The 110,745-nt window shown below is 72.8% G+C and carries 107 protein-coding genes (1 of these 107 only partly in view); 53 read left to right on the top strand and 54 right to left on the bottom strand.

Going from position 1 to position 110,745, the window contains the following annotated elements; all coding sequences use genetic code 11:
* The 4 genes from guaD to ACW9J6_RS04400 form a co-directional block, all read right to left on the bottom strand.
* A protein-coding gene (gene guaD / locus ACW9J6_RS04415) for a guanine deaminase (RefSeq protein WP_457115226.1) crosses the window boundary here: on the bottom strand, positions 1-1,067 show its 5' portion. Its footprint begins 277 nt before the window's first position; the window shows 1,067 of its 1,344 coding nt (coding positions 1-1,067); it begins with the start codon at positions 1,065-1,067; the stop codon falls past the left edge of the window.
* The gene (locus ACW9J6_RS04410; protein ID WP_457115225.1) at positions 1,057-2,394 is read right to left on the bottom strand and encodes an NCS2 family permease; all 1,338 of its coding nucleotides are present in this window, start codon (positions 2,392-2,394) and stop codon (positions 1,057-1,059) included. The genes guaD and ACW9J6_RS04410 overlap by 11 nt, the downstream gene beginning before the upstream one ends.
* A gap of 182 nt (positions 2,395-2,576) precedes the next feature.
* On the bottom strand, positions 2,577-5,357 hold the full coding sequence (locus tag ACW9J6_RS04405) for a molybdopterin-dependent oxidoreductase (RefSeq protein ID WP_457115224.1): 2,781 nt from the start codon (positions 5,355-5,357) through the stop codon (positions 2,577-2,579).
* On the bottom strand, positions 5,354-6,181 hold the full coding sequence (locus tag ACW9J6_RS04400) for an FAD binding domain-containing protein (protein ID WP_457115223.1): 828 nt from the start codon (positions 6,179-6,181) through the stop codon (positions 5,354-5,356). The genes ACW9J6_RS04405 and ACW9J6_RS04400 overlap by 4 nt, the downstream gene beginning before the upstream one ends.
* A 154-nt stretch (positions 6,182-6,335) precedes the next feature.
* Between ACW9J6_RS04400 and ACW9J6_RS04395 the strand changes: the two genes are divergently transcribed.
* Genes ACW9J6_RS04395 through ACW9J6_RS04375 form a run of 5 tightly spaced genes read left to right on the top strand, consistent with a single transcriptional unit; the run spans position 6,336 to position 9,205 of the window.
* Complete coding sequence (locus ACW9J6_RS04395; protein ID WP_457115222.1) at positions 6,336-7,295, top strand: metallophosphoesterase family protein; 960 nt, start codon at positions 6,336-6,338, stop codon at positions 7,293-7,295.
* Between the two features lie 11 nt (positions 7,296-7,306).
* Complete coding sequence (locus ACW9J6_RS04390) at positions 7,307-7,693, top strand: cupredoxin domain-containing protein (RefSeq protein WP_457115221.1); 387 nt, start codon at positions 7,307-7,309, stop codon at positions 7,691-7,693.
* Positions 7,690-7,869 carry a hypothetical protein gene (locus ACW9J6_RS04385; protein ID WP_457115220.1) on the top strand — a complete coding sequence of 60 codons (180 nt, stop codon included), beginning with the start codon at positions 7,690-7,692 and terminating at the stop codon, positions 7,867-7,869. Before ACW9J6_RS04390 ends, ACW9J6_RS04385 begins: the two co-directional genes overlap by 4 nt.
* 2 nt (positions 7,870-7,871) lie before the next feature.
* Entirely contained in the window at positions 7,872-8,429 is a 558-nt protein-coding gene (locus ACW9J6_RS04380; protein ID WP_457115219.1) for a sigma-70 family RNA polymerase sigma factor, read from the top strand.
* The gene (locus ACW9J6_RS04375) at positions 8,426-9,205 is read left to right on the top strand and encodes an anti-sigma factor family protein (RefSeq protein ID WP_457115218.1); all 780 of its coding nucleotides are present in this window, start codon (positions 8,426-8,428) and stop codon (positions 9,203-9,205) included. Before ACW9J6_RS04380 ends, ACW9J6_RS04375 begins: the two co-directional genes overlap by 4 nt.
* Positions 9,206-9,221: 16 nt before the next feature.
* On the opposite strand, the gene ACW9J6_RS04370 is transcribed toward ACW9J6_RS04375, so the two are convergent.
* The 4 genes from ACW9J6_RS04370 to ACW9J6_RS04355 are packed head-to-tail and all read right to left on the bottom strand — an operon-like array spanning position 9,222 to position 12,404.
* Complete coding sequence (locus ACW9J6_RS04370) at positions 9,222-10,094, bottom strand: class I SAM-dependent methyltransferase (protein ID WP_457115217.1); 873 nt, start codon at positions 10,092-10,094, stop codon at positions 9,222-9,224.
* Positions 10,091-11,143, bottom strand: coding sequence for a glycosyltransferase family 4 protein (locus tag ACW9J6_RS04365; protein WP_457115216.1), 1,053 nt, complete (start codon positions 11,141-11,143; stop codon positions 10,091-10,093). Before ACW9J6_RS04365 ends, ACW9J6_RS04370 begins: the two co-directional genes overlap by 4 nt.
* Complete coding sequence (locus ACW9J6_RS04360; RefSeq protein ID WP_457115215.1) at positions 11,140-11,544, bottom strand: 6-pyruvoyl trahydropterin synthase family protein; 405 nt, start codon at positions 11,542-11,544, stop codon at positions 11,140-11,142. The genes ACW9J6_RS04365 and ACW9J6_RS04360 overlap by 4 nt, the downstream gene beginning before the upstream one ends.
* A complete protein-coding gene (locus tag ACW9J6_RS04355) occupies positions 11,544-12,404 on the bottom strand; it encodes a zinc-dependent alcohol dehydrogenase (RefSeq protein WP_457115455.1) in 861 nt (286 codons plus the stop codon). The genes ACW9J6_RS04360 and ACW9J6_RS04355 overlap by 1 nt, the downstream gene beginning before the upstream one ends.
* A gap of 147 nt (positions 12,405-12,551) precedes the next feature.
* Here ACW9J6_RS04355 and mdoH point away from each other — a divergent pair, with 147 nt between their 5' ends.
* Positions 12,552-14,369 (top strand): glucans biosynthesis glucosyltransferase MdoH, encoded by a 1,818-nt coding sequence (gene mdoH, locus ACW9J6_RS04350; protein ID WP_457115214.1) that lies wholly within the window; start codon positions 12,552-12,554, stop codon positions 14,367-14,369.
* Between the two features lie 13 nt (positions 14,370-14,382).
* Here the strand turns inward: mdoH and gor are convergent, their stop codons facing one another.
* The 6 genes from gor to ACW9J6_RS04320 all read right to left on the bottom strand — a co-directional run bounded on the left by gor (position 14,383) and on the right by ACW9J6_RS04320 (position 19,339).
* On the bottom strand, positions 14,383-15,783 hold the full coding sequence (gene gor, locus ACW9J6_RS04345; protein ID WP_457115213.1) for a glutathione-disulfide reductase: 1,401 nt from the start codon (positions 15,781-15,783) through the stop codon (positions 14,383-14,385).
* Between the two features lie 42 nt (positions 15,784-15,825).
* A complete protein-coding gene (locus tag ACW9J6_RS04340; RefSeq protein WP_457115212.1) occupies positions 15,826-17,058 on the bottom strand; it encodes an O-antigen ligase family protein in 1,233 nt (410 codons plus the stop codon).
* Positions 17,059-17,061: 3 nt separating this feature from the next.
* Positions 17,062-17,607, bottom strand: a complete 546-nt coding sequence (locus ACW9J6_RS04335; RefSeq protein WP_457115211.1) for a DUF2059 domain-containing protein — start codon at positions 17,605-17,607, stop codon at positions 17,062-17,064.
* A gap of 200 nt (positions 17,608-17,807) precedes the next feature.
* Positions 17,808-18,515, bottom strand: coding sequence for a ribose-5-phosphate isomerase RpiA (gene rpiA / locus ACW9J6_RS04330; protein ID WP_457115210.1), 708 nt, complete (start codon positions 18,513-18,515; stop codon positions 17,808-17,810).
* Positions 18,516-18,655: 140 nt separating this feature from the next.
* Positions 18,656-19,096, bottom strand: coding sequence for a hypothetical protein (locus ACW9J6_RS04325; RefSeq protein WP_457115209.1), 441 nt, complete (start codon positions 19,094-19,096; stop codon positions 18,656-18,658).
* Positions 19,097-19,207: 111 nt separating this feature from the next.
* Positions 19,208-19,339, bottom strand: coding sequence for a hypothetical protein (locus ACW9J6_RS04320; protein ID WP_457115208.1), 132 nt, complete (start codon positions 19,337-19,339; stop codon positions 19,208-19,210).
* Between the two features lie 370 nt (positions 19,340-19,709).
* On the opposite strand from ACW9J6_RS04320, the gene ACW9J6_RS04315 reads away from it, so the two are divergent.
* The 4 genes from ACW9J6_RS04315 to ACW9J6_RS04300 all read left to right on the top strand — a co-directional run bounded on the left by ACW9J6_RS04315 (position 19,710) and on the right by ACW9J6_RS04300 (position 24,179).
* Positions 19,710-20,729, top strand: a complete 1,020-nt coding sequence (locus tag ACW9J6_RS04315; RefSeq protein WP_457115207.1) for a TRAP transporter substrate-binding protein — start codon at positions 19,710-19,712, stop codon at positions 20,727-20,729.
* A gap of 282 nt (positions 20,730-21,011) precedes the next feature.
* Positions 21,012-22,217: an acyl-CoA dehydrogenase family protein gene (locus tag ACW9J6_RS04310; protein ID WP_457115206.1), complete on the top strand. Its 1,206-nt coding sequence runs from the start codon at positions 21,012-21,014 to the stop codon at positions 22,215-22,217.
* A 622-nt stretch (positions 22,218-22,839) separates the two neighbouring features.
* Complete coding sequence (locus ACW9J6_RS04305; protein ID WP_457115205.1) at positions 22,840-23,475, top strand: alpha/beta hydrolase; 636 nt, start codon at positions 22,840-22,842, stop codon at positions 23,473-23,475.
* 101 nt (positions 23,476-23,576) lie between these two features.
* Entirely contained in the window at positions 23,577-24,179 is a 603-nt protein-coding gene (locus ACW9J6_RS04300; RefSeq protein WP_457115204.1) for a pyridoxamine 5'-phosphate oxidase family protein, read from the top strand.
* Between the two features lie 51 nt (positions 24,180-24,230).
* Here the strand turns inward: ACW9J6_RS04300 and ACW9J6_RS04295 are convergent, their stop codons facing one another.
* The 7 genes from ACW9J6_RS04295 to ACW9J6_RS04265 form a co-directional block, all read right to left on the bottom strand.
* Positions 24,231-24,839, bottom strand: coding sequence for a hypothetical protein (locus ACW9J6_RS04295; protein WP_457115203.1), 609 nt, complete (start codon positions 24,837-24,839; stop codon positions 24,231-24,233).
* A gap of 19 nt (positions 24,840-24,858) precedes the next feature.
* Positions 24,859-25,734 (bottom strand): ABC transporter permease, encoded by an 876-nt coding sequence (locus tag ACW9J6_RS04290; protein WP_457115202.1) that lies wholly within the window; start codon positions 25,732-25,734, stop codon positions 24,859-24,861.
* Positions 25,731-26,486: an ABC transporter ATP-binding protein gene (locus ACW9J6_RS04285; RefSeq protein ID WP_457115201.1), complete on the bottom strand. Its 756-nt coding sequence runs from the start codon at positions 26,484-26,486 to the stop codon at positions 25,731-25,733. Before ACW9J6_RS04285 ends, ACW9J6_RS04290 begins: the two co-directional genes overlap by 4 nt.
* Positions 26,483-26,734, bottom strand: a complete 252-nt coding sequence (locus tag ACW9J6_RS04280) for a hypothetical protein (RefSeq protein ID WP_457115200.1) — start codon at positions 26,732-26,734, stop codon at positions 26,483-26,485. The genes ACW9J6_RS04285 and ACW9J6_RS04280 overlap by 4 nt, the downstream gene beginning before the upstream one ends.
* Before the next feature lie 68 nt (positions 26,735-26,802).
* Complete coding sequence (locus tag ACW9J6_RS04275; protein WP_457115199.1) at positions 26,803-27,237, bottom strand: hypothetical protein; 435 nt, start codon at positions 27,235-27,237, stop codon at positions 26,803-26,805.
* A 239-nt stretch (positions 27,238-27,476) separates the two neighbouring features.
* Positions 27,477-28,460, bottom strand: coding sequence for a YVTN family beta-propeller repeat protein (locus ACW9J6_RS04270; protein WP_457115198.1), 984 nt, complete (start codon positions 28,458-28,460; stop codon positions 27,477-27,479).
* 93 nt (positions 28,461-28,553) lie between these two features.
* Complete coding sequence (locus ACW9J6_RS04265; RefSeq protein WP_457115197.1) at positions 28,554-29,813, bottom strand: ABC transporter substrate-binding protein; 1,260 nt, start codon at positions 29,811-29,813, stop codon at positions 28,554-28,556.
* Positions 29,814-29,983: 170 nt separating this feature from the next.
* On the opposite strand from ACW9J6_RS04265, the gene ACW9J6_RS04260 reads away from it, so the two are divergent.
* The 7 genes from ACW9J6_RS04260 (at position 29,984) to ACW9J6_RS04230 (ending at position 35,528) form a co-directional block, all read left to right on the top strand.
* Positions 29,984-30,496, top strand: a complete 513-nt coding sequence (locus ACW9J6_RS04260) for a DUF3280 domain-containing protein (protein WP_457115196.1) — start codon at positions 29,984-29,986, stop codon at positions 30,494-30,496.
* Between the two features lie 5 nt (positions 30,497-30,501).
* On the top strand, positions 30,502-31,206 hold the full coding sequence (locus tag ACW9J6_RS04255) for a (5-formylfuran-3-yl)methyl phosphate synthase (RefSeq protein ID WP_457115195.1): 705 nt from the start codon (positions 30,502-30,504) through the stop codon (positions 31,204-31,206).
* Positions 31,207-31,215: 9 nt separating this feature from the next.
* Positions 31,216-31,791, top strand: coding sequence for an amino acid kinase family protein (locus ACW9J6_RS04250; protein WP_457115194.1), 576 nt, complete (start codon positions 31,216-31,218; stop codon positions 31,789-31,791).
* A 237-nt stretch (positions 31,792-32,028) separates the two neighbouring features.
* Positions 32,029-33,441, top strand: coding sequence for a DUF6513 domain-containing protein (locus ACW9J6_RS04245; protein ID WP_457115193.1), 1,413 nt, complete (start codon positions 32,029-32,031; stop codon positions 33,439-33,441).
* 4 nt (positions 33,442-33,445) lie between these two features.
* Positions 33,446-34,045 (top strand): DUF447 domain-containing protein, encoded by a 600-nt coding sequence (locus ACW9J6_RS04240; protein WP_457115192.1) that lies wholly within the window; start codon positions 33,446-33,448, stop codon positions 34,043-34,045.
* Between the two features lie 11 nt (positions 34,046-34,056).
* On the top strand, positions 34,057-34,596 hold the full coding sequence (locus tag ACW9J6_RS04235) for an SRPBCC family protein (protein WP_457115191.1): 540 nt from the start codon (positions 34,057-34,059) through the stop codon (positions 34,594-34,596).
* Positions 34,593-35,528 (top strand): YncE family protein, encoded by a 936-nt coding sequence (locus ACW9J6_RS04230; protein ID WP_457115190.1) that lies wholly within the window; start codon positions 34,593-34,595, stop codon positions 35,526-35,528. The genes ACW9J6_RS04235 and ACW9J6_RS04230 overlap by 4 nt, the downstream gene beginning before the upstream one ends.
* Positions 35,529-35,581: 53 nt before the next feature.
* Here the strand turns inward: ACW9J6_RS04230 and ACW9J6_RS04225 are convergent, their stop codons facing one another.
* The 10 genes from ACW9J6_RS04225 to argC all read right to left on the bottom strand — a co-directional run bounded on the left by ACW9J6_RS04225 (position 35,582) and on the right by argC (position 42,864).
* Complete coding sequence (locus ACW9J6_RS04225; protein ID WP_457115189.1) at positions 35,582-36,145, bottom strand: hypothetical protein; 564 nt, start codon at positions 36,143-36,145, stop codon at positions 35,582-35,584.
* A 168-nt stretch (positions 36,146-36,313) separates the two neighbouring features.
* Entirely contained in the window at positions 36,314-36,643 is a 330-nt protein-coding gene (locus ACW9J6_RS04220; protein WP_457115188.1) for a hypothetical protein, read from the bottom strand.
* 69 nt (positions 36,644-36,712) lie between these two features.
* On the bottom strand, positions 36,713-37,876 hold the full coding sequence (gene ssuD / locus ACW9J6_RS04215; protein WP_457115187.1) for an FMNH2-dependent alkanesulfonate monooxygenase: 1,164 nt from the start codon (positions 37,874-37,876) through the stop codon (positions 36,713-36,715).
* 364 nt (positions 37,877-38,240) lie between these two features.
* The gene (locus ACW9J6_RS04210; RefSeq protein WP_457115186.1) at positions 38,241-38,516 is read right to left on the bottom strand and encodes a hypothetical protein; all 276 of its coding nucleotides are present in this window, start codon (positions 38,514-38,516) and stop codon (positions 38,241-38,243) included.
* Between the two features lie 316 nt (positions 38,517-38,832).
* The gene (locus ACW9J6_RS04205) at positions 38,833-39,132 is read right to left on the bottom strand and encodes an AzlD family protein (RefSeq protein ID WP_457115185.1); all 300 of its coding nucleotides are present in this window, start codon (positions 39,130-39,132) and stop codon (positions 38,833-38,835) included.
* Positions 39,129-39,848: an AzlC family ABC transporter permease gene (locus ACW9J6_RS04200; protein WP_457115184.1), complete on the bottom strand. Its 720-nt coding sequence runs from the start codon at positions 39,846-39,848 to the stop codon at positions 39,129-39,131. The genes ACW9J6_RS04205 and ACW9J6_RS04200 overlap by 4 nt, the downstream gene beginning before the upstream one ends.
* Before the next feature lie 82 nt (positions 39,849-39,930).
* Positions 39,931-40,800 (bottom strand): AraC family transcriptional regulator, encoded by an 870-nt coding sequence (locus tag ACW9J6_RS04195; protein ID WP_457115183.1) that lies wholly within the window; start codon positions 40,798-40,800, stop codon positions 39,931-39,933.
* Between the two features lie 46 nt (positions 40,801-40,846).
* The gene (locus ACW9J6_RS04190; protein WP_457115182.1) at positions 40,847-41,350 is read right to left on the bottom strand and encodes a glutathione peroxidase; all 504 of its coding nucleotides are present in this window, start codon (positions 41,348-41,350) and stop codon (positions 40,847-40,849) included.
* A gap of 72 nt (positions 41,351-41,422) precedes the next feature.
* The gene (locus tag ACW9J6_RS04185) at positions 41,423-41,905 is read right to left on the bottom strand and encodes a nuclear transport factor 2 family protein (protein WP_457115181.1); all 483 of its coding nucleotides are present in this window, start codon (positions 41,903-41,905) and stop codon (positions 41,423-41,425) included.
* Positions 41,906-41,916: 11 nt separating this feature from the next.
* Positions 41,917-42,864 (bottom strand): N-acetyl-gamma-glutamyl-phosphate reductase, encoded by a 948-nt coding sequence (gene argC, locus ACW9J6_RS04180; RefSeq protein ID WP_457115180.1) that lies wholly within the window; start codon positions 42,862-42,864, stop codon positions 41,917-41,919.
* A gap of 184 nt (positions 42,865-43,048) precedes the next feature.
* Between argC and ACW9J6_RS04175 the strand changes: the two genes are divergently transcribed.
* Positions 43,049-43,558: a DUF5872 domain-containing protein gene (locus ACW9J6_RS04175; protein WP_457115179.1), complete on the top strand. Its 510-nt coding sequence runs from the start codon at positions 43,049-43,051 to the stop codon at positions 43,556-43,558.
* Positions 43,559-44,189: 631 nt separating this feature from the next.
* On the opposite strand, the gene ACW9J6_RS04170 is transcribed toward ACW9J6_RS04175, so the two are convergent.
* The 3 genes from ACW9J6_RS04170 to ACW9J6_RS04160 form a co-directional block, all read right to left on the bottom strand.
* Positions 44,190-45,605: a caspase family protein gene (locus ACW9J6_RS04170; RefSeq protein WP_457115178.1), complete on the bottom strand. Its 1,416-nt coding sequence runs from the start codon at positions 45,603-45,605 to the stop codon at positions 44,190-44,192.
* 120 nt (positions 45,606-45,725) lie between these two features.
* Positions 45,726-45,851, bottom strand: a complete 126-nt coding sequence (locus ACW9J6_RS04165; protein WP_457115177.1) for a hypothetical protein — start codon at positions 45,849-45,851, stop codon at positions 45,726-45,728.
* Between the two features lie 76 nt (positions 45,852-45,927).
* Complete coding sequence (locus ACW9J6_RS04160) at positions 45,928-46,935, bottom strand: DUF4399 domain-containing protein (RefSeq protein WP_457115176.1); 1,008 nt, start codon at positions 46,933-46,935, stop codon at positions 45,928-45,930.
* 216 nt (positions 46,936-47,151) lie between these two features.
* Here ACW9J6_RS04160 and ACW9J6_RS04155 point away from each other — a divergent pair, with 216 nt between their 5' ends.
* The 12 genes from ACW9J6_RS04155 to ACW9J6_RS04100 all read left to right on the top strand — a co-directional run bounded on the left by ACW9J6_RS04155 (position 47,152) and on the right by ACW9J6_RS04100 (position 62,263).
* Positions 47,152-48,783, top strand: a complete 1,632-nt coding sequence (locus ACW9J6_RS04155; RefSeq protein ID WP_457115175.1) for an SUMF1/EgtB/PvdO family nonheme iron enzyme — start codon at positions 47,152-47,154, stop codon at positions 48,781-48,783.
* 237 nt (positions 48,784-49,020) lie between these two features.
* The gene (locus ACW9J6_RS04150) at positions 49,021-50,349 is read left to right on the top strand and encodes a S1C family serine protease (RefSeq protein WP_457115174.1); all 1,329 of its coding nucleotides are present in this window, start codon (positions 49,021-49,023) and stop codon (positions 50,347-50,349) included.
* Between the two features lie 90 nt (positions 50,350-50,439).
* Positions 50,440-51,573 (top strand): M20 family metallopeptidase, encoded by a 1,134-nt coding sequence (locus ACW9J6_RS04145; protein ID WP_457115173.1) that lies wholly within the window; start codon positions 50,440-50,442, stop codon positions 51,571-51,573.
* 113 nt (positions 51,574-51,686) lie between these two features.
* Positions 51,687-52,517: a DeoR/GlpR family DNA-binding transcription regulator gene (locus ACW9J6_RS04140; RefSeq protein WP_457115172.1), complete on the top strand. Its 831-nt coding sequence runs from the start codon at positions 51,687-51,689 to the stop codon at positions 52,515-52,517.
* A gap of 149 nt (positions 52,518-52,666) precedes the next feature.
* Positions 52,667-54,310, top strand: coding sequence for an ABC transporter substrate-binding protein (locus tag ACW9J6_RS04135; protein ID WP_457115171.1), 1,644 nt, complete (start codon positions 52,667-52,669; stop codon positions 54,308-54,310).
* A gap of 111 nt (positions 54,311-54,421) precedes the next feature.
* On the top strand, positions 54,422-55,969 hold the full coding sequence (locus ACW9J6_RS04130; protein ID WP_457115170.1) for an ABC transporter substrate-binding protein: 1,548 nt from the start codon (positions 54,422-54,424) through the stop codon (positions 55,967-55,969).
* Positions 55,970-55,973: 4 nt separating this feature from the next.
* Positions 55,974-56,972, top strand: coding sequence for an ABC transporter ATP-binding protein (locus ACW9J6_RS04125; protein WP_457115169.1), 999 nt, complete (start codon positions 55,974-55,976; stop codon positions 56,970-56,972).
* Entirely contained in the window at positions 56,969-57,961 is a 993-nt protein-coding gene (locus tag ACW9J6_RS04120; protein WP_457115168.1) for an ABC transporter ATP-binding protein, read from the top strand. The genes ACW9J6_RS04125 and ACW9J6_RS04120 overlap by 4 nt, the downstream gene beginning before the upstream one ends.
* Complete coding sequence (locus ACW9J6_RS04115; protein WP_457115167.1) at positions 57,961-58,896, top strand: ABC transporter permease; 936 nt, start codon at positions 57,961-57,963, stop codon at positions 58,894-58,896. Before ACW9J6_RS04120 ends, ACW9J6_RS04115 begins: the two co-directional genes overlap by 1 nt.
* A gap of 1 nt (position 58,897) precedes the next feature.
* Complete coding sequence (locus tag ACW9J6_RS04110) at positions 58,898-59,767, top strand: ABC transporter permease (protein WP_457115166.1); 870 nt, start codon at positions 58,898-58,900, stop codon at positions 59,765-59,767.
* Positions 59,768-59,862: 95 nt separating this feature from the next.
* Positions 59,863-60,771 carry a sugar phosphate isomerase/epimerase family protein gene (locus tag ACW9J6_RS04105; RefSeq protein ID WP_457115165.1) on the top strand — a complete coding sequence of 303 codons (909 nt, stop codon included), beginning with the start codon at positions 59,863-59,865 and terminating at the stop codon, positions 60,769-60,771.
* A gap of 28 nt (positions 60,772-60,799) precedes the next feature.
* Entirely contained in the window at positions 60,800-62,263 is a 1,464-nt protein-coding gene (locus ACW9J6_RS04100) for an alkaline phosphatase family protein (protein WP_457115164.1), read from the top strand.
* Between the two features lie 33 nt (positions 62,264-62,296).
* Here ACW9J6_RS04100 and ACW9J6_RS04095 read toward each other — a convergent pair whose 3' ends face one another.
* The 4 genes from ACW9J6_RS04095 to ACW9J6_RS04080 form a co-directional block, all read right to left on the bottom strand.
* Positions 62,297-63,337, bottom strand: coding sequence for an HD-GYP domain-containing protein (locus ACW9J6_RS04095; protein WP_457115163.1), 1,041 nt, complete (start codon positions 63,335-63,337; stop codon positions 62,297-62,299).
* A gap of 197 nt (positions 63,338-63,534) precedes the next feature.
* The gene (locus ACW9J6_RS04090; protein WP_457115162.1) at positions 63,535-64,029 is read right to left on the bottom strand and encodes an RrF2 family transcriptional regulator; all 495 of its coding nucleotides are present in this window, start codon (positions 64,027-64,029) and stop codon (positions 63,535-63,537) included.
* Between the two features lie 8 nt (positions 64,030-64,037).
* Positions 64,038-64,523, bottom strand: a complete 486-nt coding sequence (dut, locus tag ACW9J6_RS04085; protein WP_457115161.1) for a dUTP diphosphatase — start codon at positions 64,521-64,523, stop codon at positions 64,038-64,040.
* A 189-nt stretch (positions 64,524-64,712) separates the two neighbouring features.
* Entirely contained in the window at positions 64,713-65,375 is a 663-nt protein-coding gene (locus ACW9J6_RS04080; protein WP_457115160.1) for a GntR family transcriptional regulator, read from the bottom strand.
* Between the two features lie 102 nt (positions 65,376-65,477).
* Between ACW9J6_RS04080 and ACW9J6_RS04075 the strand changes: the two genes are divergently transcribed.
* From ACW9J6_RS04075 to ACW9J6_RS04045, 7 genes are all read left to right on the top strand, one after another.
* Complete coding sequence (locus ACW9J6_RS04075; RefSeq protein WP_457115159.1) at positions 65,478-66,797, top strand: MFS transporter; 1,320 nt, start codon at positions 65,478-65,480, stop codon at positions 66,795-66,797.
* 11 nt (positions 66,798-66,808) lie between these two features.
* The gene (locus tag ACW9J6_RS04070; RefSeq protein ID WP_457115158.1) at positions 66,809-67,489 is read left to right on the top strand and encodes a DUF2848 domain-containing protein; all 681 of its coding nucleotides are present in this window, start codon (positions 66,809-66,811) and stop codon (positions 67,487-67,489) included.
* A 4-nt stretch (positions 67,490-67,493) separates the two neighbouring features.
* Positions 67,494-68,291 carry a hypothetical protein gene (locus ACW9J6_RS04065; protein WP_457115157.1) on the top strand — a complete coding sequence of 266 codons (798 nt, stop codon included), beginning with the start codon at positions 67,494-67,496 and terminating at the stop codon, positions 68,289-68,291.
* Positions 68,288-69,580, top strand: a complete 1,293-nt coding sequence (locus tag ACW9J6_RS04060) for an amidase (protein ID WP_457115156.1) — start codon at positions 68,288-68,290, stop codon at positions 69,578-69,580. The genes ACW9J6_RS04065 and ACW9J6_RS04060 overlap by 4 nt, the downstream gene beginning before the upstream one ends.
* A gap of 87 nt (positions 69,581-69,667) precedes the next feature.
* Positions 69,668-70,774, top strand: a complete 1,107-nt coding sequence (locus ACW9J6_RS04055) for an asparaginase (protein ID WP_457115155.1) — start codon at positions 69,668-69,670, stop codon at positions 70,772-70,774.
* A gap of 243 nt (positions 70,775-71,017) precedes the next feature.
* Positions 71,018-71,920, top strand: a complete 903-nt coding sequence (locus ACW9J6_RS04050; protein ID WP_457115154.1) for a GGDEF domain-containing response regulator — start codon at positions 71,018-71,020, stop codon at positions 71,918-71,920.
* Positions 71,921-72,238: 318 nt separating this feature from the next.
* A complete protein-coding gene (locus tag ACW9J6_RS04045; RefSeq protein WP_457115153.1) occupies positions 72,239-72,934 on the top strand; it encodes a response regulator transcription factor in 696 nt (231 codons plus the stop codon).
* 39 nt (positions 72,935-72,973) lie between these two features.
* On the opposite strand, the gene ACW9J6_RS04040 is transcribed toward ACW9J6_RS04045, so the two are convergent.
* Positions 72,974-74,161, bottom strand: coding sequence for a DNA topoisomerase IB (locus ACW9J6_RS04040; RefSeq protein WP_457115152.1), 1,188 nt, complete (start codon positions 74,159-74,161; stop codon positions 72,974-72,976).
* A gap of 140 nt (positions 74,162-74,301) precedes the next feature.
* Here ACW9J6_RS04040 and ACW9J6_RS04035 point away from each other — a divergent pair, with 140 nt between their 5' ends.
* Together ACW9J6_RS04035 and ACW9J6_RS04030 are read left to right on the top strand one after the other, a co-directional pair.
* Positions 74,302-75,444, top strand: coding sequence for a glycosyltransferase (locus ACW9J6_RS04035; protein ID WP_457115151.1), 1,143 nt, complete (start codon positions 74,302-74,304; stop codon positions 75,442-75,444).
* A complete protein-coding gene (locus tag ACW9J6_RS04030; RefSeq protein ID WP_457115150.1) occupies positions 75,441-76,106 on the top strand; it encodes a class I SAM-dependent methyltransferase in 666 nt (221 codons plus the stop codon). Before ACW9J6_RS04035 ends, ACW9J6_RS04030 begins: the two co-directional genes overlap by 4 nt.
* 587 nt (positions 76,107-76,693) lie before the next feature.
* Here ACW9J6_RS04030 and ACW9J6_RS04025 read toward each other — a convergent pair.
* Complete coding sequence (locus tag ACW9J6_RS04025) at positions 76,694-77,809, bottom strand: patatin-like phospholipase family protein (RefSeq protein ID WP_457115149.1); 1,116 nt, start codon at positions 77,807-77,809, stop codon at positions 76,694-76,696.
* A gap of 244 nt (positions 77,810-78,053) precedes the next feature.
* On the opposite strand from ACW9J6_RS04025, the gene ispG reads away from it, so the two are divergent.
* Together ispG and ACW9J6_RS04015 are read left to right on the top strand one after the other, a co-directional pair.
* Positions 78,054-79,367 carry a flavodoxin-dependent (E)-4-hydroxy-3-methylbut-2-enyl-diphosphate synthase gene (gene ispG / locus ACW9J6_RS04020; protein ID WP_457115148.1) on the top strand — a complete coding sequence of 438 codons (1,314 nt, stop codon included), beginning with the start codon at positions 78,054-78,056 and terminating at the stop codon, positions 79,365-79,367.
* A 195-nt stretch (positions 79,368-79,562) separates the two neighbouring features.
* Entirely contained in the window at positions 79,563-81,536 is a 1,974-nt protein-coding gene (locus ACW9J6_RS04015) for a potassium transporter Kup (RefSeq protein WP_457115147.1), read from the top strand.
* A 26-nt stretch (positions 81,537-81,562) separates the two neighbouring features.
* Here ACW9J6_RS04015 and ACW9J6_RS04010 read toward each other — a convergent pair whose 3' ends face one another.
* From ACW9J6_RS04010 to ACW9J6_RS03980, 7 genes are all read right to left on the bottom strand, one after another.
* On the bottom strand, positions 81,563-82,051 hold the full coding sequence (locus ACW9J6_RS04010; protein ID WP_457115146.1) for a hypothetical protein: 489 nt from the start codon (positions 82,049-82,051) through the stop codon (positions 81,563-81,565).
* A complete protein-coding gene (locus ACW9J6_RS04005; protein WP_457115145.1) occupies positions 82,048-82,626 on the bottom strand; it encodes a restriction endonuclease in 579 nt (192 codons plus the stop codon). Before ACW9J6_RS04005 ends, ACW9J6_RS04010 begins: the two co-directional genes overlap by 4 nt.
* A 199-nt stretch (positions 82,627-82,825) precedes the next feature.
* A complete protein-coding gene (locus tag ACW9J6_RS04000; RefSeq protein ID WP_457115144.1) occupies positions 82,826-84,094 on the bottom strand; it encodes a glycosyltransferase in 1,269 nt (422 codons plus the stop codon).
* Between the two features lie 69 nt (positions 84,095-84,163).
* Positions 84,164-84,817, bottom strand: coding sequence for an NrsF family protein (locus ACW9J6_RS03995; protein ID WP_457115143.1), 654 nt, complete (start codon positions 84,815-84,817; stop codon positions 84,164-84,166).
* The gene (locus tag ACW9J6_RS03990) at positions 84,810-85,379 is read right to left on the bottom strand and encodes a sigma-70 family RNA polymerase sigma factor (RefSeq protein ID WP_457115142.1); all 570 of its coding nucleotides are present in this window, start codon (positions 85,377-85,379) and stop codon (positions 84,810-84,812) included. Before ACW9J6_RS03990 ends, ACW9J6_RS03995 begins: the two co-directional genes overlap by 8 nt.
* A 16-nt stretch (positions 85,380-85,395) precedes the next feature.
* Positions 85,396-86,121 (bottom strand): NrsF family protein, encoded by a 726-nt coding sequence (locus ACW9J6_RS03985; protein WP_457115141.1) that lies wholly within the window; start codon positions 86,119-86,121, stop codon positions 85,396-85,398.
* Entirely contained in the window at positions 86,118-86,825 is a 708-nt protein-coding gene (locus tag ACW9J6_RS03980) for a DUF1223 domain-containing protein (RefSeq protein ID WP_457115140.1), read from the bottom strand. The genes ACW9J6_RS03985 and ACW9J6_RS03980 overlap by 4 nt, the downstream gene beginning before the upstream one ends.
* Positions 86,826-87,088: 263 nt before the next feature.
* On the opposite strand from ACW9J6_RS03980, the gene ACW9J6_RS03975 reads away from it, so the two are divergent.
* Genes ACW9J6_RS03975 through ACW9J6_RS03950 form a run of 6 tightly spaced genes read left to right on the top strand, consistent with a single transcriptional unit; the run spans position 87,089 to position 94,663 of the window.
* A complete protein-coding gene (locus ACW9J6_RS03975; RefSeq protein WP_457115139.1) occupies positions 87,089-88,189 on the top strand; it encodes an LLM class flavin-dependent oxidoreductase in 1,101 nt (366 codons plus the stop codon).
* A complete protein-coding gene (locus ACW9J6_RS03970) occupies positions 88,182-89,441 on the top strand; it encodes an acyl-CoA dehydrogenase family protein (RefSeq protein ID WP_457115138.1) in 1,260 nt (419 codons plus the stop codon). The genes ACW9J6_RS03975 and ACW9J6_RS03970 overlap by 8 nt, the downstream gene beginning before the upstream one ends.
* Positions 89,438-91,126, top strand: coding sequence for an ABC transporter substrate-binding protein (locus ACW9J6_RS03965; RefSeq protein WP_457115137.1), 1,689 nt, complete (start codon positions 89,438-89,440; stop codon positions 91,124-91,126). The genes ACW9J6_RS03970 and ACW9J6_RS03965 overlap by 4 nt, the downstream gene beginning before the upstream one ends.
* A 5-nt stretch (positions 91,127-91,131) precedes the next feature.
* Positions 91,132-92,130 carry an ABC transporter permease gene (locus ACW9J6_RS03960; RefSeq protein ID WP_457115136.1) on the top strand — a complete coding sequence of 333 codons (999 nt, stop codon included), beginning with the start codon at positions 91,132-91,134 and terminating at the stop codon, positions 92,128-92,130.
* Complete coding sequence (locus tag ACW9J6_RS03955) at positions 92,127-92,972, top strand: ABC transporter permease (protein ID WP_457115135.1); 846 nt, start codon at positions 92,127-92,129, stop codon at positions 92,970-92,972. The genes ACW9J6_RS03960 and ACW9J6_RS03955 overlap by 4 nt, the downstream gene beginning before the upstream one ends.
* A complete protein-coding gene (locus ACW9J6_RS03950) occupies positions 92,951-94,663 on the top strand; it encodes a dipeptide ABC transporter ATP-binding protein (RefSeq protein WP_457115134.1) in 1,713 nt (570 codons plus the stop codon). The genes ACW9J6_RS03955 and ACW9J6_RS03950 overlap by 22 nt, the downstream gene beginning before the upstream one ends.
* A gap of 185 nt (positions 94,664-94,848) precedes the next feature.
* Here ACW9J6_RS03950 and ACW9J6_RS03945 read toward each other — a convergent pair whose 3' ends face one another.
* From ACW9J6_RS03945 to ACW9J6_RS03930, 4 genes are all read right to left on the bottom strand, one after another.
* The gene (locus ACW9J6_RS03945) at positions 94,849-98,037 is read right to left on the bottom strand and encodes an efflux RND transporter permease subunit (RefSeq protein ID WP_457115133.1); all 3,189 of its coding nucleotides are present in this window, start codon (positions 98,035-98,037) and stop codon (positions 94,849-94,851) included.
* A gap of 94 nt (positions 98,038-98,131) precedes the next feature.
* A complete protein-coding gene (locus ACW9J6_RS03940; RefSeq protein ID WP_457115132.1) occupies positions 98,132-99,265 on the bottom strand; it encodes an efflux RND transporter periplasmic adaptor subunit in 1,134 nt (377 codons plus the stop codon).
* Positions 99,266-99,437: 172 nt separating this feature from the next.
* Complete coding sequence (locus tag ACW9J6_RS03935; protein WP_457115131.1) at positions 99,438-99,758, bottom strand: rhodanese-like domain-containing protein; 321 nt, start codon at positions 99,756-99,758, stop codon at positions 99,438-99,440.
* A gap of 192 nt (positions 99,759-99,950) precedes the next feature.
* Entirely contained in the window at positions 99,951-100,229 is a 279-nt protein-coding gene (locus ACW9J6_RS03930; protein WP_457115130.1) for a hypothetical protein, read from the bottom strand.
* On the opposite strand from ACW9J6_RS03930, the gene ACW9J6_RS03925 reads away from it, so the two are divergent.
* The 6 genes from ACW9J6_RS03925 (at position 100,228) to ACW9J6_RS03900 (ending at position 106,463) form a co-directional block, all read left to right on the top strand.
* A complete protein-coding gene (locus tag ACW9J6_RS03925; RefSeq protein WP_457115129.1) occupies positions 100,228-101,502 on the top strand; it encodes a glycosyltransferase family 4 protein in 1,275 nt (424 codons plus the stop codon). The two genes, ACW9J6_RS03930 and ACW9J6_RS03925, sit on opposite strands and share 2 nt — an antisense overlap.
* Positions 101,503-101,730: 228 nt before the next feature.
* Positions 101,731-102,255, top strand: a complete 525-nt coding sequence (locus tag ACW9J6_RS03920; RefSeq protein WP_457115128.1) for a GlcG/HbpS family heme-binding protein — start codon at positions 101,731-101,733, stop codon at positions 102,253-102,255.
* Between the two features lie 222 nt (positions 102,256-102,477).
* On the top strand, positions 102,478-102,843 hold the full coding sequence (locus ACW9J6_RS03915) for a hypothetical protein (RefSeq protein ID WP_457115127.1): 366 nt from the start codon (positions 102,478-102,480) through the stop codon (positions 102,841-102,843).
* 42 nt (positions 102,844-102,885) lie between these two features.
* On the top strand, positions 102,886-104,253 hold the full coding sequence (locus ACW9J6_RS03910) for a PepSY-associated TM helix domain-containing protein (protein WP_457115126.1): 1,368 nt from the start codon (positions 102,886-102,888) through the stop codon (positions 104,251-104,253).
* A gap of 79 nt (positions 104,254-104,332) precedes the next feature.
* The gene (gene puuE / locus ACW9J6_RS03905; protein WP_457115125.1) at positions 104,333-105,769 is read left to right on the top strand and encodes an allantoinase PuuE; all 1,437 of its coding nucleotides are present in this window, start codon (positions 104,333-104,335) and stop codon (positions 105,767-105,769) included.
* A 70-nt stretch (positions 105,770-105,839) separates the two neighbouring features.
* On the top strand, positions 105,840-106,463 hold the full coding sequence (locus ACW9J6_RS03900) for a glutathione S-transferase family protein (protein WP_457115124.1): 624 nt from the start codon (positions 105,840-105,842) through the stop codon (positions 106,461-106,463).
* 417 nt (positions 106,464-106,880) lie between these two features.
* Here the strand turns inward: ACW9J6_RS03900 and ACW9J6_RS03895 are convergent, their stop codons facing one another.
* The 3 genes from ACW9J6_RS03895 to ilvD form a co-directional block, all read right to left on the bottom strand.
* Positions 106,881-107,255 carry a helix-turn-helix domain-containing protein gene (locus ACW9J6_RS03895; protein WP_457115123.1) on the bottom strand — a complete coding sequence of 125 codons (375 nt, stop codon included), beginning with the start codon at positions 107,253-107,255 and terminating at the stop codon, positions 106,881-106,883.
* Positions 107,256-107,380: 125 nt separating this feature from the next.
* A complete protein-coding gene (locus ACW9J6_RS03890; RefSeq protein ID WP_457115122.1) occupies positions 107,381-108,241 on the bottom strand; it encodes a tetratricopeptide repeat protein in 861 nt (286 codons plus the stop codon).
* A complete protein-coding gene (ilvD, locus tag ACW9J6_RS03885; protein WP_457115121.1) occupies positions 108,228-109,961 on the bottom strand; it encodes a dihydroxy-acid dehydratase in 1,734 nt (577 codons plus the stop codon). Before ilvD ends, ACW9J6_RS03890 begins: the two co-directional genes overlap by 14 nt.
* Between the last annotated feature and the right edge of the window lie 784 nt (positions 109,962-110,745).

The following is a 110,745-nucleotide window of genomic DNA, read 5'->3' as shown; positions in this document are numbered from 1 at the left end:
CGCAGCGAGTCGAGCGGGGTCCCCCGCAGGGCCGCCACCTTGTAGGCCTCGCCGAGCGTGCGCAGGGCCGAGAAGCTCGTCCCGGCGCCGAGATCGGTGCCGATCCCGACCCGGACCGGGCGGCGCGGATCGAGGGCGTCGAACAGCCGAAACAGGCCGGAGCCGAGGAACAGGTTTGAGGTCGGGCAATGGGCCAGGGCCGCGCCGGTGGCGTGGCAGGTGCAGAACTCCGCCTCGCTCACGTGGATGCCGTGGCCGAACACCGCGCGGGGCCGCACGAGCCCGGCCTGCGCGTAGACGTCGAGGTAGCTCGCCCGGCCCGGGAACAGGTCGAGCACCCAGGCGACCTCGGCGGGGCTCTCGCTGAGATGGGTCTGCAGGAAGAGGCTGTCGTCCTGGCGCAGGAGCGCGCCGGCCGCCTCGAGCTGCGCCGGGCTGCAGCTTCCCGCGTAGCGCGGCGTGACGGCGTAATGCTGGCGGCCGCTTCCGTGCCAGCGCCGGATCAGCGCCAGGCTCTCCGCGTAGCCGCGCTCGGGCGTGTCGCGCAGATCCTCCGGGGCGTGCGTATCCATCAGGACCTTCCCGGCGATCATGCGGGTGTTGAACCGCGCCGATTCGGCGAAGAAGGCCTCGACCGAGTGCGGATGCACCGTGCAGTAGACCGCGGCCGTGGTCGTGCCGGCCCGCAGGATCTCGCGCAGGAAGACCCGGGCCGCGGTAGCCGCGTGGGCCGGGTCCGCGAAGCGGCGCTCCTCCGGGAAGGTGTAGCGGTCGAGCCAGGCGAGGAGCTGCTCGCCGTAGGCGCCGACCATGCCGATCTGCGGGTAATGCACGTGCGTGTCCACGAAGCCCGCGCTGATCAGCGCGTTCTCGTAGTGCACGGGCGTCACGCCGGGCGGCACCAGGGCCGGGTCGTAGGCGCTCACCGACCGGATCCGCCCCTGCGCGATCAGGATCAGCGCGTCCGGGTGATGCACGAAGCAGTCGCGCGGCGCGGCGAGGAAGGGGTTGCCGGAGAAGCTGACCGCCTGCCCGCGGACCGCCGTAACCGCACCGTCAGTGTCCACCGCCCACCTCCACGACTTTGAACAGGAACAGGGCCGCGATGCCCCAGACGATCGGCTTCACCTCGCGGCCGCGCCCGGTGAGCAGCTTCAGCGCCGCGTAGGTGAGGAAGCCGAAGGACACGCCGTTGGCGATCGAAGAGGTGAAGGGCATCAGGAGCGCGGTGACGCAGGCCGGAATCACCTCGGTGATGTCGTCCCAGTCGAGGTCGACGAGATCCCGCAGCATCAGGCAGGCGACGTAGAACAGGGCCGGCGCCGTCGCGTAGGGCGGTACCGCGCCGGCGAGCGGCGCGAAGAACAGGCAGGCCAGGAACAGGACGGCCACGGTCACCGCGGTGAGGCCTGTCCGACCGCCCTCGGCGACGCCGGTCGCGCTCTCGAGGTAGGCCGTGGTGCTCGACGTGCCGAGGAGGGAGCCGAGGAAGATCGCGAAGCTGTCGGCGACGAGCGCCCGGTCGAGGCGCGCCATGCGTCCCGCGGTGAGGAGGCCCGCCCGGCTCGCCACGCCCATCAGCGTGCCGGTGGCGTCGAACAACTCGACGAGGAACAGCACCAGTACGATGTTGAGGAGCCCGCCCGCCAGTGCCCCCCGCAAATCGAGGGCGAACAGCGTCGGGGCCATCGAGGGCGGCAGCGACACCAAGCCCTGATAGGTGTTCCCGGCAAGGTGGAAGCTGAGGACGGTCACAACCAGGATGCTGATCAGCAACGCCCCCTTCACCTCCCGCACCGACAGCACCGCCACGGCGAGGAAGCCGAGCATCGCCAGGACGGTGCCCGGCCGGTGCAGGTCGCCGAGGGTCACGAAGGTCGCCGGACTCGCCGCGACCACGCCGGCGTTGCGAAGCGCGATGAGGGCCAGGAACAGCCCGATCCCGACCGTGATGGCGATCCGCATCGCGCGGGGGATGCCCTCGACGATGAGGCGGCGCAGGCCGGTGAGCGTCACGACGAGGAAGCAAACCCCCGAGATGAACACCGCCCCGAGCGCCGCCTGCCAGGTGAAGCCCATCTGCAGCACGACGACGTAGGCGAAATAGGCGTTGAGGCCCATGCCGGGGGCGAGCGCGATCGGGTAATTGGCGAAGAGCCCCATGATCAGCGAGCCGATCGCTGCTACCAGGCAGGTCGCCACGAATACGGCGCCCTTGGGCATGCCGGCATCGCCCAGGATGCTTGGGTTGATGAAGACGATGTAGGCCATCGTCAGGAAGGTGGTGAGCCCGGCGAGGAGTTCGGTGCGCGGATCGGTGCCGTGCTCCCGCAACGCGAACAGGCGCTCCAGGAGGCAGGGCGCCGTGATGTCTGAGTCGCGCTTCGCGTCCATCCGTTCCTCACACCCACACCGATTGGCCCCGGCTTCACGAGTCGCACCGTGACGTCCGCCAAGGGAGGAGTATCCCTCTTGGTCATCTCTCCCTGTTTTCGGACGAATGCAGCGCCGGCGGAAGGAGATCCGGACAAGGGGAGTGCGTCATGATGAAGGGGTCGAACCGCTCATTTCCGGGTCTACGGCTCTGTCCCACCGCGGAGAGAGGATCCCGTCCGCTGCGCCGCCATCACCTCCCGGTAGATCCGGTCCGGGGCGAAGGGCGTGCGCGTAAGGCGCGCCCCCGTCGCATCGCGGATCGCATTGCCGAGCGCCGCCGCCACCGGGTTGAACGGGCTCTCGCTCATCGACTTGGCGCCGAGCGGCCCGATCCGGTCATGCGTGTCGGCGAACAGCACCTCGGTCCGGGGAACGTCCGCGACGGCCGGGATGTGGTAGCTGCGGAAGCTCGGCGTCGCGACGCGCCCCGCCTCGTCGATCCGCACCTCCTCGTAGAGCGCGGCCCCGATCGCCTGCGCGACGCCGCCCTCGATCTGGCCGCGGCACTGCATCGGGTTGATCACCCGGCCGGCATCGGCCGCGTGGACGCTGCGCAGGATCCGCACCTCGCCGCTGCGCGGATGCACGGCCACCCGGAAGGCCTGGACGTTGAAAGCGACCGAGCGCGGCGTGCCGTCCGCGCGGCCGACCGCGTCGAGGGGGGCCAGCGCCGCGAGGGGCACGGGTCCGGCGGGCGTGGCGACGGCGTCGCCCGCGAGGCGGCAGGCGGCGGGGCCGCAGGAGACGCGGGCCGCGGCCGCCCCGCGGATCGCCTCCGCCAGCGCCTCGGCGGCGCGCAGGGTCGCCTGACCCGCCACCACGGTGCCGGTGCTGCCGTAGGCGCCGGTATCGTGGCTCACCGCGTCGGTGTCGGCCTGCCGCAGGCTCACCCGGTCGGGCGCGATGCCGAGCACCGAGGCCGCGATCTGGGCGTGCACGGTCGAGGTCCCGTTGCCGAACTCGGCGGTGCCGACCGCGAGGGTGAAACGGCCGTCCGGCGCGAGCGACAGGCGCGCCTCGGCGAAGTGCCCGCGGGGCGGGATGGTGTCGATCATCGCCAGCGCCATGCCCTCGCCGGTGAGCCAGTCGGGCCCGGGAGCCTCCGCGCCGCCGGGCGCGCGCATGGCCTCCCGCGCGAGGTCGAGGCACTGGTCGAGGCCGTGGGAGCCGTACTCCACGTCGTGCGGCTCCAGGCTCGTCGAGACCAGGGGGTCGCCCGGCCGCACCGCGTTGAGCCGGCGCAGGTCGTAGGGGTCCAGTCCGAGGTCCCGGGCGAGATCGTCCATGGCGGATTCGACCGCGAAGATCGTCTGGCTGAGGCCGTAGCCCCGGAAGGCGCCGGCCGGCACCGTGTGCGTGTAGACCGCGCGCCCGTCCACCCGCTTGTTCGGGCAGCGATAGACCGCGATGACCTCGTTGCAGCCGTGGTGCAGCACCCCGCCCGCGTGGTTGGCGTAGGCGCCCGTCTCGGAGAGGACGTCGAGGGCGATGGCGGTGAGCGTCCCGTCGCGCCGGGCGCCGAGCTTGACCCGCACGCGCATCGGGTGGCGGGTCGTCGCCCCGATGAATTGCTCGGAGCGGGTGAATTCCCACTTCACCGGCCGGCCGAGGCGCAGGACCGCCAGCGCGACGAGGTCCTCGGTCAGCATCTCCTGCTTGCCGCCGAACCCGCCGCCGACGCGCCCGCAGGCGACCCGGACGCTCTCGGGATCGAGGTCGAAGAGGGCGCAGAGCGCATCGCGGGTCAGGAAGGGCACCTGGCTGCTGGTGCGGATCACGAGCCGGCCCGCCTCGTCGAGCCAGCCCACCGCCCCGTGCGTCTCCAGATGGGCGTGCTGGAGGCGCTGCGAGCGATAGACACCCTCGACGACGTGATCCGCCTCCGCGAAGCCCGCCTCGACGTCGCCGATCCGGCCGTGCACCTCCGCCGCGAGGTTGGGATGGGCGCCGAGGGGCGGTGCGTCCGCGCCCGGCGGGTCCCCCGCGTCGTGGACGCGCGGCGCGTCGGGATCGAGGGCGCGCTCCGCGTCGAGCAGGGCCGGGCGCACGGCATACGTGACCGCGAGGGCCCGCACGCCGGCCTGCGCGGCGGCCTCGCTCTCCGCCACCACGGCCGCCACCCGCTGCCCGACGAAGCGCAGGACGCGGTCGAGCATCAGGGTGTCCGGCGCGTCGTCCCGCGGGTCCTGGTGCCGGCCCGTGGAGTAGCGCCGCCGGGGCACGTCCGCGTGCGTGAACACCGCCACCACGCCCGGCACCGCCAGGGCGGCCGCCCGGTCGATGCCCAGCACCTCCGCGTGGGCGTGGGGCGAGCGCAGCACCGCGAGGTGCAGGACCCCGTCGCGCGCAAGGTCGAAGGTGAAGCGCTCCCGCCCGCTCACCAGGGCCGGGCCGGCCAGCGCCGGGATGCTGCGCCCGCAGGGATCGCCCGCGCTCTCCGACTCCGCGTGCGCGATCCCGGACTCCGCGTGCGCGATGCCGGCGATCGCGTCCGCGATCGCCCGGTAGCCGGTGCAGCGGCAGAGATTGCCCTTCAGCGCCGCGCCGAGGTCGCGCTTCTGGCCCTGGTCGAGGGCGGCGGCGGTCATCACCATGCCGGGCGTGCAGAAGCCGCACTGGAAACCCTGCGCGGCGAGGAACGCCGCCTGCATCGGATGGAGCACGTCCGGGACCGGATCACCCGGCGCGCAGGCGCCGGCGAGCCCCTCGATGGTGGTGACGCTGCGTCCCTCGGCGCGCAGGGCCGGCACGAGGCAGGAATGCACCGGCTCGCCGTCGAGATGGACCGTGCAGGCGCCGCAATCGCCCGCGTCGCAGCCCTTCTTGACCCCGAACCAGCCGAGGTCGCGCAGGAGCGTGCGCAGGCACTGGCCGGAGCGGGGCTCGGCCTCCTGCGCGCGGCCGTTGACGGTGAGGATCATGCGCCTGCCTCGCCGGCGAGTTCGGCCCGGATCTCCTCCGCGAGAAGATGGGTGACGTGGCGCCGCCAGTCCGGCGCGCCGTGCACGTCGTCGTAGTAGAGCGCGTCCGGGATCGTCCCGGCGAGGGCCTCCCGCAGCGAAGCGGCGTCCGGCAGGTCCGGGAAGGGCAGGCGGACGGGCCGGCGCGTCGCGGCGGTGACCGTCAGGACGAAGGACCCACCCGCGTCGCGCGTGCCGATGAGAAGCGCGCCCGAGCGGCCATTCGGGCTGAGCGAGATCCGCCGGAACGCGCTTCTCCGGGCCAGGGCGGCGGCGGGCAGATCGATGCGGCGCAGCACCTCGCCCGGCTCGAGCGCCGTGTCCTGCGGCCCGCGGACGAAATCCGCGACCGGCATCCGCCGCTCGCCGCAATCCGGCCGCCAGATCAGGCAGGTCCCGTCGAGGGCAGCGGCCAGCGCGATCATCGGCCCGGCCGGCAGCGCCAGGCACAGGTTTCCGCCGACCGTCGCCATGGTCCAGATCTTGAACGAGCCGAGCAGCGCCCGGCAGCACTGGCCGATGAGCGGAGCGGCGCGCCAGGACGGCGGACAGGCGACCCGATCGAGTTCCGCGATGGTGCAGGTCGCGGCGATCCGCAGCCCCGCGGCGTCCGCCTCCACCGGCACCCAGCCGAGCCGCGTCAGGTCCTGCAACCGGGCGGTCCCGGGTTGCGGCTCGGAGAACAGCCAGGTTCCCCCCGCCAGCCACGCGTCGCCCGGCCGCCAGCCCGCCAGATCCTCGCGCGTGCGCGGCGCGAGATGGGCTGTGATCGTGGTGAGGTCCATCCCGTCCCCGGTTCTTCCCCTGCGCCGACCCTTTGCGCCGAGGCCCGACGCAAGATTCCTTCCAGCGCGACCGCAATCCCGGGAATAAATCCGGGCGCCCGCCGGTCTGGACGGGGGAGGGCGCTGGACGCCCCCGAACCCCGAGGACCGGACCATGGCGCAGAACCGCGAGCCTGACGAGGCGGGAGTGGACGCGGACGGGATCGACCGGCGCGGCTTCCTGGAATGCATGACCTGGGCGGGCACCGGCCTCGTCTGGACCCTCACCGGCGGCCTGCCGCGGGCGGCCGGACTCGCGGCGGCGCGGGCGGCGGAGGGCGCGCCGGGGCTCACCTTCCTGCAGATCAGCGACAGCCATATCGGCTTCGACAAGGCCGCCAATCCCGACGCCCGGGAGACCCTGCGGGCGGCGGTGGCGCGGATCCGGGCGCTGCCGGAGAAGCCCGCCTTCATCCTGCACACGGGCGACATCAGCCACCTGTCGCGCGAGGCGGAGTTCGACGATGCCGACCAGATCCTGCGCGAGACCGGCCTGCCGGTCCTGTTCGTGCCCGGCGAGCACGACCTCATCGACGAGGGCCGCGGCCGGGCCTATCTGGCCCGCTACGGCCGCAAAGCCAGGGGCGCGGGCTGGTCGAGCTTCGACCAGGGCGGCGTCCACTTCGTCGGCCTCGTCAACGCCCTCGATCTCAGGGCCGGCGGCCTCGGGCAGCTGGGGGCGGAGCAGCTCGCCTGGCTCGAATCCGATCTCGCCGGCCTGTCCTCCTCGACCCCGATCGTGGTCTTCGCCCATATCCCGCTCTGGAGCGTCTACCCGGACTGGGGCTGGGGCACGGAGGACGGCGCCCGGGCGCTCGGCCTGATGCGCCGCTTCGGCTCGGTGACGGTGCTCAACGGGCACATCCACCAGGTGATGCAGAAGGTCGAGGGCACCGTCGCCTTCCACACCGCCCGCTCCACGGCCTTCCCGCAGCCGGCACCGGGCACCGCCCCGTCGCCCGGCCCGATGAAGGTGCCGGCGGGGGAGCTGCGCCGCCATCTCGGGATCGCGAGCGTCTCCTTCGTGGCAACGGGCACGCCGCTCGCCATCGTCGACACGCCGCTCGCGGGCTGAGGGAGGACGCGATGGACCGGCCTCCGGCCCCGACGCGGCGCGCCGTTCTGCGCGCCGCCGCCGCCCTGCCGCTCCTCGCCCGCGAGTCGGGCGTGCACGCCGCCGCCGCGTCGGTGAGCATCGACAATTTCGCGTTCTCGCCCGCGCTCCTGACGGTGGCCCCCGGCACCACCGTGACCTGGACCAACCGGGACGACATCCCGCACACCGTGGTGGCGGAGGATCTCTCCTTCCGCTCGAAGCCCCTCGACACGGACGACAGCTTCGCGTCGACCTTTCCCACGGCGGGCCGCTACCGGTACTTCTGTTCGCTCCACCCCCACATGGTGGGCGTGATCGAGGTCCGGGACGGCGCCCCGTCGCCCCCGGCCGGCGCGCCGGCGGAGGAGGTCCGATGACCTACGATCCCTGCGACCACGCCGCGTCCTGGGCCGACCTCGCCGGCGCCCTCGTCCTGCTCGCGGCCGTACTGCTGGGGCTCGCGGCGATGCCCATGACCGCGCCGGCCCCGCTCCTGCCCGGCGGGCCGATCTGCGGCCCCCCCGCGGCCCTGATGGCGCAGCGGGGACCCTGACGATGCTCCGGGACAGGGAGCGGTTCGACGCGGTGGTGATGCCGCATCTCGACGCGGCCTACACGCTCGCCCGCTTCCTGACCCGGGACGCCACCGCGGCCGAGGACGTGGTGCAGGAGGCGATGCTGCGGGCCTTCCGCGGCTTCGACAGCTTCCGGGGCAGCGACGCGCGGCCGTGGCTCCTCGCCATCCTGCGCAACTGCGTCCGGACCTGGGCCGCCTCGCATCGTCGCGAGGGCGCCGCACCGCCGGACGAGGAATCCTGCCCGGACCTCTGGGACAGGGAGACGGCGACACCCGAATCCGTCCTCGCCCGCGACGACGAGATCGCGGCCGTGCGCGCCCTGGTGGCGGCCCTGCCCGAGCCCTTCCGCGAGACGCTGGTCCTGCGGGAGATGGATGAATTGTCCTACCGCGACGTGGCGGCGGTGACGGGCGTCCCGGTCGGGACGGTGATGTCGCGGCTCGCCCGCGCCCGCGCGCTGTTCTCCGCCGCCTGGCGCCGCCGCTTCGGCGACGATGCGCCCCAACCCCGACCCGAGGAGCAGCAACGGTCATGAGCGCGTCCCGTCCCGCCCCCTGTGCCGACCGGGCGCTGCTCCTGCACGGGCTCCTCGACAGCGAACTCGACGCCGCCCATGCACTGGACGCCGAGGCCCATCTCGCGGCGTGCCCCGCCTGTCGCGCGGCCTATCGGCGCCTGCGCGAGGACATGGACCGGCGCCAGCGGGACGGCGTGCGCGAACCCGCCCCCGCGTCCCTGCGGCACCGCATCGCCGCCGCCCTCGACGCCGAGGTCGCCGCCCAGGCCCCGCGCCCCGGCGCGGCCCGCGTGCCCCGGCGCTTCCTCGCCCCGCTCGCCGTCGCGCTGGCCGCTTGCCTCGCCGTCGCGATCGTGGTCCCCCGCGGGCTCGACGGGAGCGCCGGCCTGAGGGAGGAGCTGGTCTCGGGGCACGTCCGCTCGCTCCTCGCCAACCACCTCACGGACATCCCGACCTCCGACCAGCACACGGTCAAGCCCTGGTTCGCGGGCAAGATCGATTTCGCACCCCCGGTGGTGGATCTCGCTGACCGCGGCTTCGACCTCGTCGGCGGCCGCCTCGACTATATCGGCGGCCGGGTGGTGGCGGCCCTCGTCTACCGGCGACGCGGCCACGTCATCAACCTGTTCGTCTGGCCCGGCGCGGAGGGCGGCTGGTCGGCGCGCGGCGCCCGGGAGGGCTACGGGCTGATGCACTGGTCGCAGGCCGGGCTGACCTTCTGGGCCGTGTCCGACCTCAACGCGACCGAGTTGCAGGAATTCGAGCAGGACTTCGCCGCCCGGACGCCGCGGTGAGCGCCCCCCCGGGCCGCTACGCCGTGGCGGGCGGGGCCGTGCCGGCGGGCGGGAGCGCCAGCAGATCCCGGTGCCCGATCACCGCGGCCGTCGCTCCCGCGCTCCGGTCCCTGCGCCACGCATCGACCCGGTCGGTGGACACGAGGCCGGTCTCGGCCGCGGCCGAAGCCTTGCCTCCGGCAAGGCTGTCGAGGAGCGGCCCGGCCCCGATCCGCCACGGACTGTCCGCCTGCGCGACCCGGTAGCCGTGCTCGCCGAAGGCCGCCGCGAGGGCGGCCGTGGCGGCCGGACCCGCGGCCGGGCCGAACCCCTTGTCGCTCCCCTGATGGGCCAGGAAGGCCGCGTGAACGGCCGCGTCGTCCGGGTGCGGCGGGGTCCAGGTCTCGGCGCCGTCGAAGGTGAGGGCGGTGTAGAACAGCGCACCGGCCCGGGCGACCGCCGCGGCCGCGCGCTCGATCCAGTCCGTGGATACGAGGTCGAACAGCGCCGCGGCCGTCACCAGGTCGGGCGCGGGGTGCTCGGCGAGGGGCCCGTCGAGGCCGGCAGCGAGATCCGCGACCCGCAGGACGACCCGCAGCACGCGCGCGTCGCGGGTCAGAACGAGCTCCCCGCGCTCCGTCGCGGCGTGATCGGCCCAGGCCGTCAGGCGATCCCGCGCCACGGCCAGCAGCGCCGGGTCGTGGTCGATGAGGGTCCAGTGCTGGGGCCCGGGCAGGAGGGCCGACAGGCCCCGCAGGTTCGAGCCGGTCCCGCAGCCGAGGTCGAGGATGCGGACCGGTCCGGGCCGCGCGGCCAGCGCCCGCGCCAGCGCGGCGACGAGGCCGGCGTCCCGGGCGGCGTGGTCGGCCGGCTCGCGCAGGGCGAGCCATTCGGGGCTGAATCCGCTCATCGTCCCGCCTCCCGCAGGCAGGCCGCCACGGTCGCGACGGTGTCCTCCCAGCGCGGCAGCGCGCGGCCCGCCTCCCAGGACGCGGCGGCGGCCTGTCGCCGCCGATCCTCCTGCACGATCATCAGTCGGAGCGCCTCCCGCAGGGCACCGACATCCCCGGGCGGCACCTTCAGGCCGGCCGCGTCCGGCACCGTGGCGACCGCCGCGCCCCCGGTGCTCGCCACGATCGGCAGGCCGCGCGCCAGGCCCTCGGCGAGCGCCATGCCGTAGCCCTCGAACAGGGCCGGGGAGACCAGGATATCGGCCGAGGCGTAGAGCCGGTCGCGCTCGGCCTCCGGGACGGCGCCCGCGAGGCGGACCCGATGGGCGAGGTCGGCCGCCTCGATCGCCTCTCGCAGGGCCGCGGCATAGTCGGGCGCGCGGTCGAGGGCGCCCGCGATCACGAGGTTCCAGTCGAGGTCGCGCAGGCCCGCCAGGGCCGCGATCAGCTCGGCCTGCCCCTTGCGCGGCGCGACCGCCCCGACGCAGAGCAGCCCGACGCCGGGCCCGGGCCGGACCGGCACGCGGTCCGCCGGCGCGGTGCCCGGCATCGCAACGGTGATGCGCTCGGCGGGGACGCGGAAGTCCCGCACCAGCAGGTCGCGGGTGAAGGCGCTCGTCGTCACGATCCGGTCCGCGAGAGCCAGGGCGGATCGCTCGCTCAGCCGCAGCGCCGCCGCGCGGTCGGGCGCCAGCCCCGCCTCCAGGCAGAGCGGATGATGGACGAGCGCGATGCGGGGCCGCGGGCCCGCGGCATCGATGACCTCCCTCGGCAGGGCGCCGTAGGCGAGCCCGTCCACGAGGAGGACGGCGCCCGGCGGAAGGGCCGCGAAGGCAGCGCGCGTCTCGGCGATGTCCCGCGGGGACGGGTCCGGGAACCCGGCGGGCAGCCGGAGATGCGTCGCCCGCACGCAAGCGGCCGGCAGGCCCGCGAGGAGGCGGCGCGCGTAGGCGTAGCCCCCGGTCGGCGTCGCGAGGTCGCCCGGGACGGCGAGGACGGCCTCGATCACGGCGCCACCGGCCCCTCGAACCACGCCCGCGCCACGTGCGATTCGTGGAGCGTCACCCGCAGGCGGGAGACGCCCTCGCCGCCGGGCCCGAGATCGCCCGCGCGGGCGGCCCGCGCCATCGCGGCGTGGATGTGCCCGCACAGGAACTCGGTGGTGGTGTTCACCCCGGCGAAGTCCGGCAGGTCGTCGAGGTTGCGGTAGTTCAGGGGCGCCAGCACCCGCCGCAGCGCCTCGCCCGCCCGCCCGATATCCACCACGACGCCGTCCGCGGTCAGCGACTCGCGGAAGAAGGCGACGTCGACCACGAAGGTCGCCCCGTGCAGGGCCTGGGCGGGCCCGAACAGGGCGCCGCGGAAGCTGTGGGCGACCATCACGTGGTCGCGGACCTCGACGGCGTACATCAGGGCACCTCGGCGGGCGGGTACAGGATGGCGGTGCACAGACCCGGCGCGCCCGGGGCGAGCAGGCCGGGCAGGGCGTCGGGCAGGGCCGCGAAGGCGACCTCCCCGGTGATCAGGGCGTCGAGGCGCGGATCGCGCAGGAGGTCGATGGCCTTGAGCATCCGGCGGCGATGGGACCAGCGCGGGCGGCGGCCGGGCGGGACCTGCCCGACCTGGCTGGACACGAGGCGCAGCCGGCGCGGATGGAAGGCCGCGCCGAGCGGCACCGGCACCTCGGCGCTGCCGTGCCAGCTCAGCTCCGCGACGGTCGCCTCCTCGCCCGCCAGGGCGAGGGCGAGGGCGAGGCCCGCGGCGCTGCCGCTCGCGTGGATGACCGCGTCGGCCTCTCCGGGCGCGTCGTCCGGGAGGCGGAACGGGATGCCGAGGGCCTTCGCCACGGCTTCGCGCGCCGGGTCGGAATCGATCAGCACCACCTCCGCGCCCGGGATCCGCGCGAGCAGGAAGGCGGCGAGGAGGCCGACGACGCCGCCGCCGACCACCACCGCCCGGTCCCCCGGCCCGGCGCCGGCATCCCAGACGCCGTTCAGCGCCGTCTCCATGTTGGCGGCCAGGATCCCGCGCCGCGGCGGCACGTCGCGCGGGAGCGGGAAGAGGGCGTCGGGGCTCGCCGCGAACCGGTCCTGGTGCGGGTGCAGGGCGAAGCAGGCCCGGCCGTCCGGCTCGGCGAGGCCGACCGCGCAATAGCCGTACTTGACGGGAAACGGGAAATCACCCTGTTGAGCGGGCGCGCGCATCCGCGCGTGAACGGATTCCGGGACCCGCCCTTCGAGGACGAGGCGCTCGGTGCCGCGGCTCACCATCGAGAAGAGCGTGCGCACCCGGACCTCGCCGGGGCGGAGAGGGGGCAATGTCTCGCGTCGCAGCTCCGCCCGGCCGGGCGCCGTGTACCACAACGCGCGCGCCGAACCCTCGGCGCCCCAACCGTCCCGCTCCCCGGCCCGCGTCCGATGCTGCACCCTGACTCTCCGGCGCTGGCCGACGGCAGCCCGGCCGAGGCCGCTCCTCTCACGACCCCGGCGGGGCTGCAACCCCGCGCGGTGCTGCGGCGGCGCCGCGCCCTCGTGCTCGGCCTCACGCTCGCGGGTTGCGCCGCCTACGCGCTCGGCATCGCGGCGGTGCTCGGGGCCGGCGGCTGGGACGCGGTCGACCTCGCGCTCTTCGCCTGCTGTCTCGTCGCGCTGCCCTGGACGATCCTCGGCTTCTGGCACGCGGTGATCGGCCTCCTGCTGCTGCGCGCGGGGCCGGCCGGGCTCGCGGCGGCGGCGCCCCACGCGGCGCAAGAGGATCGCGCGGAACCGCCGCGCCTGCGCACCGCCGTCGTCATGACGCTTCGCAACGAGGATCCGGAGCGGGCGTTGTCGCGCCTGCGCATGGTCGCGACGAGCCTCGCGCGGACCGGCCACGGCGCGCGGTTCACGTTCCACATCCTCAGCGACACGGATGATCCGGGTATCGCCGCGCGCGAGGAAGAGGCCGTGGCCGCGTGGCGCGCAGCGCTCCCCGCGGCCGAGGCGTCCCGGCTCCATTACCGCCGCCGCGCCCACAATGCGGGCTTCAAGGCCGGTAACCTGCAGGAATTCTGCGCCCGCGCGGAGGAGGAGCTGATGCTGCCCCTCGACGCGGACAGCCTGATGAGCGGGGCGGCGATCCTGCGGCTCGTGCGCATCCTGCAGGCGCATCCGCGGATCGGCATCCTGCAGGGGCTCGTCGTCGGGGCGCCCGCCGCGAGCCCGTTCGCGCGGCTGTTCCAGTTCGGCATGCGCCACGGCATGCGCCCCTACAGCCTCGCGATGGCGTGGTGGACGGGCGATTGCGGCCCCTTCTGGGGCCACAACGCTCTGGTGCGCATCGCCCCCTTCGCCGCCGCCTGCCGGCTGCCGGCGCTCGGTCCCGGGCCGCTCGGCGGCCCAATCCTCTCGCACGATCAGGTCGAGGCGGCGCTGATGCGGCGGGCGGGCTACGAGGTGCGGGTGCTGCCTATCGAGACCGGCAGCTACGAGGAGAATCCGCCCTCGCTCCTCGACCACCTCGCGCGCGACGCCCGCTGGTGCCAGGGCAACCTGCAATACCTGCGGCTCGTCGGCCTGCCGGGGCTGCGCCCGGTGAGCCGGTTCCAGCTCGCCTGGGCGATCCTGATGTTCTGCGGGGCGCCCGCCACGCTCCTCGCGCTGCTCCTGCTGCCGCTGCGCCTTCTCGACCTGCCGGCGGACACGCCGGTCGGCCTGGCGGCCGGGCTCTATCTCGGCTGGCTCGCCCTCTCGCTGGCGCCGAAATTCGCCGGATACGCCGAGATCCTGCTCGCCGGGGGGGCGGCGCGGCATGGCGGGGCCGGGCGCTTTCTGGCGAGCCTCGCGGCGGAGACGGTGTTCGGCTTCCTGCTCTACGGCATCGCGACGCTGCGCCTCTCCGTCGTCGTCGCCCGCGTGCTGCTCGGCCGGCGCGCGGCCTGGGGCCGGCAGCGCCGGGACGGGCGCGCCCTCGGCGCCCGGACGGCCGCGGCCGGCCTCGCGGACGTGACTGCGCTCGCGCTCGCGGCGGGGCTGCCGATCGGGCTCGTCGCGCCGAGCCTGCTGCCCTGGCTGGCCCCGCTCCTGCTCGGCCCGATGCTGGCCGTGCCGCTCGCGGTCCTCACCGCCTCGCCGCGGCTCGGCCGCTGGATGGTGCGTCGGCGCCTCTGCGCCACGCCCGAGGAGATCCACGCCCCGGAGGAGTTCGGGGCCGTGCCAGCCCCGGTGAGCGCCATCCCGGACCGCTGCACCGCCTGAGCCGGGCGGACCGCTACCCCACGCCCACCGGCCGCTTGATGGCCGCGGGGGTGCGCAGGGTCACGAGTTCCTCGCCGGCCGTCGGGTGGACCGCGATGGTGCGGTCGAAATCCGCCTTGGTCGCCCCCATCGTGACGGCGATCGCCGCCGCCTGGATGATCTCGCCCGCATCGTGCCCGAGCACGTGCACGCCCACGACCCGGTCGCCGTCGCGGGCCACGACGAGCTTCATCAGGATCCGCTCCTCGCGGCCCGACAGCGTCGCCTTCATGGGGCGGAAGCGCGCCTCGTAGACGTCGACCTCGCCGTAGAGCGCGCGCGCCACGTCCTCGTTGTGCCCGATCACGCCGATCTCCGGCGTCGAGAACACTGCGGTCGGGATCAACCCGTGATCCACCGCCCAGGGCTTGTTCCCGAACACGGTGTCGGCGAAGGCGTGGCCCTCCCGGATGGCGATCGGCGTGAGTGCCGCCCGGTTGGTGACGTCGCCCACCGCGTAGATCGACGGCACGACGGTCCGCGAGAAGCGGTCCACCGGGATCGCCCCGGCCGCGTCGAGGGTGATCCCGACCGTCTCCAGCCCGAGCCCGTCCACGTTCGGGCGGCGGCCCGTCGCCACCAGCACCTGATCGACGACGAGGCTCGACCCGTCGTCGAGGGTTGCCCGGATGCCGTCGGCCTCGCGGTCGAGGCGCTGCACCGTGCGGCCGAGGCGCAGGTCCATGCGCCGCGCATAGGCCTCGCCGAGGGCGTCGCGGATCTCGTCGTCGAAGCCGCGCAGCAGCCGGTCGCCGCGATGGAGCAGGGCGGTGCGCGTCCCGAGCCCGGCGAACACCCCCGCGAACTCGACCGCGATGTAGCCGCCGCCGACGACCAGGATGCGGCCGGGTTGCGCCTCCAACTCGAAGACCTCGTTCGAGGTGATGCCGAGTTCGCCGCCCGGGATCCGGGGCTCCTTGACCGGGTGGGCGCCCACCGCGACCAGGATGATGCGCGCCCGCACCGTCCGGCCCGAGCCGAGGAGGCGAACCGTATGGGCGTCCTCGATGACGGCCCGCTCGGCCACGACCTCGACGCCCGCCCGCATCAGGTTGGTGGCGTAGATGCCTTCCAGGCGGGTCACCTCGGCGTCGCGGTGGCGTTTCAGGGCCGCCCAGTCGAAACGCGGCGCCGCGACGCTCCAGCCGAAGCCGGCCGAGTCCTCGAACTCGTCGGCGAAGCGGGCCGCGTAGACCATCAGCTTCTTCGGCACGCAGCCGCGGATCACGCAGGTGCCGCCCACCCGGTACTCCTCGGCCAGCATCACCCGCGCGCCGTAGCCCGCGGCGATCCGCGCGGCGCGCACGCCGCCGGAGCCGCCCCCGATCACGAAGAGGTCGAGGTCGAAGCCCTCACCGCCGGTCGCCTGGCTCATCCCGCATCTCCCACGAGGCCGTTCCGGCCCGACGCGCCTGCCTCACTGCCCCTCAGTATGACGCAAGGCGCGCAGCCACGCGACGAGGGCACCGAGCCCGGCGATCCACCAGCCCTGCCACGCGCCGTGGCCCACGAAGGCGATGCTGGCGGCGGCGGCGATCGCCGCCAGCGCCGCCGCCCGCTCCGGAACCGGCCAGGCGGCGAGCGCCCGCAGGGTGAGCAGCATCCCGGCCGCCGCGAGCGCCGCCCCGACGATCCCCAGCTCGACCCAGACCTGCAGAAAGCTGTTGTGCGGGTGCCCGGCCGCCACCATCTGCCGCATCTCGGGTTCCAGCCGGGCGGCGATCGGCAGGCGGTCGAAATGCGCGCTCGTGCCGAAGCCGACCCCGCGCCAGGGATCGAGCGCCACCGCCGCCCCGAATCCCTGCGCGATCACCAGCCGCTCGCGGGTGTTGCTCGCCGCCATGGCGTCGTGGACCTTCGGGGGCATCACGGCCGCCAGGATATCCCCCTCGACCGGCGCCAGGATCAGCGCGCCGGTCAGGCCGAGCCCGGCCAGGGCGAGCGCTGCGCGTCCCGGCAGGAGGCGCGCTGCCACATAGGTGACCGTCGCGACGAGCGCCGCGAGCCCGGAGGCGCCGCTCGCCGAAAAGAGGCCGGACGCGAAGGCCGCGGCGGCCGTGACCAGGGCGAGCCCGCGGTGACCCGCCCGCGCCAGAAGGGCCGCCACCGGGATGGCGAGAATCACGATGAGTTCGAGGGGCCGGTTGTACACGTAGTCGTAGGCCCTCTCGTGCAGCCAGCGCCGGAGCGCGACGTCGCTGGCAAGGTCCGCCTCGATCAAGAGGCAGGTCGCGATCAGGATCCAGGCGGCGGGGCGCGCCACCGGCCCGAGCCGCGGCGGCGCCAGCACGGCGACGCCGTAGGCGCCCGCGAGGCAGACCAGGAACTCCCGGGCCATGCCCAGGGACTGCGCCGGCACCGGGCTCCAGGCGACGCTGACCGCGCACCACGCCATGAAGGCGAGGGCGACGCCGCCGAGGGGCGTCAGGAGCGGCGCCCGCAGACGCAGGAGGGTTCCCCGCAGCCCCGAGCCCGCGAGGGAGGATCCGAGGAGCGCCAGGGCCGCGAGCACGACGACGAGCGGGCTCGACCGGTTGGCGACCGCCATGATGGCCGGCAGCGCCCCGAGCAGGAGTGCCCCGATCCCGGCGAGCCGGCCCGGTCCGGAGACGGGAAGGGCGGCCCGTGCCGCCAGAGGGAGCGCCGACATCGCCTATTGCATCTGATGTCCGCGCTTGGCCATCTCGGCACGGACCCGGACCATCACGTATTCGGAGACGTCCTGCGTCCAGTTCTGCATCGCCTGGACCATGTCGTCGAGCACCTGCGGCTGCGTCTCCACGTAGCGCTTGCCGGAGGGCGAGCGGAAGAACGTCGCCACGTCGCGCAGCTCCGCCTCGCTCAGCTTCTCCGCGTAGATGCGGGAGGCGGCGTCGATCATCTTCTGCTTCTGCAGCTCGAGTTCGGGCTGCAGCTTGGTGAGGACGTCGTCGAGGTCCTTGGTCAGTTCGGGCCGCGTGACGGCGGCCTGTTTGATCTGCTCGCTGAAGACCGGAATGATCGAATCGAAGGAGCGCGCGATCCCGGAACTCAGCATCACCTCCTTGGCGAGGGCGAAGTGGCTCGGTGAGATCGCTGGGGCGGCGGGCGCCGCCGGCGCGGGGGCTGGGGTCGGGGCGGCCTTCTGGGCGGTCGCCGGGGCGACCGCCAGCAGCGCGGCGAGGAGGCCCGCCAGGACGGGCGCGTGACGCTGGAACATGGAATGGCTCCGATGTGGGACGCGCCGGTCTTCCGGCGGGATTGCGGCGCGGGCGAGGACGAGGGGAAGCGGCATCTCGGCGCCGGCCGCGCGGAGGACGGGAGCGGGCTCCGGCGCGGGGGCGGCGGGTTCGCCGGGGCGGAGAGGGCGAAGGGAGGGTCCGGGAGCAGGGCCCGACGGCACCGCGAGCGGATCCCGGATCAGAGGCTGCCGAGCGTCAGGAGGCGGGTCTCCCCGGCCTCCTCCGCCGCCAGGATGGCGCCGGTGCACAGGCCGATGAACAGGCCGTGCTCGACCACGCCCGGCACCGCCGCGAGGAGCGCGGCGAGACGCTCGGGATCGGCGATCCGGCCGAGATGCGCGTCGAGGATCAGGTGGTCGCCGTCGGTGCGATAGGGTGCGCCGTCCGGTCCGGCGCGCAGGGTCAGTTCGCCCGCGCAGCCCGCCCGCGCGAGGGCCGCGTCCACGGCCCGGCGGGTTGCCTCGAGCCCGAAGGGCACGACCTCGATCGGCAGGGGAAAGTGCCCGAGCGTCTCGACCCGCTTGCCCGCATCGGCGATCACCACCATGCGCCGGCTCGCCGCCGCGACGATCTTCTCGCGCAGCAGCGCCCCGCCGCCGCCCTTGATCAGCCGGCGCTCGCCGTCGATCTCGTCGGCGCCGTCGATCGTGAGATCGAGCGCGGGCGTCTCGTCCAGGGTGGTGAGCGGGATGCCGGCCGCCTGCGCGGCGCGGGCGGTCGCCTCGGAGGTCGGCACGCCCACGACCGACAGGCCCGCCCGGACGCGCGCGCCGAGCAGGACGACGAACTCGGCCGCCGTCGACCCCGTGCCGAGACCGAGCCGCATGCCGTCCTCGACGAGGTCGACCGCGCGGGCGGCGGCGGCGCGCTTGAGGGCGGCGCTCACGCCAGGGCTCCGGCGGATGTGCGGAAGGGGCGGGCGGACGGCATCGGCGCGGTCTCTCGAAGCGGACAGCCCGCTCGGGCCGCGGGCGCGTCGGCCCTAGCACGGCCGCCCGCCGCCCGGGAAGCGCCTCCGCGCGTCGCTCAGGGGCGCGCGGGTTGCGGCGTCGCGAGGCTGGCGGCGGCCCGCGGCGGCGCGGCCTCGCCGCTTGCCCCGGCCTGCGGCGTGCAGACGACCGCCTCCTCCAGGACGTAGCAGATGCTCATGGCGCCGGTGCGCTGGTTGACCCGGAACACGCCCGCCTCGCGCAGGTGGCGCGAGGCCACGAGCCCGTATTCCGAGGGCACCTGCGGGCCGGCGCCCTCGCCGGGACCGAAGCAGAGCGTCGTCCCGATGGTGTTCTCCTGCAGGCCGTACTGGCAGGAGGTCACCTCTCCGGTGACCCGGTCGACGCGGTAGACGCGGTTGAGATCCGCCTGCGGCGCCGGCACGAACTCGAAGGAGCCGGCCCGCGCCGCCGAGACGCCGGCCACAGCCAGGACGACCGCCGCGAGCCCGCCCCGAAATCCCGTCCTGCCGCCCATGGCGCCGCTCCCGTCGTGGCGCCGTCCCGATCCGCGCCGGGACGGCCTCGCGATCTTTCTACTGGTCGTTGGCTGGTGCGAGCCTTTCGTCCCCGCGGCGGCTCGCCCCTATCACCGCGCGTTGAGCGAGGCCGATCGCGCCGAGGAGCGCGCGCGGGCCGGCACCCGCTCCAGGAGTGCGGCGGCGCCCTCGTCCCCGGTGAGGGCGGACGAGGCGTCGTTCCAGGCCGCGACTGCCGGCATGAGGCGACGGGACGCGGGCGCCGGCTGGGGCAAGCCGCGAGCGCCAGCACCGGGGCCAGGACGGCGTCGTCGATTGCGGCGTGCAGGCGCGTGCCGATCATCGGCGTCTCGCTCGTCCCGGGACCATCCTGCGGGAAAGCAGCGGGTTGCGAGGTGGGCGACCGCGCGGGCTGATGCCGCGGGACTGGAAACGTGCTTTAAGCGCGGCGCAACCCCGGCGCGACCGGCGGGAGCACGATGAGGAACGCCGCGCGGCCCGCGCCGAGAGAGCCCGAAGCGGACCGCCCGCGAGGGCCGGACTCCGCCAGGGCCGGAGCAACGGGGCCGAGCCGGAAAGGCCGGGCCGACAGGGCCAAGAGAGGACGCCGTCATGACAACGATCTCCCGCCGCCACGCGCTGAAACTCTCCCTCGCGGGCGCCGTCGCCGGCCCCGCCGTGCTGCGGTTCGGCCGCGCCGAGGCGGCGGAATTCGGGTTCAAGGTCGCGAACAACGCGCCGACCAGCCACCCGCTCACGATCTACATGATCAAGGCCACCGACGCGATCCGCGAGGAGACCGGGGGCAAGGTCGACATCAAGGTCTTCCCGAACAATCAGCTCGGCGGCGACACCGACATGCTGAGCCAGCTGCGCTCGGGCGCGCTGGAGTTCTTCACGCTGTCGCCGCTGATCCTCTCGACGCTGGTTCCGGCGGCGGCGATCAGCGGCATCGGCTTCGCGTGGTCGTCCTACGACAAGCTCTGGCCGGCGATCGACGGCGATCTCGGGGCGCATGTGCGCGACGCGATCAGCAAGGCCGGCCTCTACGCCTTCGACAGGATCTGGGAGAACGGCTTCCGGCAGACGACCTCGTCGACGCGCGCCATCCTCACGCCGGACGACCTCAAGGGCTTCAAGATCCGGGTGCCCGCGAGCCCGCTCTGGACCTCGATGTTCAAGGCCTTCGACGCGGCCCCGATGACGATCAACTTCGCCGAGGTGTATTCGGCCCTGCAGACGAAGATCGCCGAGGGCCAGGAGAACCCCCTCGCCCTGATCGAGGCGGCCAAGCTCTACGAGGTGCAGAAGCACCTCTCGAAGACGAACCACATGTGGGACGGCTTCTGGATGCTGGCGAACGGGCGGGTCTGGCGCGGCCTGCCGGAGGACGTGCGCGGGGTCATCGCCAAGCATTTCAACGCGCAGGCGGTGGCCCAGCGCGAGGAGACGGCGCGGCGCAACGTCTCGACCGAGAAGGACCTCGCGGCGCGCGGGCTCGACATCCACGACGTCGACACCAAGGCGTTCCAGGCCAAGCTGCAATCGGCCGGCTTCTACAAGGAGTGGAAGGGCAAGTTCGGGCCGGAGGCCTGGGCGCTGCTCGAGAAGCACACGGGGCCGATCGCCTGACGGCTCCCGCACGACGTGTGGGGAGCGAGGTGGCCGGGTCTTCGGACGAGTGCTGCGGACAGGACAGGCCTGAGGCGCCGGCCGGAGCAGCGGGGCTCCTGACGCAAAGAGTAGGGCCCCGGCGACGGGCCGGCCACGCACACAGGTGAATCGGGGCAGGAGAAAGCCGGCGGCGCGGGGTTGGGTCGGGTATCCGACCGAGCCCCGCGCCGGATCGCACGACGAGAGGGAGCGGTCCGGGCTCCGGCGGCCCGCGGGACCGACGACACTGGGAGGCTTGCCATGGATTTCACGCTGTCGCCCGAGATCGAGGCGTACCGCGCCCGCGTCGCCGCCTTCGTGGCCGACGAGATCCTGCCCGTGGAGGCCGACCGGGCGGCCTACGACGCGCACGAGAACATCCGCCTCGACCGCCTCGCAGCGTTGCGGGAGAAGGCGCGGGCGGCGGGCCTCTGGTGCCTGCAATTGCGGCGCGAAACCGGCGGCCAGGGCCTCGGCAAGGTCGGCATGGCGGCCTGCTACACGGAGATGAACCGCTCGATCTTCGGGCCCGTGGTGTTCAACTCCGCCGCCCCCGACGACGGCAACATGATGGTCCTGGAGGCGCTGGGCACGCCCGAGCAGAAGCGGCGCTGGCTCGACCCGATCGTGTCGGGAGCGGTGCGCTCGGCCTTCGCCATGACCGAGCCGCATCCCGGCGGCGGCTCGGACCCCTCGATGATCCGCACCCGGGCCGAGCGCGGGCCGGACGGGCGCTACCGGATCTTCGGGACCAAGTGGTTCATCACCGGGGCGGAGGAGGCGGCCCACTTCATCCTGATCGCCCGCACCTCCGACGATCCGCGCTACGGGCTCACCGCCTTCCTGTTCCACCGGGACCAGCCCGGCTGGGAGATCGTGCGGCGCATCCCGATCATGGGGCCGGAGGAGCATGGCGGGCATTGCGAACTCGCCTTCGACGGGCTGGAGGTCGCCCCCGAGGACCTGCTCCTCGGCGAGGGTCAGGGCCTCAAGGTGACGCAGGTGCGGCTCGGCCCGGCGCGGCTGACCCACTGCATGCGCTGGCTCGGCCTCGCCATGCGCTGCATCGAGATCGCGCAGGCCTACGCGGCCGAGCGCGAGGGCTTCGGGGTGCGGCTCGCCGAGCGCGAGAGCGTCCAGCTCATGCTCGGCGGCCTCGCCATGGACATCGAGATCGGCCGCCTGCTGGTGATGCGGGCCGCGTGGGAACTCGACCAGGGCCGGTTCGCCCGCAAGGAGGTGTCGATGGCGAAGGTCCACGTCGCCAACCTGCTGCACCGGGCCGCCGACACCGCCATCCAGATCAACGGCGCGCGGGGCTACTCGAAGGACACGGTGCTGGAGTGGATCTACCGCTACGCCCGCCAGGCCCGGCTCGTCGACGGCGCCGACGAGGTGCACCGGATGGTCCTGAACCGCCACCTGGAGAAGGAGGGCCGCGCCTTCTTCGCTTGGCCGAAGGCGTGAGCGCCCGCGCGGATCCGAACCCTCCCCCCGCAGAGGCGAGCGTGTTCACACCTCGCCTAGCGGCGTGAAAAAGCTCTTGTTTCGCAGTCGCTTGAACGGAACCGAGGAGACCCGCGGGATCCCCTCTCCCGTGCGGGAGAGGGGTAGGGGTGAGGGCCCCGGACCGTGCCGTCATCAAGCGAAGACGGTCGTGCTGGCAGCGGGACACTCCAGAATACTTGCTGAACCACCTGGACCCTCACCCCTGCCCCTCTCCCGCACGGGAGAGGGGTTCCCCGCGCCACACCCGAAACCATCGTGTGTCGACGTAAGCATCTGCCAGGTCTTTATTTTTCGCGTTCTGTGAATCCGCTAGCCCGAGTGGGAGAGGGGCCGGGGGTGTGGGTGGCTCGGGTCCAGCAAGGAGACGCACCCGGGCCGCTGGCAGCTGAACGGTTCAGAGTCATCCTGAACCCGAGCCACCCTCACCCCTACCCCTCTCCCACCCGGGAGACGGGATCCCGCGCCAGCTGAATGAGCGCAAAGCACTGCGAATACAGCCTCTTCCGAGGCCTGCCCGCCGCCGAACGGGCAAAGGCTCGCACCCGCCCGTCCCGCCCAGCCAACACTCGGAGGCAATCCCATGTCCGCCCACCCCTCCCCCCTTCCCGCCCCGCCCACCACCTTCGTCCACCGCTTCGAGCCGGCCACCACCGAGGGCGTGCCGCCGCTCCTCCTCCTGCACGGCACCGGCGGCGACGAGGACGACCTGATCCCGCTCGGCCGGACGCTGTCGCCGGGGGCCGCGCTGCTCTCGCCCCGCGGCCCCGTGCTGGAGAACGGCATGCCGCGCTTCTTCCGGCGCCTCGCCGAGGGCGTGTTCGACGAGGCGGATCTCCGCCGCCGCGCCGACGACCTCGCGGCTTTCGTCCGCGAGGCCCGGGACGCCTACGGGATCGCCGCGCCGGTCGCGGTCGGGTTCTCGAACGGCGCCAACGTCGCGGCGGCCCTGCTGCTGCGGCACCCCGGCCTCCTCGCCGGCGCCGCGCTGCTCCGCGCAATGGTGCCCCTCACGGATCCGCCCGCGGGCGATCTCGGCGGCGCGCCGGTGCTGATCCTGTCCGGCGCCATGGACCCGATCGTCCCGGCCGCGAACGCGGCCGACCTCGCCCGGAGGCTGCGGGCGGCGGGGGCCACGGTGAGCCACACCGTCCTGCCGGCGGGTCACGGCCTGACGCAGGGCGACATGGTGCACCTGCGCGCGTGGCTCGCCCAATAGGCGGATTATTGCGCCGCGCGGAATGATCCCGTGCGCGGCGCGGCCGTTCTCCGCGGCGGAGAGGTCCATTATCTCGGGACCATCGAGCGGAGGTCCCCGCCATGAGACGGTTCCACGAGACGCTGTTCACCCCCGCGGTCCGGGCCGAGCAGGCCCGCCGCAACTCTCCCTACGCGCGGGAGGGCCGGCCGGATTCCGCCCCGACCGACGCGCATCTCACGGAGGCCGAGGCGGCCTTCCTGGAGAGCCGCGACAGCTTCTACCTCGCCAGCACCACCGAGGACGGCTGGCCCTACATCCAGCACCGGGGCGGCCCGGCAGGCTTCGTGCGGGTGATCGACCCCGACACCCTGGCCTGGGCGGAGTTCGCCGGGAACCGCCAGTACATCTCCCGCGGCAACGTCGCGGCGGACGACCGGGTCTCCCTGTTCTTCATGGACTATCCGTCCCGCAGCCGCCTGAAGCTGCTGGGTCACCTCACCTTCCACGACGCGGCGGCGCGGCCGGACTTGGCGGAGGCGGTGGCGCTCGGCCCCTACCGGGCGCGGATCGAGGGCATCGCCGAGGTGAAGGTCGCCGGCTTCGACTGGAACTGCCCGCAGCACATCACCCCGCGCTTCACCGGCGCGGAGATCGAGGCGGCAATGGAGCGGCGGCGGCGGGAGCTGGGGGGCGGGGCGGAGCCTGCGACGGGCCGGGAGTGAGGCGGGCGGCGGCGGTCACCCTGTCCCCTCTGCGGGGGAGGGTTCGAGCCCTCACAGCTTCGCCTGAATCTTCCGCGCCACCTCCCCCAGCCGCTGCTCCAGAAGGGTCGGCACCTCGCAGACATAGGTCAGCGACTGGCTGCGCTCCTGGAAGATCCGCTTGTCCCAGTTGAAGCGGGTCTCCAGGTCGGTCAGCTCCTTCGTCTCCTTCACGTCCGGAGAGGTCTTGATCTCGCTGATCTGGCCACCCTCGTCGCGGATGCGCTCGGCCATGACCCGCTGGCCGCGGGCGTAGCGGCCGATCCCGGCCACGACCTTGTTGCGCTCCTCGTTCAGGACGTCGAACACGCCCGCGAAGACCCGGGTCAGGCGCACATCCTTCTCGGCTCCCGCCTTCTCGACGAAATCGGCGAGCAGCGGGTCGACCTCCTCCAGGGGCGTCTTGCGCGAGGCGAGCTTCTGGGCGAGCTGCGCCGCCTCGCGGTCCCGCCCCCAGTCCTGGAGCGCCGCGGCCGGGTCGGGGCCGGTCCAGACCGAGCCGTAGCCCAGGGTCGGGACCTTGCGCTGCGCGCACGGCCAGTCCGGATCGGGACGGGGCTGTGCCGCGGCGGCGGTCGACAGGGCGGCGGCGAGGAGGGCGAGGAAGAGGGGACGCAGCATCGAAGCACCTTCGGGTCAGTCAGGCGGCGTCGCCCGCCGGGCCGCCGCGCCGTGCCAGAAGGCCGCGGCCGGGGTCGTAGGCGATCACCGCGAGGATGAAGAACAGGAGGCCGGTGCCGAGCACCACCGCGCAGGCCACGGGCTCGAAGGCGCCGTAGAGGGCGAAGCGCACCAGCTCGACCGCGTGCGTGAACGGGTTGATCTCGCAGATCCAGTAGAGTGTCGCGCTCGACTCGTTGATCCGCCAGAGCGGGTAGAGGGCCGAGGAGGCGAAGAACATCGGGAAGATCACGAAGTTCATCACGCTCGCGAAGTTCTCCAGCTGCCGCACCAGCGAGGACAGGAACAGCCCGATGGCCCCGAGCATCAGCCCGGAGGCGATGAAGGCCGGCAGCGCCGCGAGGTAGCCGATCCACGGGATGTCGGTCTCCCAGAAGGCCGCGACCGCCAGGAAGACGTAGGCCTGGATGATCGAGACCGCGACGCCCGCCGCCAGCTTGGCGAAGAGCAGGCTCCAGCGCGGATAGGGGCTGGTCAGCAGCACCCGCATCGACCCGACCTCGCGGTCGTAGACCATCGACAGCGACGATTGCATGCCGTTGAAGAGCTGGATCATCGTCGCCAGCCCCGGCACCACGTAGACCTCGTAGAGCACGTAGGTCTCGTAGGGCGGCGTGATCGACAGGCCGAGCGTGTTGCGGAAGCCCGCCGCGAAGATGAACAGCCAGACCAGCGGCCGCACCAGCGCCGAGAAGAACCGCTCTTTCTGATTGAAGAAGCGCAGGAGCTCGCGGCGCGTGATGCCGAGGAAGCAGATCAGGTAGCCTGTCGCGTCGAGGCGGCCGCGCACGGCGTGCGCGTCGGCGGCGGGCAGGGCGGCGGGTCCGGAACTCATGCGACCTGCCTCCGGGCGGGCTCCGCCACGATCTGGCGGAAGGAGGTTTCGAGGGATCCCGACGGCTCGGCGAGCGCCCCGGCGAGCCCCCGGGCAACGATCTTGCCCTTGTGCAGGACGACGACGCGGTCCTGCGGCTCGACCTCGTCGAAGATGTGGGTCGCCCAGAGCACCGAGAGCCCCTCCTCGCGCACCAGCGCCCGCACGATGGCGACGATGTCCGAGCGCGCCTCCAGGTCGAGGCCGACGGTGGGCTCGTCGAGGAGCAGCAGGTCGGGCCCGTGGATCAGCGCGCGGGCGATCTCGATGCGCCGCGACTGGCCGCCCGAGAGGGTGCGGATCTTGTCGTCGCGCCGCTCGATCAGGCCGACGCGGGCGAGGAGCGCGCCGATGCGCGCCTCGGCGGCTCTGCGAGCGATGCCGTGCAGGGCCGCGTGGTAGAGGAGGTTCTGGCGCACCGTCAGGTCGGTGTCGAGGGTGCGCGCCTGGAAGACGACGCCGAGCCGGGCCAGCGCCCGCGAGGGCTCGCGGCGCAGATCGTGCCCGAAGATCGCGACCTTCCCGTCCTGGTTGTTGTAGAGCCGCGTCACGACCGAGAACAACGTCGTCTTGCCCGCGCCGTTCGGCCCGAGCAGGGCGACGAACTGGCCGCGCGGCACCTGCAGCGAGACGGCGTCGAGGGCCGTGCGGCTGCCGAAGCGGTGGCTGACGCCCTCGACCGCCAGCGCCGGCGCCGTCTCGGGCGCGGTCATTGCCCGAGCGCCTTGCGGGCGTCCTTGACCGCGTCCATGCACTCGTCGAACTCGCCCTCGCCCTGCTCGCGCTCGGCGTTGCGCAGGGCCTTCTTGAGGCTGCGCTGGAGCGGTTCGGCGGGGGACTTGGCGAGTTCGGCCTTGATCATCGTGATCCCGTCGCGGCACGCCGCGGCGTCGTCGGCGCGGGCGGCGCCGGCCGCGAGGGTGCCGGCGAGGCAGGCCAGCAGGCAGAGAATCGGACGCATGGGGTCTCGGTTTCCTCCTCGGGATTTGCCGGTGATGTAGGGGAGCGGCCCGAACGGCGGAACCACCCTCATTTGACGATGAAGCGGCCGGTCATGCCCCGGCTCTCCAGCCCCTGCACGAACCACGGGAACTCGCCGGCCCGCACGGTGACGAACTCGACCTCCATCGTGCCCTGGTCGTCGAATTCGAGGTGGTGCGGCGCGCCGGCCATGTGCACCTCCAGGTGGTTGACGACGATCTGGTTCATCCAGACGCCGCGGAAGAACTCGGTGGCGAAGAACTTGTACTCCTTCTGGCCCTTGGCGGTGATGCGCAGGCGATAGGACTTGCCCGCCTCCATCTCGATGTCCTTGGTCGAGACCGCGTAGTCGTTGCCCTCGCCGTCGCCCAGCACGAGGTCGGGCAGGTCGGTGCGGCCCTTGGCGAGATCGCGGGCCGAGGCCGGGAGCGCGGCGCTGAGGAGGGCCGCGGCGAGGGCGGCCGAGCGGAGGAGCGGGGGCATGGGGAGGGTCCGTGAGGAGGTGAGAGGGTTTCAGAACTGCGCGCGATCAACCCTCCCCCCTCTGCGGGGGAGGGTGCCCCACGGAGTGGGGCGGGAGAGGGGAACCACGGTGCCGGAGAAGCCTGAAGCGTGGTGAAGAGCGCCACCTGGATCAGCGTCGCGCCGGCCCCTCTCCCGGCCTGCTCCGCAGGCCACCCTCCCCCGCAGAGGGGGGGAGGGTTCAGGGCGCGCGCGGCACCCTATTGCGGCGAGACCGCCACCCCCCAGGGCAGCAGCCCGACCGGGATGCTCTTGACCACCTTCAGGCTCTCCACATCGATCACCGAGACGTCGTTGGAGGAGCCGTTGGTGGTGAAGAGCTGCTTCTGGTCCGGCGTGAAGGCGAGCTGCCAGACGCGCTGACCCACCGGCAAGTACTTCTCGACCTCGTAGGTCTTGGTGTCGATCACCGCGACGCGGTTCGCCGGGCCGAGGGCCACGAAGGCGCGGGCGCCGTCGCGGGTCACGCGCACGCCCACCGGCTGGATCTGCTCGTCGGTGACGCCCGGGATCTTGAACGCGATCTTCTTGACCACCTTGCGGGCCGCCACGTCGATGACCGAGACGGTGCCGCCCACCTCCGCCGAGACCCACAGCCACTTGCCGTCGCCCGAGAACTCCGCGAAGCGGGGCCGCGCGTCCACCAGCACGTTGTCGATCACCTGGTACGTCCTGGTGTCGATGAAGTGGGCCATGTTGGTGGTCTCGGAGGTGTTGACCAGCATGGTCCCGTCCGGGCTGATGCCCATCCCCTCCGGCTCGACGCCCACCGGCACCTCGGCCACGACCTTGTTCTTCTCGATGTCCAGCACCGTGACCTGGCTGTCGTCCTCGTTGGCGATGTAGAGCGGGTTTCCGCCCGGCGCGAGGATGAACAGCTCCGGGTCCGGCCCCGAGCGCAGGGAGCGGGCGATCTTGCCGGTGGCGGTGTCGATGACATCGATGCGGTCGTCGTCGCTGGCGCAGACGTAGAGGTCCTTGCCGTCGTGGCTGATCGTGATGCCGCGGGGGCGTCGCCCCACCGGCCAGGTCGCCTTCACCTGCATCGTCGTCGAGTCGATGACGCTGACCGAGTTGCCCTTCTCGTTCGTCACGTAGACCGTGTAGGCGCGCGCCGGCGGCGCGGCCGTCAGGCCAAGGCCGAGCGCCGCGGCGGCGAGCGCGTCCCGGATCCGGTGGCGCATGCGGTGTCTCTCCCTTCGATCGGTTCTCGCCCCACCGCCTCGCGGCACAGAGGCGTTTTCGTCCCTATGCCGCGGGGCGCACCGTCCTGTCCCTCACGATTTCGCCAGCTTGCACTGGGTCTCCGGCAGGTCGATGCCCAGCGTGTCGAGGGGCGTGCGCTGGTGCAGGTAGCCCTGCTCGGGCGCCACCGCCACCAGCGCGCTCGGCTGCACGAGCAGGATCGGCTGGCGCAGCTGCCGGTCCCAGAGACGGAAGCTGAGCGACACGCCCTTGTAGGCCGGCAGCGTGAAGGCGGGATCGGCGAGGAAGCCCGCGATCACCGCCGGATCGGCGCTCTTCGTCTGCATCGCCGCTTCCCCGACCGCCCGGATCCCCGTCCAGGCCTGGTAATCGAGGGGCCGCATCAGCCGCCCGGTCAGGCGCCGGAAGCGGTTCTGCGCCTGGGCGGCGCCCCAGACCTCCAGGGTCGGGTGCCAGGTCGCCGGGAACAGGCCCTGCGTGCCGACCACGGGCCGCGGATCCACCGTGTGGAAGGGCACGTAGTCGCCGAAATCCCCCGCCTCGTCCGCCACCACGGCGACGTCGTAGTCGAGGCCGCGGGTGAAGACGAGCGCCTCCGCCCGGGTCGGCGTGTCGCCCCGCGCCCTCGCCAACGGCCCGAAGGTCCAGGGCTTCTCGGCGCTGATGACGAGCCCGAACTTCTTGGCCGAACGCTTCAGCGCCTCGGCCCAGAGCCGGTCGCCCTCCTGCGGCCCGACGATCAGGAACAGCTTGCGCCAGCGCATGAAGGCCAGGAACTGCACCAGCGCGTCCGTCTGCATGGCCCGGCTCGGGGCGATGTGGAAGACGTTGGCGCGGCACTCCGCCCCGCGGAGGCGGTCGTCGGGGGCCGCGGCGTTGAACAGCGTCACGCCCGATTCCCTGAGCGCGTCCGCCACCGCCAGCACCTCGGGCCCGGTCAGGGCCAGCACGATGAAGCGGTCGCCCTTCTCGACCAGCGCCCGCGCGGCCGCGACCGGATCCTCCGGCGGCGGCGCGCCCGGCTCCGGGTTGGCGAGCGCCACCGCATCGAGGACGTAGAACTGCTTGGTGAAGCGGCCGGTGGCGTTGTTGTCCCGCACCGCCATGCGCGCGCCCGCCACGCCTTCATCCTCGGGCACGGCCTGGGCGTCGTAGGAGGCGGGCGCCGGCGCCGGACGGTAGATCAGGCCGATGCGGATCTCGGCCGCGCCCGGCGGCGCGACTTCGGGCGCGGGGGACGGACTGGTCTGGGCGAGGCCCGGCCCACCCGCGAGCAGGCAGGCGGCGAGAAGGCAGGCCAGACGGGACGACAGGCGGGGAGGGACAACCATGCGGGCCGCACGCTAACAAGAATTCCGACGCGGGCTCAACGCCTTATCGCTAAGGAGAGTCTAAGACGGGCCTGGGGCGCGGGGCCGCAGCCCAAAGTCCAAGGCGGGGCGGCGGGCGGCTGGGCTCCGCCGCGTTGCGCCCTCCGCCCGCGCCGTGGCATCGTCCGGCGATGCTGTCCGCCCGCCTTCTTCCCGCCCTCGCGCTCGTCCTCCTGCCCGGCGCCGGGCGGGCGGCACCCCAGACGGCGGCGGTGTTCGGGATCGAACTCGCCGAGCCCGGGGTGATCGGCGCGCGCCCACCCCGGCCGGAGGAGCAGCGGCGCCTCACGCTCGCCTCCGACGCATTGCGCCGGGAGGTGGCGGCGCAGGGTCAGGTCGAGTCCGTCGACCTCGCGCCGCAGGCGGGCGAGATCCGCAAGGACGCGCCGCTCTACAAGTGCGAGGGCTGCGCCGAGCGCATCGCCAAGGCGGCGGGCGCGGGCCTCGCCGTCTACGGCTATGTGCAGCGCACCACCAACCAGATCCTGAACCTCAGCATCACCATCTCGGACAGCGAGACCGGCAAGGTCCTGCGCGGCGGGCAGGTGGTGATCCGCGGGGACACGGACGAGACGTGGCTTCACAGCGTGCGCTGGCTGGTGAAGAACCGCCTCTTCGCGGAACCCCTTCCGAGCCGGTCCTGAACCCCTTGCCCCACGCCCCCTCCTCCCCCGCCCCGCGGGTGCGCCTGCTCGCGAGCGTGCGCGACGCCGCCGAGGCGGCGCTCGCCCGCGCCCAGGGCGCCGACCTCGTCGACGCCAAGGACCCGGAGCGCGGCGCGCTCGGCGGGCTGCCCCCCGAGACCGTGCGGGCGATCGTGGCCGCGGCTTCGGGCGGGCTCACCAGCGCGGTGGCGGGCGAGCCGACGGGCGAGGCGGAGGCCCACCGGATGCTGGCGGCCCTGCGCGATTGCGGCGCCGATTACCTGAAGATCGCGGTCCCTCCAGGCGGGATCCCGGACCTCGCGTCGAGGGCCGGGCCGCCGGTGATCGCGGTGCTGTTCGCCGAGGATCTGGCGGACCCCGCTCCCCTGCCGGACCTGGCGGCGGCGGGTTTTCGCGGCGCCATGATCGACACCCGCGGCAAGGACGGGCGGCGCCTGACCGACCACCTGCCCGTCTCCCGGCTCGCGGCCTTCGTGGCGGGCTGCCGCCGGCACGGGCTGCTCTGCGGGCTCGCCGGCTCCCTGTCCCTCGACGACATCCCGGCGCTCGCCGCGCTCGGGCCGGATTATCTCGGCTTCCGCGGCGGGCTCTGCGCGGGCGGCGACCGGCGGACCCGGCTCGACCCGGCGCGGATCGCGGAGGCCGCGCGACGCCTCGCCGCGGCTGCGGACCGACCGGCGGCGGCGTAAGGACCGCCCATGACGCGCCCCCTCAGCGTGGTGAAGCTCGGCGGGAGCCTCGTGGCCGATGGCGAGCGGCTGCGCGCGATCCTGCGCGGGCTGGCGGACGGCGCGGAGGGGCCCTGCGTCATCGTGCCGGGCGGCGGCGGCCTCGCGGAGGCGGTGCGCGAGGCGCAGGCCGCGCTCGGCTTCGACGACGCGCTGGCGCACCGGCTCGCCCTCGACGCGATGAGCGGCATGGCCCGCATCCTCCGATCGCTGGAGCCGCGGCTCGTGGTGTCGCGTGAGCCGGCCGCCGAGATCGCCCGGGGCCAAGTTCCGGTCTGGGATCCGGCAGCGCTGAAGGACGGGCACCCGGACATCCCCGAGAGCTGGGACGTCACCTCGGACAGCCTCGCGCTGTGGCTGGCGGCGGAGCTCGGCGCGGCGCGCTGCGTGCTGGTGAAGTCGGCCGAGGCCGAGGATCCTGTGGCGGCGGAAATCGTGGACAGGGCCTTCCCGCACTTTGCACAGCGCTTCCGCGGCGAGATCCGGCTGCGGGGACCGCAGGGCGAGCGGGTCTACGCGCCCGGCGCGGCGCTGGTGGAGGCCTGAGATGGGACGGGCCGTCACCGTCGCATTCGAGAGCCACCGCGGGATCCCCTCTCCCGTGCGGGAGAGGGGTAAGGGTGAGGGTCCAGGTGGTTCAGCAAGGAGTCTGAACCGTCCCGCTGCCAGCACGACGATCTCAGCATTCTTGCGGGACGGTCCGGGACCCTCACCCCTACCCCTCTCCCGCACGGGAGAGGGGTTCCCCGCGCCCTTCACGGCTCCCACCTCCGAGAGGCCCCGATGACGGAGCGCATCGTCTTCGTCACCGGCCGCCTCGCCCGGCCGCGCCTGGAGACAATCGTCGCCGCACTGCCCCCCGAGCGCTTCGCCGCCACCATCGCGGATGCGGGCGTGAAGGTCGCCGCGCTGATGACCGAGGAGATCATCCGCCGCCGCGTCAGCGTGCCGGAGGGGAGCGACCGCATCGTCCTGCCGGGCCGCTGCCGGGCCGACACCGCGGTGCTCGCGGCCCATTTCGGCGTGCCCGTCGAGCGCGGCCCCGACGAGATCGTCGATCTGCCGGCCTTCCTCGGGCTCGCCGGCCGCAAACCCGACCTGTCCCGGCACGACCTCAGGATCTTCTCGGAGATCGTCGACGCCTCGAAGCTGACGCCCGGGCAGATCCTCGCCCGCGCGCAGGACCTCGCCCGGCGCGGCGCCGACGTGATCGACCTCGGCGGCCTGCCCGACACGCCCTTCCCGCACCTGGAGGAGACGGTCCGGCTCCTGAAGGGCGCGGGCCTTCGGGTGAGCGTCGATTCCTTCGACCGCGACGAAATCGCCCGCGGGGCGAGGGCCGGCGCCGATTTTCTCCTCAGCCTCAACGAGGAGACACTCGACCTCGCCTTCGAGACCGACGCCGTGCCGGTGCTGGTGCCGGTGCGGCCCGACGACCTCGAGTCCCTCGACCGCGCCATCGCGCGGATGCGGGAGGCCGGAAAACCCTTCCTGGCCGACCCGATCCTGGAGCCGATCCATTTCGGCTTCGCGGCCTCCATCGTGCGCTACCACGAGACCCGCCGCCGCCACCCGGACATCGAGATGATGATGGGGACCGGCAACCTGACCGAACTCACCGAGGCCGACAGCCTCGGCGTGACGGCGCTTCTCGTCGGCCTGTGCTCGGAACTGGCGATCCGCAACGTGCTGATCGTGCAGGTCTCGAACCACACCCGCCGCACGGTCGAGGAGCACGACGCCGCCCGGCGGGTGATGTACGCGGCGCGCGCCGACGGCGCCCTGCCGAAGGGCTACGGGCGCCAGCTCCTGAGCCTCCACGACAAGCGCCCCTACACGCAGACGCCCGAGGAGATCGCGGCGCTCGCCGCGGAGGTGCGCGACCCCAATTACCGGGTGGCGGTCGCGGAGGACGGCGTGCACGTCTACAACCGGGCGATCCACGAGGTCGGCACCGACGCGATGGCGTTCTTCCCCGCCCTCGACGTGGCGGAGGATGGCGGCCACGCCTTCTACCTCGGCGGCGAATTGACCAAAGCCGAACTCGCCTGGCGGCTCGGCAAGCGCTACGTGCAGGACGAACCCTTGGACTGGGGCTGCGCGCTCGACGCGGTGGTGCAGGACACCACCACCTTCAAGGAGGTCGGCCACACCCTGCACGGGCGGAAACCGGCACGCGAATCCGAGGCGGAGTGAGGCCTTGCCCCTGATCCTGGAGACCATCGTCACCACGCAAGGGTCCGGGGGCAGCCTGCACCTCGTGCCCTTCGGCCTGATCCAGGACGGCCCCGACTTCATCCTCGCCCCGTTCCGCCCCTCCCCCACCATCGCGAATCTGGAGGCGAACCCGGTCTTTGCCGCGGCGGCGCCCGCCGACCTGCGGGTGATCGCCGGCTGCGTCACGGGGCGGCGGGACTGGGCCACCCTCCCCTGCGCCCGCATCCCGGGCCGGCGCCTCGCCGAGGCCTTCGGCCACCGGGAATTCGAGGTCGTGGCGGTCGAGGACGATCCGGTCCGGCCGCGCTTCCGCGGGCGGATCGTGCACGAGGAGGCCCACCGCCCCTTCGCGGGCTTCAACCGCGCGCAAGCGGCCGTGCTGGAGGCCGCGATCCTGTCGACGCGGCTCGACCGGCTGCCGCGCGAGAAAGTGCTCTCGGAGCTGCGATACCTGTTCATCGCGGTCTCCAAGACGGCCGGCCCCGCCGAGCGCGAGGCCTGGTCCTGGATCGAGGAGAAGGTCGCCGCCGCCCTCAGCCTGCGGGCGGAGGACCGGCTCCTCGTCGACGACACCGAGGCTTAGGAGGACGTCTGATGAAGCTGTTGCTCGGGAGCGCCGTCGCGGCGCTGGTCGCGCTGGCGCCGCTCGCCGCCGAGGCGCACGGCCCGACCCGCAAGAAGGTCGAGGAGAAGGTCGAGATCAACGCCCCGCCCGCCAAGGTCTGGGCCGTGGTCGGCAACTTCCAGGACATGAGCTGGCTGCCGCCGGTCGAGAAGACCGAGGGCAAGGGCGGCAACGAGGTCAAGGCCACCCGCACCCTCACCCTGAAGGGAGGCGCCACCGTCGAGGAGGAGCTCTACAAGTACAACGCCGAGCAGATGAGCCTGTCGTACCGCATCAACAAGGTCGACGTGAAAGTGCTGCCGGTCAACAACTACTCCTCCACGATCAAGGTCGAGCCGGCCGGCGACGGCAAGTCGACCGTGAGCTGGGACGGCGCGTTCTACCGCGGCTTCATGAACAACGATCCGCCGCCCGAGCTGAGCGACGAGGCGGCCGTGAAGGCGGTGACCGACCTGTACAAGGCGGGCCTGGAGAACCTGAAGGCGAAGATCGAGAAGAGCGGTTCGTGAGGCAACTCCTCGCGGGGCTCCTCCTCGGCGCCGGGCTGGCTCTGCCGGCCGGCGCCGAGGAGGCGGTGGTCACGGCGCAGAACGCGAACGCGGTCGACATCGTCGATCTCGACGCCGCCCAGGTCGTGGCGCGGCTCGCGGTGCCGGGCGCCCCGGCCGGAATCGCGCTCTCGCCCGACCGGGCGCGGGCCTACGTCACCGCACCGGAGGGCAAGGCGCTCGTGGTCATCGACCTCGCGGCGCGCGCGGTCGTCGGCCGGGTCGCCCTGGAGGGCGGCCCCCTCGGCGTCGGGGTGAACCCGGCGGACGGCACGGTCTACGTGGCGGATTGGTACGCCAAGCGCCTCTGGGTGGTGGATCCGGGGAGCCTCGCGGTGACGGGCGAGATCGCGGTCGGCACCTCGCCCTCCGGCCTCGCGGTGACGCCGGACGGCGGGACGATCCTGGTCACCGACCGGGACGACGACGCGGTCTCGGTCATCGACGCGCGCACCCGCCAGCGGGTCGGCGTGGTGAAGGTCGGGACGCGGCCCTTCGGCGTGACGATCGACCGGGAGGGCAAGCGGGCCTACACGGCGAATGTCGGCTCGAACGACGTCTCGGTGATCGACATCGCGTCGCGGCGCGCGGTCGGCCAGGTCGGGGTGGGCGAGCGGCCCTACGTGGTGGCGCTGACCGGCGGGCGGGCCTTCGTGACGGACCAGTACGGCGGCACAGTCAGCACCTTCGACCTCGCCACCCTGGCGCCGGGGCCCCGGATCGAGGTCGGCGAGTACCCGGAGGGCATCGCGGCGAGCCGGGACGGGCGGCGGGTCTACGTGGCGAACTGGGAGTCGAACACGGTCAGCGTGATCGACACCGGAAGCCTGCGCGTGACCGGCGCGATCAAGACCTCGGACGGACCGCGGGCCTTTGGGGATTTCCTCCGGTAGGACCCGAGCCTCCGCGGAGGCACACGCGGTTCGTGGCCCCGGGACGCCCCGCGTCAGGCCGTCTTGTCGCGACGAAAGAAGCTGAATGCCGACGTGACAGCCGCGCCCGCGGCATCGGCAGCCTGTGCGGCCGCGCCGAACGCCTGACTCGCCAGCCCGGTCCCCGTCTCCGGAATCGCCGCGGCCTCCTCGGACGGAGCCGCCATCGCGGCCGCGCGCGCGACCGCCGCCTGGGCGACATCGCGGTCGTTCCGGATCAGGGCCGCGAGGCCCGCATCCGCCATGGCGACGATCGTGCCCCCGTCGAGAAAAGTCGCCTCGACCACGGCCAGTGATCGCGGTTCGTCACTCACGGCACCCAGACCTGCGCCGAGGGCGCCCGCGGCAAGCGCCAGCGGGGCCGATAGTTCGAGCGACGAGGCGACGGCCAGTCCGCCCTTGATCCCGTTCAGCAATTGCCCCGACCAGCGGGGCGCAGATCTCACATCGCCGTGGACCTCGACAGCGATGATGGATTCGACACCGTGCTCCCGCCCGTCCGGTGTCTTGAGCAGCCCGGCGGTATAGTGACCGGTTCCCTTTCCGCAAGACCCTGCGATGATCTGGAGAGATGTCATGGGGCAGCCGCAACGTTCATGACGTTAGGTCAATTTTGCACAGCGCACGAACTTTCTCAAGCGCGTAACGGATAACGACTCTCAAAGCCACCCCGGCGGCATGCCTGCGGCACCGCCGTCCAGGGTGCATGAGCGGGTCGGACAATGGCCAGATCCGGTTGAAACCTTCTACCGCCCCATCCGCCGCACCCGCATCGCCCGGTAGATCGCCGGATGCGCGCCGGCCATCCTCTCGGGCGGTGGGAGGATCACCTCGATCACCGGCGGCTCCGTCGCGGGCTGCGCAGGCGCCGCCTCGGTCGCCGCGCGGCGCGGAACCGGCCGTATCGCACGCTCCGCGCGCCGCGCGATCAGCGACAGGGTCGCGAAGGCGACGAGGGCCGCGAGGCCGGTGAACACCGTGCCCCAGGACGGCGCCGGCGCCACCATCATCGCGATGAGGCCGGCGACCGCGCAGAGAGCGGCGAGGGTTCTCGCGATGGTCACGGCGGTGGGCATGCCGCAGCGTCACATGGCCGTCTCGCCGCCCGGTGAAAGCGATCGCTCGAATGCGCGCGATCGCCCGGATCAGTGCGCGCCGACGCGGCGGTTCGGCACGATGTCGTTGGCGATCACCTCGCCGAACGGGCCGTCGTTGCGGGCGTGGCGCGGCCCCGTCCCGGTCGTCGCCCTCAGGGGCAGCTTCGGGAAGACCAGCTCGGCGAAGCGGTAGGCCTCCTCCAGGTGCGGGTAGCCCGACAGGATGAAGCGGTCGATGCCGAGATCGATATACTCCTTCATCCGGTCCGCGACCTGATCGGCCGAGCCGACGAGGGCGGTGCCGGCGCCGCCGCGCACCAGCCCGACGCCGGCCCAGAGATTCGGCGAGACCAGGAGCTTGCCGCGGTCGCCCCCGTGGAGCGCCATCATGCGGCTCTGGCCGACCGAATCCTGGCGCTTCAGCGTGGCCTGGGCCCGCGCGATGGTGTCGTCGTCGAGCCGGGAGATCAGGCTCTCGGCGGCCTCCCAGGCCTCGCCCTCGGTCTCGCGCACGATCACGTGCAAGCGGATCCCGTACGAGAAGGTCTTGCCCTTCGCAGCGGCGGCCTCGCGGGCGCGGGCTATCTTCTCGGCCACCTGCGCGGGCGGCTCGCCCCAGGTCAGGTAGACGTCGCAATGCTCGGCCGCGACCGCGATCCCGGCCTCCGAGGAGCCGCCGAAATAGAGCGGCGGGCCGGAGGGCTGCACCGGCTGGTAGATCAGGCGGCCGGCCTCGGCGCGCAGATGGGTGCCGGTGTAGGTGACGGTCTCGCCCGCCATCAGGCCGCGCCAGATGTGCAGGAACTCGTCCGTGACGACGTAGCGCGCGTCGTGGTCGAGGAAGACGCCGTCGCCGCGCAGTTCCACCGGGTCGCCGCCCGTCACCACGTTGATGAGGAGGCGCCCGTCCGAGATCCGGTCGAGGGTCGCGGCCATGCGGGCCGCCACCGACGGTTCCTGCAGGCCGGGCCGCACGGCGACGAGGAAGCGCAGGCGCTTGGTGGCAGGCGCCAGCGCCGAGGCGACGATCCAGGAGTCCTCGCAGGAGCGCCCGGTGGGCAGCAGCACGCCGTAATAGCCGAGATCGTCGGCCGCCTGGGCGATCTGGCGCAGGTAATTGAGCGAGACCTCGCGCGCGCCCTCGCTGGCGCCGAGGTAGCGGCCGTCGCCGTGGGTCGGCAGGAACCAGAGAACGTCGGTCTGTGCGGTCATCGGGGTCGTCCTGGGCCTCGTCCGGACGATGCGCGAAGCCGGTCCGCCCTCCCGGCGAACCGACCCCTGTCCTGCGATCGTCGTTGAACCGCGAGGGTAGCCCGCGAGACCTCGACGTCAATTTCGGATTTCAGCCAGAACAGAGATGAAAATTCTCGTATTCTGCTAAGATACAAAAGTTTCCTACTGTCGCGAGGATGGCTCGACACGAACGAGAAAGAGCCGCACGCGGCGGCCCCTTCCATCACGGTGTCAGAAACCCGCCAGCGCCGTCACGGTGCCGAACGCCGTCAGAACGAGCGTCCCGGCGAACACGCCGATCATCGCGTCGGAGAAGCCCTTCAGGAGCATTCCCGCCCCCGGATCAGCACAGGTTCCCGCCGGCGGTCTGGCCGTACTGCTTCACCGGGCGGGTCTGCTGGTTGGCATTGCTCTCGGCGGCCGAGCTCATCGGGCAGGACTCGTAGAACGGCCCGTCATGGACGCCCAGCGGCGCCGTACGCCCAAGCGCGCCGGTGGCGTCGACGTCGGAGGGACCATAGGCCTGGTGGCGGGCCGGCGGGTCGAAGGCCAGGGCGGTGGAGACCGGGGCGGCACCGATCGCGAGGGCGGCGAGGGTGGCGGCGATCAGGGTCTTCATCTGTGTCTCGTCTCCGTGATGCGGCGCATCCCGTAAGGATCGACGTCCGCGGTGTGAGATGGATGTAGCCCGGGAACGGCTTTCGCGACGTGCGGTTCCGCACGCCGCGAAGAGGATGAAAAGACTAATAACTGGACTGACGCAGAATTCCCGGGGCTCTGCCGCCATTTGGCGGGATATTTCGCCGCATGCAGGATTAAACACTTACGTCATTAGGGAGCGCGGCGCGACGAGGAGAGGAACCGGACGCGCGTTGCTTCGTTGCTTCGCACTGCAACGCAGTCTGTTGTACAATGTGTCGCAGTGCACCCGGGCATCAGGGAATCGCGCGCAGCGCCACGACGGCCGCGACCCCGATCGCCACGGTGGCGAGCAGCGGCAGGCGGGTCGCCGCGAGCGCCGCGAGGGCGGCCGCGCAGGTCTCGCGCCAGCCGGTGGCGAGGGCCGAGGGAGCGATGAGGGCCGTGAGCACCGCGGCCGGGATCGCCTCGAACGCGGCCCGCGCGCGTCCGGTCGGGGCGAGGCGTCCGGCCAGGAAGAGGCCGGCGATCCGGGTCGCGTAGGTGATCGCCGCCATGGCCAGGATGGCGGCGAGCGCGCCGGGATCGGGGATCATCGCGGCGCCTCCCCGGGCGCGGCCAGGGCGGCGGCGAGGATCCCGGCGCCGGCACCCGCGGCGACGTGCCAGGGCGGCCCGAGGAGGAGAGCGGTCCCGGCCGCCGCCAGGCCGCTGGCGGCGATCGCCGCGGCGCCCGCGCGGGTCCGCCCGAACCCCGCGACGAGCCCGATGAACAGGGCCGTGAAGGCGAAGTCCGCCCCGACCCGGCGCGGATCGCCGAGCATGGAGCCGGCGCAGGCGCCGAGGAGGGACCAGACCAGCCAGGAGATCCAGTAGACCGCACCCATCGTCCCGAAATAGGCCGGGGTGAGGGGCCGCCGGACGGCCCGGCGCTCCGCGAAGGCCCAGGTCTCGTCGACCATGACGGCGAGCCAGAGGAGTTTCTGGCGGCGCGAGAAGCGGCCGAGGCGGGGCGCGAGCGAGGCCCCCATCAGCACGTGGCGCAGGTTGATCAGGAGCGTCGAGAAGACGAGCGCCCCGACCGGGACCGGGTGCGACCAGATCTCGACCGCCGCGAACTGGGCGCCGCCCGCGAAGACGAGCGCGGACATCGCGCCGACATCGAGGACGGTGAGGCCCTTGGCGGCCGCGAGGGCGCCGAACAGGAGCCCGATCGGCACCGCGGCGACGGCCGGCGCCGCGATGTCGCGCAGACCCGCCGCCACCTCGGCGCGAAACCCCTCCCCGTCCTCCCGGGCCACGATCCCGTGCATCGACCATCCTCCCGGCACCCCTCGGCGGGCGCGTCGCCGCCTCATGACGGAAGGGCGCGGGACGGGTCTTGGACGAAAGTGCTCAGGGCGCGGCGGTGCGGAACGCCCCGGGGGTGACGCCGAGCCGGGCCTTGAAGGCCCGCGTGAGGTGGCTCTGGTCGAAGAAGCCGCAGGCGAGCGCGACCTCGGCCGGACCTTCCCCCGTCGCCAGGCGGCGGCAGGCGAGGCGGATCCGGCGGTCGATCAGGTAGGCGTGCGGCGCGAGGCCGGTCTCCGCCCGGAAGGCGCGGATGAGATGGCTGCGCGAGAGGCCCGCCACGCGCGACAGCGTCGCGAGGTCGACCTCCTCCTGCACGCAGGCGTCGAGGAAGTCGCGGGCCCGCGCCACCCCGGCGCGGGCGGGCGCGCGGGGCGGCGGCGTGCCGACGGCGAAGCGGGCGATCAGGGCCGAGAGGAATTCGACCAGCGCCTCGTCGGCCGCCAGCACGCCGCCGTCGCCGGGGCCGGGCCGGAGCCGCCCGAGGATCTCCGCCAGGGCGCGGGCGAGGCCGGGGGCGCGCATCACGGAATCGGGGAAGTGGGGCGGCCCCGGCAGGGGCCGGCCCGCCACCTCCTCGGCGACTTCCTGCATCAGGGCGGCGGAGGGGTAGAAGGTCCGGTAGACGAAGCCCGCCCCGTGCGGCGCCCCGTCGTGGAGCTCCTCCGGGCCGACGATGGCGATCGTGCCGGCATCGGCATAGTGCTGGACGCCGCGGTGGAAGAAGGTCTCGCAGCCCGCCTGGATCGACGCGATGGCGTAGGTCTCGTGGGTGTGCCGGACATAGGCGTAGCGCCGGAAGGTGGCGGCGAGGCAGCCGAGATCCCCGTAGCGCGCTACGCGCCAGAAGCGGGTGACGTCGCCCTTCCCGGCGAGGGCGGGGTCGAGGTCGGGCTGGGGATCGGGCGTGGTCATGGGCCGAAGGCTATCCCGGCGTCACGGACCGCGCGAGCGGCCCGCCTCAGGCCGGTACCGGCGCCGGCTCCCGCAGGGCCGCCACGATCGCCGCTTCCAGGGAGGCGGGCCGCGTGAGCGGCGGGTAGCGGCCGATCACCCGCCCGTCGCGGCCGACCAGGAACTTCGTGAAGTTCCACTTGATCGCTCGGGTCCCCAGCAGGCCCGGCCGGGCGCGGGTGAGGTGCGCGAAGAGCGGGTCCGCCTCCGGCCCGTTCACCGCCACCTTGGCGAGGACCGGGAAGGTGACATCGTAGCTCAGGCGGCAGAACCTGGCGATCTCCTCGGCGTCGCCGGGCTCCTGGGCGCCGAACTGGTTGCAGGGGAAGCCGAGGACGACGAGGCCCGCGTCGCGATGCCGGCGCCAGAGCGCCTCCAGCCCCTCGTATTGCGGGGTGAAGCCGCAGCGCGACGCGGTGTTGACGATCAGCAGCACCTGGCCGCGGTAGCGGGCGAGCGGATGCGCCGCGCCGTCGGCCGCGGCGGGCGCGAAGTCGTGGATCCCTGTCATGGGCGGATCATGTCGGCCCGGCGGCGGACTCGGCAAGGGGGAACGGACACGCCGTCCGCAGGCCCCGCCCGGTCAGAGCCCGAGATCGCTCAGGCCCGGGTGATCCTCCGGCCGCGGCCCGAGCGGCCAGTGGAAGCGGCGGTCCTCGGCGGAGATCGGGACGTCGTTGATGGAGGCCTCGCGCCGGCGCATCAGGCCGGTCTCGGTGAACTCCCACTGCTCGTTGCCGTGGGAGCGGTACCAGTGCCCCGAATCGTCGTGCCACTCGTAGGCGAACCGCACCGCGATGCGGTTCTCGTGGAAAGCCCAGACCTCCTTGATCAGCCGGTAATCGAGCTCCCGCGCCCATTTGCGGGTCAGGAACGCGACGATGGCGGGCCGCCCGGAGAAGAACTCCGCGCGGTTCCGCCAGCGGCTGTCGGGCGTGTAGGCGAGCGAGACCCGCACCGGATCGCGGTGGTTCCAGGCATCCTCCGCGGCGCGCGCCTTGCGCGCCGCGCTCTCCGCCGTGAAGGGCGGAAGGGGCGGGCGGCTCTCGGGATTCGCTTCCGTCACATCCGCCTCCCTCAGGCGAGGTCGAGCATCAGGTGCAGGTTCTGCACCGCCGCCCCGGACGCGCCCTTGCCGAGATTGTCGAGGCGCGCGACCAGCACCGCCTGCCCGTGCGCCTCGGACCCAAACACCCGCAATTCGAGCGCGTCCGTGTCGTTGAGGGCCTCGGGCTCCAGGCGCTCGCGATGGGCGCCCTCCTCGGCCCCGGTGACCACGCGCACGAGGGTCTCGCCCGCGTAGCGCGCCACGAGGGCCCGTTCGAGGTCGCCCGGGGTCGGCCGGCCCGGCAGGGTGTCGAGGTGGAGCGGGATCGACACCAGCATCCCCTGCCGGAAATTGCCGACCGAGGGCACGAAGATCGGGCGCCGGGTCAGGCCGCTATAGGCCTGCGTCTCCGCCAGGTGCTTGTGCGCGAAGCCGAGGCCGTAGAGTTCGAAGGCCGGGGCGGCGCCAGCCTCGTAGGCCTCGATCATCTTGCGCCCGCCGCCGCTGTAGCCGCTGACCGCGTTGATGCTGATGGGGAAATCCGCCGGGATCAGCCCCGCATCGACGAGGGGGCGCAGGAGCGCGATGGCGCCGGTCGGGTAGCAGCCCGGATTGGCGACGCGCCGCGCGGCGCGCAGCTTCGCCCGCTGCTCGGGGGCCAGTTCGGCGAAGCCGTAGGTCCAGCCGGGCGCCACCCGGTGGGCGGTGCTGGCGTCGAGGATGCGCGGGCCGCCGCCCGGCAGCCCGTCGGCCATCGCCACGGTCTCCTTGGCGGCATCGTCCGGCAGGCACAGCACCACGAGGTCGACCTCGGCCATGAGCGCGCGCTTGGCCTGAGGGTCCTTGCGTTGCTCGTGGGGGAGCGAGCGCAGGGTGATGGCCTGGGATGTCTCCAATCGCTCGCGGATGCCGAGGCCGGTCGTGCCGGCCTCGCCGTCGATGAAGACGCTGGGGCGGTTCTGGACTGTCGGGCTCATGGCAGGCTCCGCGCGGCGCCGTGACCGGGCGCCGGGACACCAGGTGGATGGGGTCGACGCTCCGCTAAGTCAACCGGCGATCGCCGCGAGCGCGCGCAGGCGTGATCCGCCGCCGCGGAACCGCCGCCACCGCGTCCGGTTGCGGAGTCCGAGATCACCGTGATTCAGCAGGATGAGGACGATTATGGCCGGGACAGCCAAGAAGAGCGATCCGAAGCTCTGGGATCGCGTGAAGGACAAGGTCACGCGGTCGAGCAAGGGCGGCAAGCCCGGGCAATGGTCGGCCCGCAAGGCGCAGCTCGCCGTCCACGACTACAAGGAGGCGGGCGGCGGCTACGAGGGCAAGAAGACCTCCGACAACCACCTGACGCAGTGGACCGAGGAGGAGTGGGGCACGAAGTCGGGCGAGAAGAGCGGCGAGACCGGCGAGCGCTACCTGCCGAAGGCGGCGCGGGAGGGTCTGAGCGGCAAGGACTACGCCCGCACGACGGCCAAGAAGCGGTCGGACACCGCGAAGGGGAAGCAGTTCTCCCGTCAGCCGAAGGACGTCGCGGAGAAGGCCGCCCCAGCCCGGCGCCATCCGGCCACCGGCCGGACCAAGGCGGATCTGCTGAAGGCCGCCCGCGCGAAGAACATTCCGGGCCGCTCGTCGATGTCGAAGAGCGAGCTGGAGCGGGCGCTCGGCGGGCGGTGACCGGCGGATGGGTGCGGCGCAGGTGACCCGTCTCCCCAATGCGGGATACCTGTGCACACATCGTTGTAGCCGGCTCATCAGCTGAACGCGCCTGGAAGACACAACACTCCTCATGCTGAGGTGCTGCGCAGCAGCCTCGAAGCACCCTCGCCCGTCAATCCACGATAGGAGCGCCTTGGATCCGCTGTTCTGGGGTGCTTCGAGGCTCCCTTCGGTCGCACCTCAGCATGAGGGGGTGGATTTGTTGCCATGAGCGGGATTTGAAGCTCTGACTCACCATCACCTGACTGGGTGAAATCGACCGGTCTTCCGATCCATCCGCTCGAAGTGTGATCGATCGGGCCGATCATCCTTTCGATACGGAACGTGTTTTCCGATGCGGCGTGCGCCCGTCGCCCCTCTTCGCAGGACGGCGGCCTTCGGAGCAGGCGCGGCGGGACGAAGTCCCGCCGAGAGGGGCCGGCACGACGCTGATCCCGCTGGCGCTCTCCACCGCGCTCCCGATCGATCCTGAAGCGTGATTCCCCTCTTGCAGGATTGCGTCCTGACCCGCCCCTGTCCGTGCGGCGCCCTCCCCCGCGGAGGCGGGAGGGCCGCACCGGACCCAGGGCGTTAAGGTTAACGGCGCACCCTATTCCTCACCGACGCTTTCCCGCAGGCGCTGCACCTGCGGGCGCAGGTCTTGGCAGGTCAGATCGCGGGCGAAGCGGTCGATGGCCTGGGGGTCGCGGGTGGTGCGCAGCTGCGCGAGGAGCCGCGCCTCCTGCTCGCAGCCGCCGGCGAGCGTCCCCCGCGCGGCGACCATCGGCACCGGCGCCGGCTCGGGCACGGCCGGCGGCGACGCCGGGCCGGAGCTTTCGAGAAGACGGGCGACCTGGGGCCGCAGGGCGTCGCAGGTCATCTCCTGCGCGAAGCGCGCCAGACCGTCCCGGTCGCGGGCCGTGCGCAGGCGGGCCAGCCGCTCGGCCTCCCGGTGGCAGGCGCCGGCCGGGCCGGGCGGGGCCGCGGGAGCCACCGCCGCCGTCGCCGGATCGCGGTCCGCCGGACGGGTCGGGGGCAGCGGCCGCCGCTCGGGGCCGATCGCGGAGGTCTCGGTCGGCCCGTTCCGGCTCCCGAGGGACAATTTGGCGACCTGCGCGCGGGCGAGGTCGGCGTAGAAGCCCGTCCCGTGGGTCGACAGGAACGAGGTCCAGGCCTCCCGGGTGCCGACCCGCTCGGCGAGTTCGTAGTCGCGCCGCGCCTCCCGCCCGCCCGCACCCGCGTCGGCGGGCGGCGCGTCGGGCACCAGCGCGGTGGTGGCGCCCCCCAGCGACCCGTACACGAAGGGCTCCTGCTTGCCGCCGGTGAGGTGCAGCACCTCGTCGCGCACCCGCCCGAAGGCGACCCGCACGTCGAGGCCCGGCACCGCGAGGTGCTTGAGGAGCGCGGTGGTGAAGGGGCTGTGCTCGCCGGCGCCGTCCTCCGCCACCGAGCCCGCCTTGGCCGCGAAGGCCACCAGGGTGTCGCTGGCCGCCGGCTCGACCTTGGCGAGCCCGCTCGCCGCGGCGCGCAGGCTGACCATGCGCTGCATGCCGGCGCCGAAAGGGTTGTTGCGGCAGGCGTCGAGGATGACGAGGCGCAGGCGCCGGGCGGGCTCGATCGCCCGCGTCACCCGCTCGAGGGCGAGGCCCTCGTCCTCGACGTCGAAGTCGCTGCGCAGCCGGGCATCGGTCGGGATCAGGTAGTTGACGCCCGAGACCTCGATCCCGTGCCCGGCGAAGTAGACCAGCGCGATGTCGGCGTCGCGGGCCACCAGCATGAACTCGCGCACCGCGCGCTTCAGCTCGACCGTGCCGAGGTCCTGCCGCAGATCGACGGAATCGAAGCCCGCGCGGCGCAGCATCTCGGCCACGGCGGCCGCGTCGCGGCCCGGATTGGACAGGGCCGGCACGGTGCGGTAGGCGGCGTTGCCGATCACCAGCGCCACGCGCCGGTCGGCCGCCCACCCCTCCGCCGGCCCGACCAGGCAACCCGCCAGGATCAGGATCGTCCCGAGCTTCCAGCGCATCGCCGCCTCCCGGCGCCGCTCCCGGCGGCGCCCTCGTCTCCCGAAACATCCCGCCGAGCCGCGGCGCAGCATGCGCCGGTCGCGGGGATGGACGCAATGGCCGCCCGGTCGCGGGCGGGATCAGGCGCGGCGCGCGCCCGGGTGGCGGATCACCCGCGCGGGGGTTGCCTGGGGCTGCGCGGGCTTGTCGGGGAACCACACCTTGACGGATTCGCCGGTGCGGGGGTCCAGGATCGTGAGGGTCATCGACGCCTCCCAGTGAGCGATGCCCGCACCATTCCACGCCTCGGCCGGCCCGGATGTGACGGGACGCACCCGTGCCTCAGCGCCAGCGGCGCGGCGGCCCCATCGGCGGCCGCTCCTGCACCAGGCGCGCCCGCTGCGGCGGGACCCGGCGCCGCTGCGCCACCCGCGCCCGCGGCGGCCGCCCCGTCAGGGTGACGAGGATCCGGACCGGCTGCGAGAAGACCGGCGGGTCGTGGGGGACGTGCTCCTCGTCCGCCAGGAGGAGCTGGAGCGTATGCCGGCCGGGCGGGAGCGTCACCCGGGCCTCGGTCTGCCCCGCCCCGAAATGCAGGTGGTTGAAGTCGTTGGGGATCGGCCGGTCGAGGGGCGGCAGCGGCGTGTCGATCAGCAGGTGGTGGTGGCCGGTATTCGCCTTCACCACGCCCGCCGGCGCCACGCCCATGTTGTTCAGGCCGAACCGCACCAGGAAGCTGCGCGGCACGGTGGCGCCGGGTGCCGGATTGGCGATGTAGACCCGGGCGCCCTTCGGCGAGGGCCGCCGCTGGCCCGCGGGCTTGGGTCCCGCCGGGGCGCCGGCTGCCGCCGCGGCGGCGGCCATCCCGGCCGGCGCGCCCTCCCGCACCACGACCCGGATCCGCTCCGACAGGACCGGCGGCGAGTGGGGGACGTGCTTGTGGTCGCCGAGGAGGAGCTGGAGCGTGTGCTCGCCGGGGGTCAGGTCGAGCTCGGCCTCGGTCTGCCCCGCCCCGAAATGCAGGTGGTTGAAGTCGTTGGGGATCGGCTGGTCGAGGGGCGGCAGGTCGGCGTCGATCAGCAGGTGGTGGTGGCCGGCATGCTCGCGCGGCACGCCCGCGGGCGCGATCCCCATGCCGTGCAGGCCGAAATGGATGACGCTCTTCGGCGGGATCACGGCCCCGTCCCTGACATCCACGAAGTAGACGCCGGCCCCGGCCGGGGCCGGCGAGGGGCCGCCCCGCGGCGCCTCCTGCGCGCAGGCGGGACCCGGGAGGAGCCCCACCGTGAGACCCTCGGCGAGACTCGGCCCGATCAGCAGCAGAGCCGGCAAAAGCCTGTTCCCACGCATCGCCCTCTCCCCTCGTGCCGTCACCGGTCGCGCGTATTCCCTCGACAACTTACCACATCCGCCGCACTGTTCTGTCTTTTACTGCGCAAAGACCAGTCGAAGCGCGTCTTCGAAAGCGACAAAATGCCGCAAAAGGAGAATTCCGCTATCGTGACGGGGCGATTCGTTGTTGCCTGTGCTGCGGGTTGCGCGATGACGTGGGTGCACGAGTCGGCCATGAGAGGGTCCGGAGCGGTCGCGCGCGGGATGGTCCTCGCGTGGCTCGTCCTCCTGGGATCGCTGCCGGGTCTCGGCGCCGGCGCGGCCCGGACGCGCGCGGTGGTCGTCGAGTCGAGCCCGCGGCTCGCCCTGGTGCTGAGCAACTCCGCCTATTCCGGGAGCGGCGACCCGCTAGGCACGAACCGCACGGCCCGGCTCGTCGCGGACGAGCTGGCGCGCCTGGGCTTCGCGGTGGAGCTGGGCGAGAACCTGACACGGGCGCAGATGCAGCAGCGGGTCGGCGAGGCCGCCGCCCGCCTCGGGCGCGGCTCGGTGGCGGTGCTGTTCTACAACGGCTACGCGATCCGCTCCGGCCAGCAGAACTTCCTGATCCCGGTCGGGGCCGCCGTGCGGTCCGAGATCCAGGTGCGCCAGGAGGGTCTCGACCTCGATTCGGTCCTCGCCGAGTTCGGTCGCCGCGGCGCGGCGACCCGCATCGCGATCGTGGACGCGGCGCGGCGGAACCCCTTCGAGGAGAGCTTCCGGCGTCCGCCCGAGGGCCTCGCGGCCCTGGAGATGCGCGACGGCATGCTGGCGATCTTCAGCGCCGCCCTCGACCGGCCGCCGGCCGAGGCGGATGACGGCGGCCTGTTCACCCGCGAGCTCGTCCGCCAGATCGGGACGCCGGGCCTGAGCGCCGAGCAGGCCTTCGCCCGGACCCGGATGGCGGTCGCCCGGGCGACGGGGGCGCAGCGGGTGCCCTGGGTGTCCTCCTCGCTCCTCGACGACGTCTACTTCGTGCAGCCGGACGCCGCCCCGCAGGCGCCGCCCCGGCAGGCGCCGCCGCGCGCGGCCCCGCCGGCCGACGCCGAGGCGGCACCGCCCGCCCCCGCCCCGGCACCGCCCCCGCCCGCCCCGGCGGAGGGCGGCCTGCGCCCCGGCGAGACCTTCCGCGACTGCCCGACCTGTCCCGAGTTGGTGGTCGTTCCGCCGGGCGACTTCGTGATGGGCGGCGAGGCCGAGTACGAGAAGCCGGCCCACCGGGTGACGATCCGGCGCTCCTTCGCGATCGGCCGGCACGAGGTGACCTTCGCGCAGTGGGACGCCTGCGTGGCCGCCGGCGGCTGCAAGGGCGACGTGGATGACCACGGCTTCGGCCGCGGCGACCGCCCGGTGATCGATGTGAGCTTCGACGACGCGCAGGGCTACCTGCGCTGGCTCTCGGCCCAGACCCGCCAGCCTTACAGGCTGCCGAGCGAGGCGGAGTGGGAATACGCCGCCCGTGCGGGGACGGTGTCGCCGTTCTGGTGGGGCGCGGCGGCGGGCCGCGACCGGGCGAATTGCGAGGATTGCGGGCCGGCCCCCGCCCGCCGGACGCTCCCGGTCGGCTCCTACCGGCCGAACGCCTTCGGGCTCTACGACACGGCCGGCAACGCCGCCGAGTGGGTGGAGGATTGCTGGAACGCGAGCTACCGCGGCGCGCCCACGGACGGCGCGGCGTGGCGCGGGGGCACCTGCGACCTGCGCGTGCTGCGCGGCGGCTCCTTCGTGGGCCGCGCCGGCCTCGCCCGATCGGGCGCCCGCTTCCGCTACGACCACGACATCCGCTACTACGCCAACGGCTTCCGGGTCGTGCGCGAGATGCCGTGACGCTCTTTCCAGCAACACAACACTGTTGACTTGCGCGAGATTGTCTCCAGTTTCATTGCAACCGGGGAGGCATCGATGTGCAGACCTCTCGTCCTCATTCTTTTGATGTTCCTCCCTCTTGCCGCGCAGGCCAGGTCCGGACCGCCCGGCTACGACCAGGCCGAAGTCAACATCGAGCGCTCGTTCTCACCGGATGAACGTCTGATCTTACAAACCCTGCTGATCTCGGCAGGTTATATGAATTCGGTTCCAAATATCGATTTTTCTCCGCGACAATTCGAGTTCATCCAGAGATTTCAGAGCGAGAATGGCTTCGTTCCGAACGGGATCATCTCCCGAGCGCAGATCGAGACCCTGAAGCAGCTGGCCTTCCCGGCTCTGCGGCTGTGGGGGTTCCGCAAGGTCGGACACCCGGTCATGGGCGCTCCGATCTGGATCCCGATCGGACTGGCCTCGCAGGTGACCCGCACCGAGGCGGGCGTGACCTACGCGGATCCGAAGGGACGCCTGAAGGTGGTGCACGGCGCCTTCCGGTCCGACATCCGCGCCGCCTTCGCGGACCTCCTCGACAAGTACGCCCGCGAGGGCACGACGGTGCATTACCGCGTCATGAAGGACGGCTGGTTCGTCCTGTCGATCACCACCGCCAAGGGCGTCGACGGCTACCTGCGCTATCATCAGGTCGGCGGGATGATGCTCGGCTTCACGCTCACCTGGGACAACGCGCTGGGCGACGTCTCGGGCGAGCGGGCGGCGATCCTGATGTCGTCGTCCCTGGTCTCGGCCCTGGCCGGCGCGCCTTTCGTCGATCCGCCGGATCCCTCGACCCTCGCGCCCCCGTCCCCGCCCCCGTCCCCGCCGCCGGTCGCGGCCGCGCCGCCCCCCGCCCCGCCGCTGCAGGAGGCCGCCGTGACCCCCGTCCCGCCGCGGGAGCGCCGCTTCTCCTCGGGGACCGGTTTCTTCGTGGCCGAGGACGGGCGCCTCGTGACGAACCATCACGTCATTCGGGAATGCGGCGCGATCGCTGTGCGTCTCGCCGACGGCAGCACGGCCCAAGCCCGGCTCCTCGCCGCCGACGCCACGAACGACCTCGCGCTCGTGAAGACCGACCTGCGTCCGCGCCGCGTCGCGACCCTGCGGATCGGCGCGCGGCTCGGGGAGGGCGTGGCGGCCTTCGGCTACCCGCACGCCGACATCCTCGCCTCGACGGGAAACTTCACCCTCGGCAACGTGACGGCGCTCGCCGGGGTGGGCGACGACAGCCGCCACTACCAGATCTCGGCGCCGGTCCAGAGCGGCAATTCCGGCGGCCCGCTCCTCGATGCGGGCGGCAACGTCGTCGGCGTCGTGGTGGCCAAGCTCGACGCGCTGAAGCTGGTGGTGGCGAACGGCGACCTGCCGCAGAACGTGAACTTCGCCGTCAAGGGCGCGCTCCTGGCGACGTTCCTCGACACCTACCAGGTGCCGCTGCGGGTCGGGACGCTGGGGGAGACGCCCCTCCCCCCGGCGGATCTCGCGGAGATCGCCAAGAGCCTGAGCGCCTTCGTGGTCTGCGAGATGCGGTGAGGATGCAGGGCAGGGCCGCGCGCCCGGCGCCTTGCGCCCGCCGCCTTCGCGGGGGATGGGCGGGGATCCGTCCCCGTGGAGGCTCCGACCATGTCCCGTGATCCCGCCGCCCTCTCGTCCGACGAGGCCGTCGCCGCCATCGGCCGCTGGCTCGCGGTCGAGAGCCCGACCCACGATGCGGGCGGGGTCAACCGGATGATGGACCTCGTCGCCGCCGAGGCGGAGGCGGCCGACATCCCGTGGGAGCGGGTCGGCGGCAAGGACGGGCTCGGCGACAGCCTGATCCTGCGGGCGGGTCCGCAGACCGGCGAGCCGGCGCTCCTGGTCCTGTCGCACCTCGACACGGTGCACCCGGTCGGGACCCTGGCGGCGGACCTGCCGGTGCGGGTCGAGGGCGACCGGCTCTACGGGCCGGGCGTCTACGACATGAAGGGCGGCGCGTGGCTCGCCCTGCAGGGCTTCCTGGCGGCCGCGAAGGGCGGCGCGGCGCGGCGCCCGCTGGTGTTCCTGTTCACCGGCGACGAGGAGATCGGCTCGCCCACGACGCGGGGCCTGATCGAGGATCTGGGCCGGCGGGCGGCGGCGGTGCTCGTCACCGAGCCGTGCCGGGACGACGGCAAGGTGGTGACCGGCCGCAAGGGCGTCGGGCGCTTCGATCTCCACGTCGAGGGCCGCCCCGCCCATGCGGGCAGCCGACACCCCGACGGCCGCAACGCCATCCGGGAGGCCGCGCGGCTCATCCTCGCGATCGAGGCCATGACCGACTACGACAGGGGCATCACCACCACGGTGGGGCTGATCCAGGGCGGCACGGCGGAGAACGTGATCCCGCAGCATTGCCGCTTCACGGCGGACCTGCGCGTGGTCACGGAGGCGGACGGGCGCGCCTGCGTGGCGCGAATCCTCGGCCTCGCCGCGGCCCCGGACTTCGCCCTGACGGTGACCGGCGGCATGAACCGGCCGCCCTATCCGCGCTCGGAAACGACGGGCGGGCTCTACGCCCATGCGAGGCGGATCGCCGAGGAGGAGTTGGGCTTTCCCCTCGGCGAGGTGCCGCTCACCGGGGGCGGGTCGGACGGCAATTTCACGGCGGCGCTCGGCGTGCCGACCCTCGACGGCCTCGGCATCGACGGCGACGGCGCCCACACGCTCCGCGAATACGGGCTGATCTCCTCGATCGCGCCGCGCAGCCGGCTGATGCGGCGGATGCTGGAGACGCTTTAGGGGCGTCGGGCGGCTCCGCTCCCGGATTCGGGCCGCGGGCGGGCCCGCTTCATCGACGGGGTCCGCCATGCGATCATGGCCTCCCCCTTCGAAGCGCCCCGCATCGCGAGCCCATGGCCGGTCGAGACGACACCAGCATCGAGAGCCGCAGCAACCCCGTCCTCGGCGCCGAGCGCCAGCGCGACATCCTGACGATGATCGGCCGCGGCGAGATCATCTCCGTCAGCGGCCTCGCGGAGCGGTTCGGCGTCTCCCACGAGACCATCCGCCGCGACATCCGCGGCCTGCAGGAGGCGGGTCGCCTGCGCCGGATCCGCGGCGGCGCCGCGCCGGCCCTCCACCTGGACCGCACGGCCCGGCGGCCGGTCGCCGAACGGCTGAGCGTCGATGCGGATGCCAAGCTGGCGGCGGCCCGCGCGGCGCTGCCGCTCTTCGCGCCGGACATGAACGTCTATCTCGGCGGCAGTTCGACGATGCTCCTGCTCGCGGGCGAACTGGCGCGCAGCGGCCGGAAGCTGACCGTCACCACCAACATGCTCGACATCGCCACGGTGCTCTCGGAAGCCGGACCAGTCACCGTCACGCTGCTCGGCGGCGTGCTCGATCCCCGCACGCGCACCACCGGCGGGCCCGATCTGATGAAGGCCCTGGAATGCCGGCTGTTCGACCTCGCCGTCATGGGCGCGAGCGCCATCCACCCGGAATTCGGCGTCCTCGGCCCGACGCGCGCGCACGGCATCCTCGGCGACCTGCTCGCCTCGCGCGCGGCCCGCAGCGCCTTCGTGGCCCATGCGGGGAAGTTCGGCCGGCGCGACGCCTACACGGTGCGCCCGCCGGCGCAGATCGGGGCGGTGGCGACCGACCGGCGGCCGCCCGAACCTGTCGTGGCGCCGTTGGAATCGGTCGGCATGATCCTGCTGCTGCCCAACCGGGACGTCCCGTAGGGCGCCGCTTCCGGTCACGCCCCGGCCTCCGCGCGGGCGTCCGAACGGGCATGCTCGGGCAATATCCCACATCAACGCACAGAAGCGGTCACATCACCTTCATGCTGCCACCGTAACGGACGGATCCGTCAGCGGTGACGGAGGGGCGGATGGCGGGTTTCTCGATCACGCGTCGGCAGGCGCTCACGGCGGGCGTGGCCGCCCCCTTCGTGATGCGGCACGCCGCCCTCGCCGAAGCCGATCCCCGGCCGTCGATCACCGTGGCGGTCCAGAAGGTGTCGAACACCAACACGCTCGACGTGCTGCGCGAGCAGTCCAACGTGGGCGAGCGCGTGTTCTTCTCCTCCCTGTGGGAGGGCCTGATCGGCCGCAACTGGACCGGCCAGCTGGAGACCGTGCCCGGCCTCGCCACGGCGTGGCGGCGCATCGACGACCGCACCGTCGAACTCACGCTGCGGCAGGGCGTCCGGTTCCACAACGGCGACGAGATGACCGTCGAGGACGTCGCCTTCTCGTTCGGCCGCGCGCGCATGTTCGGCAACACCGAGCCGAGCGCGGGCAAGACCATCGCGGCCGATTACTCGATCGGCGGCGGACGCGCGTCGAAGGAACTGCCCCTCGAAGTGACGGCGGTGGCGCGGCGCAACTGGCCGGCGCTGCTCGGCGTCGAGATCGTCGACCGCGACACGGTCCGCTTCGTCAACGGCACGCCGGACGTGACGCTGGAGGGCCGCATCTCGCGCCAAGGCAGCGAGATCATGAACCGGCGCGCCTTCGACGAGGCGAAGACCTACGCGGACTGGGCGACGAAGCCGGTCACCACCGGGCCCTACCGGGTCGCCGAGTACCGCCCCGACGTCTCGCTGCTCCTCGAATCGCACGACGCCTATTGGGGCGGGCGCCCGCCGCTGAAGGCGATCCGCTTCGTGGAGGTGCCCGAGACCGCCGCGCGCATCGCGGGCCTCCTCTCCGGCCAGTACCACTTCGCCTGCGACATCCCGCCGGACCAGATCGCCCAGATCGAGACCAATCCCGCCTTTGAGGTCCAGGGCGGCACGATCCTCAACCACCGCCTGACGGTGTTCGACAAGTTCCACACGCAGCTCGCCGATCCCCGAGTCCGGCGCGCGATGACCCACGCCATCGACCGGCAGGCGATCGTGGAGTCGCTCTGGGCCGGCCGCACCGTCGTGCCGAAGGGCCTGCAATGGCCCTATTACGGCGACATGTTCATCGAGGATTGGTCGGTGCCGGCCTACGATCCCGGCCTGGCGAAGGACCTCGTGAAGCAGTCGGGCTACAAGGGCGATCCGATCCCCTATCGGCTCCTCAACAACTACTACACCAACCAGGTCCCGACGGCGCAGATCCTGGTCGAGATGTGGCGGGAGGCCGGTCTCAACGTCGAGATCCAGGTCAAGGAGAACTGGCAGCAGATCCTGGAGCGCACGCCGACCCGCGCCGTGCGCGACTGGTCGAATTCCGCGCCCTTCAACGATCCGGTGTCCTCGCTCGTCAACCAGCACGGTCCGAACGGCCAGCAGCAGCAGGTCGGCGAGTGGACCAACGAGGAACTCAACCGCCTGTCGGTCGAGCTCGAAACCTCGACGGACCGCGCCCGCCGCAAGCAGGTCTTCCGCCGCATGCTGGAGATCGCCGAGCACGAGGACCCCGCCTACACGGTGCTCCACCAGAACGCGACCTTCACGGCCAAGCCCAAGGCGCTCGCCTGGAAGGCCTCACCCGCCTTCGCGATGGATTTCCGCGCCGGGAACTGGGGCGGGCGCAGCTGAGGCGCGCGGAACCGGATGGCGCCGGAGCCGGGCTCGGGCGGCCGCCATGATCCTCGCGGGCCGCCGGTCGCGGCGGCCCCGGTCGACTCTTGCACGACGGGACGACCCACCATGACGCATCCGATCACCCGCCGCAGCGTCCTCGCCGGCGCCGGCGCCCTGGCGGCCCTCACCGCCACCCGCGCCGAGGCCGAGGGCCCGAGGCGGATCGTCGTGGCCATGCCGACCTCGCCCGGCACCGCGACCCTCGAACCCTCGCGGGATTACGGGAACGTCACGTTCCGCATGGGCTACAATCTCTACGACAATCTGCTGGGCATCGATTACCGCGACGGCGCCAAGCTCGTCCCGGCCCTGGCGACGGAGTGGCACCGGGTCTCGCCCACCGCGATGGAATTCACCCTGCGCGAGGGCGTGCGCTTCCACGACGGCGGCACCATGACGGAGGAGGACGTCGCCTTCACCTTCGGCCCGGAGCGCATGTCGGACCCGAAGGCGCCGGGCTACGCGCAGACGCGGCCGTTCCTGCCGACGATCGAGGCGGTCGAGTCGATCGGCCCGGGGCGCGTGCGCGTCACCACCCGCGGACCCGACCCGCTGCTCGAACGCCGCCTCGCCGGATGGGGGGCGCAGATCATCTCGAAGCGCGCCTTCCTGGCCGCCCCCAGCTTCGCCGTCTGGGAGAAGGCGCCGGTGGGCACCGGCCCGTTCAAGGTCAAGGAATTCTCCTACGACCGGCGCTTCGTGTTCTCCGCGCATGACGGCTACTGGGGCGGGCGCCCGGCCATCGACGAGTTGGAATTCCGGATCGTTCCGGAACTGGCGAGCCGCCTGAACCAGCTCGCGACCGGCGAAGCCCAGTTCATCACCGAGGTCTCCCCCGACCAGCTGCCGACCATCGAGGCCATGGCCGGGCGCGAGACGGCGGGCGGCGCGATCCAGAACCTGCGCGCCATCGTGTACAACAAGTTCGACCCCGCGCTGGCCGATCCGCGGGTGCGCCGGGCGCTGTCCTGCGCCATCGACCGGCAGGCGATCGTCGACGGGCTGTATGGCGGCCGCACCTGGGTGCCGAACGGCCATCAGGACAGGAGCTACGGCGACCTCTACCTCGCCGATTATGCCGGCCCGGGCTTCGCGCCGGAGACCGCGAGGGCGCTCCTGAAGGAGGCGGGCTACGACGGCCGCCCCATCGCCTACCGGGTGCTGAACAACTACTACACGCTGCAGATCCAGACGGCCCAGATCCTGCAGGAGATGTGGCGCAGCGTCGGCCTCAACGTCGGGATCGAGGTCAAGGAGAGCTGGTCCCAGGTCTATCAGCCGGGCCTGGGCATCTGCGGCACCTCCGACACGATCTTCTGGCAGGACCCGGTCGGCGCGATGGTGCGCCGCTACGGTCCGGCCGGCAACGTCCAGGCGGTCGCCAAGACCTGGCGGAACGACGAGTTCAACGCCCTGTGCCCGGTGCTGCAGAGTTCGCTCGACCCGCAGGAGCGCAAGCGCGTCTTCCGCCGCATGCTGGAGATCTACGACGAGGTCGACCCGCCGGGCACCGCCCTGCACGACCTGACCATGTTCTACGGCAAGAGCAAGGAGATCGCCTGGCGGGCCTATCCGGTCGAGGTCATGGATTTCCGTGCCGCCAACATGGTCTGAGCCGATGAGACCGCAGCCAGACACGCTCGTCGCGATCAGCGACCTCGCGGTCTCCTTCGACGGGGCCCGCGTCCTGCACGGAATCGACCTCGCGGTCGCGCGGGGCGAGGCGCTCGGGCTCGTCGGCGAATCCGGCTGCGGCAAGTCCGTGACCTGGCTCGCCGCGCTGGGGCTGCTGCCCAGGAAGGCGACGGTCACGGGCAGCGTCCGCCTCGACGGGCAGGAGCTGCTCGGGGCGCCGCCCGCAAGGCTGGAGCGGGTCCGCGGCGGGCGCGTCGCCATGATCTTCCAGGACCCGGCGAGCGCGCTCAACCCGGTGCTCCGGCTGGGCCGGCAGGTCGGCGAGGCGCTGGCGCTGCATCGCGGGCTGTCGGGCGCCGCGATCCGGGCCGAGGCGAGGCGCCTGTTCGACCTCGTGGGCATCCCCGACGCCGCCCGGCGCCTCGACGCCTTCCCGCACGAACTCTCGGGCGGCCAGAACCAGCGGGTCATGATCGCGATGGCGCTGGCCGGCCGCCCCGACCTCCTGATCGCCGACGAGCCGACCACCGCCCTCGACGCCACCATCCAGGCCCAGATCCTGGAGCTTCTCGCGGCCATCCGGCGCGAGACCGGCATGGCGCTGGTGCTGATCAGCCACGACCTCGGCGTGATCGCGCAGACCTGCGAGCGCGTCTGCGTGATGTATGCCGGGCGCATCGTCGAGAGCGCGCCGGCCGATCGCCTGTTCGAGCGCCCGCTGCATCCCTACGCGCAGGGGCTCCTCGCGGCCCTGCCGCCGCTGGAAGGGATCCGCCGCCGCCTGTCGCCGATCGACGGCAATGTCCCCGAGCCGTGGAACCTGCCGCCGGGCTGCGCCTTCGCGCCGCGCTGCCCGCTTGCCGAGGCGGCCTGCGACGCGGCGGTGCCGCCGCTCGCCGCGGAGGCGCCGGAGCATCGGGCGGCCTGCCTGCGGGTCGCGCCCGCCGCGAGGCCGGCCCTGGCGGAGCGCGTGCCCGCATGAGCGAGAGCCTGCTCGAGCTGCGCGGCGTCGGGCGGCGCTACACCATGCGCCGCGGGCTGCTCGGCCGGCCGGTCGCCGTGCAGGCGGTCGACGATGTCTCGCTCACGGTCGAGCGCGGCCGGACCCTCGGGCTGGTCGGAGAATCCGGCTCCGGCAAGTCGACGACCGGCCGGCTCGCCCTCGGTCTGGAGCCGCCGGATGCCGGGACGGTGCTGTTCCGGGACGCGCCGTTGCCCCGGGCGGGCACGCCGGATTGGCGCCGTCTCCGGGCGCGCATGCAGATGGTCTACCAGGATCCGCTGGGTGCCCTCGACCGGCGGCTGCCAATCCTGGAGCAGGTGCGCGAGCCGCTCGCCGTGCACGGGCTCGGCGCCCCGAAGGCGCGGGGCGAGCGGGCGCTGGCCCTGCTCCGGGCGGTGGGCCTGCGCGCCGACCAGGGCTCCCGCTACCCGCACGAACTCTCCGGCGGCCAGCGCCAGCGCGCCGTGATCGCCCGGGCCCTCGCCACAGAGCCCGACCTCCTCGTCTGCGACGAGCCCGTCTCGGCCCTCGACGTCTCGATCCAGGCGCAGGTGATCAACCTGCTGGTCGATCTCCAGCAGGAGCTCGGCCTCGGCCTGCTCTTCATCAGCCACGACCTCAAGGTGGTCCGCCAGGTGAGCCACCGGGTCGCCGTGATGTATCTCGGCCGCATCGTCGAGGAGGGCGACGCGGACCTGCTGCTGCACGGCCCGGCGCATCCCTACACCGAGGCGCTGGTCTCGGCCGCGCCGGTGCCGGGGCGACGGGCCCGGCCGCGGATCGTGCTCCAGGGCGATCCGCCGGATCCCGCCGCGCGGCCGTCCGGCTGCGCCTTCCACCCGCGCTGCCCCTCCGTCCGCGAGCGCTGCCGCGTCGAGGCGCCGGCCCTGCGGCCGCTGCCGGACCGACGCCGCGTCGCCTGCCACGTCGCGCAGGGCGGGGACGCCATCCTGAAGGCCGCGAGCTGATGCTGCGCTTCCTCCTCATCCGCCTCGCGCGCGCATTGCTGACGGTCGCGCTCCTCGTGACCTTCGCCTTCGTGGTGCTGCGGCTGTCGGGCGACCCCGCCCTCATCATCATGAGCGTCGACGCCCCGCCGGAGGCGATCGCCGCCTTCCGCAAGGCCTGGGGCCTCGACGACCCGATCTGGCTGCAATACCTGCATTATTTCGGAGCGATCGGGCAGGGCGAGCTCGGCCGGTCGATGCGCGACGGCCGACCGGCCCTCGCCCTGGTGGCGGAGCGGATCCCCGCGACGCTGACGCTGACCCTGCCGGCGCTGGCGCTGAAGCTCGGCATCGGCCTTCCGGCCGGCATCCACGCGGCGCTCTACCGCGACAGCCCGATCGACCGCCTCGTCATGGTGACGGCGGTGGCGGGCTTCACGGTCCCGAGCTTCGTCCTCGGGCTCGTGCTGGTGCTGATCTTCTCGGTGCAGCTCGGCTGGCTGCCCTCCGGCGGTGAGGACACCTGGCGCCACGCCATCCTGCCCGTGCTGACCCTCGGCATCGGCGGCGCGGCGATCCTCGCCCGCTTCACCCGCTCGGCGATGCTGGAGGTGCTGGGCCAGCCCTATATCCGCACGGCGAGCGCCAAGGGCGTGCCCTGGGCCGCCGTCGTGCGCGGCCACGCCCTGCCGAACGCCGCGATCCCGGTCATCACCATCGTCGGCTTCATGGTCGGCAACCTGATCGCCGGGGCTGTGGTGGTGGAGAGCGTGTTCTCCTGGCCGGGCGTCGGACGGCTCCTGGTCGTCGCCGTCGCCAACCGCGATCTCGCGGTCGTGCAATGCATCCTGCTGCTGGTCGCCCTCACCATGGTCTCGTCGAACCTGATCGTCGACCTCCTCTACGGCGTCATGGACCCGCGCCTGCGCGGCGCCGGCAAGCCCGGAGCGCAGTGAGATGGCCGGCGCCGCCGCTTCCACCGTCGCCCGGACCGGGGCGGAACGCCCTGCCCGCTCGGGCCGGGTGCCGCCCTTCGTCTGGATCGCCCTCGCCTGGCTCGCGCTGATGCTCGCCGTCGCGCTGGCGGCCGATTGGATCACCCCCTACCGCTTCACGACCTACGACCTGCGCAACCGGCTGAGCGCCCCCTTCCACGCGGCGCATTGGCTCGGCACGGACGAGCTCGGCCGCGACGTGCTCTCGCGCCTGATCGTCTCGATCCGCATCTCGCTCCTCGTCGCCTTCGGAGCGACGCTGATCTCGGCGGTGCTCGGCACGGCGATGGGCTTCCTGGCGGCGCATGTCCGGGGCGCCGTGGAGCAGGTCGTCCTGATGCTCGCCGACTTCCAGGCGGCGATGCCCTTCCTGATCCTGGCGCTCTCGGTGCTCGCCTTCTTCGGCAACGCCCTGCCGCTGTTCATCGGCCTGATGGGGCTCTACGGCTGGGAACGCTACGCCCGCATCGCGCGGGGTCTCGCCATCTCGGCCGGCGCGCAGGGCTACGCGGCGGCGATCCGCCAGATCGGCGCCCCGCCGTCGCGGATCTACCTGCGCCACATCCTGCCCAACATCGCCTCGACGCTGATCGTCTCGATGACGCTGACCTTCCCGGAGGTGATCCTGCTGGAGAGCGGGCTCTCCTTCCTCGGGCTCGGCGTGCAGCCGCCGATGACCTCCCTCGGCAACATGGTCGGGTACGGGCGCGAGTATCTCGCCCGCGCGCCCTGGATCATGCTGGCCCCGGCCGGATCCATCGTGGTCACCACGCTCGCCGTCAGCCTCGTCGGGGATTGGCTGCGCGACCGGCTCGATCCCACCCTGCGCTGACGGGGCGAGCGTCGGTCGCGCCGACCGATCCCACGCCATCCCGCGACGGGCCGACCGCCGCCGCGTCGGACGAACCCCTTGCCCGGAGCTCCCTCATGCAGTCCAACGGCGTCCTCGGCACAGGCATCTCCGCTCCCCACCCCAAGGGAGACCTCTCGGACCTGCCCGCCATCCTCGACCGCGTCCAGGCGCTCGGCGTCGACACGATCGAACTGCCGACCTTCGCGATGGACCTCGTCGTGGGCGGCCGCATCCGCCGGCCGCACCTGGACGCGCTGAGGCGGGCCTGCGCCGGCCGCCCGGTGCGCTACTCGGTGCACGGCCCGCTCTCGATCAACTTCTTCGACGATCCGGCCCGCCTGCCGCGGCATTTCGAGGTGCTGAAGGCCTCGCTGGAGGTCGCGGCCGAGATCGGCGCGCTGCACTACGTCCTGCATTCGGGCCTCGCCGCAATCGCCGAGGAGTCGGTCCTCGACGGCGCCTATGCGCGTCAGCGCGAGTGGCTGGCGCGGGCCGGCGAAGTGGCCGGCAAGCTCGGCCCGCTGATCTGCGTCGAAACGATGTTCGGCGGCCACGAGGGCAAGGTCCATTGCGCGTCGCCGCAGCGGCTGGCGGCGGAACTCGCCGCGATCGACCACCCGCATGTGCGCGCGACCCTCGACTTCAGCCATTCCTTCCTGCGGAACGGCTACCACGGCGGCGACTACGTCGCCGAGGTGGCGGCGCTCGCGCCCTTCGCGAGCCACCTCCACATGCACGATTCCTTCGGCCGGGCCGACGCGGTTTGGATGTACCACGAGAGCGAGAAGCTCGCCTTCGGGCACGGCGACCTGCACCTGCCGGTCGGCTGGGGCGCGATCCCCTGGGACGACCTGATCGCGGCCTGCACCTTCCCGAGGGGCGTGATGTTCAACATCGAACTCAACCCCCGCTACTGGTACGCCGTCGAGGAGGGCATCGCGGCGACCCGGGCGCTCGCCGCCCGGGCGCGCACGCAGTCCTGAGGGCCGGCTCATGACCGCTCCGCAATCCATGGCAGACCGCGTCGTCGTCTGCGTGTTCGACGGGCTGCGGCCCGACGTCGTCACGCCCGACCGGATGCCGCATCTCACCGGTTTCGCCAGGCAGGGCACGTGGTTCCGCGAGGCGCGCAGCGTCTTCCCCTCGATGACGCGCGTCGCGACCACCTCCATCGCCACCGGCGCGCCTCCGCGCGTCCACGGGATCGTCGGCAATGCCTTCTACTTCCCGCAGGCGACCACCCGGCACGCGCTCGATCTGAGCCGCCGCGACGATATCGCCCTCGCCCGCGACGCCACGGGCGGGCGCTTCGTGACCGCCGCGACGCTGGGCGATGCCCTGGCGCGTGCCGGCAAGCGCATGGCCGTGGTCCATACCGGCTCGGCCGGCTCCGCCTACCTGATCAATCCCGGTGCGCACGAGGAGGGCCACTGGACCGTCTCCCTCCTGGATCACGCGCACAGCCTCACGCCCGACACCCTCGCCGCGGTGACGGCGCGCTTCGGCCCGCTCCCGCCGCTCCGGCTGCCGCGGCTGGAGCAGGTCGATTACGCCGAGCGGGTCTTCCGTGAGCACGTGCTCGAAGAGCTGAGGCCCGACGTGGCGCTGATCTGGTTCAACGAGCCGGACATGGCCTTCCACTACTGCACCCTCGGCGCGCCCGAGACCGGCGACGCCCTGCGCGCCGTCGACGACGCGTTCGGCCGCCTGCTCGCCTGGATCGATTCCAGGCCGGATGCCCAGCGCTACGCGGTGGTTGCCGCCTCCGACCACGGCCAGATCACCATGCGGGGCGCGCTGCCGCTCTGCGACCTGCTGGCGGGCGCCGGGCATGCGGCCCGCCGGGCCGCCGAGCGGACGCTCGAGGGCGCGAGCCTGGCGATGACCGGCGGCAACATGGGCGAGATCCGGATCCTCGACGGCGGCGCGGCCCGCCTCCACGCGGTCGCGCAATGGCTGATGGAACAGGATTTCACCGGCATGGTGTTCACCCGCGGGGGCGGTGACGGTGAGGGTGAGGTGCCGGGCACCTTCCCGCTGTCGGCCGTCGACCTCGATCACGCGCGGGCGCCGGACCTCGTCTTCGTGCTGCGATCGGACGACGGGCCCGACCGGTTCGGGCTTCCCGGAAACGGAGTGATGGCCGATTGCGACGTGCCGGTCGGCGGCGGCATGCATGGCGGCCTCAACCGGCACGAACTCACCACCACGCTGATCCTGCGCGGTGCCGGCCTGCCGCCGGGAAGGGTCGACCGGCGCGCGGCCGGCATCATCGACATCGCCCCGACGGTTCTGGCCGCCCTCGGCCTGCCTCCCGCCGCGACCATGACCGGCCGCTCGCTCCTCGGCCCGGCGCCTGGGGCCGAGGCGCCGCAGATCCTGGAGGCCGGGCGGGGCAGTTTCCGCCAGCGCCTCGCCAGCGTGGCGCGGGGCGGGTCGCGGATCCTACTGGAGGGAGGGCGCCTCGATCCTTGAGTGCCCGCACCGCGCGGGCGGGCGCGGCGCGCCTCAGGCCGCCCGGGTCGCCGGCCGGTCCTCGACCAGGCCCACCACGTCGTCCCACCGGGACAGGAAGGCGCGCACGCAGGCCGGGTCGAAGTGGCGGCCCGACTGCTCCTCCAGGAAGGCCCGGGCGCGGTCGAGCGGCCAGCCGGGCTTGTAGACCCGCTCGGAGATCAGCGCGTCGAACACGTCCGCCACCGCGGTGATCCGGCCCGGCAGGGGGATCGCCTCGCCCGCGAGCCCGCGCGGATAGCCGGTCCCGTCCCAGCGCTCGTGATGCGTCAGCGCGATCTCGGCCGCGAGCCGCAGCAGCCGCGAGGGGCTGTCGCTGAGCATCCGGTAGCCGCGAAGCGCGTGCTCCATCATCTCGGCCTTCTCCGCCTCGTCGAGGGGGCCGGCCTTGCGCAGGACCGCGTCGGCGACGCCGATCTTGCCGATGTCGTGCATGGTCGAGGCCAGCGCGATGTCGTTCGCCTCCTCGTCCGGCAGGCCGAGCCCGTCCGCGATGGCGAGCACGCAGCCGGCGACCCGCGTGAGATGGTCGCCGGTCTGGTCGTCGCGCACCTCCGCGGCCAGCATCAGCCGGTGGATGATCTCGCGCTCGCGCTGCTTGGCCTCGGCGCCCATACGCTCCATCGCCTGGGCGAGCCCGTCGGCCCGCGCGGCAGCATCCTGGGCCCGGGACAGGGCCACGAGGTTGCGGGCGCGGATCTGCAGGTCGAGGCCGTCGACCGGCGGCACCACGACGTCGGTGGCGCCCGCCTCAAGGGCACGCCGCCGCGCGGCCAAGTCGCCGTCGGCGAGGAGCATCAGGGAGGTGGCGCGCAGGTGCGGCAGGGCGCGCAGGGCGTGCACCAGCCCGATCCCGTCCAGGCCCTCTCCGTCCTCGATCACCACGAGGTCGGCGCCGCGCTGCGCCAACACGCGACCGGCCGCGGCCCCGTCCAGGACCAGCGGCGCGCAGGCGGGCGCGAACAGGTCCGCGATCCGCGCCGGGTCCGGCCGGTCCGTGACGATCACGACGGAGGGATCGGCGGCGGAGGTCATGCGCGTCTGCGGTTCCGAGCTCGCCGCGGCGGGCCGCGGCGCGAGCGGAGTCTGGCCGACTTTGCTGAAGCGTTCTTTAAAGGATGTGGCATCGCCTCGAGCATTGTCCGATGAAGGGGATGCCGGTTCGACGCAGACCATGCGGCACAAACAGAGACGGAGAGCGGTCCCCGATTGCAGCGCGATCGGGCACCGCTCTAGATCGCGAAGTCGTCCCCGCGGGGGCGGTCCGGGAGCAGTCCGGCGGCCTCCGCCCGGCCGCACAGGTCCTCCACGCTCACGCGGTCGAGGGTGTCGAGGAAGGCCTGCCAGGCGGCACCGAGCAGGGGATCGATCACCGCGCCGGTCAGCGGTGGCCGGGCACCCGCCTCGTCGCCCGCGTCGAGCACCGCGCGGGCGATGTCGCCCGCGCTGATGCGGCGGCGCTCGCGGGCGAGTTCGTAGCCCCCGTGCGGTCCCCGCAACCCCTTCAGCAGCCCGTGCCGGACGAGGAGCTGCAGGACGGGCTCCAGGTGGCGGGGCGGCAGGCCGTGCCGGGCCGCCAGCGCCTTGGCGCTGACCGCCTGAGGCCGGGCGTGGAGCGCGATGTCGATGACCGCCGCCACCGCGAGGGCGAGGCGCGGCGGCGCCAGCGCGGGCGGCGCGGCCGCCTCCCCCGACGGCGCCGGCCTCAGGGTCGAGGTCTGCCCCATGCGCGGCCTCAGCGCCGGCCCGTCGAGCCGAACCCGTCGGCGCCGCGCGCCGCCGCCTCGCCCGAGAAGCGCTCGACCAGGGTCAGGCTCGGCCGGGTCACGCGGGTGAAGACGAGCTGCGCGACGCGCTCGCCCGGCGCGATCGTCAGCGGGTCCGACCCCGGAGGATTGCGGTTCCAGGCCGACAGCATCAGGGGGCCCTCGTAATCGGCGTCGATCACCCCGACGGTGTTGCCGAGCACCAGCCCCTCGCGGTGGCCGAGGCCGGAGCGCGGGAAGACGAGGCCGCACCAGTCGGGGTCCCGGATCGCCGCGGCGAAGCCCGCCGGGATCAGCGCCGGGGGCGCCTGCGGCGGAAGCGCGAGGGGCGCGTCGAGGCAGGCGTGGAGGTCGAGCCCGGCCGCCAGCGCAGAGCCCCAGCGCGGGAAGCCCCAGCCGGGCAGGCGGGGATCGAGGATGCGGATCTCGACGCCGAGCGCCCCGGGCCCGCTCATCGGCCGCGGCCTCCGGTCGGCATCGCGCGGCGTACGCAGGAGGTCGGTTCGGGCATCGGACGGTCTCGCGGGTGGCCATCGCCCGGCGAGGGGCGGCGCGGGCCGGACGGGGCGAGCCCTTATGCCCCGGCGGGGGGCGCGGGGCTACCCGGGTCGTGGCCCGACATCTGGGCGGCGGCAATCCTCGCCTCACCCGAGCCGCGCCGCCAGCGTCCGCGCGAAGGACTCGATGTGGGCTGTCATCGCGGCGGCGGCCGCCTCCGGGTCGCGGCGGGCGAGCGCGTCGCGGATCGCCGCGTGCTCCAGCGCCACCTCGGCGAGGTGCTGGCCCGTCCCGAGCGACAGCGCCCAGAACCGCACCGAGCGCCCGTGCAGCCCGTCGAGCACCTCGGCCAGCACCCGGTTGCCGCTCGCCGCGGCGATGAGTGCGTGGAAGCGCCGGTCCGCCTCCAGGATCGGGTCGAGGTCCTCCGCCGGCCCGGCGGGCGCCTCCGCCAGCACCGCGTCGAGCCGCGCGAGGTCCTCCGCGCCGATCCGCGTCGCCGCCCGCGCCGCGCAGGGCGGCTCCGTCAGGCGGCGCACCTCGACGAGCTGGGCGAACTCGTCGAGGGAGAGCGGCTGCACCAGGACACCCTTGCGGGGCAGGATCCGCACCAGCCCCTCGTGCATCAGGCGGTGCAGCGCCTTGTTCACCGGCGTGCGCCCGATGCCGAACTCGGCGCAGAGCGCCGCCTCGTTGAGCGTGTCCCCCGGCTTGAGCCGCAGCGCCAGGATGTCGGCCTTCAGGCGCCGGTAGGCCCGCTCGTTCTCCGACAAAGCCGCGCGCCCGTCCGCCCCCATGACCCCCGTCACCTCCGATCTCCGGGTGCCTTAGCATGGCTTGTGAAATTTCACAGGCATGGTACTTGCCAGGGAAAGCGCCGATCGGCCCGGGCGGGCCGCGGGAGAAGAGCGATGCCGAGGGTGGAACACGCGGTGAGCGCCAGCGAGCGCGAGGAGGGTTATCGCCGGGCGACGGTCCGGCTGATCCCGTTCCTGGTCATCCTGTTCATCCTGGCCTGGATCGACCGGGTGAACGTGGGTTTCGCCAAGCTCCAGATGCTGTCCGACCTGCGCTTCAACGAGGCGGTCTACGGCTTCGGCGCCGGCATCTTCTTCATCGGCTACTTCCTGTTCGAGGTGCCGAGCAACCTGCTGCTGGAGCGGATCGGCGCGCGGCGGACCCTGGCGCGGATCACCATCCTGTGGGGGCTCGCCTCGATGGCGCTGGCCTTCGTCCGCAGCGAATGGGCCTTCTACGCCGTGCGCTTCCTGCTCGGGGTGTTCGAGGCCGGCTTCTTCCCGGGCGTCGTGCTCTACCTGACCTACTTCTTCCCGAGCGCCCGCCGCTCGCGGATCAACGGGCTGTTCATGACCTCCTTCGCCATCGCGGGGATCGTGGGCGGCCCGGTGGCGGGGGTGATCATGGGCACAATGGGGGGCGTCGCCGGCCTCGCCAACTGGCAGTGGCTGTTCATCCTGGAGGGCATCCCCTCGCTCCTCGCCGGCATCGCCGTCCTCGCCCTGCTGCCGGACCGGCCCGAGGAGGCGCGCTGGCTCGACCCGCGCGTGGCCGCCGCCATGAGCGCCGAGATCGCGGCCGAGGGCCGGGCCGCCGGCAAGGAGGCGCAGTTCGGCGCCGCCCTGCGGGACGGCCGGGTCTGGCTCTGCGCGCTGATCTATTTCTGCATCGTCAGCGGCAACGCCACCATCGCGTTCTGGACACCCTCGATCATCAAGGAGATCGGCGTGCGCGACCCGATCGCCATCGGCTTCCTGGCGGCCATCCCGTTCGTCGCCGGCACGGTCGCGATGGTCTGGAACGGCGCCCATTCCGACCGCCACCGGGAGCGGCGCCTGCATTGCGCCGCGGCGAGCCTCGTGGCCGCCGCGGGGCTCGCCGCGACGGGCGCCCTGATCGGCCAGGCCGTGCTCGCCCTCGCCGCCCTGACCGTGGCGGCGGTCGGCATCCTCGCCGCCTTCCCGGTCTTCTGGGCGCTGCCGCAGACCTTCCTCGCCGGCACCGCCGCCGCGGGCGCCATCGCGGCGATCAACGCGATCGGCAACCTCGCGGGGTTCGTCGCCCCCTACCTGGTCGGCGTGTCGACCTCGCTCACGGGTTCCTCGACCAGCGGCCTCGCCTTCGTGGCGGGCCTCGAATTGCTCGCCGCCATCCTGGTCTTCGGCTTCGCCCGCTGGCACGACAAAGCCGCGGCCGCCCCCTCCGCCGCCTGAGGACGCACGCCATGCTCACCTTCCACCGCACGGCCGGCGGGCGCCGGGACACCATCGCGTTCGATCCCGACGCGGTGGTGATCGCCGGCTGGGCGGGTCGCGACGAGGCGGCGATCCGCCACCACATCGAGGAACTCGCGGCCATCGGCGTGCCGCGCCCCTCGGCGGTGCCGGTCTACTACCGGGTCGCCGCCGCCACCCTCACCCAGGCGCCCCGCCTCACCGTGCTCGGGCCCGACACCTCCGGCGAGGCCGAGCCGGTCGTCGTCGGGCTGGCCGATGGACTCTGGCTCGGGATCGGCTCCGACCACACCGACCGCAAGGCCGAGACGATCGGCATCGCCCTGTCGAAGCAGCTCTGCGGCAAGCCGGTCGGGGCGGAGCTGTGGCGCCTCGACGAGGTCGAACCGCACTGGGACGCGCTGGTGATGCGCTCCTACGCGACGATCGACGGCACGCGGGTGCTCTACCAGGAGGGCGCGCTCGCGGCGTTGCGCAGACCGGGCGACCTGCTGGCGCGGCGGCCCGGCGGACCGGGGCTGGCGCCCGGCACCGTGATGTTCGGCGGGACGCTGGGGACGATCGGGGGCATCCGGCCGGCGACGCGGTTCGAGATGGAGATCGAGGACCCGGTGCTCGGGCGGCGCCTCGCCCACGCCTACGACGTCGAGACCCTGCCGGTCGTGTCCTGACGCCATGGCCGACCTCGCCTGGGCTCCTCTCCTCGCCAAGATGCTGGCGAGCGCCGCGGTGGTGGTGATCGCCGCACGGGCTGTGGAGCGGACCGGGCCCCTCGTCGGCGCGATGATCGCCACCCTGCCCCTCTCGGCGGGCCCGGCCTACCTGTTCCTCTCCCTGGAGCACGGGCCTGACTTCCTGCGCGCCAGCGCGGTGGCGAGCCTGCCGGCGATCGCCGGCACGGGCGTCCTCGTGGTCGTCTACGCCGCGCTGGCGCCGCGGCGCGGCCTCCCCGCGGCCCTCGGGGCGGGGCTCCTCGCCTGGGCGGCGACGGCGGTGCTGCTGCGGCGCGTCGCGCCGGACCTCGCGCCAGCCGCCGCCCTGTCCGTCCTCACGCTCCTTGCCTGCGCGCTCGCCGGGCGGCGCATCTGCCCCCCGGCGCCGGTGCCCCGACGGCCCGGCCGCCCCCGCGACGTCGCGGTCCGGGCCGGGATCGTCATGGCGCTGGTCGCCCTGGTGCTGCTCGCGGGCCGCGTCGCGGGACCCGGCCTCGCCGGCATCCTGGCGCTGGCCCCGGTCGTCATGGTGAGCCTGGCGGTGATCCTGCATCCGCGGCTCGGCGGCGAGGCCGCCGCGACGGTGCTGGTCCTCGGCCTGCCCGGGCTCGTCGGCTTCGGCGCCGCGCTGACGGTGCTCGCCGTCGCGGTCGTGCCGCTCGGGGCCGCCGCGGCCCTGTCCCTCGCCCTCCTGGTGACCCTCGCCTGGAACGGCGCCATCCTGCTCGCCAGCCGCCCTCCCCCGGAGACCCCGCGATGACCTCTACGCCCGTTCGCGACGACCTGGAGCGCCGCCTCGCCGCCATCGCCGAGCCGGCGGGCCGCCACGTCTTCACCCGTCTCTACGAGGAGACCGCCCGGGCCGAGGCCGAGGCGGCCGACGCCCGCCGCCGGGCCGGCCTCTCGCTCGGACCGCTCGACGGCGTCATCGTCTCGATCAAGGACCTGTTCGACGTCGCGGGCGAGCCGACCACGGCCGGGTCCACGATCCGGCGCGAGAGCCCGCCCGCCCCCGCCGACGCGCCGGTCGTCGCCCGCCTGCGCCGGGCGGGCGCGGTGATCGTCGGCAAGACCAACATGTCGGAATTCGCCTTCTCCGGCCTCGGCCTCAACCCGCATTACGGCACGCCCGGCAACGCCGCCGATCCGGCCCGCCTGCCGGGCGGCTCCTCCTCGGGCGCTGGCGTCTCGGCGGCGCTGGGCACCAGCGACGTGGCGATCGGGACCGATACCGGCGGCTCCGTGCGCATCCCGGCCTCCCTCAACGGGGTCGTCGGGTTCAAGCCCACCGCCCGGCGCGTGCCCCTCGCGGGCGCTTTCCCGCTCAGCCCCTCCCTCGACTCGATCGGACCCCTCGCCCGCACGGTCGCGGCCTGCGCGGCGGCGGACGCCGTGATGGCGGGCGAGGAGCCCCTCCCCCTCGCACCCGCCGCGCTGGCGGACCTGCGCATCGGCGTGCCTCGCGGGCTCCTGTTCACCGAGACCGACCCGGGCGTCGCCGCCTCTTTCGAGGAGGCGCTCGGGACGCTCGGCCGGGCCGGTGCCCGGATCCTCGACATGGCCCTCGACGACCTGCTCGCGGATTTCGCCGCCGCGACGGCGGCCGCGCCGCTGGCCTCGATCGAGGCCTACGAGGTCCATGCCGACTGGCTCGACCGAGACGGGCCGGCCATGGATCCCCGGGTCCGGGTGCGCATCGAGCGCGGCCGGCCGGTGGGCGCGGCGGCCTATATCCGGATGATGCGCGCCCGCGCGGCCCTGGTCCGGGCCTGCGACGCGCGCCTGATGCCCTACGACGCCATCGCCCTGCCGGCGACGGCGATCCCGGCCCCGGCCATCGCCGCGGTGGAGACCGACGACGAGGCCTTCGCGCGCACCAACGTCCTGATGCTGCGCAACACCATGGTGGGCAACCTCTTCGACCTCACCGGCCTGTCGCTGCCGATGCCCGGCCGGGCGCAGCCGGCCGGACTGATGCTGCTCGCCCGCCACGGCCACGACCGGCGCCTGCTGGAAATCGGCGCGGCGGTGGAGACCTGCCTGCGCTGAGATCGCGTGGGCTTCCCTGGCGCGATCCGCGACGTATCGTGGCGCGCGCCGCAAGGCCGCGCCCGATTCCTCCACCGAGGTCGCCCGATGTCCCTCTCTCCCTCCCGCCGCCTGCTCGCCGCCCTGCTGCTCGGCGCCGCCCTCCCGCTCGCCGGCCCGGCCGCCGCCCTCGAGGCGCCGCAGCCCTCGACCGCCGCGACCACGGGCAAGCCTCGGGTCGTGATCCTGGCCACCGGCGGCACCATCGCGGGGGCGGGGGCGGATGCCAGCAACAGCGCCACCTACCAGGCCGCCAAGGTCCCGGTCGACAAGCTCATCGCGGCGGTGCCGGGTCTGTCCCAGGTGGCGGAGGTCCGCGGCGAGCAGGTCTTCCAGATCGCCTCGGAGAGCTTCACCAACGCGCAGCTCGTCACCCTGGCCAAGCGGGTCTCCGACCTCCTGAAGCAGGACGACGTCGACGGCGTGGTGATCACCCACGGCACCGACACGCTGGAGGAGACCGCCTTCTTCCTCAACCTCGTGGTGCACAGCGACAAGCCGATCGTCGTGGTGGGCTCGATGCGGCCCTCGACCGCCCTCTCGGCGGACGGCGCCCTCAACCTGATGGACGCGGTCGCCACGGCGGGCAGCCCGGACTCGCGGGGCAAGGGCGTCCTCGTGACCATGAACGACGAGATCCAGTCCGGGCGCGACGTCACCAAGCGCGTGAACATCAAGCCCAGCGCCTTCTTCAGCCAGTGGGGGCCGCTCGGCATGGTGGTCGAGGGCAAGACCTACTATTTCCGCGCGCCGGTGAAGCGGCACGGCACCGGGTCGGAATTCGACATCGCGGGCATCGATACGCTGCCCGACGTGGCGATCGTCTACGGCTCGGGCAACATGAGCCCGGTTCCCTACCAAGCGGCGGTGCAGGCCGGCGCCAAGGCGATCATCCACGCGGGCACCGGCAACGGCTCGGTGGCGGGCTACCTCGTCGACACCCTGAAGGACCTGCGCCAGAAGGGCACGCTGATCATCCGTTCCTCGCGGGTCGGCGACGGCTTCGTCCTGCGCAACGCCGAGCAGCCGGACGACAGCTTCGACTGGGTCGTCGCCCACGACCTCAACCCGCAGAAGGCCAAGATCCTGGCGGCGGTCGCCCTCACCAAGACCAGCGACACCAAGGAGCTGCAGCGCATCTTCTGGGAGTATTGATCGGGCCGCGCGGTCCCGGCGCCGGATCCGTCGGCGGTCGGAACCAAGTCTTCCCCCCGCCCTGCCGTCGCGCATCGCGTCCGACGGCAGGGCCGCATGACAGCGAAGCTTTCGCGGCGAGACGACGGTCGGCGGCTCGCCTTCGGCGTGTCCTCTTGAGACGGCGTTAAGCGGCATGCGCGACTGTCGCGGAATGAGGACAGCCCGCCCGCGCGGGCCTCCGGGAAACGCGCAGGGGGCGTCATGCACATCGTCGTGGTCGATCCGAGCCGGGTCGTGCTGAAGGTGATCAGCGCGCTGCTCGACCCCCGGGGCTACACCGTGAACACGTTCACGGATTCGCGCGAGGCGCTCGACTTCGTCACCGCGAACGATACCGTCACGGCCCTGATCACCAGCCTCGAAGTGCGTCCGCTCAGCGGCCTCGAACTGTGCTGGTCGGCGCGCCTGCTCGCCGAGAACCACCGTCCCCTCTCGATCATCACGATGTCCTCGGCCCGCAATGCCCGCAACCTCGCCGAGGCGCTGGACAGCGGCGCGGACGACTTCATCGACAAGCCCCCGGGCGCCGAGGAGCTCTACGCGCGCCTGCGGGCCGCCGAGCGCATGACGACCATGCAGCGCGAGCTGATCCGCCTCGCGGCGACCGATTCGCTCACCGAACTCCTCAACCGCCGCGCCTTCCTGCAACGCCTCGGCGACCTCGCCGACCGCGCCGGCAATCACGGCCGCATCGGCTTCGTGCTCGCGGACATCGACACCTTCAAGACGATCAACGACGAGCACGGCCACGACGTCGGCGACCTCGCCATCCAGGGCGTCGCGCGGGCGCTGGGCGAGATCCCCGACACGATCGTGGGGCGCCTGGGCGGCGAGGAATTCGGGATCGTGCTGCCGGGCCGCACCCTGGAGGAGGCCGAGGCCGCCGCCAACCGGCTGCGCCTGCGCTGCACGCAGCTGCGCTTCAAGGGCAAGCGCGGCCCGGTCCAGCTCACCTGCAGCTTCGGCGTGAGCGCGTGGTCGGAGGGCGAGACGCCCGCGAGCCTGCACAAGCGCGCCGACATCGCCCTCTACGAGGCCAAGTCGACTGGGCGCAACCGCGTCGTCTCGGCCTTCGCCGACCTCGTCCTCGCCCGCGCCGGCTGATCCTGCGCCACCTCGGCAGACTGCATCAATGGCGCCCGGCGACGGGCGCGCCCGGGAGTCCCGCCCGACGCCCGCATGCGTCCCGTTCCGGGACATCGGCGCCGGCCCGCTGGGCCCGGACGGCGGCTCCGTCCCCCATCCCTGCCCCGCGCCGCGGGTCCGGGACGGCCGCGGCCGCGGCGCGTCAACCTTAACGAGAGGTGATTCCGCTGGATTCCCGGTGCCGGGCCCGCCGGGACGCCCGCGCTGGAACGGCCCTTGATCCGTACAGCCCGTCAACCAGGCGCGTGTGCCGCGCCGAGACGGAGGCTGAACGGCATGAGTGACGCCGTGAGAGTGCTGATCATCGATGAGCCGCCGGATCTCGGGGCCGTCTTCCGCGCGACGCTGGAGCATCATCCCGCGCTCGTGACCGTGGACGAGGCGGACCTGCACGCCGCCTCGACGGGGGCGCCCCTCGACGGGGTCGCCCTGGTCTTCCTGCCGGAGCGGCACGCCGGCGCGATCGCGGCCCTGCGCGAGCGGCATCCCCGCGTGAAGGTGCTGGTCGCCTTCCAGGCGGCGGAGGCGGCGACGCTCGCCCAGCTCGCGGCGGCGGGCGCGGACGCCTTCGTGGCCCGCACGGCCGCGCCGCGCGACATCTGCGCGACCATCGTCGCCCTCGCCCGCGGCCTCCCGCTCGCGGACAGCGCGCCGGACCAGGCGGCCCCGCAGGACGCGGCCGCGGCCCTCGGCCTCACGCCGCGCGAGGCGGAGGTGCTGCGCTTCCTCAGCGCGGGCTTCAGCAACAAGGAGGTCGCCCGCCGCCTCACGGTGAGCGTGCGCACGGTCGAGACCCACCGCCTGAACCTGCGCCGCAAGACCAAGACCGGACGGCTCAAGGACCTCGTGCAGCTCGCCCGCCAGATGGGCCTCGCGCCGGTGATCGACAGCGAGCCGGCCGGCTACCGGCCGGGCGCCGCCAGCCGCGCCCCCCGCCTGCGGAGCGCGCACGAGGCGGCGGCCTCCTTCTGAGGAGGTCGCCGCCGGATCACGGGCGCCCCCGGCTTCCCCTCAGGCCGCCCGCCGGGCCGCCGAGCGGCCGCGGGGTTTGGAGCCCCCCTTGCGGCTGCGCCCGCCGGCCGCCGGCGTGGCCTCCGGGCGAGCCTGCGCCGCCGCGCCGAGGCGGGCCTGCAGCAGGGCGAGGACGGCGGTCTCCTCCGGCCGCAGCCGGTGGATCTCCTCCCGGAGCTGCTCCTGCACCTCGTCGCGCACCTGCAGCAGGAACGCGCCCTCCAGGTAGCAGCCCAGGACCTCGGGGTGCACGTAGCACTTGCGGCAGATGGTCGGCGTGTTGCCGAGCCGCTCCGCCACCCGCTCGATCGCCTGCCGGACATTGCGCTTCGCCACCGCCTGGGTGTCGAAGGCCTCGAACTCGCGCAGGGCGAGCGCGGCCAGCACGGTGCCGGACCACGTGCGGAAATCCTTGGCGGTGATGTCGCGCCCGGAGATCTCGCGCAGGTAGGCGTTGACGTCCGCCGAGGTCACGTCCCGCTGCACGCCGTCCGCGTCGATGTACTGGAACAGGTCCTGGCCGGGCAGGTCCTGGCAGTCCTTCACGATCTTCGCCACCCGGCGGTCGCGCACCGAGAGCTGCCAGACCTTGCCGCTCTTGCCCTTGAAGCGGAACTTCAGCTCCGCGCCCTCGATGCTCACGTGGGGATCGCGCAGGGTGGTGAGCCCGTAGGAGCGGTTGGCGCGGGCGTAATCGTCGTTCCCGACCCGGATCAGCGTCGTCTCCAGCAGGTACACGACCGTGGCGAGCACCTTCTCGCGCGGCAGGCCGCGCAGGGCCATGTGCTCCCGCACCTTGGCCCGCAGGCCCGGGAGCGCCTCGGCGAAGGCCATCATGTGGGCGAACTTGGTCGATTCCCGCGCCTCCCGGAATTGCGGGTGGTAGCGGTACTGCTTGCGGCCGCGGTCGTCGCGCCCGGTCGCCTGGATGTGGCCGTTGGCGTGGCGGCAGATCCACACATCCGTGTAGGCGGGCGGGATCGCCAGGCCCCTGATCCGCTTCAGCACCGCCGCCTCGCGCACGGGCCGGCCCTGCGGGTCGATGTAGCGGAAGCCGCGCCCGTTGCGCTTGCGCCGGTAGCCCGGCTCCTCGTCGCTCACGTAGCGCAGGCCGACCTCGCGGGCGGCATCGCGGGCGTCGATGCGATCCTCGGGCGCGGGGGGCGTCGTCTCGGGATCCGACAGCATGCAGGGTCTCTTCTCGGCGGGACGCCGCGTTGAGGTACTTCAACCGGAGCGTGCCGCTCCGGGTTCCTCCCGGGCGCTTCCCGGGGAGTTTCGCCCGCCCCCGGCGCGCGTTAGGAGGGTCCAGCGACAGGGAGACCCGCGTGACCCAGCAGGACGGCAGCAGGACCATCGCCTTCGTGGTCACGGAGGACTGGTTCTTCGCCTCGCACTTCCTGCCGATGGCCCGCGCGGCGGTGGCGGCCGGCCACCGGGTCGCGGTGGTGACCCGGGTGCGGGACCACCGCGCGCCGATCGAGGCCACCGGCGCCCGGGTCGTCGCCCTCGACGCGGAGCGCTCCAGCCTCAACCCGATGGCGGCCGGTTACGCGGCCGGCCAGCTCGCGGCGATCCTGCGCGCCCTGCGGGCCGACCTCGTCCACTGCATCGCGCTGCGCGGCATCCTGGTCGGCGGCGCGGCCGCCACCCTGGCGGGCATCCCGCGGCGGGTCTACGCGCTCACCGGCCTCGGCCTGATCGGCGCGCGGCGCGATCGGGCCGGGCGGCTCGCCCGCGGCGCCCTGCGCCGCCTGATCCGCGGCGGCCTGGAGACCCGGGCCACCCGCTACCTGTTCGAGAACCCCGACGACGCCGCGCTTCTCGGCCTCGATCCGGCCGATCCCCGCGTCACCATCGTGGGGGGCGCCGGCATCGATCCGGCGGCCTGGAGTCCGGCGCCGCTGCCGCCCATGCCGCCCCTGCGGGTCGCGCTGGTCGCCCGGATGCTGTGGTCGAAGGGGATCGACACCGCCGTGGAGGCGGTCCGCCTCGCGCGCGGCCAGGGCGCGGCCGTCGAACTCGTCCTCCACGGCGCGCCGGACCCGTCGAACCGGCGCGCGATCCCGGAGGCGACCCTGCGCGGCTGGTCGCGGGACGGGGTCGCGTGGCACGGCGCCACCGCCGACGTGGCGGGGGCGCTGGCCGCCGCGCAGGTGGCCTGCCTGCCCAGCCGCGGCGGCGAGGGGCTCCCCCGCGCCCTTCTCGAAGCCGCCGCGAGCGGCCGCGCCATCGTCACCACCGACGTGCCGGGCTGCCGCGCGCTCGTCCGCGACGGGATCGAGGGCCTGCTCGTCCCGCCGGACGATCCGGGAGCGCTGGCGGCGGCGCTCGCGGGACTCGCCGCCGACCCGGACCGCCTCGCCGCCATGGGCGCCGCCGCGCGGCGGCGGATCCTCGACGGGGGCTTCACCGAGGCGGCCGTGGCCGGCGCCGTGGCCCGGCTCCACGCGGAGATGCTGGCCTCATGACCGCGCCCGCGCTCGATCCCCTGCGCTTCATCCGCGACAACACCCGCCTGCGCCCGGTGCCGCACGCCCCCGAGATCCGCCTCCACGTCGCCGACGAGGCCACGGACCTGTGGGGCCGCACCGAGGAGGAACTCGGCGAGATCGGCCTGCCCCCACCCTTCTGGGCCTTCGCCTGGGCCGGCGGCCAGGGCCTCGCGCGCTACGTCCTCGACCATCCGGAGAGCGTGGCCGGGGGGCGCCTCCTCGATTTCGCCTCGGGCTCCGGGCTCGTCGCCATCGCGGCGGCGAGGGCCGGGGCCGCGTCGGTGGAGGCGAGCGACCTCGATCCCTTCGCGATCGCGGCGATCGGCCTCAACGCCGCCGAGAACGGCATCGGGGAACGCGTCCGCGCGGTGGCGGGCGACCTGATCGGCCGCGACCACGGCTGGGACTGCGTGCTCGCGGCGGACATCTTCTACGAGCGCGACCTCGCCGCCCGAGTGAGCGACTGGCTCTCGCGCCTCCAGGCCCGCGGCGCCCGCGTGCTGCTGGGCGATCCAGGGCGGGCCTACCTGCCGCAGGACCGCCTGGAGCGCCTCGCCACCTACGAGGTCCCGGTCACCCGGGCGCTGGAGGATGCGGAGATCAAGCGCACCGGCGTCTGGCGGTTCAAGGCGGGCTGACGGCGCCTGGTCGAGGGTCCCCCGTCCCGCACGAGATCAGCATCGGCGGAACGAGAGCCGGGATCCCGCGCAAGGACGGGCCGCGGTGGCTCGCGACGGTCTGCGGGCCGCATCCGGCTCAGGCGGTCGGGGCGTGGGCTCGGACCGAGCCGGAAAAGCAGAGGACGATCTGCGACGTCCCAGGCAGAAACCGACTCGCGGGGCTGTCCGATTGGGTCGCAGGTTCACACCACCCTCTCCGCCCTTTTCCGGGCGCATGGAGCGCCAGCGGAATGCGAGCCGGAAACCAGTGCAAGACTCCGCGAATCGACTGCTTTTCAACACTGGTCTTGGCATTCGGAGCCGCTTCGCGGCAGAGTCCCGTGCTGGATTCCGGATCTCCTTCCGCTGACGCCACAGCATCCGGAAAAGAGGAGGCTGTCATCAAGCGTCCCGGGTTTTATCCGCCAGGGTCCGCTATGCTGGTGACGAACTTATACGATGTGCGATCGATTGCTCGGCGATGCTGCGCCTCGCACGCCAATGCGGACATCGGTTTGCTCAGGCGTGCGGAGCAAAGCTCCGCCGCGCGGGCTTGGTGAGACGGATCACCCGTACATCGCCCGCAGGTCCAGCGTGCTCTCACGCCCGACCGCGTCGAAATGCTGCGCCAGCCACGCCTTCGCCGCCTCCCGTCCGGCGTCGCGCAGCTGGAGCAGGAACGGCCACTGCGCCTTGAGCTTCGTCGAGGCCGCGTAATCGTCGAGCGCGCCGCTGCCGTCGATCCGATGCAGGCGCACCGGCCGATAGCCCTCCGGCGCCAGCGCCCCCTCGTCGATCAACTGCTGCACGAAGTCGATCCCCCGCAATTCGCGCAGCAGGTTGCCGTTGAAGGTGATCTCGTTGAGGCGGTCTCGGATCTCCTGAGGCGTGCGCGGCGTCTCGCGCCGCTCCACGGGATTGATCTGGACGAGGAGGAAGTCGCGGGTCTCGGCACCGTGGTAGAGTGGGTAGAGCGGCGGGTTGCCGAGGTAGCCCCCGTCCCAGTAGGGCACGCCGTCGATCTCCACCGCCTGGAACACTGTCGGCAGGCAGGCCGAGGCCATGACGTGGTCGGCCGTGAGGTCGCGGCCCTCGAACACCGCGATCTTCCCGGTCCAGACATTGGTGGCCGAGATGAAGAGCGGCGTCTCGTTCCCGCTGCGCAGGGCATCGAAATCCACCGTGTCGGTCAGCGCCCGCTTGAGCGGGTTGAGGTTCAGGGGATTGGCCTCGTAGGGGCTGGCGAGGCTGGTCCAGACCTCGGCCAGGGGGCTGCGCCGCCACAGGCGCATCATCCCCTCGACCAGATTCTGCTGCGAGCGCGGGAGGTCGCCGTCGAGGCTCACCTCCTTCCAGAAGGCTTCGAGTTGCGCCCGCGCCCCGTCGGGGCCGCCCTTGAGCCAGCCGTGGGTCATCACCACCGCGTTCATCGCTCCGGCGCTCGCCCCGGTGATCGCCTCGAAGGCGAGCCGCCCGTCCTCGATCAGCGCGTCGAGCACGCCCCAGGTGAAGGCGCCGTGGGCGCCGCCGCCCTGGAGCGCGAGCGCGATCCCCTTCTCGGCCCGCGGCCCGGCCAGGGGGTGGGCGCCGCCCCCGGGCGCGGGCGCCTTGCCGCCGTGCACCGCCTCCACGCCAAGGGGATCGGCCGGAGGGGGGCGGGTTCTGTCGAGCGAGTCGGTCATGGCCTGCCGGAGCGTTGTTGCACTGCGATATAATTTGGTGCGTCGCACAGGCCATGCAACCCTGCCCGGCGCGGGCCGCCTCGACAGGGGCGGCCCGATGGGCCATGAAGCGGTGAACCTCCCGGGTCGGTCGTCCGGTGCGGAGCCGGGGGCGTGCGCGGCGTCACAGACTTGACGCCGGCCGCGCGCAGGATCAGCTAAACGCTTGACGCCGGAGCGCGAAAAGCCCGGCACGAGGGATCCGATGCAAGCCCACACCCAAGCCCAGGACGCCCGCGCCGTCGACGCGTCCGCCGCGCCCGAGATCGCTGGCCCCGCGCCCCGGCACGGCACCGTCGGCGTACGGATCGGCGAGGGCGAGGGCGCCGTGACGATCGGTGGCGGCGCCCCGATCGTGGTCCAGTCCATGACCAACACCGACACGGCGGACATCGACGCCACCGTGGCGCAGGTCGCCGCCCTGAACCGGGCCGGTTCCGAGATCGTGCGCATCACGGTCGACCGCGACGAGGCGGCGGCGGCGGTGCCGAAGATCCGCGAGCGGCTGGATCGCATCGGCGTCCACGTGCCGCTGGTCGGGGACTTCCACTACATCGGGCACAAGCTGCTCGCCGACCACCCGGCCTGCGCCGAGGCGCTGGCGAAGTACCGGATCAACCCGGGCAATGTCGGCTTCAAGGAGAAGAAGGACCTGCAGTTCTCGACCATCGTCGAGACGGCGGCTCGCTACGGCAAGGCGGTGCGGATCGGCGCCAACTGGGGCTCCCTCGACGAGGCCCTCCTGACCTCGCTGATGGACGCCAACGCCAAGAGCGAGAAGCCCCTCGACGCCCGCGCGGTGATGCGCGAGGCGATGGTGCAGTCGGCCCTGCTCTCGGCGGACCGCGCCGTCGAGATCGGCCTGCCGAAGGACCGGATCGTGCTCTCCGCCAAGGTCTCGGCGGTGCAGGACCTGATCGCCGTCTACCGGGAGGTCGCCCGCCGCGGCGACTACGCCATCCATCTCGGCCTCACCGAGGCCGGCATGGGCACGAAGGGCGTCGTGGCGGCCTCGGCCGCCATGGGCGTGCTGCTCCAGGAGGGGATCGGCGACACGATCCGCTACTCCCTGACGCCGGAGCCGGGCGGCGACCGCACCGTGGAGGTGAAGGCCGCGCAGGAACTCCTGCAGACCATGGGTTTCCGCACCTTCGTGCCGCTCGTCGCGGCCTGCCCCGGCTGCGGGCGCACCACCTCGACGGTGTTCCAGGAACTCGCCCGCGACATCCAGAACTGGATCGCCGCCTCGATGCCGGAATGGCGCAAGACCTATCCGGGCGTCGAGACCCTGAACGTGGCGGTGATGGGCTGCATCGTGAATGGGCCGGGCGAATCGAAGCACGCCGATATCGGCATCTCGCTGCCCGGCACCGGCGAGACCCCCACCGCCCCGGTCTTCATCGACGGCAAGAAGGCGATGACGCTGCGCGGCGCCACCCTGGCCAAGGATTTCGAGACCATCGTGATCGACTACATCGAGCGGCGCTTCGGCCAGGGCCGGCGCACCGCCGCGGAGTAAGGTGGCCCGCCCCGCCCGGCACCTGCCGGTGCGGCGGGGGCGAAAGCTAGGCACGCGGGTGGGCGCGTGCTATGAACGCGTCAAATTCGAGGCGGGCGCGCGCCGCGCGTCCGGCCTCCAAGGCTTCGTGCCGCCGAATGGCCCATTAGCATGCCCGGCGGCCCGCGCCGCTCGCGGGCGCATTCCCGATCAGCCATGACCCAGTCAGCCGTGCCCGCGGGTGGTTCTCCGAGCGCCCCGCCCGAAACTCTCACGCCCCCGAGCGGCGGCCCGCCGAGTCCGGCCGGCAGCGTCGACGAGCCGGAGGGCCATTCCGGGACGCATGCCAAGTTCTGGACGCTGTTCATCGGCTCGATCGGGGTCGTCTACGGCGACATCGGCACCAGCCCGCTCTACGCCTTCCGCGAGGCGCTGGGGCCCGGCCGCTCGGACGGAATCGTCCCGCCGGAGGAGGTGCTGGGCACGGTCTCGCTGCTGCTCTGGGCGCTGATCCTGATCGTCACCGTGAAGTACGTCCTGCTGCTCCTGCACATGGACAACCGGGGCGAGGGCGGCATCCTCTCGCTGATGGCGCTCGCCCGCAAGGCGCTGGGCGGATCGCGCACTGTGTTCATGCTGGGGCTGCTCGGCGCCGCCCTGTTCTACGGGGACGCGATCATCACCCCGGCGATCTCGGTGCTCTCGGCCGTGGAGGGCCTGAAGCTCGTCACCCCGGCCTTCGACAACTCCGTCCTGCCGATCACGATCGCGATCATCGTGCCGCTGTTCCTGGTCCAGAGCCGGGGCACCGGCCGGATGGCGACCTTCTTCGGTCCCATCATGCTGGTCTGGTTCGCCGCCCTGGCGGTCGCGGCGCTGCCGCACATCTGGCGGCGGCCCGACGTGCTGCTCGCGCTCAATCCCTGGCACGCGGCGACCTATCTCGTCGGCCACGGCACCGGCGCCCTCGTGGTGCTCGGCGCGGTCTTCCTCGCGGTGACCGGCGCTGAGGCGCTGTTCGCGGATCTCGGCCATTTCGGCCGCCGGCCCATCCAGGCCGCCTGGAGCGCCATCGTCGGCCCCTCGCTCGCCCTCAACTACCTGGGCCAGGCGGCGCTCGTGCTCGCCCACCCGGACGCGACGGACCCGTTCTTCCAGCTCGTGCCCGAGTGGGCGCTGCTGCCGATGGTGATCCTCGCCACCCTGGCGACGGTGATCGCCAGCCAGGCGGTGATCACCGGCGCCTTCTCCTTGTCGCGGCAGGCCGTGCAGCTCGGTCTGCTGCCGCGGCTGGAGATCCGCCACACCTCCGAGTCGCATTCCGGCCAGATCTTCCTGCCGCAGATCAACACGCTGCTGCTGCTGGGCGTCGTCGTGCTGGTCTTCCTGTTCCGCACCTCCAGCGGCCTCGCCTCGGCCTACGGCATCGCCGTCACCGGCACGATGCTGATCACGGCCTGCCTCGCCTTCCTGGTCCTGTGGCGGTTCTGGCACTGGTCGCCGCTGGCGGCCGGCGCCGCGATGGTGCCCTTCATCGCCATCGAGATCATGTTCCTGGTCTCGAACCTGCTGAAGGTCTTCGAGGGCGGCTACGTCCCGCTGATGATCGCGGGCGTGCTGGTCCTGATCATGTGGACCTGGGTGCGGGGCGTCACCATCCTGTTCAACAAGACCCGCAAGACCGACGTGCCCCTGACTGAGCTCGTCGGCATGCTGGAGAAGAGCCCGCCCCACCACGTCAAGGGCACGGCGGTGTTCCTGACCAGCGATCCCGAGACGGCGCCGGCCGCGCTGCTCCACAACCTGAAGCACAACAAGGTGCTGCACGAGAAGAACGTCGTGCTCACGGTCAAGACCATCGACCTGCCGCGCCTGAACGACGCCGACCGGATCCGGATCGAGCCGATGGGGCCGCATTTCTGGAAGGTGGTGATGAAGTTCGGCTACATGGAATCGCCGAACATCCCGAAGGGGCTGGCGCTGCTGCGCAAGCAGGGCTTCAAGTTCGACATCATGGCGACGTCGTTCTTCCTGTCCCGGCGCTCGATCCGGCCGGCCGCGCAATCGGGCATGCCGCTCTGGCAGGACCGGATCTTCATCGGGCTCGCCCGCAACGCCAACGACGCCACGGACTTCTTCCAGATCCCGACTGGGCGCGTGGTCGAGGTCGGCACCCAGGTGACGGTGTAGGGAGCACGGCCTCCGCGAGGGCGCGCTCAGGCGTCGAGCCTGCCGTTCGGGGCGGATGAGGCACCCTGTAGGAACGCCACGAGGTCGTCCAGCAGCGGAGGGCTGGCCGTCGCCGAGGACCCGTTCGCAGGCGGGAGACCGGGCGCGGCCCGCTCCCGAAACGGCTCGCGATCGCCGTCGAGCGCGGCCGGGACGGGCGCGGCCGTCGGGAGCAGTTGACCCTCGACGGTTGGTACGGCCAGGAACAATCGACACCGGTCTTCGCCGGCGCGCGGAGGCACGAGGTCGCGGAAGATCATCTGCTGCTTCCTGATCCGCCCGTCATCGGTCGTATCGGCGTCGACGATCACCGCGACTCGGGCCTGATCCTTGAGCGCCAGCGACGTGCCGAGGGAGATCGCGGAGGACTTGCCGCCCGCCTCCACGACCTGAACGCCGCCGACGCCCAATTCCGCGAGGAATGCGCGCAGGATCGCCGCCTCGGCCGCCCCCTCGGTGATGACGTAAGTGCTCATCCCAGGTGTCGGGCGCGCGAGTCGAAATCGGGCTTCCCGTCCTGCATCAGGACCCGGTACGTGAGCTTCAGGGCACGCCCGAAATCTCGCTTGGCGAGGAGATACGCGATCTCGGGACCCTGCCACAGGAGGATGGCATGCGGCGCCATGAAGTGCGCCAGCGTGACGGCCGGCTCCGTGAAACCGCCGCGGCTGAACACGCTGCCGACCACGCCCGCTGGTCTCCGGAGCAACTGGTTGCGCACCTTCGCCAGCGGCTCCACGTTGACGCGGTCCGCTTGGTCCTTGACCTCGACCATGCACGTGAGGCCGTCGCTGACGATCATGCCGTCGATCTGCTCGACGACCGCGCCGTGCAGCCTGACCGCGTAGGGCGAGACCACCTCCGCACCGCCGAGTTCGAAGGCGCGCAGGATCAGGTACTCAAGGGCCCTCCCGCGCGGCCAATCCGACGCGTCGGGTCCCGGTCCGCCCGCGATCTGCTCCCAGAGCGCGTCCAGTCGAGGGCCCGAGCCCTGTCTCCGTGATCGATGTCCGGAGGGTTCGGCCCGAACGGGCTCCTTTACGGCATGCATCCCCCGCGCCCATCCGACGGGCCGACGCGCCATCCTGGGCCGCGCCGGGCGCCGCGATCTACGGGCCGAAGGTTGAGGGATTCACGCGGCAATCAATCGGACCGCGCAACGGCGCGTTCAGGCACCGCGACGGAGGCGCGTGTCCGGCGTTTCGCGGTCCAACGGCGCAGCTCCGCGCCGTTCCGACAGATCCGGCCGGTCAATGCCTCGCGCCGACCACCCCGTCGATCACCGCCAGGATCTCCCGCGGCGTGTCGTGCCGCGCGAAGCTCGTCGCCAGCTCGCGCGCCCGGGCGCGATAACCGGGTTCGTCGAGCACGGCATCGACCGCCCGCCGCAGGGCCGCTGGGTCGGACGCATCTTCGCGCAGGAAGATCCCGGTCCCGGACCAGCCGACCCGTGCGCCGACCTCCGCCTTGTCCTCCGTCATCCCGGCCGAGACGATCGGAACGCCGGCCTGCAGGGCCGAGAGCACCGTGCCGTAGCCCCCGTTCGTGACCAGGGCGGCGACCCGCGGCATCAGGTCGGCGAAGGGCAGGAAGGACGCGACCCGAGCATTGGCCGGGATCGGGATCCCGATCGCCTCGACGGGCCGGCCCCCGGTCGTCGCCACCGCGAGCACGTCGGTCCGGTCGGCGAGCGCCCGCAGGGTCGGCGCCACGACCTCGCCGAAATCCGCGTTGGCCAAGGTCCCCTGCGTGACGAGCACGATGCGCCGGCTCGAACCGAGGTCCGGCCACCAATCCGGGTTCGGGCCCGCGACGGCGGGCGGCGGCAGCGCGCCGACGAAGCGGATCCCGGGCGGGAGCGGCGCGAAATCGTACTCGAAATCCGGGATCGTCAGCTGGATCACCGCGTCCGGCAGGGTGAGGATGGACTGGGTGAGCGAGGCCGGCAGGCCCGGCAGGCCCATCCGGGCGAGCGCCGCGTCCGCGGCGGCGCGGACCGGCTGGGTGAAGGCGACGTCGACCTGCTGGCGGATCGCCGCGTAGCGCGCCCGCTCCGCCGCGTCCCGGGCCGGCGGGAAGCCGGGGCCCAGCGGCGCCCCGTCCGGCCGGTCGAGGAACAGGAAGCTCACGTTGCAGAGGATCACCGGGGGCCGCGGCGCCGGGTCGAGGAGGAGCGGCAGCACGCCGAGGAACAGGCTCCCCGCCACGATCGCGTCGGGGCGCTCGGCCGCGACCACCGCGCGCAGAACCTCCGCCTGCCGCGGCATGATGGCGATGAAGCGCTGCTCGAATTCCCGCCGTCCCCGCTCCGGGCCGACCGGCAGGGAGGTCTCCCGATACTCCGCCGAGTGGTCGTTGGCGTAGGCCACGCAGCGGAATCCCGCCGCCTCGACCTTGGGGCGCGCGTCCTCCGAGGTGACGACCACGACCTCGTCGCCGCGGCCGGCCGCCACCCGCGCCACCGCGAGGAGCGGATTGAGGTGCCCGGTCAGGGGCGTTGCCGCCAGAAGCAGTTTCATCGCACTCTCCCGCTCGCCGGGCCGCCGCCCCGCACCCGCCGCGGTTGTTCGCGGATCATTCCGCCGCGGTTACGCCCGACTGCCGCCGATCAGACGGCCCCCCGCCCGCGCGTTGAGCCCGACGATCGCCGACACGACGACCCCGTGCAGGGCGAGGTCCGTGGCGGTGGCGTCGTGCGGATGCACCAGGACCAGGATCGAGGCCGCCGCCGCCGCCACCGCGAGGCCGCCCAAAGCCGCCGTCAGGCCGGGCCGCAGCGGGCAGGCCCGCCGCAGCATCCGCATCAGCAGCACGGAGAGGGGCAGCGACGCGGCGATCAGGAGGACGGCGCAGCCCCCCATCTCGCGTCCATCGGGCAGGTCGGTGCCGGGCGCCACCCAGTCCCGCAGGCATCCGAGCCCGCTTGCCCCGATCCACAGCGCCGCAGGGGCGAGCGGCAGCAGCGCCCAGCGCGGCGACCGCCCCGGCACGCTGGTGACGAAGGCCGCCACCGACGCCGTCGCGGCGGTGAGGATGGCCCCGAGCGCCGCGAGCCGCAGATCCATCACCGTCATGCGCAGGCGCAGGCTCGCGAGGTCGCTGAAGGGTAGCACCAGCAGCCCCAGGGCGAGGGCCGCGGCGCACCAGAGGAAGCCCCGCCACAGGGGCGAGCGCAGGGGACGGACGGGCCGCAGGTCGCCGACGAGGCGCTCCACCAGCAGGTCGTGGGCGGCCTCAGACACGACCGTCCTCCCGGTCGGGCGCGAGGGCGGTGCGCAGGGCCTTCAGGGCCCGGTGGAGGTTCACCTTCAATGCTCCCTTGGTCCGCCCGGTCGCGGCGGAGGCCTCGTCGAGAGAACGCTCGTGCAGCGACAGCTGCTCCACGGCCTGCCGCTGGCCCTCCGGCAGGGCCGCGACGGCGCGGGCGAGGCGCGCGTCGCGCTGGCTGGCCTCGACGGAGGCACCGGGGAGCGGGCCCTCGTCGCGCTCGGCCTCGTAGGCGAGCGGATCGTGCACCTCCTGCGGCCGGCGGCCCGCCCGGCGCATCAGGTCGACGGCGCGGCGCTGGGCGATGGCGCGCAGCCAGGGCAGGAAGGGCCGGGCCGGATCGTAGGTCGCCCGGGCCCGGTGCACGGTGAGGAGGGTGTCCTGCACCACGTCGTCGATCGCGTCCGGCCGCACGCCCTGCGCCCGCGCCACGGCGGCGATCACCGGCACGCAGTCGCGCAGCAGGGTCCGATAGGCGGCGGCATCGCCGGCCTGCGCCGCCGCCATCGCGGCCGAGAGCTTGGCTTCACGCTCCATGATCGGGTCCCGGCCCTCAGCTTAGCCCGCGCCGGTCCGCCGCGGGAAGGGGCGGCATCGGCTCGCCCGCGCGCGGCTCGACGAGGAGGCGGCGGCCGAGGCCCGCTCCGGCGCCGATCGAGGCCGCGAGAGCCGCGACCTGGGCGGCGAAGTCGCGGGGGGACGGGCGGTAGGGATGGAACAGGGCGACGAGGGTCGCGGCCGCGGCCGCCGCCGCGAGGCCGATCAGCCCACCGGTGAGGCGGGGGCGCAGGGTGTGGCCGCGCCGGACGACCTCCCCGAGCAGGAGGGCGACCGGCACCGCCATCCCGACGATGAACAGGAGGCCCGCGCCGGTCGCCGCGAGCGATGCCGTCGCATGGTCCATGGGCCGCTCGCTCAGGGCCGCGGCGAGGCCGGTGCCGAGCCACAGGAGTGCCGGCCCGACTGCCAGCGCCGCCCAGCCCCGCCCGCGATCGGGCAGGGCCGTCAGCACCGCCGCCGCCGCCGCCCCGGCCGCCGTGGCGGCGGAGCCGGCCAGCATCACGCCGATCTCCGGCATCGCGAGGATTCGCCCCCCGAGGTCGCGCAGGTCCGAGACGGCCGCGAGCCCGAGACCCATCGCGGCGACGACGGTGCCCCAGGCGGCAATCCGCCGGCCGGGCGAGGCGAGGCGGCGCATCGGCTCCAGGCGCCGCGCCAGCAGGTCGATGGTCGCCCGGTGGCGGCCCTCGGCGCCGCGCGCCCCTCCGTCCCGGGTCACGAGGCGGGGTCGAGGCGCGCTGCAGCCAGGATCCGTCCGTCGGGTGCCTGGAGGAGCAGGGCCGCGTCCTCGCCGGGCGGCGCGGCGTGGAGACCCTCCACGCGGGCGCCGGTCCAGGCGCCGATCTCCCGGATGCCGCGCACGACGTTGGCTTCCACGAGGGTGCGCCCGCCATTCTCGCCGCGGCGGACCGCGGTGCGGTGCGCGTGGTCGAAGCCGACGAGGAGCAGCCGGCCCCGGCCCGCCCCCTCCCCGACCGCCACGGCGAGGTCGCCGCCGCGCCGCCGCAGGCTCGCGGCGGGCGAGGCCGGCAGGGCGGCGCGGGCCTGGGCGATCGCCCCGGCCGCCGCCTCGCGGTCGGAGCCGACGACGCTGAGGGCGCCGTCGACCACGAGCTGCGGCGTGAAGGAGACCCCGTCGAACCGGGTCGCGTAGGCGGCCTGCCGGTCGGTCGCCTCCGGCAGGGAGAACGGGTCCTGCCAGCCGAGCCCGTTCCAGTAGGTGACGTGGAAGGTGAGCGGCAGCAGGTCGGGGCGGCTCGCGGCGAGCTCGCCCAGATAGGCGTCGGCCGGCGGGCAGGAGGAGCAGCCCTGCGAGGTGAAGAGTTCGAGCACGAGCGGCCGATCGGCGGCGGCGGCGGGCGCGATGGCCCATCCGACGGCGAAGGCGGCGAGAACCGGGAGATGGCGGAGCCGGAGGAGCATCAGGGCCGATCCTGGGCGGAGAGGTCGTCGAGGTGTTCGCCGGACCCGAGGCGGCGGTTACGTCGCACCCGCCGCGCCGCCTGATGGCGATTCGGCCCCGGCCATCCGGCACAATGAAAATAAAACTGGGGCGCTCGCGCCGCAGCATGGAAGCAATCGCTCCAAACAACCTCAACAAAGAAAAACCATTTTATTTCCAGTAGCGCAGATCCGCCCTAGGCTGAACCTCGCCATCTCATCGCGTGTCGAGGCAGAGACGCCGCATGGCCGTCGAATTCATCAGTGCCAGTTTCGCGAACAGCTCGTCCGATCTCGACCCGAAACCCGGAGCGCCGCTCGATCCGGCCTATCTGGCGCGCTACGCCCGTACCCTGGACGATGCCGGGTTCAACTACACGCTCCTTCCCTACCATTCCTCATCGTTCGACCCGTTCACGCTGGCCGCGACGGTGATCGCCCATACGAAGTCGGTGGCACCGATCGTGGCGCTGCGCCCCAACACCGTCTACCCGACCGTCGCCGCCAAGGCGCTGGCCACGCTCGACCAGCTGAGCGGCGGCCGCGTCATGGTCCACTTCATCGCCGGGGGCGACGCGGCCGAGCAGGCGCGGGAGGGCGACTTCCTGTCGAAGGAGCAGCGCTACGCGCGGACCGACGAGTACATCCGCATCCTGCGCCGGGCCTGGCAATCCTCGGAGCCGTTCGATTTCGACGGCACCTACTACCAGTTCAAGGGCTTCAGCAACGCGGTCCTGCCGGTGAACGGATCGATCCCGGTCTCGCTCGGCGGCTCGTCCGACGACGCCTACCGGGTCGGCGGCTCGCTCGCGGACGTCTTCGGCCTATGGGGCGAGCCGCTGAAGGAGACGAAGGAGCAGATCGACCGCATCCACGCAGAGGCCGAGAAGGCCGGCCGCGCGGACCGGCCGCGGATCTGGGTGACCTTCCGGCCGATCATCGCCGAGACCGACGACCTGGCCTGGGCCAAGGCGCACCGGATCCTGGAGCGGCTCGAGGCGAATTACGCCAAGGGCGCGCCGACGCGGCCGCTCTCCGGCGGCCCGCCGCAGAATGTCGGCTCCCAGCGCCTCCTCGCGATCGCCGCGCGCGGCGACGTGCAGGACCGGGCGCTGTGGTATCCGACCGTGACGGCCACCAACGCACGCGGGGCCTCCACGGCCCTGGTCGGGTCCCCCCGGACGATCGCGGATTCCATCCTCGACTACGTCGATCTCGGCGCGGACCTGATCTCGATCCGCGGCTACGACAACCTCAACGACGCGATCGATTACGGCCGCTACGTGCTGCCCCTGGTCCGCGCGGAACTCGCCCGCCGGGGCGCCGAGACGCGCCTCCATGCGTGAGGGCGGGGCGGGTCCGGACGTCGCCGGAATCGACCTCGCGCAGGTCGTGGCGACGCTCTCCGCGGCGGCACCGGCGGCGGACGCGGACGCGTCCTTCCCGCACGAGGGCATCCGGGCGGTCCACGCGGCGGGACTGCTCGACCTCACGGTTGCGGAGCGCTACGGGGGTCGCGCCCTCGGCCTCAGCGGCGTCGCGCGCCTCATGGCCGCGCTCGGGCGCGGCGACCCCTCGGTGGCGCTCATCACCCTGATGACGCTCCTGAGCCACCATCACCAGGCGCAGCGGCCGCAATGGCCCGAGGCGGTCTACGCCCGCGTCCTGGCCGAGGGGCGGCGCCGGCCGGTGCTCCTCAACGCGGCGCGGGCGGAGCCGGACCTCGGCTCCCCGGCGCGGGGCGGCCTCCCGCAGACGCGCGCGCGCCGCACCGCCGAGGGCTGGTCGATCAGCGGCACCAAGCGCTTCGTCACCGGCTGCGAGGGCCTGTCCTACGTCCTGGTCTGGGCCAGCACCGACGAGACGCCCGCGCGCGTCGGCACCTTCATCGTGCCGGCCGATGCGCCGGGCCTGCGCATCGAGCGGACCTGGAGCAGCCTCGGGCTGCGGGCGACCGGCTCCCACGACATCGTCCTCGACGCGGTCGCGGTCGGCCCCGACGAGGTGATCGGGCTGACGGAGGCCGGCGCCGCCGTGCAGGACAACCGCGCCCAGGCGGCGACCGCGCTCGTGATCACCGCCCTCTATCTCGGCGTCGCCGAGGCGGCGCAGGACGCCTTCCTGGCCTTCGCGGAGGGCCGCGTTCCCGCCAATCTCGGATATCCGGTCGCCCGGACCGAGCGCTTCGTCGCCCTCGCCGGCGAGATCGACCTGCGGGTCGGAAGCGCGCGCCAGCTCATCCTCGGCGCGATCGACCATGCCGCCGATGCGCCGGAGGCGCTCCTGCGCGCCCGGCTCCTCGCCGGACGGCAGCTCCGGGAGGCGGTGCAGATCGCCGCCGGCGCCCTCGGCAATCCGGGCCTGAGCGGCGACGGCGACCTCCAGCGGCACTTCCGCGACATCCAATCCGTGCTGGTCCACGCCCCGCAGGACGACACGGTGATCACCCTCCTCGGCCGAGCGGCCTTCGCGGCCCGCACCGGCGGCCCTTCGCGGCCGGACGGGAGGGAGCGCCCCTCCCACGCGGACGCGGAGCGCACACGCCTCGAGCGTCCCCCGCGCGACGGCGCCCTGCGCGCAATCAGGATCCCGTCATGACCCATCGTCCTCCCCGTCCCGCCCCGTCGCGCCGCCGGGTGATGAGCGGCGCCGCCGCGCTCGTCGCGGCCGGCGCGCTGCGCCAGCCGGTCGCGGCGGCGGCCGGGCCGGGCTCCGGCAATCCGCGCGAGGGGGGCGACATCGTCTTCCTGATCGATTCCCTCGGGCCGACCTGGATCCCGAACAACAGTGCGATCTCCAGCTTCCAGGGCCACGTCTGGGGCCACGTCACCGACAAGCTCGTCTACGTCGACGCCGAAGGCAGGGTCAGTCCCTGGATCGCCGCGCGCTGGGAGCAGAACGACGACGCCACCGCCTTCACCCTCCACCTGCGGGACGGCGTGACCTTCTCGGACGGCACCCCGCTCGACGCGGCAGCCGTCGTCGCCAATCTCGACATCTGGTCCGCGGGCCGCATCCGGGAGGGCATCAACCCGATCGGCCTGTTCCCGAAGACCTACGACCGCGCCGAGGCGGTTGACCCCACCACCGTGAGGGTGTTCTTCAAGGCGCCGGCCCTCGGCTTCATCCCGACGCTCGGCTATCACGGCTCGATCCTGATCTCCCCAAAGACCCTCGCGCGGCCGGCTGCCGAGCAGGCCGACCTCGCGAGGACCTCCGGCAGCGGCCCCTTCCTGGTCGCGGCCTGGAAGGAGGGCGACTTCGTCAGGCTGGTCAAGCGCAAGGACTACGCGTGGGGTCCCGCGGCGGTCGGCCATACCGGCCCGGCCCATCTCGATTCGATCACCTACAAGGTGGTGGCCGAGCCCTCCCTGCGGGTCTCCGCCGTCCAGTCGGGCCAGGCCGACGTCGCCTACAACGCCTCGCCTCAGGAATTGCGGTCCCTCAAGGAGGCCGGCTTCACGGTCGCGACGCCGCGCTACCTCGGCTTCGTCAACGGCTGGGCGATCAACACGAAGCTCGCCCCCTACAACGACCTCAGGATCCGCCAAGCGCTCCAGGCCGGCATCGACCGGCAGGAGATCATCGACACCGTCTACACGCCCGACTGGAAGCTCGCGACGTCGTTCATCCAGAGCAACGTGCCCGGCGCGAGCGATCACGGCGCCCTGCTCGCCTACGATCCCGCCCGGGCCGGCAGGCTCCTCGACGAGGCGGGCTGGGTCCGGGGCCGCGGCGGCATCCGGACCAAGGACGGCAGGCCGCTGACGCTGACGCTCTACCCTACCCCCTACCTCGCGACCGCGAAGGCCGTGGACGAACTCATCGCCCAGCAGCTCGGCAAGCTCGGCTGGAAGGTCGACATCCGGAGCTACGATGTCGCGACCTTCGGCCAGAAGGTCCAGTTCGGCGGGCCGGCCGTCCCGGCCTACGAGGTGACGCGCAGCTTCATCGACGCCGGCACCGTGGCGGGCATCCTCACCGACGCCAATCAGGGCGAGAACTGGTTCGCCCTCGGCGAGAGCGACGCGACGCTCAACGCCCTGCGCGACGGCATCGCCGGCGCCCGCTCCCTCGCCAGCCGCGACCGGCTCCTCGACGATCTCCAGAGATACGTCCTCGAACAGGGCTACTTCATTCCACGCACGCAGATCGTCCAGCGCATCTACGTGCAATCCCCGACCCTCACGGGCGAGACCTACAACGGCATCGCCTATGCCAGCTACTACGCGGCCAGCAAGAGCGATGGACCCGCGGCGCGTCCGGACCGGGCGGCGCGGTGACCGGCATGGGACGCCCCTACGCGACCTATGCGGGCAGACGCCTCGTCCAGGGCGTGGCGGTCATCCTGCTCGCCTACCTGTTCACCTTCGTGGTCGTCAGCGTCCTGCCCGGCGACCCGATCACCACCGTGCTGCGCGATCCCCAGAACGGGTTCACCGAGGAGCAGATCCGGGCGATCGTCGCCGCCCAGGGCCTGGATCAGCCGCTCCCGGTCCAGCTCTGGAGATCGCTGTCCCACTTCGTCGTCGGCGATTTCGGCCTGTCGATGCGGTCCACCCGGCCCGTCGCGACCCTGATCGCCGAGGTGCTGCCCTCGACGCTGGTGCTGGCCTCCGGCGGCCTCGCGGTGGCGCTGCTGCTGGCCGCCGCGATCGCCTGCGGAACCCAGATCCTGCCGCTTCGGTACGGCCAAGGCGCCCTGCGGACCCTGCCGTCGCTGTTCCTCTCGGTCCCGAACTTCGTGATCGGGCTCGTCCTGATCCACGTCTTCGGGTTCCAGCTCGGCCTGTTCCGGGTGATCGAGCCGGACGGAGCCTGGGCGACCGCCTTCGCGGCGGTGGCGCTCGGCATCCCGATCTCGGCGCAGATCGCCGAGGTGCTCATCGCCAACCTCGACGGGGAGGCGGGTCAGGACTACGCCACCGTCGCGCGCAGCCGCGGCCTCGGCCCGGTGCGGCTCCTCGTCCGGCACCTCCTCAAGCCGTCCGCGCTCCCGGTCGTCACCGTCATCGCGCTCGCGGTCGGCGAGGTGCTGGGCGGCTCGCTGATCACCGAGACGGTGTTCGGACGCACGGGCATCGGGAGCCTCGTGCAGCGCTCGGCGGCGGCGCAGGACCTGCCCGTCCTGCAGGCGGTCGTCTCGCTGGCGGCGCTGGTCTTCGTGGTCGTCAACCTGTTCGCCGACCTCGTCTCCCCCCTGCTCGACCCGCGCCTGCCGGCGGCCGGCGGCGTCGGGACCCGGCCCGTCGCCAGCGAGCCCGCGCTGCGGACGGTGGCACGATGAGCGTCGCGTCCCTCTCCCCGGCCCGGTCCGCAGGAGCCGCCCACCCGGCCCTCCTCCGGCTGCCCCCGACCGTCGCCCTGTCCCTCGCCGTCGTCGCGCTGGTGATCGGCTGGTCGCTCGCGCCGGGCCTGTTCACGGGCCAGGACCCCGTCAACGGCGTGCCGGCCCAGAAGCTTCTGGGCCCGAGTGCGGCGCACTGGTTCGGCACCGATCACCTCGGTCGCGACCTCTACACCCGCGTGGTCTACGGGGCGGCCTCGTCGGTGACGAGCGCGCTCATCGCCGTCGTCATGAGCGTCGTGATCGGCGGCCTGATCGGACTCCTTGCCGGATTCCTGGGCGGCTGGACCGACGTCGTGCTCGCGCGCTTCGTCGATATCCTCCTGGCCATCCCGCGATTCCTCCTCGCCGTCATCGTCGTCACGGCGCTCGGCTTCGACACCACGAACACCGCCCTGGCGACCGGACTCTCGGCGGTGGCGGTGTTCGCCCGGGTGATGCGGGCGGAGGTCATCAAGACCTGCCGGGCGACCTTCGTCGAGGCGGCGTTCCTCCAGGGCGGATCGCGCTGGTCCATCCTGATGCAGCACGTGCTGCCGAACGCCTCCCGCTCGGTGCTGGCGCTGGCGGTCCTGCAATTCGGGCTGTCGATCCTGGTGATCGCCAGCCTCGCCTTCCTCGGATACGGCGACCCGCCGCCCGCCTCCGACTGGGGCCTGCTGATCGCGACCGGCAGGGACTACCTGCGATGGCCGTGGCTGGTCTACGCCCCGGCCCTCGTCACGATCGCGACCGTCCTCTCCGTCAACAGGATCAGCCGATGGCTGCGCAAGACCGCCTGACCGCGACGGCCCTGCATGCCGTGCCGTCCCGGGCGCCGTCGACGGACGCCCTGCTGCGCGTCGACGGCCTCTCGGTCTCCTACGGGCCGCACGAGGTCGTCCGCGGGGTCGGGTTCACCCTCGACCGCGGCGCGAGCCTCGCCCTGATCGGGGAATCCGGCTCGGGCAAGTCGAGCATCGCCCGCGCGGTGCTGCGGCTCCTCCCGGACGGCGCCCGCGCCGCGGGGCGGGTCGCGTTCGACGGGCGCGAGGTGCTGGGCCTCCCCGAGCGCCGGTTCCGGCCGCTGCGCGGGCGCGCGATCGGCTTCGTTCCCCAGGACCCCGGCACCGCGCTCAACCCCGTCCGCACGATCGGCGCCCAGGCCGAGGAGGCAGCCGCCCTCCTGGACGAACCCGACCGGCGGCGGCGTCGGCAGCGCATCCTGGACACCTTCGCCGAGGTCGGGCTCGACGATCCCCGGCGCGTCTGCGACTCCTACCCCCACCATCTGTCCGGCGGCATGCTGCAGCGCGTGCTGATCGGGCTGGCGATCCTCCCGCAGCCGGCGCTTCTGGTCGCGGACGAGCCGACCTCCGCACTCGACGTCACGATCCAGAAGCGGATCCTCGACCTGCTCTCGCGGCTGCGGCGGGAGCGCGGCATCGGCCTGCTCCTGATCACCCACGATCTCGCGATCGCCACCGAGCGCGCCGACGCGCTGGTGGTGCTCAAGGACGGCACCATCCAGGAGGCGGGCGCGACGGCGGCGGTCTTCGCCGCGCCGCGATCGGCCTACGCGCGCAAGCTACAGGCCGACGTGCCCGTCCTCAACCCCGACCGCTACGCCGCCCTGCGCGGGGTGGGCGCGCGCCGCCTCGCGGAGAGCGCGGCGCCCGAGAGCGCGGCGCCCAAGATCGCGGTCGACGGCGTGTCCAAGACCTTCACGGTCGACGGCAGGGCGGTGGCCGCCGTGGACGGCCTGTCCTTCACCGTCCCGGCCGGCACCACCCACGCCTTGGTGGGCGAGTCCGGCTCGGGCAAGACGACGACGATCCGGCTGCTGCTCGGGCTCGAGCAGCCCGATGCGGGCGAGATCCTGGTCGCCGGCGAGCGGGTGGACGGGCGCTCGCACGAGGCCCTGCGCGTCCTGCGCCGCCACCTCCAGCTCGTCTACCAGAACCCCTTCACCTCCCTCGACCCGACCTGGACGATCGAGCGGCTGGTGCGCGAGCCCCTGGACCGCTTCGGGATCGGAACCCGCGGGGAGCGGACAGAGCGGGTGCGCGCGGCGCTCGCCGATGTCGGGCTCGGCGCACCCCTGCTCTCCCGCCGCCCGGACGCCCTCTCGGGCGGTCAGCGCCAGCGCGTCGCCATTGCCCGGGCGCTGGTCCTCCGGCCGGACGTGATCCTGCTCGACGAGCCGACCTCGGCGCTCGACGTCGGCGTGCAGGCCGAGATCGTCGAGGTGCTGCTCTCCCTGCAGGCGCAGTTGGGGCTGACCTACGTCTTCGTCTCCCACGACCTCGCCCTGGTGCGCCAACTGGCGCACACGGTCTCGGTCATGCACCGCGGGCGCATCGTCGAGCACGGGACCGTCTCCGCCATCTTCGACGCCCCACGGCACGCCTACACCGCGTCGCTGCTGGACTCGCTCCCCGCGGGGTTCGCCCGCGTGCCGCAGCCGGTCGGCCCCGTGGCGCGGATCGCCTGAGCCGCTTCCGTCGGCCCGAAACCGGCGCCGAGGCCGGCCGCCAGGGCGGCGCGCCGCGTGATCGTCAGGTGCTGCTCCGTCGCCGGCCGGGCTCAGTCGCCCCGGTCTCCGACCGAGCGAGACCTGCGGCAACAGCAATCACCCGCTCACGGGTTCCGGCGAGGCGGCCGCCGCGCCGGAACCCGTCATTGCGCCGCGGCAGCCCCCGCGGGCGGCCCGTCCTTGCCCCGCCAGCGGTTGATCCGGATCAGCCCGTGGCGGATCACCACGTAGAAGACCGGCGTCAGGAACAGGCCGAACACCGTGGCGCCGAGCATGCCGAACAGCACGGCGGTGCCGAGCGCCTGGCGCATCTCGGCGCCGGGGCCGGTGGCGATGGCGAGCGGCACCACGCCGAGGATGAAGGCGAAGGCCGTCATCAGGATCGGGCGCAGGCGCAGGCGGCACGCCTCGACCGCGGCGGCGACCGGGCCGCGATGCTCGCTCTCCTCGATCTGGTGGGCGAACTCGACGATCAGGATCGCGTTCTTGGCCGCCAGACCGATCAGCACGATGAGGCCGATCTGGGTCAGGATGTTGTTGTCCTGCGCCCTCAGCTGCACGCCCGCGAAGGCCGCCAGCACCCCGGTCGGCACCACGAGCAGGATCGCGAGCGGCAGCGCCCAGGATTCGTACTGCGCGGCGAGCACCAGGAAGACCAGCAGCACGCCGAGCGCGAAGACGTAGATCGCCGTGTTGCCGACCGCCTTCTGCTGGTAGGCGATCTCGGTCCACTCGAAGCTCATGCCCTCCGGCAGCACCTTCTTGGCGAGCGCCTCCATGGCGTTGAGCGCCTGGCCCGTGGACACGCCGGGCCGCGTGTCGCCCTGCACCGGGATCGAGTAGAACAGGTTGTAGCGCTGCACGATCTGCGGCCCCGCGATGTCGCGGATCCCGGCGAGCGAGCCCATCGGCACCAGGGCGCCTGTGGAGGAGCGCACCTTGAGCTGGGCGATGTCGGTTTTCTCCAGGCGGAACTTGGCGTCGGCCTGGGCGCGGACCTGGTAGATGCGGCCAAAGGTGTTGAAATCGTTGACGTAGGCGCCGCCGAGATTGACCTGGAGCGTCGAGAACACGTTGGCGAGCGGCACGTTCAGCATCCGCGCCTTGGTGCGATCGATGTCGAGGTAGATCTGCGGCGTGTCGTTCCCGAAGGTGGTGAAGACGCGGGTCAGGTTGGGGTCCTGGTTGGCCTGGGCGATCAGGTCGCCCGAGGCCTGGAGCAGGCTCGCGATGTCCGATCCCGTCCGGTTCTGGACCTGCATCTTGTAGCCGCCCGCGTTGCCGAGGCCGCGCACGGGCGGGGGCGGGATGGCGATGATGCGCGCCTCCGTGATCGAGGCGGTCTTTCCGAAGACGTCGCCCAGGATCGCGCCCGCGTTGCGCCCGCGCGCCAGCCGCTCCTGGAACGGCTTGAGCGTCAGGAACATCACGGCGCCGTTGGTGGTGTTGGTGAAGGTCGCGCCGTCGAAGCCGGAGATCACCACCGCGTTGGCGACGCCGTCGATGGTGAGCGCGCGCTTCGCCGCCTCCGTGACCACGGCGGTGCTGCGCTCGAGCGCCGATCCCGGCGGGAGCTGCACGACCACGATCAGGTAACCCTGGTCCTGGAGCGGGATGAAGCCGGTCGGGGTGGTCTGGGCGAGGTGGAGCGTGCCCGCGATCACGCCCCCGTAGAGGACGAGCATGACGAGGAGCGGGACCGTGCGCCCGGTGAGGAAGCGGATCGTCGCGGCGTAGCCGTTCGCCGTCGCGTCGAAGCCGCGGTTGAAGGTGTTGGCCGCGAAGGCCCCGAGCCGCGCCAGGACGAAGCGCGGCCGCGCGTGGGCGTGGTGGGGCTTGAGCAGGAGCTTGCAGAGCGCCGGCGACAGCGTCAGCGAGTTGAACATCGAGATGATGGTCGAGGCCGCGATCGTCAGCGCGAACTGCCGGTAGAACTGGCCCGAGATGCCCGGGATGAAGGCCGTCGGGATGAACACCGCCGAGAGCACCAGCGCGATGGCGACGACGGCGCCGCCGACCTCATCCATGGTCTTGTGGGCGGCCTCGCCGGGCGTGAGCCCGTCCGCGATGTTGCGCTCCACGTTCTCCACCACCACGATCGCGTCGTCGACCACGATGCCGATGGCGAGCACCAGCCCGAACAGGGTGAGGTTGTTGAGCGAGAAGCCGAGCAGCGCCATCACCGCGAAGGTGCCGACGAGCGACACCGGGATCGCGATGATCGGCACGAGCGCCGTGCGCCAGCTCTGCAGGAAGACGAGGATCACGACCACCACGAGGACCACCGCCTCGCCGAGGGTCTTGTAGACCTCGTGCACCGATTCCGCGATGAACTCCGTCGGGTTGTAGGCGATGCGGTACTCCAGGCCCGGCGGAAAGTTCTTGGCCAGGTCCTTCATCAGGCTCTGCACCTGCTCGGCCGCTTCGAGCGCGTTGGTACCGGGCCGCTGGAAGACGCCGACGCCGATCGCCGGCTGGCCGTTCAGGAAGGACTGGGTGACGTAGTCCTTCTGGCCCATCTCGACGCGGCCGATATCCGAGACGCGGACGAGGCGGCCCTCGGACGCCTTGACGATGACCTTGCGGAACTCGTTCGGATCCTGGAACCGGCCCTGCGTCTGCACCACGAGCTGGAACGCCTGCTCGGTGGGCGCGGGCGGCGCGCCGAGCGCGCCCGAGGCGACCTGGACGTTCTGCTCCTGCAGGGCGTTGACCACGTCGGTGGCCGAGAGCTGGTAGGCCGCGAGCTTGTTCGGGTCGAGCCACAGGCGCAGCGCGTACTCGCTGCCGCCGAACACCGTGATGTCGCCGACGCCGTTCAGGCGCAGCATCTGGTCGCGGATGTTCAGGTAGATGTAGTTGGCGATGTAGTTCTGGTCGTAGGTGTTGTCGGGCGACAGCAGGTGCACGACCATCATCAGGTCGGGCGAGGACTTGCGGACCGTGACGCCGAGGTTGCGCACGTCGGGCGGCAGCCGCGGCGTCGCCACCGAGAGCCGGTTCTGGACCAGCACGTTGGCGATGTCGAGGTTGGTGCCGAGCGCGAAGGTGACGGTCAGCTGCATGTTGCCGTCGTTGGTCGACAGCGACGACATGTAGAGCATGTTGTCGACGCCGTTGATCTCCTGCTCGATCGGCGTCGCGATGGTGGCGGCCACGGTCTCGGCGTTGGCGCCCGGGTAGGAGGCGCGCACCACCACGGTCGGCGGCACGATCTCGGGATACTGTGAGACCGGCAGCGAGGCGTATGAGACGTAGCCGATGATCAGGATGACGATCGACGTCACCGAGGCGAAGATCGGCCGGTCGACGAAGAAGTGGGCAAACCGCATCGGAGACCTCCGGCCCTGAACCCGCCCGGGGGGCGGCCGGCCGCTGTGTCGTGAGGGGTGAGCGCCGCGCGCGCCTCTCGGGCGCGCCGCGCCCTCAGGTCCGGGTCGGGGGCAGGTCCTTGCGGTCCGGCGTCACCTTGGCGCCCGAGCGCACGCGGGTGAGCCCGCTGACCACGATCGACTCGTCCCCCTTCAGGCCGTCGCGGACGATCCGGTAGCCGTCGATCTTCGGGCCGAGCCGGACGTTGCGGGTCGAAACGGTGTTGTCGTCGCCGACCACGTAGACGATGCGCTTGTCCTGGTTGGCCGCCACCGCCTCGTCGGGGATCAGGATGCCCTTGTAGGGCTGCGAGGCCGGCATGCTGACGATCCCGAACAGGCCGGGCTTGATGAAATTGTCCGGGTTCTCGACGGTGGCGCGCAGCAGCACGGTGCCGGTCGATTCGTCGACGCGGTTGTCGACGAAGTTGAGCTGGCCCTTGCGGGTCGGCTTGTCCTCGCCGGTGAGCGCCACCAGGATCGGCACCGTGTGCTCCTTCTGGGTGGCGCCCATGCCGATCTTGAGCGTGCCCTGGTAGGTCAGGAAGCTGCGCTCGTCGACCGTGAAGGAGAAGTAGATCGGGTCGAGCGAGACGATGTTGGTGAGCAGCGTCTGGTCGGTGATGACGATGTTGCCCTCTGTGACGTTGCGCTGCGAGATCCGGCCGGTGATCGGCGAGCGCACCTCGGTGAAGTCGTAGTTGAGCTGCGCCTGGCGCAGGGCCGCCGTGGCGTTGTCGACGTCGGCTTGCGCGGTGAGCGAGGCCTGCCGGCGCTGATCGGTGACCTGCTCGGAGATGTTGCCCGAGCGGCTGAGCGTGGTGGCCCGCTCCAGGTCGGTCTGGGCGAAGTTCAGCCGGGCCTGGGCCGAGGCGAGGGAGGCCTGGGCTTGGTCGAGGGCCGCCTTGTAGGGCCGCCGGTCGATGGTGAAGAGCAGGTCGCCCTTCTTGACCACGGCGCCGTCCTGGAAGTGGATCTTCTCGAGGTAGCCGGTGACGCGGGCGCGCACGTCGACGTTCTCCACCGCGTTGAAGCGGCCCGTGTAGTCGTCGCGCTCGACCACGTCCTTCACCACGGGCTTGGCCACCACCACGGTTGGCGGCGGCCCGCCCGGGGCCTGGGCGAGCGCCGGCCCGGCCGCCGCCGTGAGGAGCATCGAGACCATCGCTGACAGCCAGCGCCTGCGCATACGCACTCTCCCGTGCCTCGGGGGTTTCGCCACCGGCCGCATCCCGGATCCCGCCCTCGGAGCCGCGCCGGATCGGGCCGCTGCGGGAACCGCCGCCCGAGACGCGGGCGCGGCCCTCCCGGGACCCTCGCGGTTGAGACAGTTCCGGGCCACCGGCCCGGAGACCACTTTCCTACTCGATCGCCTCGCCGGCGCCGAGCCAATCCTTGAAGCCGCCCGCGTAGTGCTCCGTGAGCGGGACGCCCTGGCTCTGCGCGTAGGCGAGCGCACGGGCCGAGCGCACCCCCGCCGCACAGGACAGCACCGGCCGGCGCCCATCAGCCGCGATCAGCGCCTGCAGGGCGTCGAGGTCGAAGGCCGAGAGCGGGTGCGAGACCGACCCCGGAATGTGGCCCCGCGCGAACTCGTCCGGCTCACGCACGTCGACGAGCAGCACCGTCCCCTCGGCCAAGCCGCGCTTCACCGCCTCGCGATCCCAGTCCACGATCGTCATGCCGTCCACCTGAACCGCGGGGCGCGGGCGATGTGGCCCGATCCGCGTATCCGGACCCGTGCCCGATCCGTGCGACCGGGTCATGATCCGGGTCTATGATCCTGACCGAGAAGGGTGACGCGCCGGTCCGCGCCCGTTGCCGCGCGTCGCCTCGGGCGGATCCCGCCGCCCGGGATCCGCTGACGATTGGGATTAATCATCAGCGCTTAAGCTGGCAAGACCGGCCATGTGCGGCATCGCACCGACGCGGGCTCGCGCGGCCGGCTCGCGGATGTCGGCACCGCCGCCCTTTTCGCCACCGAGCGGGCTCCGCTGCGTCGGAAAATGCTCGAGAGCAGGATCCGATCGCGCCGCCATCGGCTCCTGCTCTCGATCTTTGTCTTTGCCGCATTTTCTTCGACGAACCGGGAGCCACTTCGTCGGAAAATGCTCTAAGGGCCGGCACCGCTCGCCCTCGGCCCGGATGCGCATGACCGACCGTCCCCTCGCCCTCGACCTCACCCGCCTGATCACGCGCCTCGCCCACGCGCATCCGACCGGCATCGACCGGGTCGACCTCGCCTATGCGCGCCACGTCCTCGCGCGGCCCGGCCCTGTGCACGGGCTGGTCTCGACGCCCCTCGGGCCACGGGTGCTCGGGCGGGACGAGACCGCCGCCATCGCGTCGGCCGCGGCCGCGGCCTGGGCCGAGGACGGGGTCGCCGAGGCAGACCCGGCCTATCGCGCCCTCGCGGCACGGCTGGGGGCGGGCGCCGTCGCGGCCGCGGCGCCCTTCTCCCCTGCGCCCGACCGGCGCCGGGTGCAGGCCGCGATCCGCCTTCGCCTCGCGCGGGCGCCCGGCATTGCGGCGCTGCCGCCCGGCACCCTCTATCTCCACACCTCGCACCTGCGCCTCGACCGGCCCGGCCGCTTCGACTGGCTCTACGACCGGCGCGACGTGCGGCCGGTCTTCTTCGTCCATGACCTGATCCCGATCGACTTCCCGGAATACGGCCGCGCCGGCGAGGCCGAGCGCCACGCCGTGCGGATGCGGACCGTCTCCCGCCACGCCGCCGCCGTGGTGGTCAACTCCGCGGATGTGGGGGCGCGGTTCAGCGCCTACCTGGCGGGCCGGCACCTGCGGGTGCCGCCGGTGACGGTTGGTCCGCTGGGCGGCGAGCCCGCCTTCTCCGACCGCAGCGGCGCCGCGCTCGTGCCGGACCGCCCGACCTTCCTCGCCTGCGGGACCATCGAGCCGCGCAAGAACTACATCGGGCTCCTGACCCTGTGGCGCGACCTCGACGCGCGGCTCGGCCCGCGGACGCCGCGCCTCGTCATCGCCGGGCGGCGGGGCTGGGAGAGCGAGAACCTGATCGACCTCCTCGACCGTTGCCCGGCCGTGCGCCGCCACGTGGTCGAGGTCGCGGGGCTCTCGACCGCCGGCCTCGTGCGCCTGATGCGCGGCGCGACCGCCCTGCTGATGCCCTCCTTCGCGGAGGGCTACGGCCTGCCGCTGATCGAGGCCGCCGCCGCCGGCCTGCCGGTCGTGGCCTCGGACCTTCCCGTGCACCGGGAGGTAGCGGGCACCTTCGCGGAATTCCTCCACCCGCTCGACGGACTGGGCTGGGGCCGAGCCGTGGAGGCACTCGCCGCACCGGGCTCTCCGGAGCGCCGGGCGCTCGCGGCGCGCCTGGACGGCTACGTGCCGCCGAGCTGGGAGGCCCATTTCGCGCGGGTCGATCCGCTGCTCGACGGCCTGGCGTGAGCGGCGCCGGGCCAGTCGCGCAGAGGCGAATCGTCCCCGGGATCCCGATACGCACCGACGCGGCCCCGCGGCGGGCCCGACGGCGTCGCCGGCCGCGCTCCTCGCGCCTGACCGGAACGGCGATTCGACAGTCGAGACAACAATCTATCAGTCTTCCCACTGACTGAACATCCTTCTAGACTTGTTCAGCACGAGGAGATCACGCCTCGATGCGGGGAGGACATCATCATGCGACTTCGCGCGGCGATCATTCTCGTTGCCCTGACGGGCATGACATCGGCGGGCCCGACCCTTGCCCAGCCGTCGCCCGCTCCGGCCGGAGCGCCGCAGCAAGCGATCCCGCCCTACGGACCGCCGCTGAACCTCGAGACGGCGAGGAAGGTCGCGGAGGGTGCGGAAACGGAGGCCAGGAAGAACGGCTGGCCGGTCGCCATCGCGATCGTGGACAGCACGGGCCACCTCGTGCTGTTCGAGAAGCTCGACAACACGCAGTACGGCAGCATCGAGGTCGCCACGCAGAAAGCCGTGACGTCGATCAACTATCGGCGTCCGGGGAAAGGCTTCCAGGACGCCCTGGCCGGGGGCGGCGTGGCCCTGCGCATCCTCACCCTTCCCGGGGTGAGCGCCTACGAGGGCGGCTACCCCCTGGAGGTCGACGGCAAGCTCGTCGGTGCGATTGGCGTGTCGGGGGTCCTGCCGTCCCAGGATGATCAGGTGGCGAGAGCCGGGGCCGCGGTGCTGGCGGGGCGCTAGAGCAGCATCCGATCGCGTTGCAATCGGATGCTGCTCTAGGTCTCTGATTTTTACGCATTTTCTACGACGAACCAGCATCCACTTCGTCGGAAAATGCTCTAGCGCGACGGGCCGAAAGCGGGGCGATCGCCGTACCGGCCCCGATCCCGGACGGAGCGCGGTGCGGTCGTGGTTGCGCCGGGACGGGTTGACGAAGGCCGCGCTCTCTCCTTACGTCAGACCATGCGCGCACGCCCGCCGGGATGGTCGATCGGCCGCGCGGCCATCGCCGTGGCCGCGCTCTACGCGCTGTGCCTGCAGATCATGATCGGCGGCCTCGCGCCGCCGACGCGCGTCGGGACGGCACCCGCGCTGCTCTGCGGGCACCAGGACGGCGCCGGCGCGCCCGACGCCGCCCTGCCCTGTCCGCATCCGTGCTGCGCGGCCGGACAGGCGACGCCCTTCGCCGTCCCGGCGTCGCTCGCCTACGAGACGATCGCCTGGACCCTCGCCGCCCCGCCCCGCCCCGGACGGCGCGGCCGCGACGAACCCGGCCCTCGCCCACCACCCCGTCGCGCCGTGAGCCCGCGAGGTCCCCCGCAGGCCTGATCGATCCGCCCCGTCGATCTCCTGCCACCGGATCTCCCAGCCATGCCGTCCTCCCTCCCCTCGACCGCCGCCGCGCGCCGCACCGGCGACGCCCTGTATCGCGCTGTCTGGCGCTGGCACTTCTACGCGGGCCTCGTCTGCCTGCCCGTCCTGTTCAGTCTCGCCCTGACGGGGTCGCTCTACCTGTTCAAGGACGAGATCAACCGCTCGGTCTTCGCGGCCCGGACGCTGGTCGCGCCGCGGGAGGGCCCGACGCTCTCGCCCGAGCGCCTGGTCTTCATCGCCTCGGAGGCCGTGCCCGACGCGGTGCCGGAGGCCTATACCAGCCCCGAGGCTCCGGACCGGTCGGCCCTGGTGGTGATGGCCGGCCCCGCGGCCAAGACCCACGTCTACCTCGATCCCTACGACGGCAGGGTGCTCGACCGGGTCAACCGCGACGCGGAGGCGATGCGGGTGGTGCGCGGGCTGCACAGCCTCGCCTCTCTCGGCCCGGGGCCGAACGCGCTCGTGGAGATCGTGGCCGGCTTCGCCCTGATCCTGGTCGTCACCGGGACCTATCTCTGGTGGCCGCGCGGCCGTCGGGGCGGCGTTGTGTCGGTGCGCGGCCGGCCGCGCCAGCGGCTGTGGTGGCGCGACCTGCACGCGGTAACGGGCTTCGTGGCGGGCGGCGGCCTGTTCTTCCTCGCCCTCACGGGCCTGCCCTGGTCGATCGTCTGGGGGGACCAGTTGCGCGCGATCGCGAACCAGGCGGGCCTCAACCTGCCGACCGGGATGTGGAAGGACCTGCCGGTCTCCCGGGTGCCCCTCGGCGAGGTACTCGATTCCGCGGGCTGGGCCCTCGAAGCCGCCCCTCTGCCGCGCTCGCGCGACCGCGGCCCGGCGCCGATCGGCATCGACCGGGCCGTCGCGATCCTCGGCCAGCACGGCATGCCGGCGGGCTACGAACTGGCGCTTCCCCGCGGCGCGGCCGGAGTCTACGCCGCCACGATCTACCCGCGCGATCCCGCCCGCCAGCGCATGATCTCCCTCGACCAGTATAGCGGCCGGGTGCTGCTCGACGTGCGCTTCTCCGACATCGGCCTCGTCGGGCAGGCCATCCAGTACGCCATCGTGCTGCACAAGGGCGAGTACGGGGGCCGGATCAACCAGTTCGCCATGCTGGCCTTCTGCCTCGCCACGATGCTGCTCGCGGTGACGGGCGCTGCGGCGTGGTGGAAGCGCCGCCCGGCCGGGCGGCTCGGCATCCCGCCCTGGCCGGAGGACCGACGGGCCGTCGCCACGGTCACCGGGATCGTGGCGGGGTTCGGCCTCGCCTTCCCGCTGACCGGGCTCGCGATCCTGGCCATGCTGGCCCTCGACCTCGCCGGCCAGGCGATCGGACGCGCCAGGCGGCGGGCGGTCCCGGCCTGAGGCGGCAGGACGCGGCCCGGACTTTGGCATCCCGCCGCCGGGCCGCTAAACGTTGCGGTTTCTCTGCCGGACCGCTGCCATGCCCGAGACCTCCTACCCGCGCGACCTGATCGGCTACGGCCGCACGCCGCCCCACGCCGACTGGCCGAACGGCGCCCGCCTCGCCGTGCAATTCGTGATCAACTACGAGGAGGGCGGCGAGAACTGCCTCCTGCACGGGGACCGCGCCTCCGAGGCCTTCCTGTCGGAGATCGTCGGCGCCGCGCCCTGGCTGGGCCAGCGCCACATGAACATGGAGTCGATCTACGAGTACGGCTCTCGGGTGGGCTTCTGGCGGCTGTGGCGGCTCTTCACCGAGCGGCGGATGCCGGTGACGGTCTACGGGGTCGCCACCGCAATGGCCCGCAACCCCGAGGCGGTCGCGGCCATGAAGGAGGCGGGCTGGGAGATCGCCTCGCACGGGCTCAAGTGGATCGACTACAAGGACTTCGCCGCCGAGGAGGAGCGCGCCCATCTCGGCGAGGCGATCCGGATCCACCAGGAGGTCACCGGCGAGCGGCCCCTCGGCTTCTATCTCGGCCGCACCTCCGAGCACACCCTCCGCCTCGTCATGGAGGAGGGCGGCTTCCTCTACAGCGCCGATTCCTACGCGGACGAGCTGCCGTACTGGGTGGACGGTCCGAAGGGCAAGCAGCTTGTCGTGCCCTACACCCTCGACGCCAACGACATGCGCTTCGCCACCGCGCAGGGCTTCAACAGCGGAGACCAGTTCTTCGCCTACCTGAAGGATACGTTCGACCTGCTCTACGCCGAGGGGGAGCGGGCGCCGAGGATGATGTCGGTGGGCCTCCACTGCCGCCTGGTCGGGCGGCCGGGCCGGGCGGCGGCGCTGGCGCGCTTCCTCGACTACGTGGCGGGGCATGGCGACGTCTGGGTGGCGACGCGGCTCGACATCGCGCGGCACTGGATCCGTCGCCACGCCCCCCGCGACCTCAAGCCCAGCACGATGAGCCCGGCCCTGTTCCGGGAGCGCTTCGGCGACGTGTTCGAGCACTCGCCCTGGGTGGCGGAGCGGGTCCTGGCGCAGGGGCTCGGGCCGGCGCAGGACGATGCCGATGGGCTCCATGCCGCCATGGTCGCGGCGATGCGAGGCGCCGATCCGGAGCGGCTGACCGCCCTCATCCGCAGCCACCCCGACCTCGGGGAGCGGGTCGGGACGCTGACCCCCGATTCGGCGGCCGAGCAGGCGAGCGCCGGCCTCGACGCCCTCTCGGAGGAGGACCGCGCCCGCTTCCTCGACCTCAACGCCCGCTACCGGGAGCGCTTCGGCTTCCCCTTCGTGATGGCGGCGCGGGACCGGCGGCCCGACGAGATCCTGTCGGCCCTGGAGACCCGCCTGGAGAACGATCCCGAGACCGAGCGGGAGGCGGCGCTCGCCGAGATCGAGACGATCGCGCGGCTGCGCCTCGGCCAGCGGCTGCCGTCGCGGCCCGACCTCTTCGCGACGACCGGGTGAGGCCGGGCGACTTCGCATCGGGCCGCGGCCGTTCTACAAGGCTCCGCAAGCTGGAGGGGAGAGGAACGCCGTGAAACTGTATGGCAGCAGCGTGTCGCCGTTCGTGCGCAAGGTGCTGGTCGGGCTGTTCGAGAAGGGCCTCGATTTCGAGCACATTCCGGTCGGGTTCCACGACCCGGACCAGGATTTCCAGGCGTCGAGCCCGCTCGGCAAGATCCCGGCGCTCTGCGACGGCGACTTCCGCCTCGCCGATTCGACGGCGATCCTGCACTACCTCGACGCCGCGCACCCGGCGACGCCGCTGCTGCCGGCCGATCCGCGGGCCCGGGGGCGCGCGATCTGGTTCGACAAGTTCGGCGACACGGAGCTGATGGGCCCGCTCCTGCGGCCCTTCATCCACCGGGTGCTGCGGCCGAAGGTGCTGAAGCTCCCGGGCGACGAGGCGGTAGCCCGCAAGGCGATCGACGAGGAGCAGCCGAAGCTGTTCGGCTATCTCGAGACGCAGATCGACGGGCCCTACCTGGTCGGCGGCGCGTTCAGCGTCGCGGACATCACCGTGGCGACTGGGTTCGTGAACCTGCGCATGGCCGGCGAGGAGGTCGATGCGGGCCGCTTCCCGAAGCTCGCCGGCTGGCTCGCCGGAATCCTGGAGCGGGAGTCGTTCCGGGCGGCGCAGGCGGCGCGCAAGCGCTGAGGCGGAGAGTTCGTCGATCCGCGACTGGGATTTCGATCCGCAGCCTCGCGGGCCGGCACCACTCACGCGCACGCCATCGGCCGCATCATGGGCGAGATGGCGGTGCGCCGCGGGGGGTTCGGCGTGATGGGGGCGGACACGGCTGGGTGAACCCCGGACGCGTTCGTCCACGACACCCTCCCCTTTTCCGGACGACTGAAGCGGCAGCGGAAGGAGATCCGGAAACCAGATGATGAAGTGCCGCGAAGCGGCTCCGGATGCCAGCACCGTTGCAGGCATAAGGACGCTGCGCGTCTTCTTGTGCTGGTTTCCGGGTCGCATTCCGCTGACGCTGCATGCGCCCGGAAAAGAGGGTTAGGAGACGAGGCTTGACCCATCCTCATGGGACGCAGCGGCCGACTCGCTCTTTCGCGCGGCTCAGCCGAGCAGATCATCGAGCGTCAGGTTCAGCGCCCCTGCGATCGCGCGGTCGATCTCGACGGTCCCGTCACGCTTCCCGGCCTCGACCTGCGACAGGGTGGCTTGCGACAGGCCGGCCAGTTCGGCGAGCGCGGCGACGCTGAGGCCCCGGTGCTCCCGCCAGACACGGATCCGGCTCTCGCCCGAAAGCAGGCGGCCGACGACCTCGTCCGGGATCACCTCCTCCTCACCGGCGGCGAGCCTGCGGCGGAACTCGGCGATCGCCGCGCGGTCCGCGGTGTCCTCGGCCGCCTCGACGAGTGCCCGGTCCTCGGCCTCGGACAGAACCACGACCGTCTCACCGGACGGCGTTGTGATGACCTGCGTCCTCATGGGTCGGTCCCCATACCGTCGCCGATCTGGATCTCACCCTCGGGGCGCTGCCGCGGGCCGCTCTCCCGCGACGATCAGGACGGCATGCGCTCCGGCGACGCGACGGTAGCAGGGGCGCACCCGCCTCACCGCGCGCGGGCGCTCCGGCGGTAGAACCCGTCCACTTGCGACTGCGCCTCGGCCCTGTCGCGGTCGTTGGCGGTGGCCAGGGCCTGCTCCTGCAGGGTGACGATCCACTGGTCCTTCGGGCCCTCGGCGGCGTCGCGGGCCAGCGTCAGCCAGGCGAGGCCGCGGGCGCGCTGCACCGGCACCCCTTGCCCGTTCATCAGCATCTGGCCGAGCAGGGCCTGCGCGGCCGGGTGGCCCTTCTCGGCCGCGAGGTTGAACCAGCGCGCCGCCTGCCGCGTATCCTGGGCGACGCCCGTTCCGTCGAGGTAGAGCCGGGCGAGGTTGTACTGCGCGTTCGGATCCCCGTAGTACGAGGCCGCGTAGTTGAACATCTCGTAGGCGCGCTCGACGTTCGGCTGAACGTAGGAGTCCTTGATCCCTTCCAGGAAGTAGCGGCCGATCGCCGTGAAGGCGCTCGCCACCACGGTGGCATTGGCCGAATCCGGGCCCTCGTCGGCGTTCTCGTCGGCGATCTTCGAGAAGAACTCGAACGCCTTCAGGTCGTCGTGCGGGACGCCGTCGCCCTCCGCGTACATCCGGCCGAGCTTCCAGAGCGCCAGTGCGTGGCCCTGGCCGGCCGCGTATTCGAGGGCGCGCGCCGCCCCCTCCTTGTCGCCCGCATTGTAGTCGCGCACGCCCGAGCGCACCGCCTCGCGGGCGCTGCGGTAGCCGCCGGCCGGGACCGGCAGGCGCGCGGTCGCGTCGAGCGCCGCGGCCGGGCCGCCGCTCGCCAGCGCGGCGGCGACCAGGGCCGCCGCCAGGATCCTGCGGCCGCCGGACCCGAGTCCGTCGTGGCGGCCGTCCTCAAACATCCGCATAGGCGAGCGTCTCCTGGGCCCCGCCCGGATGAGTCACGGCGCCGGTCACCGCCGGGCCGACGGTCTGCGCGTATTTCCAGAGGTAGCCGGAGGTCGCCTCGTTGGTGCGGGGCGCCCAGGCCTTGCGGCGCTCGGCCAGTTCCTCGTCCGAGAGGTCGACGCTGAGCGTGCCCTGGATCGCGTCGAGGCGGACCATGTCCCCGTCCTTGAGGAGCCCGATTGGGCCGCCCACCGCCGCCTCCGGCCCGACATGGCCGACGCAGAAGCCGCGGGTGGCGCCCGAGAAGCGCCCGTCGGTGATCAGCGCGACCTTGTCCCCCATCCCCTGCCCGTAGAGGGCCGCGGTGGTCGCCAGCATCTCGCGCATGCCGGGGCCGCCCTTCGGACCTTCGTAGCGGATCACCAGGACGTCGCCCTCCTGGTAGCGGCGGTTGGTGACGGCGTCGAAGCAGGCCTCCTCGGTGTCGAAGACCCGGGCCGGGCCGGCGAAGACCTGCTTCTCCGGCGGCATGCCGGCGACCTTCACGATCGCGCCCTCGGGAGCCAGGTTGCCCTTGAGCCCGACGACGCCGCCGGTCGGGGTGATCGGCGTGTTGGCCGGACGGACCACGTCCTGCTGGTCGTTCCAGGCCACCTTGGCGAGGTTCTCCGCGATGGTGCGGCCCGTCACGGTCAGGCAGTCCCCGTGCAGGAAGCCGTGGTCGAGGAGGGTCTTCATCAGGAGCGGGATGCCGCCGACCTCGAACAGGTCCTTGGCGACGTAGCGCCCGCCCGGCTTCAGGTCGGCCACGTAGGGCGTGCGCCGGAAGATCTCCGCCACGTCGAAGAGGTCGAAGCTGATCCCGGCCTCGTGGGCGATCGCCGGCAGGTGCAGGGCCGCGTTGGTCGAGCCGCCCGAGGCCGCCACCACGGTGGCGGCGTTCTCGAGGGCGCGACGGGTGACGATGTCGCGCGGGCGGATGTTCTTGGCGAGCAGGTCCATCACCATCTCGCCCGCCGCCGCGCAGAACTTGTCGCGGATCTCGTAGGGCGCCGGCGCGCCGGCCGAGTAGGGCAGCGCGAGGCCGATCGCCTCGGAGACCGTCGCCATGGTGTTGGCGGTGAACTGCGCGCCGCAGGCGCCCGCCGACGGGCAGGCGACCTGCTCCAATTCGTCGAGGTCGTCGTCGGTCATGGCGCCGACCGAGTGCTTGCCCACCGCCTCGAACAGGTCCTGGACGGTGACCGGGCGGCCCCGGAAGGTGCCGGGCAGGATCGAGCCGCCGTAGATGAAGATCGACGGCACGTTGAGGCGCACCATGGCCATCATCATGCCGGGCAGGGACTTGTCGCAGCCGGCGAGGCCCACGAGGGCGTCGTAGGCGTGGCCGCGCATGGTCAGCTCGACGGAATCGGCGATGACCTCCCGGGAGGGCAGCGAGGCGCGCATGCCCCGGTGGCCCATGGCGATGCCGTCCGTGACCGTGATGGTGCAGAACTCGCGCGGCGTGCCGGCGGCGGCGGCGACGCCCTTCTTCACCGCCTGCGCCTGCCGCATCAGCGAGATGTTGCAGGGGGCGGCCTCGTTCCAGCACGAGGCGACGCCCACGAGCGGCTGGTGGATCTGCTCGCGGGTGAGACCCATCGCGTAGAGGTACGAGCGGTGCGGCGCCCGGGCCGGCCCCTCGGTGACGTGGCGGCTGGGGAGCTTCGACTTGTCGATGGTGTGACGCGCGTCCATGGCCTGTCCCGTACTCTGTTCCTCGCCGGATCGGTCGGTCTTTCCCGCTGCCTGATCCTCCCGCCATGCGTCCTTTTGGAGGCCGGACGACGGCGCTGAACGACACCCCCGAGGGAAACTCCGCCAGCGCCGCCTGCGATCCGCCGGTGTGCCCGGTTTGCCGCAGTAAATCGTTGTGGGGACAGCCGTTTAACGTGGCCGTTGAGGTGCCGCCGGTTTATGGCGGGAACGCGGCGGCAGAGGGGGCGGTTGAGGGCAAAGCTGGGATGCTTTCGGGGTGTTGCGACCTCGCCACAGCTAAGCTTGCGGGGCCGGGTCGCACGACCAGTCGAGGGGGCGGGATGGCGGTTCCGTGGGCGGCGCGCCCCGGGTGGTTTTCGACGCCGTGAGACGGGTCGGGCAGGGCCGGCTCCGACCCCGGGGTCGCGGGGACCGCGCATCGGTGGTCCGGGTGAATCCTCCCCCGCCTGCGCACGGCTGTGCAGACGAAGCGAGAGGGCCTTCTCCCGAAAGCGCTACTGTGTGCACACGCCGATCGAAAAACGGCCTCACGACAATCGCTTGTTCGAGCGTATGCCTCGGTGAGTCCGGGGCGGGGAACCCCTCTCCCGTGCGGGCTAACTCATTCACACTTCGCCGGATGAGGCGCGGGTTTCCCCTCTCCCCGCACGCGGGGAGAGGGCTGCGTCCCCCTTGTCGGGTCCGCAGCGAGCCCGAAGGGCGAGGGTGAGCGACTGTCTGGCGTGTCAAGTCTGGGCGGCGAGTTGGGCGCGGACATCACGGG

It is taken from the genome of Methylobacterium sp. JK268, from assembly GCF_054052225.1.
Note: the sequence above shows the minus strand (reverse complement) of the source record. Positions and strands in the feature narration are given on the sequence as shown.

Bases quoted from the DNA above. Each gene is read 5' to 3' on its own strand.
- ACW9J6_RS04300 (WP_457115204.1), top strand. From the start codon at position 23,577: ATGAGACGGTTCCACGAGACGCTGTTCACCCCCGCGGTCCGGGCCGAG.
- ACW9J6_RS04140 (WP_457115172.1), top strand. From the start codon at position 51,687: ATGGCCGGTCGAGACGACACCAGCATCGAGAGCCGCAGCAACCCCGTC.
- ACW9J6_RS04040 (WP_457115152.1), bottom strand. From the start codon at position 74,161: ATGCTGTCGGATCCCGAGACGACGCCCCCCGCGCCCGAGGATCGCATC.
- ACW9J6_RS03915 (WP_457115127.1), top strand. From the start codon at position 102,478: ATGCGCGCACGCCCGCCGGGATGGTCGATCGGCCGCGCGGCCATCGCC.
- ACW9J6_RS04150 (WP_457115174.1), top strand. From the start codon at position 49,021: ATGAATTCGGTTCCAAATATCGATTTTTCTCCGCGACAATTCGAGTTC.
- ACW9J6_RS04120 (WP_457115168.1), top strand. From the start codon at position 56,969: ATGAGCGAGAGCCTGCTCGAGCTGCGCGGCGTCGGGCGGCGCTACACC.
- ACW9J6_RS04380 (WP_457115219.1), top strand. From the start codon at position 7,872: ATGCTCCGGGACAGGGAGCGGTTCGACGCGGTGGTGATGCCGCATCTC.
- ACW9J6_RS04370 (WP_457115217.1), bottom strand. From the start codon at position 10,094: ATGAGCGGATTCAGCCCCGAATGGCTCGCCCTGCGCGAGCCGGCCGAC.
- ACW9J6_RS04100 (WP_457115164.1), top strand. From the start codon at position 60,800: ATGGCAGACCGCGTCGTCGTCTGCGTGTTCGACGGGCTGCGGCCCGAC.
- ACW9J6_RS04110 (WP_457115166.1), top strand. From the start codon at position 58,898: ATGGCCGGCGCCGCCGCTTCCACCGTCGCCCGGACCGGGGCGGAACGC.
- ACW9J6_RS04285 (WP_457115201.1), bottom strand. From the start codon at position 26,486: ATGACCGCGCCCGAGACGGCGCCGGCGCTGGCGGTCGAGGGCGTCAGC.
- ACW9J6_RS04310 (WP_457115206.1), top strand. From the start codon at position 21,012: ATGGATTTCACGCTGTCGCCCGAGATCGAGGCGTACCGCGCCCGCGTC.
- ACW9J6_RS04000 (WP_457115144.1), bottom strand. From the start codon at position 84,094: ATGAAACTGCTTCTGGCGGCAACGCCCCTGACCGGGCACCTCAATCCG.
- ACW9J6_RS03930 (WP_457115130.1), bottom strand. From the start codon at position 100,229: ATGCGCATCCGGGCCGAGGGCGAGCGGTGCCGGCCCTTAGAGCATTTT.
- ACW9J6_RS04325 (WP_457115209.1), bottom strand. From the start codon at position 19,096: ATGGGCGGCAGGACGGGATTTCGGGGCGGGCTCGCGGCGGTCGTCCTG.
- ACW9J6_RS03965 (WP_457115137.1), top strand. From the start codon at position 89,438: ATGACCCATCGTCCTCCCCGTCCCGCCCCGTCGCGCCGCCGGGTGATG.
- ACW9J6_RS04270 (WP_457115198.1), bottom strand. From the start codon at position 28,460: ATGCGCCACCGGATCCGGGACGCGCTCGCCGCCGCGGCGCTCGGCCTT.
- ACW9J6_RS03890 (WP_457115122.1), bottom strand. From the start codon at position 108,241: ATGCGGATGTTTGAGGACGGCCGCCACGACGGACTCGGGTCCGGCGGC.
- argC (WP_457115180.1), bottom strand. From the start codon at position 42,864: ATGAGCCCGACAGTCCAGAACCGCCCCAGCGTCTTCATCGACGGCGAG.
- ACW9J6_RS03955 (WP_457115135.1), top strand. From the start codon at position 92,127: ATGAGCGTCGCGTCCCTCTCCCCGGCCCGGTCCGCAGGAGCCGCCCAC.
- ssuD (WP_457115187.1), bottom strand. From the start codon at position 37,876: ATGACCGCACAGACCGACGTTCTCTGGTTCCTGCCGACCCACGGCGAC.
- ACW9J6_RS04145 (WP_457115173.1), top strand. From the start codon at position 50,440: ATGTCCCGTGATCCCGCCGCCCTCTCGTCCGACGAGGCCGTCGCCGCC.
- ACW9J6_RS04265 (WP_457115197.1), bottom strand. From the start codon at position 29,813: ATGGTTGTCCCTCCCCGCCTGTCGTCCCGTCTGGCCTGCCTTCTCGCC.
- ACW9J6_RS04060 (WP_457115156.1), top strand. From the start codon at position 68,288: ATGACCTCTACGCCCGTTCGCGACGACCTGGAGCGCCGCCTCGCCGCC.
- ispG (WP_457115148.1), top strand. From the start codon at position 78,054: ATGCAAGCCCACACCCAAGCCCAGGACGCCCGCGCCGTCGACGCGTCC.
- ACW9J6_RS04045 (WP_457115153.1), top strand. From the start codon at position 72,239: ATGAGTGACGCCGTGAGAGTGCTGATCATCGATGAGCCGCCGGATCTC.
- ACW9J6_RS04070 (WP_457115158.1), top strand. From the start codon at position 66,809: ATGCTCACCTTCCACCGCACGGCCGGCGGGCGCCGGGACACCATCGCG.
- ACW9J6_RS03910 (WP_457115126.1), top strand. From the start codon at position 102,886: ATGCCGTCCTCCCTCCCCTCGACCGCCGCCGCGCGCCGCACCGGCGAC.
- ACW9J6_RS04025 (WP_457115149.1), bottom strand. From the start codon at position 77,809: ATGACCGACTCGCTCGACAGAACCCGCCCCCCTCCGGCCGATCCCCTT.
- ACW9J6_RS04250 (WP_457115194.1), top strand. From the start codon at position 31,216: ATGACGCGCCCCCTCAGCGTGGTGAAGCTCGGCGGGAGCCTCGTGGCC.
- ACW9J6_RS04220 (WP_457115188.1), bottom strand. From the start codon at position 36,643: ATGCCCACCGCCGTGACCATCGCGAGAACCCTCGCCGCTCTCTGCGCG.
- ACW9J6_RS04405 (WP_457115224.1), bottom strand. From the start codon at position 5,357: ATGATCCTCACCGTCAACGGCCGCGCGCAGGAGGCCGAGCCCCGCTCC.
- ACW9J6_RS04160 (WP_457115176.1), bottom strand. From the start codon at position 46,935: ATGCGTGGGAACAGGCTTTTGCCGGCTCTGCTGCTGATCGGGCCGAGT.
- ACW9J6_RS04125 (WP_457115169.1), top strand. From the start codon at position 55,974: ATGAGACCGCAGCCAGACACGCTCGTCGCGATCAGCGACCTCGCGGTC.
- ACW9J6_RS04200 (WP_457115184.1), bottom strand. From the start codon at position 39,848: ATGCACGGGATCGTGGCCCGGGAGGACGGGGAGGGGTTTCGCGCCGAG.
- ACW9J6_RS04395 (WP_457115222.1), top strand. From the start codon at position 6,336: ATGGCGCAGAACCGCGAGCCTGACGAGGCGGGAGTGGACGCGGACGGG.
- ACW9J6_RS04305 (WP_457115205.1), top strand. From the start codon at position 22,840: ATGTCCGCCCACCCCTCCCCCCTTCCCGCCCCGCCCACCACCTTCGTC.
- ACW9J6_RS04355 (WP_457115455.1), bottom strand. From the start codon at position 12,404: ATGGTGAGCCGCGGCACCGAGCGCCTCGTCCTCGAAGGGCGGGTCCCG.
- ACW9J6_RS04115 (WP_457115167.1), top strand. From the start codon at position 57,961: ATGCTGCGCTTCCTCCTCATCCGCCTCGCGCGCGCATTGCTGACGGTC.
- ACW9J6_RS04065 (WP_457115157.1), top strand. From the start codon at position 67,494: ATGGCCGACCTCGCCTGGGCTCCTCTCCTCGCCAAGATGCTGGCGAGC.
- ACW9J6_RS04295 (WP_457115203.1), bottom strand. From the start codon at position 24,839: ATGCTGCGTCCCCTCTTCCTCGCCCTCCTCGCCGCCGCCCTGTCGACC.
- mdoH (WP_457115214.1), top strand. From the start codon at position 12,552: ATGCTGCACCCTGACTCTCCGGCGCTGGCCGACGGCAGCCCGGCCGAG.
- ACW9J6_RS03940 (WP_457115132.1), bottom strand. From the start codon at position 99,265: ATGCGCAGGCGCTGGCTGTCAGCGATGGTCTCGATGCTCCTCACGGCG.
- ACW9J6_RS04095 (WP_457115163.1), bottom strand. From the start codon at position 63,337: ATGACCTCCGCCGCCGATCCCTCCGTCGTGATCGTCACGGACCGGCCG.
- ilvD (WP_457115121.1), bottom strand. From the start codon at position 109,961: ATGGACGCGCGTCACACCATCGACAAGTCGAAGCTCCCCAGCCGCCAC.
- ACW9J6_RS04290 (WP_457115202.1), bottom strand. From the start codon at position 25,734: ATGAGTTCCGGACCCGCCGCCCTGCCCGCCGCCGACGCGCACGCCGTG.
- ACW9J6_RS04175 (WP_457115179.1), top strand. From the start codon at position 43,049: ATGGCCGGGACAGCCAAGAAGAGCGATCCGAAGCTCTGGGATCGCGTG.
- ACW9J6_RS04190 (WP_457115182.1), bottom strand. From the start codon at position 41,350: ATGACAGGGATCCACGACTTCGCGCCCGCCGCGGCCGACGGCGCGGCG.
- ACW9J6_RS03920 (WP_457115128.1), top strand. From the start codon at position 101,731: ATGCGACTTCGCGCGGCGATCATTCTCGTTGCCCTGACGGGCATGACA.
- ACW9J6_RS04105 (WP_457115165.1), top strand. From the start codon at position 59,863: ATGCAGTCCAACGGCGTCCTCGGCACAGGCATCTCCGCTCCCCACCCC.
- ACW9J6_RS04400 (WP_457115223.1), bottom strand. From the start codon at position 6,181: ATGGACCTCACCACGATCACAGCCCATCTCGCGCCGCGCACGCGCGAG.
- gor (WP_457115213.1), bottom strand. From the start codon at position 15,783: ATGAGCCAGGCGACCGGCGGTGAGGGCTTCGACCTCGACCTCTTCGTG.
- ACW9J6_RS04090 (WP_457115162.1), bottom strand. From the start codon at position 64,029: ATGGGGCAGACCTCGACCCTGAGGCCGGCGCCGTCGGGGGAGGCGGCC.
- ACW9J6_RS04245 (WP_457115193.1), top strand. From the start codon at position 32,029: ATGACGGAGCGCATCGTCTTCGTCACCGGCCGCCTCGCCCGGCCGCGC.
- ACW9J6_RS04315 (WP_457115207.1), top strand. From the start codon at position 19,710: ATGACAACGATCTCCCGCCGCCACGCGCTGAAACTCTCCCTCGCGGGC.
- ACW9J6_RS04335 (WP_457115211.1), bottom strand. From the start codon at position 17,607: ATGTTCCAGCGTCACGCGCCCGTCCTGGCGGGCCTCCTCGCCGCGCTG.
- ACW9J6_RS04340 (WP_457115212.1), bottom strand. From the start codon at position 17,058: ATGTCGGCGCTCCCTCTGGCGGCACGGGCCGCCCTTCCCGTCTCCGGA.
- ACW9J6_RS04005 (WP_457115145.1), bottom strand. From the start codon at position 82,626: ATGCATGCCGTAAAGGAGCCCGTTCGGGCCGAACCCTCCGGACATCGA.
- ACW9J6_RS04165 (WP_457115177.1), bottom strand. From the start codon at position 45,851: ATGACCCTCACGATCCTGGACCCCCGCACCGGCGAATCCGTCAAGGTG.
- ACW9J6_RS04410 (WP_457115225.1), bottom strand. From the start codon at position 2,394: ATGGACGCGAAGCGCGACTCAGACATCACGGCGCCCTGCCTCCTGGAG.
- ACW9J6_RS04210 (WP_457115186.1), bottom strand. From the start codon at position 38,516: ATGAAGACCCTGATCGCCGCCACCCTCGCCGCCCTCGCGATCGGTGCC.
- ACW9J6_RS04385 (WP_457115220.1), top strand. From the start codon at position 7,690: ATGACCTACGATCCCTGCGACCACGCCGCGTCCTGGGCCGACCTCGCC.
- ACW9J6_RS04275 (WP_457115199.1), bottom strand. From the start codon at position 27,237: ATGCCCCCGCTCCTCCGCTCGGCCGCCCTCGCCGCGGCCCTCCTCAGC.
- puuE (WP_457115125.1), top strand. From the start codon at position 104,333: ATGCCCGAGACCTCCTACCCGCGCGACCTGATCGGCTACGGCCGCACG.
- ACW9J6_RS04235 (WP_457115191.1), top strand. From the start codon at position 34,057: ATGAAGCTGTTGCTCGGGAGCGCCGTCGCGGCGCTGGTCGCGCTGGCG.
- ACW9J6_RS04390 (WP_457115221.1), top strand. From the start codon at position 7,307: ATGGACCGGCCTCCGGCCCCGACGCGGCGCGCCGTTCTGCGCGCCGCC.
- dut (WP_457115161.1), bottom strand. From the start codon at position 64,523: ATGAGCGGGCCCGGGGCGCTCGGCGTCGAGATCCGCATCCTCGATCCC.
- ACW9J6_RS04075 (WP_457115159.1), top strand. From the start codon at position 65,478: ATGCCGAGGGTGGAACACGCGGTGAGCGCCAGCGAGCGCGAGGAGGGT.
- ACW9J6_RS04205 (WP_457115185.1), bottom strand. From the start codon at position 39,132: ATGATCCCCGATCCCGGCGCGCTCGCCGCCATCCTGGCCATGGCGGCG.
- ACW9J6_RS04170 (WP_457115178.1), bottom strand. From the start codon at position 45,605: ATGCGCTGGAAGCTCGGGACGATCCTGATCCTGGCGGGTTGCCTGGTC.
- ACW9J6_RS04130 (WP_457115170.1), top strand. From the start codon at position 54,422: ATGACGCATCCGATCACCCGCCGCAGCGTCCTCGCCGGCGCCGGCGCC.
- ACW9J6_RS04135 (WP_457115171.1), top strand. From the start codon at position 52,667: ATGGCGGGTTTCTCGATCACGCGTCGGCAGGCGCTCACGGCGGGCGTG.
- ACW9J6_RS03925 (WP_457115129.1), top strand. From the start codon at position 100,228: ATGACCGACCGTCCCCTCGCCCTCGACCTCACCCGCCTGATCACGCGC.
- ACW9J6_RS04195 (WP_457115183.1), bottom strand. From the start codon at position 40,800: ATGACCACGCCCGATCCCCAGCCCGACCTCGACCCCGCCCTCGCCGGG.
- ACW9J6_RS04050 (WP_457115154.1), top strand. From the start codon at position 71,018: ATGCACATCGTCGTGGTCGATCCGAGCCGGGTCGTGCTGAAGGTGATC.
- ACW9J6_RS04030 (WP_457115150.1), top strand. From the start codon at position 75,441: ATGACCGCGCCCGCGCTCGATCCCCTGCGCTTCATCCGCGACAACACC.
- ACW9J6_RS04155 (WP_457115175.1), top strand. From the start codon at position 47,152: ATGAGAGGGTCCGGAGCGGTCGCGCGCGGGATGGTCCTCGCGTGGCTC.
- ACW9J6_RS03970 (WP_457115138.1), top strand. From the start codon at position 88,182: ATGCGTGAGGGCGGGGCGGGTCCGGACGTCGCCGGAATCGACCTCGCG.
- ACW9J6_RS04055 (WP_457115155.1), top strand. From the start codon at position 69,668: ATGTCCCTCTCTCCCTCCCGCCGCCTGCTCGCCGCCCTGCTGCTCGGC.
- ACW9J6_RS04280 (WP_457115200.1), bottom strand. From the start codon at position 26,734: ATGCGTCCGATTCTCTGCCTGCTGGCCTGCCTCGCCGGCACCCTCGCG.
- ACW9J6_RS04375 (WP_457115218.1), top strand. From the start codon at position 8,426: ATGAGCGCGTCCCGTCCCGCCCCCTGTGCCGACCGGGCGCTGCTCCTG.
- ACW9J6_RS03980 (WP_457115140.1), bottom strand. From the start codon at position 86,825: ATGCTCCTCCGGCTCCGCCATCTCCCGGTTCTCGCCGCCTTCGCCGTC.
- ACW9J6_RS03975 (WP_457115139.1), top strand. From the start codon at position 87,089: ATGGCCGTCGAATTCATCAGTGCCAGTTTCGCGAACAGCTCGTCCGAT.
- ACW9J6_RS03895 (WP_457115123.1), bottom strand. From the start codon at position 107,255: ATGAGGACGCAGGTCATCACAACGCCGTCCGGTGAGACGGTCGTGGTT.
- ACW9J6_RS03945 (WP_457115133.1), bottom strand. From the start codon at position 98,037: ATGCGGTTTGCCCACTTCTTCGTCGACCGGCCGATCTTCGCCTCGGTG.
- ACW9J6_RS04320 (WP_457115208.1), bottom strand. From the start codon at position 19,339: ATGCCGGCAGTCGCGGCCTGGAACGACGCCTCGTCCGCCCTCACCGGG.
- ACW9J6_RS04225 (WP_457115189.1), bottom strand. From the start codon at position 36,145: ATGACATCTCTCCAGATCATCGCAGGGTCTTGCGGAAAGGGAACCGGT.
- ACW9J6_RS03990 (WP_457115142.1), bottom strand. From the start codon at position 85,379: ATGGAGCGTGAAGCCAAGCTCTCGGCCGCGATGGCGGCGGCGCAGGCC.
- ACW9J6_RS03960 (WP_457115136.1), top strand. From the start codon at position 91,132: ATGGGACGCCCCTACGCGACCTATGCGGGCAGACGCCTCGTCCAGGGC.
- ACW9J6_RS04360 (WP_457115215.1), bottom strand. From the start codon at position 11,544: ATGTACGCCGTCGAGGTCCGCGACCACGTGATGGTCGCCCACAGCTTC.
- ACW9J6_RS04015 (WP_457115147.1), top strand. From the start codon at position 79,563: ATGACCCAGTCAGCCGTGCCCGCGGGTGGTTCTCCGAGCGCCCCGCCC.
- ACW9J6_RS04010 (WP_457115146.1), bottom strand. From the start codon at position 82,051: ATGAGCACTTACGTCATCACCGAGGGGGCGGCCGAGGCGGCGATCCTG.
- ACW9J6_RS03935 (WP_457115131.1), bottom strand. From the start codon at position 99,758: ATGACGATCGTGGACTGGGATCGCGAGGCGGTGAAGCGCGGCTTGGCC.
- ACW9J6_RS03950 (WP_457115134.1), top strand. From the start codon at position 92,951: ATGGCTGCGCAAGACCGCCTGACCGCGACGGCCCTGCATGCCGTGCCG.
- ACW9J6_RS04260 (WP_457115196.1), top strand. From the start codon at position 29,984: ATGCTGTCCGCCCGCCTTCTTCCCGCCCTCGCGCTCGTCCTCCTGCCC.